Source organism: Pseudomonas palmensis, from assembly GCF_017848315.1.
GTDB lineage: Bacteria > Pseudomonadota > Gammaproteobacteria > Pseudomonadales > Pseudomonadaceae > Aquipseudomonas > Aquipseudomonas palmensis.
The window spans coordinates 226,729-309,804 of sequence record NZ_JAFKEC010000001.1 but is presented as its reverse complement, the minus strand read 5'-3'; the positions used below and the strand labels follow the sequence as shown (position 1 = coordinate 309,804).

Sequence of the window (83,076 nt, the reverse complement as noted above, 5' to 3'; positions counted from 1 at the left end):
CCGGGGTGCGCGACTACATCCGCTTCAACACCGCGGTCAAGAACGTCAGCTTCGATGACACCACCCGCGAGTTCACCGTCAGCGCCTACGACTACAGCGCCGGGCAGGGGGCGGATGATACGTGAGCGCCACGGGCGACGGAAAGGCACCTGCGTGTCGATCTCGACGCTTCTGCACAAATCCGGTCGCGCAAGTAGACTGCCATGTTTCAGGCCTTGCAGGAGCTTGCCATGACAGTCCGATTCCGCTGGTGGAGGTACACCGCTTTGCCCGCGCTGTTGCTGCTGCAAGGCTGCATGCCGCGCTCGGTGATCGTGCACGACGGGCTCGACACCACGGTCGTCGATCAGCACACCCGACAACCACTGGCCGGGGTGAGCATTATTGATGCAGGGGTGGTGGTGGCCCGCAGCGACGCGCAGGGGAGGGTACAACTGGCGCCCAGGCGCACCCTCAAGCTGGAGCCGCTGATGGGCGAGGCGAACGTGATGCTCCACCTGCTGGCCTGCAAGGACGGCTATGCGCCGCAGCCGGTGGCCGAACGCCGTGGCTGGAATGCCGACTACGGGCCCAGCCAGGTGCATCGCGAGGTCATCGGCCTGCAGCGGGGGCAAACCGGTTACCAGTGCCCGCAGTAGAGGCCGCGCCGGCAAGGGCCGGTCTTGTGGGGGCACCGGTTTCGGGCGTCGGCGGGGCTACCCGCGCAGTGCCTTCACTTCGCCCTTCTTGCCGTCCGTTTCGCGCAGGTACTCCTCCAGCGAATCGTCCATCGCCTTCAGCCACCGCGTATGGTGCGGCACCGCTGCCGTGCCGGTGATCACCGAACGGTACGACTTGTCGCGATAGCCCATGATGTCGCTCTTCTTGTCGCTCTTCCACTTGAGGAAGATGCGGTTCACGGCATCGATATCGAAGCTGGGGTAGTCGGTCTGCGCGATCAGGTGCTTGATGTAGCGGCCCTGGAACTCGTACATCGAGGCGGTGGTGTCCAGGGCCTCTTCATCGGCGCGCCAGCGGGCACTGTCGGCCTGCATGTCGGCCTTGGCCGGCAGCTTGATGCGCCCCAGCATGTAGTCGCGGGCGAACCAGGCCTGGGCGTCGAACAGGTTGAAGCTGTACCACAGGTCCTGCATGCCCAGGTAGATCAACTGCGGGTTCTGCTCCCACACCACGCCCTGGTACAGGCCGGTTGGCCACAGGCGGTTGTTGGTCTTGAGGGTCAGTTCGTCGGGCAGGAACGGGAAGTGATGCTGGTAGCCGGTGCACAGGATGATCGCATCCACGCGCTTGTTCGAGCCGTCGGCGAAGAACGCCAGGTTGCCCTCGACACGCACCAGCTGCGGGCGCTCCTCCCAGCCCTTGGGCCATTTGTAGCCCATCGGCTGGGTGCGGTAGGCCGTGGTGATCGAGCGCGCGCCGTACTTGTAGCATTGCGAGCCGATGTCTTCGGCCGAGTAGCTGCTGCCGACGATGAGCAGGTCCTGGCCCTTGAACTCCATCGCCTCGCGAAAGTCGTGGGCGTGCAGGATGCGCCCGGCGAATCGCTCGAACCCTTCGAATTCCGGTACGTGCGGCGTAGAGAAGTGCCCGCTGGCGACCACCACGTAATCGAACACCTGCTCGATGCCCTGCCCGGCGCTGTAGTCGTAGGCGCTGACGGTGAACTCGCGGGTGGTGTCATCGAAGCTGACGTTCTTGACCGCGGTGTTGAAGCGGATGTAGTCGCGCACCCCGGCCTTTTTCACGCGGCCCTGGATGTAGTCCCACAGCACTTCGCGCGGCGGGTACGAGGAGATCGGCCGGCCGAAGTGTTCGTCGAAGCTGTAGTCGGCGAATTCAAGGCATTCCTTGGGGCCGTTGGACCACAGGTAGCGGTACATGCTGCCGTGCACCGGTTCGCCGTGCTGGTCGAGGCCGGTGCGCCAGGTGTAGTTCCACATGCCGCCCCAGTCGGCCTGCTTTTCGAAGCAGACGATTTCGGGCATGGGGGCGCCCTGGGCATGGGCGGATTGGAAGGCACGCAGTTGCGCAAGGCCGGACGGGCCGGCACCGATGATGGCTACACGAAGAGTCATAGAGATTCCTGAACAGTTGAACGCTGAAAAAAATGCAAAGGCTCCCCAACCCCGAGCGGCAAAAGCCGAGGGTGGTGGAATTCAGGCGCTACGGTGCAGGTGGAGGGACGGGACGCTTGCGCATCTGGGCCAGCAGGATGTTGCCTGGCGGAATCGACAGTGCGTGGAACAGGGTCGAGAGCGGGGAAGGGGTGACGGTGTTCGGCCCGTAGCCATCAGCGCAGGGCGCAAAATGGGGGCCTGAAGGGCGAAAGATGCGTGTGATCTCGTTCATGGGGGGCTGGAATGGCCTCTTTTCGTTATGGTTTCCTTTTTATCTATAACGGATGGGGGTGGGGATATCAAGGTCGGCGACCCCACCGCCCGCCAGCGCGCAAACTCAATCAAGGCGCCCGAGCAAGGGTTTGCACCAGCGCGAGGGGGTGATGCCGTAGGCGTTCTTGAAGTGCCTGGACATATGGCTCTGGTCGAAGAAACCGGCCTCTACGGCTGCGTCCGCCAGGCACCTACCGGCGAACACCGAGGCCTTGAAGCGGTCGAGACGGCGCAGGGTCAGGTAGCGGTGGGGGCTGGTGCCGAAGTAGGCGCGAAAGTCCTTGGACAGGCTCCAGCGGTCGCGGTTGGCGCAGGCGGCCAGATCATCCAGGGTGATGGGCTGCTCCAGGCTGTCATCCATGTACTCGCGGGCACGCCGGGCGGCGGCGTAGTCGTGGGCCTGCCTTGATGCCGGGCGCCCGCACACGGCCTGCAGCGCGCTTACCAGGCCCAGCAGCGCGTCGTCCTCTTCGAGCGGGTCTAGCCTGTCGTCCATGCTCGCGAGCATCGCGTGGGTGGCGGCCGCCAGACGCGGGTCGCGGGAAATGCCGCCCTTGAGAAACGGCAACGGCTGGCCCCCGAGCACCTCCTGCACCAGCGCCGGGGTGAGGTAGAGCATGCGATAGCGAAACCCCGACGCCGAGCCCGCATGCCCGTCGTGGACCTCGTCCGGGTGCAGCACCAGAATCTCCCCCGGCAGGCTGTGCCGGTTTGCGCCGCGGTAGCTGAAGCTCTGCACCCCGGCCAGGGTGCGGCCGATGGCATAGGTATCGTGGCGGTGCGGGTCGAAACCGTGGGCGCTGAAGAAGGCCTCCAGGCGTTCGACCCTGGGGGACGGCGGGGCGTGTTTCACCCAGTCTTGCGGTGACGGTAGATCGAGCATTCTGCTCACCTTTCGAGCGATAGAGTCAGGCCGGCGACAACACAGGTTACAGCGTGCCGGCGTTTGCCTGAATGTGAATGTAGAAATCGTGGAACATGAAAGCGGCGCACACGGCCAGGGCGATGCCCATCAGGCGGTTGAACAGGTTGAAGTACACCTCTTTGCTGATGCGCTTGCCCAGCACGGCGCCCAGCAAGGCGTAGAGGCCCGGCGCGCCGGCAGCGCCCAGGGCGATCAGCGCCGACACCGCGGCGATGCTGGCGCCGCTGAGGTGCGCAGCGGGGAACATCACGCTGGTGATCGGCAGCACCACCATCATGCCCTTGGGGTTGAGGGCCTGGATCAGAAAGCCGTTCCAGAAGGTCAGCGCCTTGGCGGGGGCATCGGACGATTGGGTGAGCTGGACCCTGGCGGTGTAGACCTTGAAGGCCAGGTAGCTGGTGTAGAGCCCGCCGGCCAGGGCGAGGTAGGGCAGCGCGGCCTTGGAGATGATGGCTTCGCCGGTGTAGCCGAACAGGATGAACAGCACGAACATTGCGCCGCCCACGCCGACGAAGAAGCCTGCGGTACGGCGGAACTGGCCTGTAAGGCCGGCGTTCAGGCCCATCACGTTCACCGGGCCGGGGCTGTACATCACGCTGAAGGCGTAGAGAAAGATTTCCATTGTGTCCCCTGCGAGTGTGGGTAGGTGGTGTGCAGGTGACGTTAAACGGCCAGTCTTCGGCTGGCTTGTACGTTTGTGGGTGCCACCCTGCAGGAGCCGGCCTTGCCGGCGAAGAGGCCGCCCACTGCGGCGCAGGGCTGCGTTTACACACGCTTGGCCAGACACGTCTGAAGGACTGTAATATGCGGACAGATTTTGCGTGGGCGGTGCGCCTTGCTGGGGTTCAGGCAGGCCGTTAGGCTCCTGCGGTCGCTGAGCATCAGCGATCGGGTTTGGTCGCCCGAAACCAGTACGCAATTCTATGCAGTCAATCGACGTGACGGCGTTAGTTCGCCAGTTATCTCGAGTTATGACGGCTGTACGTGGGAGGCATTCGTGCCTGCCGGTTTTGCCTGCTGATCCGGTCGACCAACCTGCGTACAGCTGTCACCTATTTGTTTGGTCGCAGTGGGTGATGGCTCCTTCCAGCAGGAGTTTCATCGTGAAAAAACTTGTTCCCGATCCCCCGACTTCTCCCCATTGCAGCACTGGTGTCCTCTGTACCGGGCATGCCCCGTTCTTCCTGGTACGTGCTGACATACCCGAAGAAGACGCCCTGATGCATGCCTCGCTGTTGCTCAGAGGCATCTTCGACTCCCTCCAGAAAGCCTGTTTGCACCCCGAGGACTCCACCAGCAAAGTTCTGCTGTGGGTCTCGTTGCATTCGACGGAATTAGCCAAGGTGCTGGTGGATGCGGTGCTCGACGGCATGGGCAATCGCAAGGCCACTGCGTAGAGGAAGCGACAGGGGCCGACCTGTTCAGCCCCTGGTGTGACAGACTTTCCGATCATGCACGGAGCACGATGCCGATGACCCAATTTGAAACCCAATCCACCTCACCCGACGGCCGCTATCGTATCGAGGCGGCGCCGTGGGAAGCCGGCAACTCGCACTGGGTGTATCCGCCGCGGATTGTCGATGCCGTGTCGGGTGCCTGCCTGTTCGAGTTCCAGGACCAGCGCTGGTCCCTGGACCGCGCGGCATGGTTGAGTGATACGCAGGTCGAACTGATGTTGCGCAAGTATCCAGGGCAACTTACAGGGGAAGGGGTACGGGTGAGGGTTGATTGCGCGGGGCGTGTCGCGAGGTGCGGTGAGGGGGCGGGCGTTGAATTGGCTGACCTTGAGCGTGCGCTCGAGCGCCATGCTTGTGGGTAACTGAAAAACCATCGGCTACCAGCGATTCGAAGTGCAGGGCCCGGTCAAGCCATGGCCGGACGTTGGGTATTTATTGATGACGACCGGGATTTCATTGTTCGGGCGAATACCCGGCGTGGGTGCGCCTGGGTATTCGTTTCATGTCAGGGCTGTACGCGACTGTCGAACGGTTCGAAGTCGCGCTCGGTGAACGCTTCTGTCAGCACATTCGAACTGCACAGCCATTCGATCGCTTCCACCAGCCCGTTACCCGCAACGAGGGCGGCTTCACTGTGGCGTGGCAGCACATAGATGCGCTCCGGGTCGCCGGGGTGAATGATGAGTTCGTCGCCGTCGTAGGTGTCGCCAATGATGATGCACTGCAGGGCCTTTTCCTTGGGCATCAGCTCCTTGTCGTCGTCCCAGAACCAGTACTGGTTGATGCGCTCAACCCACTGGGCCTGGCTGTTTTCGCCGTGCAGCAGTTGATGGGGCGGGTAGATGCGCACGTACACGCCGCCAAGAATGCCTTCGCCGAACTGCGTGACGTACTCGCGGTAGCCTGTGGGGAAGCGGGTACCCAGCACAGCTTGTGCCTGGTCCACTTCGGCGTCTGTGGACAGCACCAGCGGGCTGCCGGTAACAGTGATGTTTTCAAACATTGGGCCTGTCCTTTTGCGTGGTATCCAAGGGTGCAGGTTTTTAGCGTAACGGGGGCTTGGGGGCAAGGCTGTCACGTTCGCTGGATCAGGTTATCCTGCACCCGTTTTTCAAGTGGCGGCACAGGCCGCAAGTGCTCTGGCTTGAGCATTTCAGTGAACCAGGCGATGGAACGATTTACCTATGACCGAACAGATCATCTACGGTGTTGAAGGCGAAAGCGACGAGTTCAAGGCCGCCGTGGCCAGTGCTCAGGCGACGTTCAAGTATTTCTGGCGAGAGCTGTCGTGGGAGGCACGCAGGATCGTGAAGGGCCTGGACATGGCGGCTGTGAAAATGTCCTTCCCCATCGAGAGCGACGACCCCGAGGTACCCAGCGTCGAGAACATGTGGGTGAGCGAGATCGAGTTCGATGGGCAGTCCATCACCGGCGTGCTGATGAATGAACCAAGCTGGGCCACCTCGTTCAAGGCCTGGGAGCCTGTGACGCTGCCGTTGGCCTTGCTGAACGACTGGATGTATGTGCGCCAGGGCCATGTATACGGCGGCTTCACCGTCGATGCGATACGCGCGGCCATGCCAGAAGATGAGCGCCTGGAGCACGATGAGGCCTGGGGTATGGATTTCGGTGAGCCGGGTTTGGTTGAAGTTGTCCCGGCTGCAGAAGGTCAGCAGCCTTGGCTGCTCTCCCGTACGTTGAACCGTGCTCAAGACCAGCAGACGCTGGCGGTGCTGGAATGCACCGAGCACCCGATGGCCTTGAACATGCGCGACAAGATCGAGGAGGGCGTGAGCGCACAGCCGCAGGTGGCCCGAGACCCGGATGACGAGGGATGGCTGATGCTGCACCGCGAGGTGCTGGCGGGCAATTACACGGTGGTGGATGCGCTGTTGCGTCATGGCGCTGACCCGTTGCTGCCCAACGGCAACGGCCAGACTTCGCTGGCGTTGGCAGGCATTGCCGGTTGGCCGCGGATTCTGGCGTTGCTTGAAGGGCAGAACGCCCACTAGCGTGGGGTGCCATTCGCCAGCAAGGCTGGCTCCTACCGACGGCGTGGTCCTTTGTAGGAGCCGGCCTTGCCGGCGAAGAGGCCCTTCTGTGCATCGCAAACAGTGGGCCATTGCTCGGGCCGCATCCAAACGGGCGGATTTGTATCCCTGTTTGGAAGGACTGCCTGGACAAGCGGATCACTCATGTATGAAGGCGGGTGCTTACTCGGGGCGCCCATCCCAGGCATTCAATGCAACCAGCACATCATCGACCACAGCCTTACTCATCTCCTGCAAATAATGCGAAGCCCAGGCATGTCGGCCTGTATTGCGTTCTTGCGTGGCGTCCTCGGCCAGTCGTGCCGCCGTTCGTGCCTGCGAAGGGAAGCCATTTCAAGGTTTACCTCGGCAACCGACAAATCATCTTCCCAGACCATGGCGCTAAGGAAATCAGCGAAGGTCTGAGAAGAAAAATCATCAAAGACCTGGGCCTCGGTGATTGAAGTCGAGCCCTATGGGAGGCCCAGATGCCATGTATGACTATCCAGTAACCGTGCACGAGGAAGGACGGCGGCCCATGGGTGAGCTGCGCCGACGTCCCTGAAATGTCCAGCGCCGGTGATATGGTTAAGGAAGCACTTTTCGGCGCGGTAGACCCCTGGAGTCGGCGCTTTCCTTTTACGTGGATCAGCGAATTGCCATACCGCTGCCATCGCCGGCAGCACCTGGCCAGCCTGTGGTGCGGTTGTCTGCTTTGACTGCGGCCAAGGCTGCACTGTGGAATACCATGATCAAGCAGAAGGTCACCAAGACCGAGCTGGCGCGCTGGCTGGGGATGAAGCGCCCCCAAGTAGATCGGTTGGTAGATTTGCTGCACCGCTCCAAGATCGAACAGGTGGAGCATGCACTGCAAGTGCTTGGCCAGCGTATCGAACTGTCGGTGGTTGCAGCTGAAAAAAAACGCTGAAAGGCGGGTTTTTCGGTGGCTCCAAAACATTGAAAACTGTCTCTGCAACCTTGTGATGGTGCGGCACCACACGAACGGTTGTTGGTCGAGATGGCACGGTTTTCGCGGAAATGGAACTTAGTGGATTTTTTGACGTACCTCATACGGTAATAAACAAATCAGCTAGCTATGGCTTCCAGTGGAATCATACTTGAGACGCCCAAGTATGAACTCGCTGTTGACCTGTGAGCGATGTAACATCAAAAAATGGTATCCGAAGCAGCTATTAGTACATACCCCTAGTTTGCATCGCTGCTACATCCGATCGTAAATATATATTTTTTCAGAAGCTATGATTCCTTGAGGAGGCTCGCATCACGATGCGAGCCTCCTCCAAACAAAGCATGGCTTGTGTAGCTCAAATCGAAAAATATAGCTCCGTATAGGGAGGGTTATCCAGCACGGGAGAATCCGTATACTTTTTTTATCCGTTGCGCGAAATAGCCCCCGACGGAAGATGCGGATACTAACTCTTGATAGACATGTCCAGGCACGTCGTAATATTCATACACCGCTCCGTTTAGGAACTCAACTTCGAGAGTCTGTGAGGACTCATCATGACCAACAGATGCAATATTTGAAGAACTAACAGATACACGTTCCATGATCTCTCCTATTGTGCACTATCTTGGTTTCTCCACGCCCGGACGAGCCTAGAGTAGTCTTCGTTACTTCGTGAAGAGTTCCATTTTTCCCCAATTTTTGGATCTCCGCTGTTGGGGTATTTGTCATCTGGCAAAACGTTGAATCTACACCGTGTTGGAAGTTGCGCTGCTTCCCCAACTATAATTGCCTCTCCGGTTCTGAGAATAGGGAGCGAATCAACAATTCCAGCTAAGCCATCGGACATAGCGGCTTTGACTATTCCACGGTCTGTCGAATTATTTATGCGTAGCGAAATAATTGTTCCGCATTGAGATAAAATGGTTTCATCTATCTCTGACGGGCGCTGACTAACAATCATAGCACCAACTCCAAATTTCCGACCTTCTTTTGCAATCCGCTGCACCATTTCTTTAGAGTGGCCATTCTCTGACTTACCAAGATAACGGTGGGCTTCTTCAAGAACGATAAGAAGGGGTCGCTCACGCATTCCCTCAGTGACATTTCTTCCCCAAATTGCGGATTCAAATATTATGTCTAGTACTGCACCTAAAAGAAGAGTCAATCTTGCCGAGGGCATCCCGGATAAATCAAATATAGTTATTGGTTTGTCATGCCCAAGCCAATCATTCAGAAGTCCATCTAAATCCTTTTTGATCTTGCCGTCACTATCTGGATTCCAATCGCCTGGATCCAGCAAAAATGAATATTGTGTATCTAACAGTCTTGACTTCATCAAATCAAGCTGCCTCTTCATTGCCCCGGTTCCGCCCTTCTTTGGTAGTGACGCACCAGCCCCAGGTGGGAGAAATTTAGGTGCGATTAGCTCGTCAAAATTTCCCTCTCCGTCAGGGGTGTATGCTGGGATAGTCATGGCTGCATCGCTGTAGTTAACACCGTCCTCATAACACAGGTCATACCATATTTTTTTTAACCTGTAAGGTAGCGGCGTATTGCTCGTTATTTTATCTGTGTCTATATCAGGTATATCATTCTCAGCGACTCCTAGCCTCTTTTCATCAACGGTTTTATCCATGAAAAGTGAACGCTGAGAATCGTTTGGGTTGTTGCAAAGAAATTCGATAAGTTTGTCTGGTGAGATACACCAGAACGGGATATATAGCTGATTTTCGCCTGAGGGCATAATTGAAAAGGTCTTGGCGACATCACTAAGTGCTGGGCCGTATTCGCCGTGAATATCTATCAGTAAAATTCTCGCGGCTGGTAAGGGCGAACCATCAGGCTTGATCACCATCGAACGGAGAATACTAGCCGTGCTGGTTGACTTTCCAGATCCTGTAGATCCCAAGATTGCTGAGTGGCGAGCCACAAGCTTATCTAGGTCCAAACTTATTTCAATTCCTTCCGAACTGGATAGTCGACCCACTTGGAAGTGACTATTTAAGTGTTTTCGGAAAATTAATTTCAGGTCGCTTTCGACGACAAAATGAACATGATCGCCGATGCTTGGGTACTCGCTTATGCCTCGATCAAAGTTTCCCCCGATAGATTCTCCCACGAGCTCTACTTTGATCCATTTTCTATCTGAAGATATTTTTGAGTCGGCGTCTACTGTTGAGGTTTCGCTAGACTCGGAGATAACCCCATAAAGATGGTTATATCCTAGAGGGATTTTTACAAAGCTTCCGACTTGCCCGATTCGATAATTGCGTCCTTCTAGCACGACAATTCCAGATTCCACAGAGGCAGCGAGGTCAACGGACACCGAAGAGCTTGAAACTGCACTTACAAGTCCTAGGAACGTTGGTTGGATGGTTGTCATACTACTCCCTCTTGTACTTCCTGTTGTACAGGAGGAATTGCGTCTTGAGATACGTCGCTGCCAGCAGTTGCGAGAAAACGAGCTAGCCGAAGAAAATCCCCAAGCAAAAATTTTTGATCCTTATAGTATTCTGCTCGTATTTCATGCCAGCTCTTGGTCGGAGGGGTGCCGATTTTCCACTTCGCTTCAACTCCGTTAATTACAGCGCCATCACTACAAAAAACACTTATCCCTGGACACTTTAGCGCCAATTCTTTAGCGGCTTTTTCATGCGCTAGACTATTAAACTGGAACGCAAATAATGCGGCGGTGGGATTAGCCATTAGGCACTCAAGCAATCGCGAGGAAATGTGGGCATCAGCGAAAGAAAATCCGGCGCTTAAAATTAACGTGTCAGGCTCAAGGATGAAGTTTTTCAGGCGTTCAAAAAGAGAAGAGAATGGAGCGGCTTGTGTTTGATCGTATTTTATGTGCGAGGGGTATACCATATTAGCGTTTTTGGAGTCTGGTACGCGCACAACCTCTCCATTAGCATTTGATTCCCATCCAATCGAGCCATGGAGCTTCCAAAGCCTTACCCAACGCGGCGGTAGATCATTTTTTGAAATGCTTGAAGGATCAAAAAAAGCACTTTTGGATCCGCTGAATCCATCAAAATAAGGTGTTTTGGCCCGCTCCAAAGCATTTTCAATCAAAAGATCATAATTTGTTGTGAAAATTTCAATTGCATACTTCCTATTGATTCCATTAATCCACGACACAAGCTCAGAATATGGGTTTGCGCCCAGTGGTAAGTCCTGCGCAACTACTTTCCGAATCGAATTGCATATTGCTTCAGATAAAGCAGAGAAGTCTTTTTCCGAAAAATCAAAAAGCTTTCCCTCTCCAATAACCTCGGCAAGCATTCTTACACGTGACAGGACTTTTTCTAGGTTTGAGTCTGGGAATGAGGATTTTATTTGACTGTATACATTGCGTTGACTTTCGGATAGTTCGTCTAAGACGATTTTCTCAAGGCCGGCAATATTTGGTATCAGCGGTTTCCAGCTTCCTGCGTCACCTACGTTTATGCTGACAGGCGCCCCTGCACCAATCAGTAAGCCTATTTTTTTTCGTCCATTTGTAGCAAGTTGACGAAATCCAAACATGTGCTGATCGGGATTGTGCGAGGTATTTTCCATATTCTCACCTGTTATATTGAATCGACGATCGTAGATTGACGGCAGAAGTTTATTTCCTCGGTTCTGCTATGTAGCTTTTAGATCGGCAAATTTCGCAGCCATGGTTGGGTTGCCACGGTTAAGTTTTTTTATCGTAACATCCTGCGCTTTGTCGTTCGCCAGACGAAGGTTTCGGTCCGTACCTAGCAATGCTTCCTTAGTTTTTTGGAGGTGCTCAATTGATTTGTCAATTTCGCTAATAGCTGTTTGGAATCGTTTTGAGGCTAGGTCATAATTTTTTGCGAATGCTGATTTGAAGGTCTCAAGCTCAGATTCGAAATTTGTAATATCAATGTTTTGCGCTTTCATTAGCGAAAGTTCAGACTTGTACTGTAGAGAGTTCATCGCCGCATTTCGTAGCAGCGTTATGATTGGAATGAAAAACTGAGGTCTGACGATGTACATCTTTGGGAATCTGTGAAAAACGTCAACAATTCCCATATTGTATAATTCGCTGTCCGGCTCTAGGAGTGAAACCAGCACAGCGTACTCGCACCCTTTTTCAATGCGATCTTTGTCAAGCTCTTTTAGAAAATCTTCATTCTTTTTCTTAGTTGCAGTTTTATCGTCCTCGTTTTTCATTTCGAACATAATGGAAACGATGTCTGTACCCGCTTCGTCCCAGTCACGAAAAACGTAGTCGCCCTTACTTCCGGTTCGTACGTCATTGTCCTTTTCGAAGTATGCTCTTGGAAAGGCTGTGGCTCGAATACGATTGAACTCTGTTTCACAATGCTGCTCGAGGGTTTCACCAACCATCTTTGTAGATAGGCGCGCCTTCATGTCTCGGAGACGTTCGATAGCATCATCACGATCTTTGATCTGCGTTTCGTATTTATCCTTGAGAGATTTTTCTGCAAGTTGTTTTTCTAGTTCGGCTTTCTCGAGGTCACTTTGTAGCTTATCTCGCTCTTTTTCGGCAGAGCTAACAGCCTCAGTGATCGCGATTTTTTTTTCAATCTCTATCGACGCAATCTTGGTTTTTAATTCTTGAATTTCTGCATCCTTGGTTGCTGCTGCCTTCTGCAATTCGCTAGCGGCCTTTGCAGTTGCTAGTTCAATGGCGCTCTGCTTTTCTTGTTCGGCTAACTCAAGTCGCTCATGCAGCTGTTTCTCGAAGTCGCTATCCCGAACCTGCTTCAGAATATTTGCGTATCCAGCCTCATCAATTTTGAAAGCCTTTGCACAATGCGGACAGATGATTTCATGCATTTTTTAGCCTCCGTGCAGTTTTTTATGTTTTGATGTCCAGCACATCTGGAAGACCGTTGCCAAATCCCTGACCTTCCTCGCGACTCTAGCACATAGCTACGTGCTATCAAGGTGCGTCTAGCCATGTCACCTCTTTAGCCTGTGAGTCACTACCAGCGGTTGGGTCAGTTTCTGCTGAGCACCCATAGCCCAGATCAGTATTGCCCGCTACTCAGACCAAATGCGCCTCAAGGATTTGTTCAGCTATGTGCCAACCATTGACCTTTCGATATTCTTCTTGGCCGAGTTCCACTTGGCTCTGACCGCAAAGAATTACTCGCACGTGTCCTCGGTTAGCTGGTGTTCTGGGTGCCGCTTAGCGGTTGAAACTCTATGATTTTTCCAATCGATGAGTGAGCAGTTGCGCGGTCAGCAAATAGTAAATAGCGCGTCGACGACTCCGACTGTTGAGGTGGTGATTGAGAAACCAAGCTAGGTGTTTTTTTGCCAAACCCGAGGAGTGCCGCGTTGCCATCGCTCCGCGATTTGTGGATTGGATCGACTTCGCCTGACTCAATGGCTTTGGCGCGTGGCATGTGACCCGGTCAACCGCCCTCCAGAAATAGCTCCATATCGAAAGACTTGGTCATGTTCGTCTACCGATGTACACCGCTACCACGTCAATACAGCCATGTCCCAGCTCATAGCTAACTTGCCTTCAGGCATATCGATCGAGTCGTCGGTCTATCCGGCAGCACTTGCCGCCGTCGATCGGGCCGCGATTATGGGTAATTTGCTCATAGCGTTCGCACGCATAGGCCTCCCGCAATTCGTGAAAGCCTTTAAGGTTGTGCTGATGGAGGTGGTGTCGGGCGGGGCGAATGATTCACCGTTGCATATCGAGGTAGCTTTCGCTCGGTGCCAGCAGGTTGCGGCTACCGTCGGGGGAGACATGTTCGGCAAACCTCAGTGCGTCGCGAGTATGCTCATCCACCGTGATCCAACGAGGCGCGCTTGCCCGGCCACGGCCACCTTTGGTGCTGTCCTGGATATTGATCTCGCCGAATTGTTCTGCCTCTCGCTGTAGGCGTGGAAGATCGGCCAAAATGGCCTCGCGTAAGCGCATACCGGTGGTTCGCGCTAACTGGGTAAGGGCCGCCGCGCGTGGCATTTTGTGTTCGCAGAGCACGTCGACGATCCACTTCACGTGTTCGCGGTCTTGGCCTTGCGGCACCGAGCGACGAACACTGGTGCGCCGCATACCTAACGCCTTGCTCGGACTCGGCACGTTCACATGCTAATCACCGCGCAGCGCGGCCAGGGTCCGGTTCACACTGGAGAACCGATTTTGCGCGGCGGCGATGCAGATAACCCCATGTTCAACTTCCTGACGCAGATGTTCGGCGTAGTACAGCAAGGTCTGCCAAGCAATTTATCGCGAATCGTTAAACCATGGCCCATCTTCTGAACCACACCAGCGCACAAACGCTTGCCACCGATCACCGTGTGCTTCCTCTAACGCGGGACTTTCGGCTGCTTACGTCCGGGAGCATGGGCATCTCATGATCTGGCCTCCTGAGCACCGTTACAGGTGGGCGGGTGGAAGCAACACTGGCTGACGAACCAGCGCCTGAAGATCCTGAGCCGGGTGGACGCAGCTATGCCATGACCGGGGCATGCCTGACTGTCAGTTACGTACAGTCCATAGCCTGGGCTACGGCACCATTATCTGCATCCTTGTTGCTGGGGGCTTCGGTGTTTGTTACGCAGATTGTCCCGAGGGGTAATGCCGCAAAGCCTTGTACGAGTTGGGCTGAAGCAGCGGAGGGAGCGCCGGTCCCTTTTCGGAAGAAAAAAGACCGGCGCAGGTTGGCCCAGGTAAATGGCCAAGCGGATAGGTTGCTGCAGAGTAGCTAGAAAAGGGGTGAGTTGCCGCAGTGAGCATACTGGTAAAGCAGGTATCTATCACGCTGCTGTGACTTTGCGATCCGACTGAAGCTAATCGTACGTTGGAAAAACCACCACGATGTAACGGAGTCTGAAAGGTGCTGGCTACCTAGGTTTCTATCAACGGAAGCGCTTTGCCCGAACTTTTCTACGCCTGTGGATAGTTCGAATAAGCACTCGAAATTTTAGAGTTCTCGGCAACTGATGAAATTATCCACCGGGGACATTTGTGGTTTTCCGCGGACAGTTGCGTGGGATTTGGATTTTTCAAGTGAGCTCCATCCAAACAGGGCGTCTTTGTAGCCCTGTTTGGATGGACCCGTGTGGACAATCGGATCATTCAGGTATGAAGGCATGGGCTTATTAAGTTGCGCCAGCCCTAATCGCCCAATGCAACCAGCACATCATCGACCACAGCCTTACTCATCTCTTGCAAGTAATGCGAAGCCCAGGCATGTCGGCCTGTATCGCGCTCTTGCGTGGCATCCTCGGCCAGTCGCTTGGCCAGGTGCAATAGGTCCGAAACGTGGGCCAATGCCTCGTTGATCGGTACGCCGGCATTAACCCGAAACAACGCCTGCTCGCCCTGGCCGGCAAAGGTCGTAAGGCCGGGAGTAGTGAGGGTATGAAGGTCAGGCATGGGCACCTCCGGGGAGGTGTGGGGTGCGAGTCTGCATTGGCTAGCTCCTTGACTACACAAAAGAAGCGCCTGCACTGGTTGGTAGGCGCTGTCGCACCTTGACTGATTCGGGTTCCTACGCCCGGCCGATGATTTGGCAGCGGCGCTGGAAGGTTAGCCGGGAGGGTAAGTGGGGGCAACCGCTGGTGGGTTAAAGCTGTAAAGAGATGTGATCGGAGAGGGCAAGCGGGGCGGGAGATAGGCGCTGGTCCCCTTGCGTTGATAGCAGCAGGAAACAACCACCCAAAAACAACAAAGCCCTCGCATTTCTGCGAGGGCTTCGTCTTATATGGTGCGGCACCAGGAGTCAAAAAAAATTATAATCATATGATTTATAAGAATTTGATGTCTTAAGTTATGCTCCGCTACCTCTAAAACTACCCTTTGCCCGGCTCGGTTGCTTAGAAATGCAGAAAAACAAGCAATGAACGATTGCCTTTTATGCGTGCTTGCCCCCAGTTATGCATGATGGCGTATTGCATGGTAGAGGCAGAATCTGCCGTTTGATGGGGCGTCGAATATAGATGCGTTTTATGTGAAAGTGATAATTAAACTATATCTCGGTCTTTTTCCATCGCCCTTTGAAACCATTTAGGCATATTAAGAGTTCTACTTTTTATTCTGGAAGGGATCATACGCCAGAAAGTGATGATTGCGTTGGAGAACTGATCAAAGTGTTCGTCAGTTATGAACAAGTGGGTGTAATCTACCTGTCTCACATCCGGAGCAACTCCTGCAAAAGAAGAGGTCTGCAAGAATTCGGAATAATTATTTTTAAGTTTTTCCAAAGATAGGCCTTCACCATGTTTGTAAACATTTACCACGTATCGGCAAGCGCTTAGCTTTTGAAGGTGGTCTGCATCACGGCTAGCAATCCCTGAAGCATCCAGTAACTCAGCAATTTCTTCATGTGTTGCTTGCCACACACGCTCTGTAACAGCAACACCTCTATGCCAATGTCCAATTTCCTTCAGAAGCCACCGGCGTAACTCTTTATCCCACGTATGGTACATCCCTGCAACGATGCTAAGTCTGACTTGGTCTCGTAGTTCACTCAGCAGCCGATAAAACTCTATTCCTTCATGGTGGGCATCCTCTTCAAGACTTCCGGGATCGTCTCGGTCGGGATCGAAATGCTCGGACCTCTTTTCTAGCCAGCGTTCTGCTGCCTCCTCAGACTCCTGCTCCATATTACTGAATTGAGACAAAAGCTTTTTTCTTCCCTGATCGACATAGAAGCGATGTTGCTCAATTATCGACTCTCGCCAGGGGTCCCATATATCAAAATATGTAACTGCATGAGGTTTATTATCGCCTGCTTGGTCATCACGTATATTAGGCATAGGGAGCATCCAAAATTAAAAGGGGGAAGGTATATAATATATGAGTTTCCAAGGTTCGATGGTTGTATTCATGATTCGGGGCTAATGTTCTGCGGAAAAGAATTAATTATATAAGTTGCTTTTGAGATTCGGTGGCGCTGATGAAAATAAGTTTTCATGTCTTGAGGTTTGTTTAAGTTTTTTTGGAGTTGGGTGTTGCCGCGGGATGATATCGCTCTGTTATTTTTGTGGTCAACTCTGGCCATTGTATTGACTATCAAAAGCCAAAAATAGTTTGTGGTTGATTTCATCGATCGAGTCAAGCAGATTTAATAGCCGCGGCTCTTTAACGTCTATCCTCTCAAGCCATAATTTATAAGGTCGATTGGTAAAACGGATGGTTGGCGATATAAAGCGGATGTCTGGGCGCTGGTAAAATGGATAAGTTGAAAAGCTCCCATCGCTATTCCGAGCCAAGCAGAAATCCATAGATTCGTTCCAAGACCCATGGATCGACTCTGACATCATCCCATACGTACAGGAATACAAGTCGTGATGTTCTATGGTTGAAAATATCTCAAAAAAAGACTTACCTTGGAGCTTCCATTTGTTTTTCTTTTGCTGAGAAAAATCATTAACAGTTAATTTTTCGTAGTTCATTTTTTCTGTTATGGAGGCTAGCAATCGCTTCCCTGCTTTAGTCTCATAAAACGCAGAGCGGTCCTCCAGATTTCCCAATATTCTAAGTCGGTCCTTATAAGAGCATTTTCTATAGTCCTCAACAACATCGGTGTTGCTGTTAATTAGATATGTGCTTAGTATAGATGCTTCAATCAATGGTCTTTCGAGAACGCTGATAATCTCACCGTTCTGCTCTTGATAGTATCGAACAATTTCCTTTAATAATTTCCATATTCGTACTAAAAGCCCTAGGATAGGTGCGTCTTCCAAGTCGAAGCCTGTTGGATTGCGATCTATGTTGCGTATTCTTGTTACAATGTCATAAATCTCTACGGTATCCTAATAAAAGACCGCTGCAAATTCATCTAGTTTGTCCAGGCTATCTAAGTGCCCATCGATGAATCTAGGGTTGTATTTTTTAATTAATTTATCAATTTCGTCCATAAGGCCTATGGTGGTTTCTAAGTTGAATGCGTGTTGGTATTTTATATTTTGTCTTTGACTCTATTGATTGTTGTATTGGTTTTAGTTTTTAAGTTTTGTCGAAATTTTCGTGGTTGCTTGCGTGCCCGCTCGTGATTGTATCTGATACAATTGCGGTGCTCGTTGTAACCCTCGCAGGGGTGTACTTTAGTAAGTTGGTTAAATGGTTTTCTTCTGATGAATGCTTGAATGCACGGACTGCTTGATCGATTCTTGCACGTCCCATTGGAAGCCTTTGTTTTATTTTATGCTGCCGCATGTCAATGCCCCAGAATTCTTTGTACATCATTTCATGTACGCGAGTTATCTTAGTGTTTGCAATTTTTTCAAATAGTTCAGATTCGCAAATCAGCTTCCGAAGCTCTTGCTCATCTTCAAATGTTAATGAGACAAGAAAGAAATAGGATGCTTCAGTGTGGTTTAATTGAGACTTGATTATGTCGAAATAGGGTTTCCCATCTAGATGCATTGGTAGCGATTGGACGGTGTGGCGAAGGAGTATTTTGAAGGTTTCAACGAGTCTTTTTTGTTTTTCTATTTCTACACTGAGAATTTTAAAGTTTCTGAAGTATACATAGTCAATCAGCAGTGACTCTTCTTTTGAGAGTTTATTTTTTTCATGCTTTCTTTGAAGCGTTTGTGGTATGGAATTTACATTTTGAGATTTCAGTGAGCTGTAAGCTCTATCAATAGAGCCCCGTAAAACCTGTCTTCCAACGAGCTCACCATTATTGCTTGATACCTCATCAAGGGTTTTCGAATAAATAGATAAGAGCTTGTAGAAAATCCCTTCATAATGTTGAGTCTCATCAAACTGTCGTCTGATCGTAGACTCTTTTTCTTGGTGGGAAATCTGCTTTTGCTGATACAGTAGGGTTATTATAAGTCCTCCAAAACCAAGGCCGGAGAATAGAGAGTTTAATACACCGAAACTATCACCAAACTGTCCGCGCGATTCTAAGTTATCACCTTTCAAGGGAAAGAGGCCGTTGTAAAACAACAAAAATATAGCCAGGGTGGTTAGTAGTGGCAGTGTCCACCAAAGTTTCTTGGCTTGGGTTGCCAGATAGCTGACCTCGCTAATTACTTTTGGTATGCCTGCAAATTTTACGGAAGTTATTGAATGTTTATGTGTATAAGAAGTTTGAAGTCCGCCGCAAAAAAGACCAAAAGTTAATAGTTGAGCGGTTGAGGGGAGTAGTTGCACTGAGCAAGTGAGTTGTAGTAACTCATCTGCAGCTGGGAGCAGACAAAATAGATTGGTGATTTTAAGTGTGATATACAATGAGAAAGATGCAGTCAATATGTTAAAAATAGGAAGAAGCTCTATAGATGATGCAACTTTTTCATCCAGAAGGCTAGCTGTAAAAATGCTATAGGCCATTATGGTTAAGTTGAAAATGAACCAGGCCGCTAATACAATAAGTAGAGTCTCGATTAACTTATATGATGGATCGATCGGGAATGAATTTGTGGGTGCTAGAACGATAGGGCCGAATACCCCAAATATTAATAAGCTTTTAGCTAGCTTCATGGGCGCAGACTCCGTTGCAAAGGCTTCGCTAGAAATGTGTGATGGCAATATGGCATACCGGCTTCTCAACTTCAACTGTAAGTCGCCTGCATCTTCTAGCGATGTCGGTTTTTGGAGGAGACTGGTATGATGGAGGAGTCTCAGCGTTTTGTTTAACCTGTAAAGCCACCCAGCTAACATGCCAATCCTTCAGCTCCTCTAGAGGGTTGGCATCGGCCCTTCTCAAATGCACCCATTAACGATCTTATATCGCTACACTAACTATTTTCGACGGTGTGAGAGATGGCCCGTACTGGACACGCAGATGAAACAGGCTTTGCAGCGGCCAGATATATATTTGGTTGTCCACTGATCGACTTATGTTATCGCGCAGTAAATGCAATTTTTTATTTGTCTAAGCTATGACAGCATGCTATGCCGATCAGCTAATGGCGCTCACATCTAGCTAAGCGCCAAAGCCCATCAATATAGCTCAGTCTTCGCTTTGTCTTACTATGTACTCATAATAGAATAGGCACTTTATAACATGGTGTAGGTAGTGCATTTCACGGAAGGCCTTGAGTAATATAACCATGAATTCGAGAAAGTACATCTCTTGTGGAGACTCTTGTTTTAGCCCTTCTTTTCCACTATAGTATTGAATTATTTGTGTCCTTTCGTCGTATTCTGTAGCGTAGTGAGCTATCGCATTCCTCGCTCCGGTATTGATGGCTGATTCTTCAAATCTGAACCAGCACTCGTCTAGGTACTTCAATTTTTCAGATATGGTTTTGCCAGCGAATTTTTCAAGGGATGACAAGGCGCCCCCGTCTTTCGCTTTGAACTTTTCGTGATCGCCGCGTTGTATAATATTGTTGATTGCAGCGACAATGCATAGTTGTTTTCCTAGGATTTCCGTGATGTCTTTATAAAGATCTTTGTATTCGTTGAAGTCTTTTGTGGAAATTTTTCCAGCAATTCGGCTATCAGCTTCTTCTTCAACGAAGTCCATGAAAAGTGCAGGCCTCAGTGCTATCTCTGCAGCCAGTATTCGTGGATAGATTTCCAAGCAATCTTTTTGTAGATTCCCAAGAAATTTGGTCGTGATCATAGAGTCCATGAATGCATTGAAGTTCTCCTCATTTTTTTCAGCTATTGATATTACTAAGTTAGAGATTTCTTCTGCGAAGTTTGCGGTAGAAATTGGGTCAATAAATGGTAAAAACGTATTGCTAATCAACCTATAAAGGACTAAGTTTATGTCCTTCATGGCAAGAGTTCTTTCTAATCTTTCGCCTAGGAAATCTTCTGACTTTTTGACGAATAATTTTTTGTTTTCGCCGTAATATAATTTAATTGTTCGTTTTAAGTCTTTTGATTTCTCGTGAAGCTCGTTTAAATGGTTGAGCCTGAGCTGGAAATGATGATAGTCGGTATTTCTTGTCTCATCGGCTATTTTTCTCATCTTCTGCAAAGCAGTAATGAACGGTGTGTGACCCATCACGTATTCTTTAGACCAAACTGGAAAGTCTAGGTGGAGGTCTATAAACGGATTTCTACCATCAAACATTCCGTATTGTCGATCCTTGTTTTGGGTTACACCATTCAATTGTAGTGATGGGGAGCTATCCAGCACTATGGTGATTTCGATGAGTGTATGGCAGTGCGGACAAGGGAAGCTTAGAGGCTGTACCGCTCTATTGGAAAAACCTACCCGACAGTCAATGTCGCCGTCACATGTTTCGCATGTGAGAGTTCCAACGTGATTCATATGGATGCCTATGGTTATTGAGCTATATTGATTTGGTAGACTAGCTTCGGTTTCTACTTAACTTTTTGAGTCTGCCGAAGGAGGGAAGCTACTACGGCTAATTCTATTTTTGCACTGGGTTTTCATACAGGTTGTACCGGGATCCTGTTCGGAGCGGCACCACGTCACGAATGCCAAGTACCGATCACAGTACGCTTTGACCGTGCCGTATTGATCACCGCCGAACATCTCTTTCAGCGCTTGCGGCCCCGTGTAGCTCAATTGCCTGCCGCAAGCGAAATTACGACCATCGCGTCTACCCACCAATGCCATGTCGGTCACCTCATCCACCGCTTTCCGATCCTCGCCCCACGTCATCCCGCCTAGAATGCTGAGTGTTATCAGGGATCAAGGCCCCTGCGACCTGTGGGGATGTCCTCTAACGCGGGACTGGCGGCTCCTTACGTCCGGGAGCAATTGCATCTCATGATCTGGCCTCCTGAGCACCGTTACCGGTGGGCGGGTGGAGGCTGCATTGGCTGACGAGTCCAGTGCCGCGAGATCCTGAGCCATGTGCAAGCAGCACTGCGATGACCGGGGCATGCCTGACTGTCAGTCAGGTGCAGTCCATTCCGTGGTCTGCGGCACCATCATCTACATGGCTGTTGCTGGTGACATCGGCGTTTGTCGCGCCGATTGTCACGAGGGGAATTGCCGCAAAGCCATGTGCGATCAGGGCTGCAGCAGTGGTAGAAGTGCCCGTCTCTTTCCAGGAGAAAGAGACGGGCACAGGTTGGCGCAAGATTCGGCCAAGCGAATAGGTTGCTGCAGGGCAGCGAGGTACGGGGTATCGGCGCATGAGCGCCACATGTGTAAGAGCATCCATCACATGGGTAGTGACCGGGCGAGCTGCCGGATGCGAATCGCCCTTGGGGAGAACCACCGCCAGAGCGGCGTGACCTTTAAGGTTCGGGTCACCTGGGGTGCTGTCATCGACAGCTCTTGCAACTCCCGGTCTACGCCTGTGGAAAATATTCGTCAAGCAAAGCGATTTCAGGGATTTAGCGCCTGTGGATAAAACTATCCCCCGGTGGACATCAGTGGTTTTCCACAGACGTACTCTGTGCCAGCAGTTTTTTCTTAGGTATGGTCCTTTCAAACGGGGCGGCTTTGCAGCCCCGTTTGAAAGGACCCGCGCGGAGGAGCTTCATGCGGTGCTGTGGGTAACTTCACAGCGAGTTGAGGTGGTGGTGCGGCGGGCTACTCGGTCCTCTTGGCACTGCGAAGCCGCGTGACGTTCTCGCCCGTCTGCTTGGCAAACTCATGCGGCGTCACATGGTCCTCGCGGTTCGCCTCCAGAAACCGGCTCCACCAGGTCATGATCATCCGGCGCTCTTCGAGGAACTCGGCCTTGTGAGTATAGGCGGCGCGCACGTTGTTGCGTTCCTTGTGGCTCATCTGTCGCTCGATAGCCGTCTCTAACCACAGCCCGGACTCGACCAGCGCACTGCATGCCATGGCTCGGAATCCGTGGCCGCAGATATCCACCTTGGTGTCGTAGCCCATCGTCCTGAGCGCGGCATTCACTGTGTTCTCGGACATCGGCTTCCAAGGTTTGGCATCCCCCGCGAACACCAGGTCGAATTTGCCGGTGATCGCGTGGATCTGCTCAAGCAAGCCCACTGCTTGCGGCGATAAGGGTACAACGTGAATGTCTCCGGCCATTTTCGTACCCCTTGTGAAAAACGGTACGCCGTCGAGCGCCGGGCGAGTGTCGGGGATCTCCCAGATGCCGCGATTGAGGTCGAACTCGTTCCAGCGGGCGAAGCGCAGCTCGCTGGAGCGTACGAACACGTGCAGCGACAGCATCACGGTAAGGCGTGTGAGTGGGCGACCTTTGTAGACGTCGATGCGCGCCTGTAGCTCTGGCAGCCGCGATAAGGGTAGTGCGGGTCGATGTGTAACCCGTGGTGCTCTGATTGAGCCATCGAGGTCGTGGGCTGGGTTCGTCGTGATCAGCCGCAGCCGTTTGGCTTCGCGCATGATGCTTTGCAGGTAGTTCTTGATCCTGAGCGCCACGTCGATGGTGCCGCGCTTCGTCACGGCTTCTAGTGGCTGCATGAGGTCGTGGGTGTCCAACTCAACGATTGCCCTGGCACCGAGCAAAGGGAATACATGAGTCTTCAACCGGCTGAGTACAGTCTTGGCGTGGCCCGGCGCCCACTTGGGCACCATCCCGGCATACCAATCGAGCGCAACGCTTTCGAAGGTACGGCCATTGATTACGGCTTGCACCTTGGCCTGCTGCTTGGATTGGATGGGGTCAATGCCATTGGCGAGCTGCTGTTTGAGCTCGAAGCGCTTTTGGCGAGCGTCAGCCAGCCCGACCACCGGGTAATTGCCGAGTGAGGTCAGGCCCTCGCGACCATCGGGCTTCACGTACCTGACCCGCCAGCCTTTGCGACCGTTGGGCTTCACGAGCAGGTAAAGGCCATCGCCGTCAAAAAGCTTGTACTCACGTTCGCGAGCCTTTGCAGTGCGGCAGGCGTTGTCGGTAAGGGGAGCCGTTGTGCGAGCCATAAGGGTACTTTCCAATGTCGAATTGGTAGGTATCCTTAAAAGTACCCTTATTAGCGCTGGCTACCCTCGGAATCCGACGGAACGCCAAAACGAAAAAACCCGCCAAAAGGCGGGTTTTTCGGGGGTTCCAGAGATTTTGAAAGCTTTCTATGGAACCTTATATGGTGCCGGCACCAGGAGTCGAACCCGGGACCTACTGATTACAAGTCAGTTGCTCTACCAACTGAGCTATACCGGCATAGGGGCGCTATTATAGCGATCGGTTTGGTTCTGTAAACCACTTCCGCTCAATCTTGCGCAAGGCCACGGTTCACGTGGCCTGCAGCCCTTCTACTACCACCCGCGATGCAGGCTTTCGGCCGTCGGTTCGGCCTTGGCGGGGTCGAACAGCATCGGCTTCTGTTCATGGCAGCCACGCTTGCCGCATTTCACGTAGCGATGCGGCTGCGCCGGCAGGCCGTTGTCGCCCAGCACCTGCATCTGCGGCATGTCCCAGCCCGCAAGGCTGTCGCCGCGGCTGGCGTGCCCACCGGCACAGCCACCCAGCAGCAGGGCAAAGGCCACCAGGGCGATGGTGTTGAAGGTGTTCATGGTCATGTGTGTTTTCCCGATTGCATCATGCGGCCCGCAAGCCGTCAGTCCTTGTTCAATATCCGGTGAATCGTGCCGCCACAACCCTGGTAGCACTGGTCGTACTCGCGCCCGCAATCACTCGACAGCCCCGCGCTGTAGGGGTAGCTCGGGTAGTAGCAACTGCGCCGCGCATCCTTCTTGCTCTTGCCCTGCTGGCAGTACTGGTAACTGCGCATCTCGGACTGGTACAGGGCCTGGTTGGCGTTGTCCTGCATGCGTGCCAGTTGCCCGCAGTAGTTGCGCTGCTGCGAGCACGCGCTGATGCACTGCATGCCGTGCTGGCTCGGCGGTGGCGAATAGCGATAGGTGTAGCTCGGCCCACAGCCGCCCAGCAGGCCGGCGGCCAGCAGCAGCGCTGCGCGCCAGTGAAAGGTGATGCTCACGAGAGGGTGTTCCTTGTTCAGTCCTCGCTGAACTCCAGCAGGTCTCCCGGCTGGCACTTCAGCGCGCGACACAGCTTCTCCAGGGTCTCGATCTTGAAACCCTTGATCTTGCCGTTCTTCAGCAACGATAAGTTAGCTTCGGTAATGCCAATAATCTCGGCCAGGTCCTTGGAACGGATCTTGTTCCGGGCCATCACGACGTCGAGCCTGATGATTATCGGCATGGGGCTAGGCTAGACATAACAGTTGTGTTCATCGCTGATGGTCTTGGCGTCACGCATGAGGAGGGAGAAGGCACACAGCAATATGCCCTTCATGATCTCGTAAACCGCCGCGGATGATACACCGATCCTCACGCTGAAGCTCCTTTCGCCTGGCGGCAGGTCGATGCAGAAGGCCAGGCCCTGCAAGGTGGCGATCACCGGCCACAGCAACGGCAGGCCGATGCACAGCAGGCCCACCCACCACAGCAGCTTGATGTTGGAGGCCGTCCACGTCTGCCCGCGTGACAGGCGGATGAAGAACAGGCCGGTGAGGTACAGGGCCAATACCGACAGGCTGGCCGGGATCATGTCCAGGGTGATGACCAGTGCCTGGGCCAGGACGCTGGGCTGGAAGCCCGGCGCCACCAGCAGGGGCATCTGGTCGGCGAAGCTTTGCAGGTAGGCGGCCAGCACGTCGTGCCGGTCGAAAAGCCAGAACCAGGCATTGCAGCCAAATTCGGCCAGCGCCGTACCCCACGCCAGCAACGCCGCAAAGGCACCGATTGCACGCAGACGCGAGCGTGCGTAGGCCACTGTTTTGCTGTTCATGGTTTTTCCTTGGTCTGGTTTGAACGGGGCGGATTATTGAGCAAAAATTATCGCAGTACAATAATTAATTGGTGTGGGATGAGGTGGTGTGGCGATTTGACTCGCAGGGGGGCGGGGTCAGCGTTGCGGCCTTCGCGGGTCAGGCCCGCTCCCACAGGGATCGCCGCCAACCTTGTGGGAGCGGGCTTGACCCGCGATTGGGCCTTACAGGCTACGCCAGATTTGGGAATTATAATTTACGCGCCTTGCAGCCACCTTTCAGGGGCTTTCACCAAATAACGAATGATCCGCAGCAAAATTCATTAGGCATTCTCTATCGATTTGACTTCCACAATGCCCTCAGCTAATTTGTTGTGCATTATGTTGAACACTCAAGCGTTGCCGCTCCTCACCTCCCGCCTGGTTTCCCGTGAACGTCACTGGACCGGCGACCTCTAGCGCCACCCTCCCAAACCCCGGCTTTTTTGCTGACGCCCCCGTCAGCCCCTCGCGTTTTTTGTAATGCCCATGGGAGGGCACCATGCGTTCCTGGATCTATCTGTTCATCGCTATCGTGGCCGAAGTGATCGGCACCACGTCGATGAAATTCGCCGCCGATCATTCGCCGGTTCTCGGTCACGCCCTCATGTACGCCATGATCGGCCTGTCCTACGGCTTTCTCGCGCTCGCCGTGAAGCGCGTGCCGCTGGGTGTGGCCTACGCCCTGTGGGAAGGCATCGGCATCGTGCTGATCACCGTGGTCAGCGTCACCTGGCTGGGTGAAAGCATCGGCCTGCTCAAGGCCCTGGGCCTGGGCGTGATGATCGCGGGTATCCTGCTGATCAAGTCCGGTACCCGCAGCGCCCGCCGTGAAACCACCGGGGAGGCCCTGCCATGCTGAGCCTGCAAGTGATCCCCTTTGCCTGGCTGGCACTGGCCATCGTGCTCGAGGTGCTCGCCAACCTGCTGCTCAAGTACTCCGATGGCCTGCGCAAGCGCTGGGTCGCTGCGGCGTCGATCGTCTGTGTGCTGGCCGCCTTCACGGCGCTGGCCCAGGCGGTCAAGGACATCCCCCTGTCGATGGCCTACGCCATCTGGGGCGGCTTCGGCATTCTTGCCACCGTGGCCATGGGCTGGGCCCTGTTCGGCCAGCGCCTGGCCGGTCGCGGCTGGCTTGGCCTGCTGCTTCTGCTGGGCGGCATGGGCCTGCTGAAACTGGCCTGATCGCAGCCCTTAGAGCCATTCGCGAAAATGCTTATGCACAAGCTGCATGCCAACTCGGCGCGTAGTGCATCGCCAGTGGCCAGCCCGTTCGTCTTTGCGCAAATGGCTGTTTTTGCTCAGGTTTAGAAGGTGAACAAAAAATGACCAGCTGTCGCCAGCCCTTGTCGGGCGGCTTTTTCAGCGATTCATCAAAATGTTGCGCACAGACTTATCCACAGGTTTGCACGTCAACCGCGCTCTGCCAAAAGCATCAGATTCCGAGGCGTGAGAGGGTAGGGGCAGAAGCTGCCAAGGCGCACCTCGAAGCCCTGTTCGCCCAGGTACAGTGCGCGATCCAACACCAGCCACAGCTCCAATGGGCGGCGGAACAGGTTGCGCACCTGTTCAAGGTTGCGCACCCGGGCCAGTCGCGCCCAGCCAGCCTGTTCCAGTGCCGCCCAATCGGGCGCACCCGTTACCTGCAGCCCCTTGAGTTCGGCCAGGTCCTGGCAGTACTGCGCGAAGGGCTTGTGCAGCCAGTGGCTGGGGAGCGAAGGGGTGGGCAGGTAGCTGTCGCAGCCGCGTACCTCGCGCTGCAGCAGATCGAAGCCCAGGCGCCGCGCCATCGACGCGTCACGCTGGCGGCGCACGCGGTTGCCGGCGGTGACGGTTTCGCTCAGCGGCAGGCCCAGGTCGTCGACCGACAGGCTCAACGTCGAAGCTTGAGCGGCTGTGGATAACGGTTGGTAGTGCGCTGCGCTGATACGGTTGTAGCAGCACGGCGCAATCGCCAGCTGACGGCAGCCGCCAGCGCTGGCCAGTTGCATCAGGCGCACGTGCAGGTCGCCGCAGGCATGCAGCGCAACGGCGGTGTGCTGGCTGCCCAGCTGGGTGGCAGCATCGGCGGCCATCACGTCCTGCAGGCGATGCTCCGCAGGCAAGCGGTGGTGCTGGCTGAGCTGTTCGCCGGCCAACACCAGCGCGGGGTCGTGTTCCAGGCAGGTCAGTTGCTGCGCCGGGCCCAGCAGGCGCCGGCCCAGGTGCCCCTTGCCCGCACACCAGTCCAGCCAGTGCGTGGGCTGGCGGGCAAAATCAAGGCGCCCTGCAAAGGCCTCGATCTGCTGCCATTTGCGCCCTGGCACGTCCACGTTCAGGCGCGGGTTGGCAGGGGCCAGCTCGATTGTGGATAACTCGCCCACCGCCGACAGCGCCTGGCACTGGGCGGCCAGCTGTGGATAAGGTGCGGGGGCGTTTTCAGGCGGGGTGTCGGCCTCGCTCAGCGGCCGCTGGCGCAGCCAGTGGCTCAGGGCGGGGTGCTCGCGCTCCCACGGCAGGTGCAGCTGGGTAAACGGCCGCGGCCGCCACAGGCCCTGGTGCTCCAGCAAAAAGCTGTTAAGGGCCTGGAAGCGGCTATGCAGTGGCTCGCCCTGCAGTACCTCAGCGGCCCTGGCAGGCATCGACCCGCAACCAGCGCTCGAGCACCTTGAAGCCCTGCACCAGCAGGAACGAGATCAGCAGGTAGAACAGGCCGGCGGCAAAGAAGATCTCCACCGGCAGGTAGGTGCGCGCGATGATCGTGCGTGCCATGCCGGTCAGTTCCAGCAGGGTCACGGTACTGGCCAGGGCGCTGGCCTTGAGCATCAGGATCACTTCGTTGCTGTAGGCCGGCAGGCCGATGCGCGCCGCGCGCGGCAGCATGATGTAGAACAGCGCCTTGGCCCGGGACATGCCCAGCGCCCGCGCCGCCTCGATCTCCCCGCGCGGGATGGCCTGCAGCGCGCCCCGCAGGATCTCGGCGATGTAGGCGGCGGTGTGCAGGGTCATGGTCAGCACGGTGCACCAGAACGGATCGCGCAGGTACGGCCACAGGGCGCTGTTGCGCACGATCTCGAACTGCGCCATGCCGTAGTACACCAGAAACAGCTGCACCAGCAGCGGCGTGCCACGGAAGAAGAAGATGTAGCCATACGGCAGCGCGCGCACGTACCAGTGGCGCGAGGAGCGGGCGATGCCCAGCGGGATGGCCAGGATCAGCCCGGCGATGACCGCGATGGCCACCAGCTCCAGGGTCAGGGTCGCGCCCTGGGCCAGGCGTGGCAGCCACTTGATGATCACTTCCCAGTTCATTGGTTGGCCCTCGCGAAGCCGCGTGCGGCGCGTTTTTCCAGGAAGTGCATGCCGATCATCGCAAGGATGGTCAGGCCCAGGTAGATGATTGCCGCCACCATGTAGAAGGTGAACGGCTGCTTGGTGACGGTCACGGCCACCTGTGAGTGGCGCATGATCTCTTCAAGGCCGATCACCGACACCAGCGCGGTGTCCTTCATCAGGATCATGAACAGGTTGCCCAGGCCGGGCAGGGCGATGCGCCACATCTGCGGCAGGATCAGCCGCGAGAAGATCCGCGCCTTGGACAGGCCCAGGGCCAGGCCCGCTTCGCGGTGGCCTTTGGGGATGGCCAGGATCGCGCCACGGAACACTTCGGTGGCATAGGCACCGAAGCACAGGCCCAGAGCGATCACGCCGGCAGAAAAGGCGCTCAGCTCAAGGCCGGGAATATTCAGGAGGTCGCCCAGCTTGCTCATCAGGCTGACGGTGCCGAAGTAGATCAGCAACACCCACAGCAGCTCGGGCACGCCGCGCACCAGGGTCGAGTAGAAACCGCCAAGCCACTGCAGCGGCTTGTACGGCGATGTCTTGGCCAGGGCGCCGAGCAACCCCAGCACCAGCCCCAGGCACAGGGCCGACAGCGCCAGTTGCACGGTCATCAGGGTGCCAGCCGCCAGGGCCGGACCGAATCCGTAGAGATCAATATTCATGGGCAGGCTTGTTCAGGGACGGGCACCGCCGCAGGGGCGGTGCCGGTCGGGCGAATCAATAGATGCTGAAAGGGAAGTACTTGTCGTTGATCTTCTTGTAGGTGCCGTCGGCAACGATTTCCTTGAGGGCGGCGTTCAGCCTGTCGCGCAGCTGGGTGTCACCCTTGCGCACGGCAATGCCGACCTTGTCGCTCTCGTTGACCGGGTCGCCCTTGAACTCGTAGTTCTTGCCGGCATCGGACTTGAGCCAGTCGTAGTTGGCGTACTTGTCGGCCAGGATGGCGTCCAGGCGGCCGGAGGTCAGGTCCAGGTAGGCGTTTTCCTGGCCGTCGTACAGGTTGACCTTGAAGTCGCCGTCCATGCCGCCGTTGTCGTCCAGCCAGGTTGCGGCCTGGGTGGCGCGCTGGGTGCCGATGGTCTTGCCCTTGAGCGAGGCGCGGTCGGTCTTGAAGTCGACGTTTTTCGGGGCGATGAACTGCTGCTTGTTGGAGTAGTACGGGTCGGTGAAGTCAACGGCCTGCTTGCGCTCGTCGGTGATCGACAGCGACGAGATCAGGAAGTCGAATTTCTTGGCGTTCAGGGCCGGGATGATGCCGTCCCAGTCGGAGGTGACCACTTCGCATTCGACCTTCATCTTGGCGCACAGGGCGTCGCCGATGTCCTTGTCGAAGCCTACGACCTGGCCGCTGGCATCCTTGTTGTTGAAGGGCGGGTAGGCCGCTTCGATGCCCATTTTCAGCTTTTCGGCGGCCATGGCGTTGGCCGAGAACACCAGGGTGGCGGCAGCGGCCAGGAGGAATTTCTTGTAGTTCTGCATGCGTGTTGCTCCGTTAGCGGTTGCTGGACATGAATTGTTTACAACGCGCCGAGTTCGGGTTTTCGAAAACCTGCTGCGGCGATCCTTGCTCTTCCACCAGGCCCTGGTGCAGGAAGATGACTTCACTGGACACCTGCCGGGCGAAGCTCATTTCATGGGTAACCAGTAGCATGGTACGGCCTTCTTCGGCCAGCGCGCGGATCACGTTGAGCACTTCCTGGACCATTTCCGGGTCCAGCGCCGAGGTGGGCTCGTCGAACAGAATGACCTTGGGCTTCATCGCCAGGGTGCGCGCAATGGCGGCACGCTGCTGCTGGCCGCCGGAGAGTTCGGCCGGGTAGCTGTGGCGCTTGTTGTGGATGCCGACCTTGTCCAGCAGCGCCTCGGCGTGCTCGATGGCCTCGGCCTTGCTCTGGCCGAGCACGCGGCGCGGCGCCTCGATGATGTTGTCGAGCACGCTCATGTGCGGCCACAGGTTGAAGTTCTGGAACACGAAGCCGATCTCGCTGCGCAGGCGGTTGATCTGCCTGTTGTCGGCGGCGATCAGTTCGCCGTTCTTGCCGGCCTTGAGCCTGAGCTCTTCACCGGCGACCAGGATCTGGCCTTCGTGGGGGTTTTCCAGCAGGTTGATGCAGCGCAGCAAGGTGGACTTGCCGGAACCGGACGACCCCAGGATCGAAATCACGTCGCCGTCGCGGGCGGTCAGCGAAATGCCCTTGAGAATCTCCTGCGCGCCGTAGCGCTTGTGCAGGTTGCGGATTTCCAGCGCGGGCGTGGCCTGGGCCATGTGCGGTCCTCTTGAGTTCTGGTGCGTGCCTGCTGTTGTCGGCCTTCCTGGCGAGGCGCAACGCTAGCATAGCGCTCGAACGACAGCCAACAACGGCGGGCGGGGCGAAGGGCCTGTGGGCAGGTGGGTGTCGCATCGATGCAGCGGACTGTCGCGCGGATGACCGCGCACCCCATTTCCACGGGCCGTAGCCGTGATGAAAAAAGGCGCGATGGTGCCAGTTTTGGCCGATGCTGGAAAGCCGTTTTTGACCGGTTGCACAGCATCCGGGGGTTTTGCCGGCCCTGGGCTGCGGCGCAGCCCGGGTCGTTGCTCAACCGAATTTCTTCTGCTTGGAGACGATCTCCGACGCCTGCACATAGGCGTCCTGGAACTCGTCGCTCTCCAGCCACTGCATCGCTTGGGCCTCTTCGGTGCCGTCCAGCCAGTGGCGGTAGGCGCAGAACACCTTGCAGATGTAGTCGGTGGAGTGTTCTTCCTTGTGCCCCTTGAGCACCAGGGCCAGCAGCGGGTCGACCAGGAACACGGCAATCATCGAGGCCAGGCCGGTGTCCTGGGCCTGTTTCATCTTCTCGAACAGCGCGGTGTAGCTGCCCGATTCCATGGCCTTGGTGAACACCTGCTCGACGCTGGCGCTGGCGCTCTCGCCGCTGCTCTTGACCGCCTGGCCGCTGCGTACCATGCGGTTCTCGCGGGCCTTGCTGGCGGCGCGCTTGGCGCGTTTTTGCTGTTTGCTGCTGGAAGCCATTGCGGGTAATCCTTGAAAGAAGGTGATGCGTGGCGCTATTGAACCTCACTCCCTCGGCAAACCCAAGCCTGTGTCGCCGCGTGCAGCAGGGGCGTGCCGCTAGGGCAGCCGCCCGCACAGCGCATTGCCTTCATAGCCGTGCATGATCGGCGCCAGGAACATGAACGGGCCGCAGGCATTGAGGTAGGGGTTCTTGTCGACGCTGTGGGTGGTGTACATCAGCACGCGCTCGTCGCCGAACCTGTCGTGGCCGAACGCGGCTTCGGTGTAGGTCGAGCACACCGGCAGCTTCAGCGGCACGGGCAGCACCACCAGCCACAGGCTGATGCCGCACCATTCCCGGGTGGCTTCGGAACGTTCGGTGCGGGTGATGTGCGGGGTGATATCACGGCCGAGCAGCTGGCGGTAGGTGTCGGTCTTTTCGACGCGGGTCTGGGGCGAGGCGGACTTGAAGCCGACGCAACCGTTCAGGCACACCAGCGCAAGCGCCGTCATCACAAGCCTTTTCATCCATGAACCCTGGTAGGCGCCGGCCTGGCCGGCGAAGGTGACGACCTGGCGAGCACCAAATCGCAGGCAATAAAAAACCCCAAGGAATCACTTCGCTTGGGGCTTTTCGGTATTAGTGGTGCCCAGAGACGGAATCGAACCGCCGACACGGGGATTTTCAATCCCCTGCTCTACCGACTGAGCTATCTGGGCAACGGGGCGCATTAAAAGCGTTTTTCGGATTTGCGTCAACGACTTTTTGAAAATTTATTAAATTAATTCCGTCGCTTACGAATTTCCGGGGTTATTCGGCAGGCGGCACGTAGCCTTCGGCCTTCTCGTATTCTTCGCCGGAGAAGAACTTGTCCATCTCGCCCTGGAGGTACTTGCGGTCCTCGGCGTTCATCATGTTCAGGCGCTTCTCGTTGATCAGCATGGTCTGTTCCTTCTGCCAGTCGGCCCAGGCTTTCTGCGAGATATGCTCGAAAATGTCCTGGCCCTTGGCGCCGGGATACGGCGGGCGCTCCAGGCCAGGCAGCTCTTCTTTGTACTTGCGGCACATTACGGTGCGGGTCATGACGACTCTCCTGCATTCAATACGTGGGCCGCGCGTTTGAGCAGTTTCTTGACCGGGGCAGCAAGGCCCAGGCGCGGCGGGGTGGCGAGGTTATACCAGAGCCAGTCGGCCTCGGCCACGTGGTCACCCTGGGGGGCCACCGGCACCAGCCAGGGTTGGATCGCCAGCTGGAAGTGGCTGAAGGTGTGGGTCAGGCTGTCCAGCGCCACGGGCTCGCCCAGGTTCACCCCGTGCTGCTCGGCCAGGTGTTGCAGGTCGTCGAGGCTGTCCAGCTCCGGCAGGCTCCACAAGCCGCCCCACAGGCCGCTGGACGGGCGCCGGTAGAGCAGGATGGCGCCCTCGTTGTTGGCCAGCAGCGGCATCAGTGTGCTGCGCTGGGGCAGGGTCTTGCGCGGCTTGGGGATCGGGTAGCGGATCTCCTGGCCGAGCATGTGCGCCTCGCAGCCGCGCTCCAGCGGGCACAGCAGGCAACTGGGCTTGCTGCGCGTGCACAGGGTGGCGCCCAGGTCCATCATCGCCTGGGTGTAGTGGTTGACCCGGCTGTGGGGGGTAAAGCGCTCGGCGTTGGCCCACAGCGCCTTGGCCACCTTGGGCTCGCCCGGGTAGCCTTCCTGCGCGGTGTAGCGGGCCAGCACGCGCTTGACGTTGCCGTCCAGGATCGGCGCACGCAGGCCCATGCTGATGCTGGCGATTGCCCCGGCAGTGGACAGGCCGATGCCGGGCAGCTCGGTGAGCTTCTCGACATCGCGCGGGAATTGGCCGGCGTACTGCTCCACCACGATCTTCGCGGTCTTCTGCAGGTTGCGCGCGCGGGTGTAGTAGCCCAGCCCGGTCCACAGGTGCAGCACCTCGTCCTCCGGCGCCGCGGCCAGGGCCTCGACGCTGGGCAGGGCTTGCATGAAGCGCCCGAAGTAGTTGAGCACGGTGCTCACCTGGGTCTGTTGCAGCATGATCTCCGACACCCACACCCGGTACGGGGTGATGCCCTGTTGCCAGGGCAGGTCGTGGCGGCCGTTACGGTCGTACCATTCCAGCACGGCGCTGGAAAACTGCTCGGGATTCATCGTTTGAACAGGCCCTTGAGTGCGTCTTTGAGTTCGGGACTGACCTTGTCACCCAGCTTTTCGTTGAGCTTTTCCTGCAGCTTGTTGCCCAGCGCCTTGCCGGCCAGCTTGCCCAGGCCATCCTTGTCCACGCGGCAGGCCTTGGCACCCAGCTCCAGCGGGCCACGGCAGCGCAGCGGGAACTCCAGCCCCACGTAGCGCTCGTTGACCTGGCAGGCCGGGTCGGGCATGTCGCGCTTGTCGCCCTCGACGATCACGCCCACGCGGTAGTCCATGCCCAGCACGCGCAGGTCGAGGTCGCCGTGGCCGTTGACGGTCAGGCCCGGGATGCGCACCTTCAGGTCCGGGTTGCTGGCCACGCCGTTGCGCAGCACCAGGCTGCCCTTGAGTTCCTGGAACGGGGTGTCCTTGCCGCGTGGTTCGCCGCTCAGGGCCTTGCGGTTGAGGGTGGCGATGCCCTGGCACAGCTGCTGCTCGAGGTTGGCATTGACCAGCACACCGTTGTTGATGACGAAGCTGGCGTTGCCATTGAGGGTGTCGATCAGCGCCTTCTGGCTGTTGCCGCTGCCGGTCAGGTTGCTGCTCAGGGTCAGCAGGCCCTTGACCGGCGGGGTGTCGGTCTGGCTCTTGATGAAGTGCTCCACCGGTACGCGGTTGACCTGGGTACTCAGGCCGATCTGCGGTACCGCAGGGCGCACGTCGAGGGTGCCCTTGGTAGCGAAGTCGCCGTTGTAGAGGCCGCCCTGCAGGGTGTCCAGGGTGATCAGGCCACCCTGGCCACGGGCCTTGAGCACGGCGTTCTGGATAGGCAGCTGTTCAAGGGTGAGCACGCCGAAGCTCAGGTCTGCCTGCAGGTCGAGTACGCGCAGGCGGTCCACCGGCAGCAGCTTGTCGGTGCTCCAGGCGGTCTTGGTGGGTGCGTCCGGCAGCGGTGTGGTGCCGGCTCCGGCCAGCGCACCGGCTTCATTCTGCTGCACCTCGGCCTGGCGCGCGGCCTTGGCGCCGGTGGCGGCCTCGCTCTTGGCCGGCAGGTAGCGGTCGGCATTGAACGTGTCGGCTTTTAGCTGCACGCGCAGGGCTTGCTTGGCGAAGTCATCCACCGCCAGGCGGCCGGTGAAGGTGCTGTCGTCGAGCTTCACTGCCAGGTCTTCCAGAGCCAGGCGGGTGGGGCTGCCTTCCAGGCGGCTGACCAGCTCGAACTTGCCCAGGGTGGCGGCATCGGCCATCGGTGGCACTGCCACGCCGACGCTGTCGAGGAACGTGCGCAGGTCGAGCTGGGCGATGGACAGGCCGCCGGTGAGCTTGGGCGTGCTGTTCAGGTCACGCACGTTCAGCTCGCCCAGAGCGCGCAGCTGGTTGGCCGACAGCTTCAGGCCGTTCCATTCGGCGACGTTCGCGGCCATGTCCACCAGCAACTGGCCCTGGGCGGCGAAGGTCATGGTCTTGCCCTGCAGCGGCTCGCCGGAGGCTTCGCCACTGAGCTTCATGTCTTCGAACTGATAGCGCTTGAGCGCACGGTCGAAGCGCAGCTCGCCCTTGAGCTCGGTGCGGGCGCGCAGGGCCGGCTGGCCAGCGCTGAAGAAGGCGGTCATGGTCAGCGGAATGTTGACCCCTTCGTGAACCGCGCCGGTGCTCAGCTGGATGCTCTCGGCGCTGAAACTCTGGCCGCTTTGCGCATCGCTGTACTGCACCTTGGCGTTGTTCACGGTGAGGCTGTCGATGTCCAGCTTGACCGGGCGCTCGGCGGCGGCCGGCTTGGCCGGGGCCTCGCCTGGGGCGGGTGTGCCGGCGCTGCCTTCGGCCGGTGCAGCCGGGGTGGCGGCCGGCAGCGGCTTGCCGATGTCTTCCCAGTTGCCGTGGCCGTGCTCGTCGCGGGCCAGGGTCAGGTTAAGGCCCTCGACGCGCACGTCGCTCATCTGCACTTCACGGCGCAGCAGCGGCAGTACACGCACCGACAGGCCGAGCATCTGCAGGTCGGCGAATGGCACCTTGGGATTGTTGAGCGTGGCGATGCTCGCCTCGTGCAGTTCCAGCCCCAGCCACGGGAACAGGCTCCAGCCGATGTCGCCGTTGAGCGTCAGCTCGACGTGGGCCTTGTCGCGTGCCAGCTGGCGGATCTCGTCTTTGTAGTCGTTGGGATCGAAGAGGTGGGTCAGGGCAAAGCCCAGCGCCACAATGATCAGCAACAACCCGAGTATCACCAGCCCCAGGATTTTGCCGAACGCTTTCATGGGCGAGTCCTTGTAGTCCGATTGTAAAATTCAGCCGCAGAGTATAGCCCCGTGCAGGGCGCGCGGGCGCGGCGCGACCCGGGTTTGGACAGCAACCGGCGGGGCAGTTCCTGACACGGGGGTATCAGTTTTCGCAAAAACCACAGTATCAGCCTAATTTCAGCGAGTGCGGCGAATGGTACTCTCTCGCGCCTCCACGGTCCCGTTGCGGCCGATTGTCGCGTCAAAGGGCCGGTTGCCAGATAAACGACGTGCTGCCCCTGGCAGCCAAAGTCGCAGGCAGCAGGCCTGGTCGGTGGAGCATCCATATCACGAGGGGAACAACAATGAGCAGCACTACGGTGGGCGGCATCGCCAGTACGCCCGGCTTCCTGTCCAAGGAACGCATTGTCGCCAGGGCCGGTTTCAACCGCTGGCTGGTGCCACCGGCGGCCCTGGCCATTCACCTGTGCATCGGCATGGCCTATGGCTTTTCGGTGTTCTGGCTGCCGCTGTCGCAGGCCATCGGTATCAGTGCGCCGGTGGCGTGTGCGCCGGAGATGAGCTTCGTGGCGCGCCTGTTCACCGCCGAGTGCGACTGGCCGATCTCGATGCTGAGCTGGATCTACACGCTGTTCTTCGTGTTCCTCGGTTGTTCGGCGGCCATCTGGGGCGGCTGGCTGGAGCATGCCGGGCCGCGCAAGGCCGGGGTGGTCTCGACCCTGTGCTGGTGCGGTGGCCTGCTGATGTCGGCGCTGGGGGTGTACACCCACCAGCTGTGGCTGATGTGGCTGGGCAGTGGCGTGATCGGCGGTATCGGCCTGGGGCTGGGCTACATTTCGCCGGTATCGACGCTGATCAAGTGGTTCCCGGACAAGCGCGGCATGGCCACCGGCATGGCGATCATGGGCTTTGGCGGCGGCGCCATGGTCGGCGCGCCACTGGCGGCGGCGCTGATGAGCCACTTCGCCGGCCCTGACGGGGTGGGCGTGTGGCAGAGCTTCGTGGTGATGGCGCTGATCTACTTCGTGTTCATGCTCGGCGGCGCCCTGGCCTACCGCGTGCCGCCCACCGGCTGGAAGCCCGAAGGCTGGAGCGCGCCGCAGAAAAAGGCCGGCAACGCGATGATCACCCACCGCCACGTGCACGTCAGCGTGGCGTGGAAGACGCCGCAGTTCGCGCTGATCTGGCTGGTGCTGTGCCTTAACGTGTCGGCCGGCATCGGCATTCTGGGCATGGCCTCGCCGCTGCTGCAGGAAGTGTTCGCCGGCAAGCTACTGGGCAACGACCTGAGCTTCAGCCAGCTGGATGCCACGCAACTGGCGCAGATTGCCGCCATTGCCGCCGGCTTCACCGGGTTGCTGAGCCTGTTCAACATCGGCGGGCGTTTCTTCTGGGCCTCGTTCTCCGACTACATCGGGCGCAAGAACACCTATTTTGCCTTCTTCGCCCTGGGCGTGGCGCTGTATGCGCTGATCCCGAACATGGGCCACCTGGGCAACATCGCGCTGTTCGTGGCGGCGTTCTGCATCATCCTGTCGATGTACGGTGGCGGCTTCGCCACGGTGCCGGCGTACCTGGCCGACCTGTTCGGCACGCAGATGGTGGGCGCCATTCACGGTCGCCTGCTGACCGCCTGGGCGGCAGCCGGGGTGCTGGGCCCGGTGCTGATCACCTACCTGCGCGAGTATCAGCTGGAGATGGGCGTGGAGCGGGCGGCGGCGTATGACATGACCCTGTACATCCTGGCCGGGCTGCTGGCGCTGGGCTTTTTGTGCAACGCGCTGGTGCGGCCGGTGGCCGACAAGTACTTCATGACCGATGCGCAACTGGCGGCCGAACAGGCGCTGGGGCACGACAAGGGCGCCAATGGCAGCACCGTGCTGGAGTGGAAGGCCGCGCCGGGCAGCCGGCCGCTGGTGATTGCCGCGTGGCTGGTGGTGGGTATTCCGCTGGCGTGGGGGGTGTGGGTGACCCTGCAGAAGACTGCGGTGCTGTTCCATTAAAGGCATCGCGGGTCAAGCCCGCTCCTACAAGGATCTCTGCTGACCGTGTGGGAGCGGGCTTGACCCGCGATGAGGCCGGTACTGCTGACGCAAATTCCCCGCCAACTGTCTTCTTCGTTCCAAGCCACGCGTATCTAGGCCTATAATGGACACCTTTTTCGCCCAATGATTTTGCGGAGCTGGTGATGGTCGAACGTACGGCTAGCGTCGAGCGCAATACTCTGGAAACCCAGATCAAGGCCTCGATTAACCTGGATGGCAGCGGCAAGGCCCGATTCGATATCGGTGTGCCTTTCCTCGAACACATGCTCGACCAGATCGCCCGACATGGGCTGATCGATCTGGACATCGAGTGCAAGGGCGACCTGCACATCGACGATCACCATACCGTCGAAGACGTCGGTATCACCCTGGGCCAGGCATTCAACCAGGCCATCGGCGACAAGAAGGGCATCCGCCGCTACGGCCATGCCTACGTGCCGCTGGACGAGGCGCTGTCGCGCGTGGTCATCGACTTCTCCGGCCGCCCGGGCCTGGAGATGCACGTGCCCTTCACCCGCGCCACCGTGGGCGGTTTCGACGTCGACCTGTTCCAGGAATTCTTCCAGGGCTTTGTCAACCACGCCAACGTCTCCCTGCACATCGACAACCTGCGCGGGCACAACACCCACCACCAGATCGAGACCGTGTTCAAGGCCTTCGGCCGCGCACTGCGCATGGCCATCGAGCTGGACGAACGCATGGCCGGCCAGATGCCGTCGACCAAGGGCTGCCTGTAATGCAGACGGTAGCCGTTATCGACTACGGCATGGGCAACCTGCACTCGGTGGCCAAGGCCCTGGAGCACGTGGGCGCCGGCAAGGTGCTGATCACCAGCGATGCTGCGGTGATCCGCGAGGCCGACCGCGTGGTGTTCCCGGGTGTGGGCGCGATCCGCGACTGCATGGCCGAGATTCGCCGCCTGGGCTTCGACAGCCTGGTGCGTGAAGTCAGCCAGGACCGCCCCTTCCTCGGCATCTGCGTGGGCATGCAGGCCCTGCTCGACCACAGCGAAGAGAACGACGGCGTCGATTGCATCGGCCTGTTCCCGGGCAATGTGCGCTTCTTCGGCAAGGGCCTGCACGAGGACGGCGAGCACCTTAAGGTGCCGCACATGGGCTGGAACGAAGTGTCCCAGGCCATCGACCACCCGCTGTGGCACGACATCCCCGACCGTGCGCGCTTCTACTTCGTGCACAGCTACTACATCACCGCCGCCAACGCGGCGCAGGTGGCGGGCAGTGGTCACTATGGCGTCGACTTTGCCGCCGCGCTGGCCGACGGCTCGCGCTTTGCCGTGCAGTTCCACCCGGAGAAGAGCCATACCCATGGCCTGCAGCTGCTGCAGAACTTCGCCGGCTGGGATGGTCGCCGGTAATGGGCAAGTCCCGCGCCAAGCGGCCGATCCTCACCCTCGCGCCTGAAGAAGAGCGCGAGGCGCTGGCCAAGCTCAAGCGTTTTCTCGAAGACCGCTTCGAGCTTGAGCTGGGTTCGTTCGAGGTGGCTGAAGTGCTGGAGCTGTTCAGCCAGGAGATTGCACCGCATTACTACAACAGGGCGATTTTCGATGTGCAGGCGCACCTCAAAGAGAGGTTCGAAAGCATTGAAAGCGACTTGTGGTCGCTCGAGAAGAACTGACTTCCCGAGCTCACTGTTTACCGAATAGACAGGTTCCCCAGATGCTGATTATTCCCGCTATCGATCTCAAGGACGGTGCTTGCGTACGTTTGCGCCAAGGCCGCATGGAAGATTCCACGGTATTTTCCGATGACCCGGTGAGCATGGCCGCCAAATGGGTCGACGGTGGCTGCCGCCGCCTGCACCTGGTCGACCTGAACGGTGCCTTCGAAGGCCAGCCGGTCAACGGCGAGGTGGTGACTGCCATTGCCAAGCGCTACCCGAACCTGCCGATCCAGATCGGCGGCGGCATCCGCTCGCTGGAAACCATCGAGCACTACGTCAAGGCCGGCGTCAGCTACGTGATCATCGGCACCAAGGCGGTCAAGCAACCCGAGTTCGTGGCCGAAGCCTGCCGTGCGTTCCCCGGCAAGGTGATCGTGGGCCTGGACGCCAAGGACGGCTTCGTGGCCACCGACGGCTGGGCCGAGGTCAGCTCGGTGCAGGTCATCGACCTGGCCAAGCGTTTCGAGGCCGATGGCGTCTCGGCGATCGTCTACACCGACATCGCCAAGGACGGCATGATGCAAGGCTGCAACGTGCCGTTCACCGCCGCCCTGGCTGCCGCCACCAAGATCCCGGTGATCGCCTCCGGTGGCATCCACAACCTGGGTGACATCAAGGCCCTGCTCGACGCCAGGGCACCGGGGATCATCGGCGCCATCACCGGCCGTGCGATCTACGAAGGCACGCTGGATGTGGCCGAGGCGCAAGCCTTCTGCGACAGCTACAAAGGCTGAGGAGAACGGCATGGCGCTGGCCAAACGCATCATCCCTTGCCTGGACGTCGACAACGGTCGAGTGGTCAAGGGCGTCAAGTTCGAGAACATCCGTGATGCCGGCGACCCGGTGGAAATCGCCCGTCGCTACGATGAGCAGGGTGCCGACGAGATCACCTTCCTCGACATCACTGCCAGCGTCGATGGCCGCGACACCACGTTGCATACCGTCGAGCGCATGGCCAGCCAGGTGTTCATTCCGCTGACCGTGGGCGGCGGCGTGCGCACTGTGCAGGATATCCGCAACCTGCTCAACGCCGGTGCCGACAAGGTCTCGATCAACACCGCAGCGGTGTTCAACCCCGAGTTCGTGGGCGAGGCCGCGCAGCATTTCGGCTCGCAGTGCATCGTGGTTGCCATCGATGCCAAGAAGGTCTCCGGCCCGGGCGAAACCCCGCGCTGGGAGATCTTCACCCACGGCGGGCGCAAGCCTACCGGGCTGGATGCGGTGGAGTGGGCGAAGAAGATGGAAGGCCTGGGCGCGGGCGAGATCCTGCTCACCAGCATGGACCAGGACGGCATGAAGAGCGGCTTCGACCTGGGCGTGACCCGCGCCATCAGCGACGCGCTGGGCATTCCGGTGATCGCCTCCGGTGGTGTGGGCAACCTGCAGCACCTGGCCGACGGCATCCTGGAAGGGCATGCCAGCGCAGTGCTGGCGGCCAGCATCTTCCACTTCGGCGAGTACACGGTGCCTGAAGCCAAGGCCTACATGGCGCAGCGCGGCATCTGCGTGCGCTGAGCGGCCGAATTCGCCGGCAAGGCCGGCTCCTACACTGCAGCGAACCTGTAGGAGCCGGCCTTGCCGGCGAAGCATTTGCTGTTAAGGTAATGCAGGCACATCGCCAGGGAATCGGGTCCATCCTATGTTCACACGCTTGCTCGTCGTGCTCGTCAGCCTCTTCTCCCTCGCTGCCACCGTCCGCGCCGCGGACCCGATGGTGCTGCTCACCGAAAACTTCCCGCCCTACAACATGGCCAGCGACGGCAAGAACTTCGCCCGCGAAGACAAGATCCAGGGCATCGCCGCCGACCTGGTTCGCGAGATGTTCAAGCGCGCCGCCATCCCCTACAGCATGACCCTGCGCTTCCCGTGGGAACGCGTGTACCAGCAGGCCCTGAACAGCCCCAACCACGGTGTGTTCGTGATGGCCCGCCAACCCGACCGCGAAAAGCTCTTCAAGTGGGTCGGGCCGCTGGGCCCCGACGACTGGATTCTGCTGGCCCGCCCCGACAGCCCCATCACTCTCGAACACCTCGGCGACGCGCGCGGCTACCGGATCGGTGCCTATAAAGGCGATGCCATCGCCCAGCACCTGAGCAGCAAGGGGCTCAAGCCGATCACCGTGCTGCGCGACCAGGACAACGCGCGCAAGCTGCTCGAAGGCCAGATCGACCTGTGGGCCACCGGTGACCCCGCCGGGCGCTACCTGGCCCGCCAGATCGGCATCACCCAGCTCAAGACCGTGCTGCGCTTCAACGGCGCCCAGCTGTACCTGGCACTCAACCGCCAGGTACCCGATGCGGTGGTGGAAAAGCTCCAGCACAGCCTGGACCAGTTGCGCGACGAAGGCTTCGTCGACGCCACCTTCGCCCGCTACCTGTAAGCGCCTAACTATGTAGTGCCGCGGCCATGCACCGGGCTGCTGTGATGGATCGTCGCTGTGAATTGCACAGCCCGATCACTCATGGAAGGTGTTAGATGCCACTGCATATCCTGCAAGACCTGCCCACGCCCGAACCCGACAATGCCCTCGCCGCCATGGTGGCCGAGCAGTTCGCCAGCCGCCCGACCCTGCGCAGCGCCAGCGTCACGCTGCTGGAGCGTTTGCTGCGCGAGTACTTCCCCGGGCTGTCCGCCGATGTGGAGGCGCTGCGTTTGTACGTGCCCGACAGCAGCGCGCAGTTCTATCAGGTACGCCCGCTGGTGGACGCTGCACTGGACAACCTGTGCACCTGGGAACCGTTGCAGATGCATGCGGGGGGCTTGTCCGGTTTTCTGGGCCAGGCCGACGCGGTGAAACTCAAGCTGCAGGGCCATGCACTTGATGCGGACACCCTGCGCGAAATGATCAAGGTGTTTGCCGACGGCATCGTGGCCGAGTTCCAGCGGGCTCTGATGAACTACTGGCAGGCCAGGGGCAGTGAAGGCGTTCCGCGCCTGAGCTGGCTGGCCAGAACCCTGGCCCAGGCCCTGGTGCCACACGCCGGCGGCAAACAGGCCTGGGCCGGGATGCTGGGCCAGGTGCTGCAATGGCCACGCTGGTCGCTGCGTCAGGCCCAGGGCGAGCAGGCCGTGCGGGTGTACCTGGTGCAACTGCAGCTCGACGCCAGCCTGACCAGCACGCAGATGCTGCTCAGCGATCTGGTGTTGGTCCGCGGCGAGCAGGTGCTGCGCTGTACGCCCGCAGGTCAGGTCAGCGCCCACGCCTCGCTGAAGGCGTTCGGCGAGGCGTTGACCGACGAACTCGAAGGCGCCTATCGGCTGGTCGGGCTGCAGTGGCAGTTGCTGGAGGTCGAAGGCAATCCGTTCAGGGTCCAGGCCGAGGCGTTGCTCGATCAGCAGCTGCGCGACGTGCAGGCGCTGCGCCTGGGCGGGCAGTCGGTGACCGAGCTCGAGGGGTTGTTTGCCACGGTGTCCGATGTGGCTGCGCGCCTGGCCGGCAACCGGGCATTCGTGCCGACGCCTGCCGACACTCAGGTGCTTGGCCAGCTGCCGGCATGGCTCAAGCAGGCTTCGGGGGCCGATTACCTGGACTACCGCATGCAATGGCTGAGCATGGCGCTGGCGCACCAGCACAATGCCGGCAAGGCCTATGACCACGGTATCCCGACCCTGCGTGACTATGCCGCCAAGGCGCTGGGCGAGCGCATGGCGGCAGATCAACCGGACGGTCCGACCTACGACCCCTACAAGCTGGTGCTGACCTTCCAGGTGCCCTATGGCCAGGGTGGCTTCGGCTTCGTCGAGACGGTCAGGCTGCTGCTGGTGGATGCCGCGCTGGAAAACCTGTCCGGCCTGCCCAAGGGCCCGATGAGCATTGCCCATGCCGATGGCGACGAGATCGCCGCATGGCTGAGCGCCGAGTATGTGATGACACTCATCACCGCCGTGGATGTCGGGGCCAACTACCTGGCAGTGATCGAACAGGCCATGCGCACCGATGCACGCCAGGCCGACGAGCGTCGGCAGCTGTTCGCCGACACGCTGCGCGCACAACTGCCATTGCTGGCGCTGGAATACCGGATCAGGGGCGAGCAGGGCTTCACCCGCCAGGGCCTGCGCTGCGTGGACTACGCCATGAGCACCGACCAGACCGACCGGGTCGAGGTGCGCCCGCTGACCTTCCTCAGTGGCGAAGGGGCCAGCCCCGACGTGGTCGACAACATGTTCGTGTTCGCCCTGCCCGGCAGGCCCGAGCGGGTGCTGTACCGACCGCTGTTCGAGCCCCTGCTGCGCGAATTTGCCAGCGAGGCTGCATTGTTCAAGGCCCTCGAGGAGCCCGAGCTGCAAGCCAGCGTGCTGAGCTGGATGGGACGGGACGCCCGGCGCATCTATGCCAATGGCGGCTTTGCCAACCCTCACCTGGGTATCACGGTGGATGAACCGGTGGCTGTGCCGGGGGTGAACGTGCCGCGTCTTGGCGGCGCTGCGCTGACCGGTGACCTGCTGGCGCATTTCTACACCAGTACGGTGGATGCGCTGATCACCCTGGGTGACCGGCAATCGGTATCCAACGCCGAAGATCGCTGGCTGCGCTTCAAGGAGGCGGGCTGGCTGCTGTTCAATATCGCGCTGCCCTACCTGCGTGGGCCGACAGCTGTCGCCGGATGGCTGGTGCAACTGGTCAGCAGCCTGGACAGCGACTTCAAGGCGCTGCGCGAGGGGGATGACACCACGCGCGCCCAGGCCGTGGTCGACCTGCTGTTCAACCTGAGCACGGTGTTCATGCACGGGGCCGGGGAGGTCGGCATGGCGCGCGCGACGCCGATCAAGGTGCAGCCCTCGATGCTGCAGCAAACGTTGCCGGTGCGCGGCGAGCTGCCGGTGACCGGCGTGCTGGTACCGGTGCAGCAACCCCTGGGCCCGCAACTGCGCAGTGCCGATGCGTTGCCGACAGCCATGGACTTCTCCTGGAGCGGCATGCGCAACGAAGCGACGCCCGAGCTGCGTGCGTTCCTGCGCCCGATGCAGGTCACGCCCGGCCAGGAGCCGACCGGCCTGATCGAGACGGGGGAGCGCCGCGGCCTGGCGCTGATCGACGGGTACGCGCATGTAAAACTCGATGACCGCTGGTACCGCGTGCTGGAGGTGGAGGGGCGCTTCTGCATCGTCGACCCCCTCGACAGCCGCCGCCGTGGCCCGTGGCTGCGGCGTAGCAGCGAAGGCAGCTGGCAACTGGACCTGCGCCTGGGGCTGCGCGGGGGCGGGCCGAAAAAGCGCATGAGCCTGCAGGAGAAGAAGGCGCAGAACAGGCTGCAGCTTCAGCAGCTCAACGCCACGCTGGAGTCGGCGCAGCAGGATTGCCTCAGGCGCATTGTGGCCATGACCCCCAAGGTCAACGAGCTCAACGCCTTGCTCGACCCGATGTTCAAGGCCCAGCGCGAGTACCAGCTCGATCGCACGGCGACCCGGCTGGTAGCGATGAAGCAGGCACGCACGCGTGCGCAAGTGGCCGAGCAGGCACTCAAGGTCGAGCAGGACGCCTTCATCGAGGTGGCCAAGGACCTGCTGCGCACCACCCTCGAAGCCCGCGAAACCCTGAAACTGGCGGATTTCTACGGCCATATCACTGCGGCCGACTACAGCAAGGCGCTGAACCTGAACTTCAGGATGAACTTCCAGGCGCGCCTGCAGTTGCAGGCCCAGTACCACAGCAAGCAGTTCAAGATCTCGTTGCACGATGCCTGGATCGAGAATGCGTTCCAGGTCACCCTGGGTGATACCGCACAGCCGTTTTCCGCGTTGCTGGAGGCCAACACGCAGAACGAGACGTTCCACCTGCTGGCCCTGGAGCAGGCCGAGGCCTGCAGCGCCCTGGTCGAGGAGGTTCGCCGCGAGCCGGCGGTCAAGGCCACGGCCGACGAGATCATCCGCTATGGCGAGGCCAAGCGTGAAGAGCTCAAGGTGTTCAGCGCCCAGCGCATCCGCACGGCCTACCTGGAAATCCTCGGCTACATGAGCCTGGACACGCGTATCGCGGACGCCACCCAGCGCCCGTTCTACAAGGACTTGCTGCTGGACCCGGACATCGTCGCCGGGGTGCTTTCGCATGAGCAGCTGGGCATCGATGCCCAGGAGTTCACGCCCCAGGAGCGCATCCAGGTGCTGCGCGAGGCCTCGCACTGCTACTCGCGGGCCAAGGCGGTTGCCCAGTATGTGGGCGACCTGTTCGCGCCGGTGCCCGGCAAGGACTATCTGGCGGCGTTCGTGCAGACCCTCGACGAGCTCGATGCCAGCGCCAGGGCAGAACTGGACAGCCTGGTCACGGTGCCGGCCACCAGCACGACGCCCCGGCCGACGCGCAAGCGCAAGGTGATCGTCACGCGTACCCGCCGGGTGGTGGTGGGGCGGGTACGGGCGCCATCGCCCGGCGAGCCGGTGCCGATCGTGGATATCGAGGATGCCAACCACCGCATCGTGGCGTCCTACCGCGAGCACGGCGGCGATGACTGGAACCCGATCAAGACCGTACTGCCCGCCACGCCGGTCGGCCTCAAGCCGCGCAAGGCCCTGCGCAGCGAGGCGCGCCAGGTGCTCGATCAGGTCGCCCCGCTCAAGGCCAAGCAGCAGGGGTTGTCCGGCAGCGGGCATCAACCGGGGGATATCGTGTTCCCGCTGACCATCCTGGCCGATCGGCTGATCCGCGTGGCGGATGACTTCGAGCGCCACAGCGGCCTGCCCGATACCGAGCAGGCCACCGTTGCCCAGCTGCGCCAGGAGGCCCAGGGGCTCAGGGGCGCAGCCGATGCCCTGCGCCTGAGCATGTGCAAGGCGCAGAAGCCCACCGCGCGCAACCTGCTGTATCTGTGGGAGCGCAAGCAACTGCACATCGAATTCAAGGCGCCGCGCAAGGCCCTGGCGGCCGGCGACTTCATCGACGAGTACGAAGTGCGTGTGGCGGGCGGCGACAAATGGTACGTGCACCTGCACTATCCTGCCCTGGACACGCCCACGGCAGCGTTCAGCAAGGGCCACATCAAACTGGAGGCGCAACGCACCAAAGGCTATGCCGACCTGCTCGAAGAGGCGAAAACCACCGGCAAGATGGGCGTGATCTGGCGCGCCGACCTCACCCCGGCCTTCATCAAGGGCTGGTTTCCGCTACGCCCCCTGGCGTAGGCGCCTCACTGGCCGCCGGCGCTGGCGCGATAGCGCCCGCCGGCACCGTGGGCCGCCATTGCCTGGTTGCTGCGCAGGGCAATCATCTGGTGGATCTCGACCCACTCGATGCCCTGCGCCTTCAGGCGAGGCAGCTCGCGTTCGAGCACCTCCAGGGTTTGCGGGTAGGGGTGGCCGATCAGGACGGCCGAGCCCTGCCGGCGCGCCAGCTCCACGGCGATGCGCAGTTGCCCGGCAATCGCCTCGGGGGTGCGCACGTCATCCAGGAACACATCCCGCGACAGGCTTGCCAGCCCCTGTTCCTGCGCCTTGGCCGCAGCGACCGTGGCGGCGCTGGTGCGGCTGTCGACAAAGAACAGATGGCGGCGCTGCAACTCGCCCATCAGCCAGGCCATGGGCACCGGCTGTGCAGTCATGCGGCTGCCCATGTGGTTGTTGATGCCGCTGGCATAGGGCACCTTGGCCAGGGCCGCGCCCAGGCGTTGTTCCAGCTCCGGCAGCGGGGTGTCCGGGTGCCAGGCGTAGGGGCCGGTGGCCGGGTCCATGGGCATGTGCAGGATCACCGTCTTGCCGGCCTTGTGCGCCTGGCGGGCGAACGCGGTGGCGTGCGGGGTATCGGGCATGATCGCGAGGGTGACCGGGCCGGGCAGGGCCAGGGTGCGCGCATCTCGCGCAGGGCTCTGCCCCAGGTCGTCGATGATCAGCGTGAGGTAGGCCTTGGCCGGTGCCGCGTGTGCGGTACCGGCCAGGCAGAGCAGGGCGAACAGCAGATAGCGCATCACTTGCCGCTGGTGATGCTCAGGCCCTTGAGCAGGTTCAGCGCCTGGCTGAGCTGGAAGTCGTCGTCCTGCGGACGGTCCTTCTTGCTCGCGGCCTTGCCCGAAGGCCGGTCGGCGCCGCCGTTGCCGTTGCCCAGGTGACCTTGCAGGTCGGCTTCCTTGAAGTTGTCGTTGTCCTGCTCGCTGGTGATCTTGGCGCGGCGCACCTCGATGTCCGGCACGATGCCCTGGGCCTGGATCGAGCGGCCGTTGGGGGTGTAGTACAGCGCGGTGGTGATCTTCAGGGCGCGGTCGTTGTTCAGCGGCAGCACGGTCTGCACCGAGCCCTTGCCGAAACTGTCGGTGCCCATCAGCACGCCGCGCTTCTGGTCCTGCAGGGCGCCGGCGACAATCTCGGAGGCCGAGGCGCTGCCGCCGTTGATCAGCACCACCAGCGGCACGCCTTCGCTGGCATCGGCCGGGTCGGCCGAGAAGCGCAGTTCGGAGTTGGCGATGCGGCCCTTGGTGTACACGATCAGGCCCTTGGTCAGGAAGTGGTCGGCCACTTCGACGGCGGCCTGCAGCACACCACCGGGGTTATTGCGCAGGTCCAGCACCAGGCCGCGCAGTTTCTTGCCGTTGTCCTTGCGCAGCTTGGCCAGGGCCTTGCCGACCTCTTCGCCGGTCTTGACCTGGAACTGGGTGATGCGGATATAGCCGTAGCCGTCCTCGAGCAGCTGCGACTTGACGCTCTTGACCTGGATGACCGCGCGGGCCAGGGTCACGTCGAACGGCGTGCCGCCGTCGCGCACCAGGGTCAGGGTGATCTTCTGGCCGATCTTGCCGCGCATCTTGTCGACCGCCTCGGTCATGGTCTGGCCGCGGGTCGGCTGGCCGTCGATCTTGACGATCAGGTCGCCCGCCTCGATGCCGGCACGCGAGGCCGGGGTGTCGTCGATGGGCGATACCACCTTGACGAAGCCGTCCTCCATGCCCACTTCGAAGCCCAGGCCGCCGAACTCGCCGCTGGTGCTCTCCTGCAGCTCCTGGAAGTCTTCCGGGCCCAGGTAGGCGGAGTGCGGGTCGAGGTTGCTGAGCATGCCCTTGATGGCGTTTTCGAGCAGGGTCTTGTCGTCCACCGGCTCGACATAGGCGGCCTTGATGCGGTCCATCACCTCGGCGAAGGTGCGCAGCTCTTCCAGCGGCAGCGGCGCCTGGGCAGTGACCGTGGTCGGTGCCACCGTGGCTGGCTTGGCAGGCTCGGCCGCGTGGGCCAGTGGCGCGCCGATGACCAGGGCAATGGTCAGGGCCAGCGAGGTAAGGCGAGGCGTATGCAGCATGTCGAACGAACTCCTGATCCTGGTTTTGCCCCCGGGGGAGCGTCGCTGGCACCGGTTGGCGGGGCTAGCGTGAAATGAACGATGTGCCCCTATCCCTGGGCACGGCACCATTGTGTCGGGTCGCTCGGGCGGCCTTGCTGGCGAATCGCGAAGTACAGGGCGGCGGTGTCCTGGCCGCCGCTGTTGCCGACGGTGGAGATCGCCTCGCCCGACTTGACCACGTCGCCGGCATTCTTGAGCAGGCTCTGGTTGTGCCCGTACAGGCTCAGGTAGCCGTTGCCATGGTCGAGAATGACCAGAAGTCCGGCGCCGCGCAACCAGTCGGCGAACACCACGCGCCCGCCATGCACCGCATGTACCTGGCTGCCGGCGGAGGCGCTGATCATCACCCCGTCCCACTTGGCTCGCGAGTCGTCGCCGCGGGTTTCACCAAAACGTGCCAGCAATCGACCATTGACCGGCCATGGAAGTTTGCCCCGTGCTGCAGAAAAAGCGCCGCCGAAGGTGGCGCCGTCGCTGGAAACCAGCGGCCCGGGCACTGCCCTGGGCTTTTTCGGGGTGGCGTCCTGGTTGGCGGCCAGGGCTTCGCGCTGGCGCTGCTTCTCGGCTTCCTGGGCGGCCAGCAGGGCGCGCTGACGCGCCTCTTCGGCTTCGCGCGCCTGGCGTGCCAGGGTCTGCTCGATGGTCTTGAGCACCTGGGCGAGGTCGGCCTGGTCCTGTTCGCGGGCGGCCAGCTTCTGGTCGCGTGCCTTGACGTCGCTGTTGAGCTTGGCCAGCACCTGCTGGCGCTCGGCGCGGACCTTTTCCAGGTCCTGGCGCTGGGTTTCGAGGGTGCCTTGCTGGGCCAGCAACTGGGCCTGCTGCAGGGCGATGTCCTTTTCCACATTGGCCAGCTGGCGCAGGGTCTCGTTGAAGCTGCGCAGCTGCTCCAGGCGGGCCTGGCTCAGGTAGTCGTAATAGGTGAGGGTGCGCGCGAATTTCTCGGGGTTCTGCTGGTTGAGCAGCAGCTTGAGGTATTCCTCGCGACCGTTCTGGTAGGCCGAACGGGCCTGGATGGCGATCAGGCGTTGCTGTTCAACGCGGGCGCTCTGGAGTTTTTTTTTCTCTTTGTCGAGGCGCTCCAGCTCGCCTTCAGTCTTTTTTAGTTCCTGCTGCAGGGCCTCCACCTGCTTTTGCAGCTTGCCGATTTCGGTTTCGGTGCCGCGCAGGTCTTTCTGCACGCCGGACTTTTCCTGCTGCAACTGGCCAAGCAGCTTTTTCAGCTCGGCAATGTCCTGGCGCGTGGCGTCCAGTTGCTGCTGGGTTTGCGCGCGCTCGTCGGCGAATGCCGGGCCGAACAGGCAGGTCAGGGCTATGAGGATAAGTGCGCGAAGCATGGAGTAGGCGGAACCCAGGATGGAGACTGGCCTAGTATGCCCGCCATGGCGATCAAAAAAAACGACCTTCAAGCGGGATGCGATTCAGCTGCCTGTTTCAAGCTGCACGCCGCAAGAGGCGCAGCGCACGTGGCGCTGGCTCCTGCAGCTTGAACCGTGCAGCGTGGGGCGTGCCGTTCAGACGTCTACGAGAATCGAAGTACCGGTCATTTCGGCCGGTTTTTCCAGGCCCAGCAGCTTGAGCATGGTCGGCGCCACGTCCGCCAGCACGCCGCCTTCACGCACCTTGAGGTTGCGCTTGCCGACATAGATGAACGGCACCGGCTCGGTGGTGTGGGCGGTGTGGGCCTGGCCGGTGCACGCGTCTTCCATCTGCTCGACGTTGCCGTGGTCGGCGGTGATCAGCGCTTCGCCACCCACCTTGTCGAGGGCCTCGACGATGCGGCCCACGCACAGGTCCAGGGCCTCCACGGCCTTGACCGCAGCGTCGAACACGCCGCTGTGGCCGACCATGTCGCCGTTGGCGTAGTTGACCACGATCACGTCATAGCGCTGCTGTTCGATGGCCTCGACGATGCGGTCGGTGACCTCCGGCGCGCTCATTTCCGGCTGCAGGTCGTAGGTGGCGACCTTCGGCGACGGGATCAGGATGCGCTCTTCGCCTTCGAACGGTTCTTCGCGCCCGCCGGAGAAGAAGAAGGTGACGTGGGCGTACTTTTCGGTTTCGGCGATGCGCAGCTGGGTCTTGCCCTTCTTGGCCAGGTACTCGCCCAGTACGTTGTTCAGGCTGCCTGGGGCGAACGCCGCCGGGGCGGCGATCTTGGCCGAGTACTGGGTCAGGCCGATATAGGCGGCCAGTTTGGGCAGGCGTGCGCGCGGGAACTCGTTGAAGTCCGGCTCGACGAATACCCGCGACAGCTCGCGGGCGCGGTCGGCGCGAAAGTTCATGAAGATCACCGCGTCGCCGTCCTCGACCCTGACGGCCTCGCCCACGCGGGTGGCCTTGACGAACTCGTCGCTCTCGCCGCGTGCATAGGCGGCTTCAAGGCCGGCGGTGGCGGTGCTGGCGCTGAATTCGGCGGTGCTGTCGACGATCAGGTTGTAGGCGGCGCTGACGCGGTCCCAGCGGTTGTCGCGGTCCATCGCGAAGTAACGGCCGATGAGGCTGGCGATGCGGCCCTTGCCCAGGCGGGCGAAGGTGGCGTCGAGCAGTTCGATGGAAGACTGTGCGCTCTTGGGCGGGGTGTCGCGGCCGTCGAGGAAGGCGTGCAGGTAGATCTTCTCGGCGCCACGTTGCGCGGCCAGTTCGGCCATGGCCACCAGGTGGTCCTGGTGGCTGTGCACGCCACCATCGGACAGCAGGCCGAGGATGTGCACGGCCTTGCCGGCACCGGCAGCCTTGTCCACGGCGTCGCACAGCACCGGGTTCTGGAAGAACTCGCCATCCTTGATGGCCTTGGTCACGCGGGTGAAATCCTGGTACACCACGCGCCCGGCACCCAGGTTCATGTGGCCGACTTCGGAGTTGCCCATCTGCCCGTCGGGCAGGCCCACGTCCATGCCCGAGCCCGAGATCAGGCCGTGCGGCTGGGTGGCGCGCAGGCGGTCGTAAACCGGCGTGGTGGCCGAATAGATGGCGTTGTATTCGTGGCTTTCGCTGTGACCGAAACCATCCAGGATGATCAGGACCAAGGGTTTTGGCGTGCTAGTCATCTATCCCACTCGCGCTTTTGTCAGGTGATAAAGACACGCATTTTAGGGCAAATTGGTCAGCAGTGACGAATTAACCTTGCGCGCCCGCCATTGCCGCCCGACGGGTAGCAGCCCGGCAATGAGAATTACTGTCGACAACCAGTGCCGGTGGGCTTTGGCCGGCCTTGGGTGCTGTGTATACTGCCCATCATTTTTAACGGCCCGGAACCCTCTGATGGTTGCTCACCTGATCGAATTCGCGACATCTCACTATCTGCTGGTTGGTATCTTCGTCGTTCTGCTGGTCCTGCTGATCGTCACCGAAGCGCGCAAGGGCGGCCGCAGCCTGAGCAACGGCGAACTGACCGCGCTGGTCAACGCCGACAAGGGCCTGGTCATCGATATCCGTGCCAGCAAGGAGTTCTCCGCCGGGCACATCGTCGGCGCGCTGAACATCCCGCAGGACAAGTTCGCCGCGCGTATCGGCGAGCTGGAAAAGCACAAGGCGACCAAGACCCTGATCGTGGTCGACAACCTGGGCCAGCATGCCGGCGCCGTGTGCCGCGACCTGCTCAAGGCCGGCTTCAACGCCGCCAAGCTGTCGGGCGGCGTGTCGAGCTGGAAGGCCGACAACCTGCCGCTGGTGAAGTGACATGAGCAACGTCATCGTCTACTCCAGCGACTACTGCCCTTACTGCTCGCGTGCCAAGCAGCTGCTGTCCAGCAAAGGTGTGGCCTTCGAAGAGATCAAGGTCGATGGCAAGCCCCAGCTGCGCGCAGAGATGAGCCAGAAGGCCGGCCGCACCTCGGTGCCGCAGATCTGGATCGGCAGCACCCACGTCGGCGGTTGCGACGACCTGTTTGCCCTTGAGCGCGCCGGCAAGCTCGACGCGCTGCTCAAGGCCTGAATTCCCTACAAGACCCTGCAAAGAAGGATCTGTCATGACTGAAGAACAGAACAACGGCGCTGCGGCAGCCGACGAAAGCTCCCCGCAATTCTCCCTGCAGCGCATCTATGTGCGTGACCTGTCGTTCGAAGCGCCGAAAAGCCCGGCGATCTTCCGCCAGCAGTGGGAACCGAGCGTCGCGCTGGACCTGAACACCAAACAGAAAGGCCTGGAAGGCGATTTCCACGAGGTCGTGCTGACCCTGTCGGTCACGGTCAAGAACGGTGAAGAGGTTGCCTTCATCGCCGAAGTTCAGCAGGCGGGTATCTTCCTGATCAAGAACCTCGACCCGGCTTCGATGAGCCACACCCTGGGCGCGTTCTGCCCGAACATCCTGTTCCCGTATGCGCGTGAAGCGCTGGACAACCTGGTGACCCGTGGTTCGTTCCCGGCCCTGATGCTGTCGCCGGTGAACTTCGATGCCCTGTACGCGCAAGAGATGCAGCGCATGCAGGAAGCAGGCGAAGCGCCTTCGCTGCAGTAAGCTGACTGCGGTACGTTGAAAGCGCCCTTCGGGGCGCTTTTTTCATGCCTCAGGCAAAACCTTGCTGGCGCCAGGCTTCGTACACCGCCACGGCCACGGTGTTGGACAGGTTCAGGCTGCGGCAGCCTTCACGCATGGGCAGGCGCAGGCGCTGGTCGCTGCCCAGCGGGTCGAGCACCCCGGGCGGCAGGCCACGGCTTTCGGGGCCGAACAGAAAGGCGTCGCCGGGGGCGAAGGCCACGTCGTGAAACGGCCGCGAGCCCTTGGTGGTGAAGGCGAACAGGCGCGGGTTGCCCAGGCTCTCGAGGCAGCTGGGCAGGTCGCTGTGGCGCTTGAGGGTGGCGTACTCGTGGTAATCCAGGCCCGCACGGCGCAGGCGCTTGTCGTCCAGTTCGAAGCCGATCGGGTCGATCAGGTGCAGCTGGCAGCCGCTGTTGGCGCACAGCCGTATAATGTTGCCGGTATTCGGTGGAATTTCCGGTTGAAAAAGGATGACGTGAAACATGCACGGCTCCGAGCATAAAGATGACGAGCATTCTACCCCCGAACCGGACCCGCGTTCGAAACTGTGGCCGCGGGTGCTGTTCTCCATGGCCCTGTTCGGTATGCTGGTGGGCCTGATGATCGGCCGCCTCACCGCGCCTGAACCACGGGTACTGGAGCGAGTGGAGGTGGTGGCCGATGGCCTGAACCTGTGGTTCAACGAAGAGCCGCAACTGCATGGCGAGGAGGTCGAGGGCACGCTGGCGCTGGTGTTCCAGGCCAGCGGGCGGAGCCAGAAGGGTCAGTTGCAGTTGGCGGGCAAGCCCGTGAGCTGGCGCCTGCAGAACAGCGACCAGGGCCTGTTGCTGAGCCTGGTGGCGGCCCGGCCGCTGCGCGGCGACTGGGCCGGCGAGCCGGTGCAGGGCCGCTGGAGGGTGCAGGTGAAACTGCACGAATAAAAGAGGGGATTCCCCGGCCTGCCTGTACCAAGGTCCCCAAAACTGGGTTGTGCTTAGGTATATGCAGGGGGTGTGCCAAGTTGGCCTGGGGCAATGGAACCTGGGGTTTTGCTGGGTTTGATGCGGTTGTGAGGGGTGTTTTTGCCTTCAGGCGGTGCAGCGGGGGCAGGCATGGTGCAGCAATGGGGCAAGCTGTTCGCCGGCAAGGCCGGCTCCTACAGGTACGGCGGCGTTTGTAGGAGCCGGCCTTGCCGGCGAAGAGGCCCCTGAGTCATGCCTCGTCGTCGCCCTCGTCGTCCCCGCCGTCGACCTTCATGCCCAGTTCCTTGATCTTGCGCGTCAGGGTGTTGCGCCCCCAGCCCAGCAGCACCGCCGCATCGCGCCGCCGCCCGGCGGTGTGCTTGAGCGCCGTCTCGATCATGATCCGCTCGAAACTCGGCACTGCACTGTCCAGCAGGTTCGACTGGCCACGGCTCAGCGCCTGGTCGGCCCACTGGCGCAGCGCCTGCTCCCAATTGGTCACCGGCGCCGCGTCCTGCGGCAGGTTCAGCAGCTCCGGCGGCAAGTCGCCGATATGCACCTCGCGCCCCGAGGCCATCACAGTGATCCAGCGGCAGGTGTTCTCCAGCTGGCGCACGTTGCCCGGCCACGGCAGGTTGCGCATGAACTCCTCGGTCTCCGGCTTGAGCAGCTTGGGCTCCACCGACAGCTCCTGCGCCGCACGCCCCAGAAAGTGCCGGGCCAGGGTCGGGATGTCTTCGCGGCGGTCGGCCAGGCGCGGGATGTGGATGCGGATCACGTTCAGGCGGTGGAACAGGTCTTCACGGAACTTGCCGGCCTGCACCAGGGTTTCCAGGTTCTGGTGGGTGGCGGCAATGATGCGCACGTCCACCTTCACCGGCACATGCCCGCCCACCCGGTAGAACTCGCCATCGGCCAGCACGCGCAGCAGGCGGGTCTGGGTGTCGGCCGGCATGTCGCCGATCTCGTCGAGAAACAGCGTGCCGCCGTCGGCCTGCTCGAAACGCCCGCGGCGCAGGTTGGCCGCGCCGGTGAACGCGCCCTTTTCATGACCGAACAGCTCGGACTCCATCAGGTCCTTGGGGATCGCCGCCATGTTCAGCGCGATGAACGGCGAGGCGGCGCGCGGGCTGTGACGGTGCAGGGCGTGGGCCACCAACTCCTTGCCGGTGCCCGATTCGCCGTTGATCAGCACGGTGATGTTGGAATGGCTGAGCCTGCCGATGGCGCGAAACACCTCCTGCATGGCCGGCGCTTCGCCGATGATTTCCGGGGTGCGGGTCAGCGCCTGGGGCTCGGCCATGCCCTGCTGTTCCTGGGCGTGCTGGTTGGCGCGCTTGACCAGCGACACTGCCTCGTCCACGTCGAATGGCTTGGGCAGGTACTCGAACGCGCCGCCCTGGTACGAGGCCACGGCGCTGTCCAGGTCCGAGTGCGCGGTCATGATGATCACCGGCAGACGCGGGTGCTGCTCGCGGATCTGCGCCAGCAGGTCCAGGCCGCTGGCACCGGGCATGCGAATGTCGGAGATGATCACGTCCGGCTGCTGGCGGGCCAGGCGGCTCATGACCCCATCGGCACTGTCGAAGCTCTGGGTGGTCATGCCTTCCTGTTGCAGGGCTTTTTCCAGGACCCAACGGATGGAGCGGTCGTCGTCGACGATCCAGACGGTTTCGCTTCGGCTCATGAAGAAGTGGCTCCTTGTTCCAGCGGCAGGAAGATCGAGAAGGTGGTGTGGCCAGGGTGGCTGTCACATTCGATCAGGCCCTGGTGCTGGCTGATGATGTTCTGGGTGATGGCCAGGCCCAGCCCGGTACCGTCCGGGCGACCGCTGACCATGGGATAGAAGAGGGTGTCCTGCAGTTCCGCGGGTATGCCCGGGCCGTTGTCGATGATTTCGATGCGCGCCACCAGGCGGTGGCGGGTGTGGCCGATGGTGAACTGGCGCATGGCGCGGCTGCGCAGGGTGATGCGGCCCAGGCGCAGCTCGTTCTGCCCGCTGATGGCCTGCATGGCGTTGCGCACGATGTTGAGCACGGCCTGGATCATCTGCTCGCGGTCCACCAGCACGTCGGGCAGGCTCGGGTCGTAGTCGCGCACCAGGGTGATGCCGCCCTGGCTTTCGGCCTCCACCAGGCTGCACACGCGCTCGAGCACTTCGTGGATGTTGGTCATGGCCAGCGACGGCAGTTTGTTGGAGCCGAGCATGCGGTCGACCAGGTTACGCAGGCGGTCGGCCTCTTCGATGATGACGTTGGTGTAGTCCTTGAGGCCGTTGTCGGGCAGTTCGCGGGCCAGCAGCTGCGCGGCGCCACGGATGCCGCCCAGCGGGTTCTTGATTTCGTGGGCCATGCCGCGCACCAGCATCTTGGTGGTTTCCTGCTTGGACAGCTGCGCCTCTTCCTTGGTGATGCGCAGCAGGCGGTCGCGCGGGTGCACTTCGAGCAGCAGCAGGGTGCGGCCGTGGTTGAGGATCGGGGTGACGGCGTAGTCGACGGTCAGGGTCTGGCCGGTGAGGGCGGTGAGCATGGCTTCGCGCTTGGTGAACGGGTGCGCGTGCTCCACGGCCTGGCGCAGCGAGTTGAGCGCTTCGGTCGATTCGGTGAACAGCTCGCTGATGAACTGCCCGTGGCTGCGCTGGCCGCTGATGGCCAGGAGCATTTCCGCTGCCGGGTTCATGTACTCCAGGCGCAATTCGGCATTGAGCAGAATGGTGGCAGTGGTCAGGTTGTCCAGTAGCAGTCGGTGCAGTGCATCGCTGATGGTCATGGGGCGTCGTTGACCTCTTTTGGCACAGTACCGCCCTGATCGGGGCCAGGGTGGCGCGCGCTGGTAATCGGCTGATGCCAGGAAAATGCAAGAACCAAACCAAGGCTCCGAAAAGAAGCGCAATTCCCTGAAACCGGGCCCTGGCTGCGCAAAAAATGACTGAGTTAACAGGTTGCAGGCTGTTTTTGAACCAAAATGGGCTGTTGGTGCAGGGGTAGCGCTGCCTTGTGCACCATTGTAGAGCACTGCTGACTTCATCGCGGGTCAAGCCCGCTCCCACTGGTTTGTGGCAGCGGGCTTGACCCGCGATGAAGTCAGCGCAAAAAAAAGGCCTCCCGAATGGGAGGCCTCTCTCGTTACGCCGCGTGAGCGAGCGTCACTGGCTTAGCAGCTGTAGTACAGCTCGTATTCCAGTGGGTGTACGAAGGTGCGCACCTTGATTTCTTCTTCGCTTTTCAGGGCGATGTAGGCATCGATGAACTCGTCGGAGAACACGCCGCCCTTGGTCAGGAACGCACGGCCCTTGTCCAGCTCTTCCAGGGCTTCCTTCAGGCTGCCACAGACCTGCGGGATCTCTTTGGCCTCTTCAGGCGGCAGGTCGTACAGGTTCTTGTCGGCGGCATCGCCTGGGTGGATCTTGTTCTGGATGCCGTCCAGGCCGGCCATCAGCAGCGCAGCGAAGGCCAGGTACGGGTTGGCCGCCGGGTCCGGGAAGCGCGCTTCGATACGGCGGGCCTTGGGGCTCGACACGTAAGGAATGCGGATCGAGGCAGAACGGTTGCGTGCCGAGTAGGCCAGCATGACCGGGGCTTCGAAGCCCGGGACCAGACGCTTGTAGGAGTTGGTCGACGGGTTGGTGAAGCCGTTCAGGGCCTTGCCGTGCTTGATGATGCCGCCGATGAAGTACAGGGCGGTATCGGACAGGCCGGCATAGCCTTCGCCGGCGAAGGTGTTCTTGCCGTCTTTCCAGATCGACATGTGCACGTGCATGCCCGAGCCGTTGTCGCCGTACAGCGGTTTTGGCATGAAGGTAGCGGTGCGGCCATAGGCGTCGGCAACGTTGTGCACGACGTATTTCAGGGTCTGAACTTCGTCAGCTTTTTTCACCAGGGTGTTGAACTTGACGCCGATTTCGTTCTGACCGGCAGTCGCCACTTCGTGGTGGTGCACTTCGACGACCTGGCCCATTTCTTCCAGTGCGTTGCACATGGCAGTACGGATCTCGTGGTCGTGGTCGAACGGCGGAACCGGGAAGTAGCCGCCCTTGACGCCTGGACGGTGGCCCTTGTTGCCACCTTCCACGTCCTGGTCGGACATCCACGAGCCCTGCTCGGAGTAGATCTTGAACATCGAGCCCGAAATGTCGGACTTGAACTTCACTTCGTCGAAGATGAAGAACTCAGGCTCAGGGCCTGCGAATACGGTGTCGCCGATGCCGGTGGAGCGCAGGAACTCTTCGGCCTGCTTGGCGATGGCGCGCGGGTCGCGGTCGTAGCCTTGCATGGTCGACGGTTCGATGATGTCGCAGACCAGGATCAGGGTCGGCTCTTCGGTGAACGGGTCGAGCACGGCGGTGGAGTCGTCCGGCATCAGGATCATGTCGGAGGCTTCGATGCCTTTCCAGCCAGCGATGGAGGAACCGTCGAACATCTTGCCGGCTTCGAAGAAGTCGTCTTCCAGCGCGTCACGGGCTGGCATGGTGACGTGGTGCTGGGTGCCCTTGGTGTCAGTGAAGCGCAGATCAATCCATTTAACGTCATGATCTTTGATGAGTTGAACCGACTTCGACATGGTGTCCTCCGGGTGGGGTAGAGCGTGCCTGTGCAGCCCTTGTAATTTGGGTGATGCCGGGCGCGAATAGTCGGCCAAGGCAACCTGCCTCACAAGGGAGCAAATTGCATGCCAGTGCCCCGAGTTGGGTTTTTCGCCCCATTCTCACGCGTTTACGGGTGCCAACGGCGCCTCAGGGGTTTTTCCTGCACCCTTAGGAGGCGTTTTTTCGTTTGAGTGACCCAAAATGGTGCACGTGAAACCTTCTGTACAAAAGTTGCTCAAAGCTTGAGCGAATTCCGCTATAATCCGCGCCCCTTCTTTTTCGGCTGGCCACGCGCGCGCTGTTTTCATGAAACTAATCGTCAAAGTCTTTCCAGAGATCACCATCAAGAGCCGCCCGGTTCGAAAGCGCTTCATCCGTCAACTGGGCCGCAACATCCGCACCGTGCTCAAGGACCTGGATCCTGCGCTCGCGGTCGATGGTGTCTGGGACAATCTGGAGGTGGTCACCCGCCTGGACGACGAGAAGGTGCTGCGCGAAATGACCGAGCGCCTGAGCTGCATGCCGGGCATCGCGCATTTCCTCCAGGTCGATGAGTACCCGCTGGGCGACTTCGACGATATCGTCGCCAAGTGCAAGACGCATTTCGGCCACCTGCTGGCCGGCAAGCACTTTGCCGTGCGCTGCAAGCGCGGCGGCCACCATGATTTCAGCTCGATGGACGTCGACCGCTATGTCGGCAGCCAGCTGCGCCAGCAGTGCGGCGCCGCCGGCATCGACCTGCGCAACCCCGAAGTGGAAGTGCGCATCGAGATCCGCGACAAGCGCCTGTACGTGATCCACAACCAGCACAAGGGCATCGGCGGCTACCCGCTGGGCGCGCTGGAGCAGACCCTGGTGCTGATGTCCGGCGGCTTCGACTCCACCGTGGCGGCCTACCAGATGATGCGCCGCGGCCTGATGACCCACTTCTGCTTCTTCAACCTGGGCGGCCGTGCCCACGAGCTGGGCGTGATGGAAGTCGCGCACTACCTGTGGAAGAAGTACGGCAGCAGCCAGCGCGTGCTGTTCGTCAGCGTGCCGTTCGAAGAGGTGGTGGGCGAGATCCTCGGCAAGGTCGACAACAGCTACATGGGCGTGACCCTCAAGCGCATGATGCTGCGCGCCGCCACCAACATCGCCGACCGCCTGCAGATCGACGCGCTGGTCACCGGCGAGGCGATTTCCCAGGTGTCCAGCCAGACATTGCCCAACCTGGCGGTGATCGACTCGGCCACCGAGAAGCTGGTGCTGCGCCCGCTGCTGGCCAGCCACAAGCAGGACATCATCGACCAGGCCAATGAAATCGGCACCGCCGAGTTCGCCAAGCACATGCCCGAGTACTGCGGCGTGATCTCGGTGAACCCGACCACCTGTGCCAAGCGTCACCGCGTCGACCATGAAGAGAAGCAGTTCGACATGGCCGTGCTCGAGCGCGCCCTGGAACGCGCCCGCCTGGTGTCCATCGACCACGTGATCGATGAACTGGGCCAGGATATCCAGATCGAAGAAGTCAGCCAGGCGCTGGCCGGGCAGGTGGTGATCGACATTCGTCACCCCGACGCCCAGGAAGACCAGCCTCTGGAACTGGACGGCATCGAGGTCAAGGCCTTGCCGTTCTACGCCCTCAACAGTCGCTTCAAGGAGCTGGACCCCACGCGCCAGTACTTGCTGTATTGCGACAAGGGAGTGATGAGTCGCCTGCATGCCCACCATCTACTGAGTGAGGGGCATGCCAATGTGCGCGTTTATCGTCCGACATAAGATGCCGGGGTTGTATGGCGGCAGTATCCGCCATCGCCCTCCCGACCGACGAGCCCGTTGAGCGCCGTTCATTCACATTCGCCGCCTAGACTGGGCGGCAACCCGAATCCTCTGATCGAGATACACAAGTGATCGAAAATCTACGCAACATCGCCATCATCGCCCACGTTGACCATGGCAAGACCACCCTGGTAGACAAACTGCTGCGTCAGTCCGGCACCCTGGAGCGCAACGAGCTCAACGACGAGCGCGTGATGGACTCCAACGACCAGGAAAAAGAGCGCGGCATTACCATTCTGGCGAAAAACACCGCCATCAACTGGAACGGCTACCACATCAACATCGTGGACACCCCGGGCCACGCCGACTTCGGTGGTGAAGTAGAGCGCGTGATGTCGATGGTCGACTCCGTGCTGCTGCTGGTTGACGCCCAGGACGGCCCTATGCCGCAAACCCGTTTCGTGACCAAGAAGGCTTTCGAAGCCGGCCTGCGTCCGATCGTGGTGATCAACAAGGTCGACCGTCCGGGCGCGCGTCCTGACTGGGTTCTGGACCAGATCTTCGACCTGTTCGACAACCTGGGTGCCACCGACGAACAGCTGGACTTCAAGGTCGTCTACGCCTCGGCCCTGAACGGCATTGCCGGTCTGGACCACACCGAAATGGCCGAAGACATGACCCCGCTGTACCAGTCGATCGTCGACAACGTGCCAGCGCCAAGCGTCGACCGCGACGGTCCGTTCCAGATGCAGATCTCGGCACTGGACTACAACAGCTTCCTGGGCGTGATCGGTGTTGGCCGCATCGCCCGTGGTCGCGTCAAGCCGAACACCCCGGTTGTGGCCATCGACGTTGACGGCAAGCGCCGCAACGGTCGTATCCTCAAGCTGATGGGTCACCACGGCCTGCACCGCGTCGACGTCGAAGAAGCCCAGGCTGGCGACATCGTCTGCATCAGCGGTTTCGACGAGCTGTTCATCTCCGACACCCTGTGCTCCCCGGACGCAGTCGAGGCGATGAAGCCGCTGACCGTCGACGAGCCGACCGTTTCGATGACCTTCCAGGTCAACGACTCGCCGTTCTGCGGTAAGGAAGGCAAGTTCGTCACCAGCCGCAACATCAAGGAGCGTCTGGACAAGGAGCTGCTGTACAACGTTGCACTGCGCGTTGAAGAAGGCGACTCGGCCGACAAGTTCAAGGTATCGGGCCGTGGTGAGCTGCACCTGTCGGTACTGATCGAAACCATGCGTCGCGAAGGCTTCGAAATGGGTGTTGGTCGTCCGGAAGTGATCATCCGCGAAGTCGACGGTGCCAAGCACGAGCCGTTCGAGAACGTCACCATCGACATCCCTGAAGATTCGCAGGGCAAGGTCATGGAAGAAATGGGCCTGCGTAAAGGCGACCTGACCAACATGGTGCCGGATGGCAAGGGCCGTGTACGTCTGGAATACAACATTCCAGCCCGTGGTCTGATCGGTTTCCGCAACCAGTTCCTGACCCTGACCAACGGTGCAGGCATCCTGACCTCGATCTTCGATCGCTACGCGCCAATGAAGTCCGGCCACATGTCCGGCCGTCAGAACGGCGTACTGGTATCGGTAGAGACCGGCAAGGCGCTGACCTACTCGCTGGAAACCCTGCAGGCGCGCGGCAAGCTGTTCGTCGAGCACGGCCAGGAGATCTACAACGGTCAGATCGTCGGTCTGAACAGCCGTGACAACGACCTGGGCGTCAACCCTACCAAGGGCAAGAAGCTCGACAACATGCGTGCTTCGGGCAAAGACGAAACCATCGCTCTGGTACCACCTGTTCGCTTCACCCTGGAACAGGCCCTGGAATTCATCCAGGACGACGAGCTGTGCGAAGTCACGCCCAAGTCGATCCGTCTGCGCAAGAAGATCCTGGACGAAGGCGAGCGTACCCGCGCTGCCAAGAAAGCCAAGAACTGAGTTAGCTCAGGCTGAATGAAAACGCCCCCGGTCGAAAGGCCGGGGGCGTTTTTTGTTTGTGCAAGGCCTGAAACTTGCGCTGGCCGAATCGCGGGTCAAGCCCGCTCCCACAGGTAAATGCACAACCTTGTGGGAGCGGGCTTGACCCGCGATGCTTTTCAGCGGGCCACGGGCTTTGGCTTGTACGCGCAGTACCCCGGCCGCGGGCCGATCCTTGGGTGGTTGCGGCAGGTGTCGGGGCGCTTGTCGTAAATGGTGCAGAACCGCGTCTTGCGGTCCAGGTACAGGCAATCGTCGTTGCTCATGCGCTGCAAGGTGAAGATCCCGGACTTCTGGTTGAAGCGCTCGACGATCCCATCCTTCTGCAGGCGCTTGGCGATGTTCTTGGGCGGCTCGCCCCGTTCGAATTCGTCCACCACGCCAATGCGGATCAGATCCGTGAGCTTGACCTCCACCGGCAGGGTGCAGCAACTGGACATGCAGCCCCCGCACATGTGGCTGGAATACCTCTGCCAGGTATCCAGGCGGTCGAGTTCGGCGGCGGCAATCAGGGTCGGTTTCATCAGGTTCGGTTTTCAGATGGTCGGGTGGGCGCGCGATCATACCGGAGTTGGTCAAAATGTGAACAACCATTTGCCGGGTTCGTGCCAACCCGGTACCGCTTTTGCACAGAAACAAACGAACCCGCGCTACCGCGCCCGGTCGAACCGTCTAGGCTGAGAAATCCCCATCCGCATTCGTCAACTTGCCCGAGGACGTCGTATGTCTCAGGAACCACTCGCACGTGACGCACAGGTGGCTGCCTTTCGCACCGCTGTACTGGAAAAACTGACCTATGCCGTCGGCAAGGACCCCGAGCACGCCTTCGACCACGACTGGTTCGAGGCCATTGCCCTGGCCGCCCGCGACCACATGGTCGACCACTGGATGGACCACACGCGGCAGATCTACCGCAAGAGCCAGAAGCGCGTCTATTACCTCTCCCTCGAATTTCTCATCGGCCGCCTGCTGTACGACAGCCTGAGCAACCTCGGCCTGCTGGACATCGCCCGTGAAGCAATGACCGGGCTGGACGTGGACCTGGAGCGCATCCGCCTGCTCGAACCCGACGCGGCGCTGGGCAACGGCGGCCTCGGGCGCCTGGCGGCGTGCTTCATGGAGAGCATGTCGACCCTGGGCATTGCCGCCCACGGCTACGGTATCCGCTATGAGCACGGGCTGTTTCGCCAGGCCGTGGTCGACGGCTGGCAGCAGGAGCAGACCGAAAACTGGCTGGATTTCGGCAACCCCTGGGAGTTCGAGCGTGCCGAGGTGATCTACCCGATCAGTTTCGGCGGCAGCGTCGAGACCCGGCACGACGAATCCGGCCAGCCGCGCCAGGTGTGGTGGCCGGCCGAAACGGTGCGTGCGGTGGCCTACGACACGCCCGTGGTGGGCTGGCGTGGTGCCAGCGTCAATACCCTGCGCCTGTGGCGCGCACGGGCCCTGGAAGAGCTGCACCTGGAGCGTTTCAATGCCGGCGACCACCTGGGCGCGGTAGCCGAAGTGGCCCGTGCCGAGAGCATCTCGCGGGTACTGTACCCGGCCGACAGCACCGAGGCCGGCCAGGAGCTGCGCCTGCGCCAGGAGTACTTCTTCGTCTCGGCCTCGCTGCAGGACCTGCTGCGCCGCCACCTGAACATGAACCCCACGCTGCTCAACCTGCACGAAAAGGCCGCCATCCAGCTCAACGACACCCACCCCTCGATTGCCGTGGCCGAGCTGATGCGCCTGCTGGTGGACCAGCACGAACTGCCGTGGGACACCGCCTGGCAGCTCACCGTCGACACCCTGGCCTACACCAACCACACCCTGCTGCCCGAGGCGCTGGAAACCTGGTCGGTGGGGCTGATGGAGCGCATGCTGCCGCGCCACATGCAGATCATCTACCTGATCAACGCCTTTCATATCGACGCGCTGCGGGCCAAGGGCATCCATGACTTCGACGTGCTGCGCGCGGTGTCGCTGATCGAGGAGGACAACGGCCGGCGGGTGCGCATGGGCAACCTGGCGTTCCTCGGGTCGCACAGCGTCAACGGCGTGTCGGGGCTGCACACCAAGCTGATGCGCAGCACCGTGTTCGCCGAACTGCACAAGCTCTACCCCGAGCGGATCAACAACAAGACCAACGGCATCACCTTCCGCCGCTGGCTGTACCAGGCCAACCCGCCGCTCACCCGCATGCTGGTGGAGGCGCTGGGCCCCGAGGTGCTGGACGACCCCGAGAAGCACCTGCGGCGCCTCGAACCGTTCGCCGACAAGCCGGCGTTTCGCAAGGCCTTCGCCCAGCAGCGCCTGCACAGCAAGAAGGCCCTGGCCAACCTGATCCAGGAGCGCCTGGGCATCACGGTCGACCCCGAGGCGATGTTCGATGTGCAGGTCAAGCGCATCCACGAATACAAGCGCCAGTTGCTCAACCTGCTGCATACCGTGGCGCTGTACCAGGCGATCCGCGCCGAGCCGGGCACGCACTGGGCGCCGCGGGTGAAGATCTTTGCCGGCAAGGCCGCCGCCAGCTATCACCAGGCCAAACTGATCATCAAGCTGGCCAACGACATCGCCAGGGTGGTCAACAACGACCCGACCGTGCGCGGGCTGCTCAAGGTGGTGTTCCTGCCCAACTACAACGTGAGCCTGGCCGAGAGCATCATCCCGGCGGCGGACCTGTCCGAGCAGATCTCTACCGCCGGCTACGAGGCCTCGGGCACCAGCAACATGAAGTTCGGCCTCAATGGCGCGCTGACCATCGGCACCCTGGACGGCGCCAACGTCGAGATGTGCGAGCAGGTGGGGGCCGAGCACATGTTCATCTTCGGCCTGACCTCCCAGCAGGTGGAGGCGCGCAAGCGCAGCGGCGATTTCGGTGCCAGCTCCGCCATCGGCGCCTCGTACCGGCTCAACGACGTGCTCCAGGCGATCCGCGGCGGGGTGTTCTCGCCGGACGACCCGGCGCGCTACGTGGGGCTGATCGATTCACTGGTGCCGTATGACCGCTTCCTGGTGTGCGCCGACTTCGATGCCTACTGGGAGGCCCAGCGCCGCGTCGAGGAGCTGTGGCACGACCCCCAGCAGTGGTGGCGCTCGGCCGTGCTCAATACCGCGCGCATGGGCTGGTTCTCGTCGGACCGCACCATTCGCGAATACGCCGGGGAGATCTGGAACGCGCTGGAGTAGGCGCCTGGCATCGGGCCCGGGGGCGTGAACCTTCGGGCCGATGTGTCGTCTGATCGGGCGAGCATGTCCTATTGCTCGCTAGCGCTTCACTCTCCCTGTAAACTGCGTGGGTTTTTTCTACCCCATCCTCCGGAGCCTTACATGTCCCGCGTTACCCTGAGTCGCTATCTGATTGAGCAGACCCGCAGCAACAGCACCCCTGCCGATCTGCGCTTCCTTATCGAAGTGGTGGCGCGTGCGTGCAAGGAAATCAGCCACAACGTGTCCAAGGGCGCCCTTGGCGGTGTGCTGGGCAGCATGGGCACTGAAAACGTGCAGGGCGAAGTCCAGAAGAAACTGGACGTGATTTCCAACGACATCCTGCTCGAAGCCAACGAGTGGGGCGGCCACCTGGCCGGCATGGCGTCCGAAGAGATGGACAATGCCTACCAGATCCCGGGCAAGTACCCCAAGGGTGCCTACCTGCTGGTATTCGACCCGCTGGACGGTTCGTCGAACATCGACGTCAACGTCTCGGTCGGCACCATCTTCTCGGTACTGCGCTGCCCCAACGAGTACCTGAGCCAGAACGAAAGCCTCAACGAACAGGCCTTCCTGCAGCCGGGCACCAAGCAGGTGGCCGCCGGTTACGCGATCTACGGCCCGCAGACCATGCTGATCCTGACCCTGGGCAACGGCGTCAAGGGCTTCACCCTGGACCGCGAGCTGGGCAGTTTCGTGCTGACCCACGAGAACATCCAGGTGCCGGAAACCACCGCCGAGTTCGCCATCAACATGTCCAACCAGCGCCATTGGGAAGCCCCGGTGACCCGCTATGTGGGCGAACTGCTGGCTGGCGAGACCGGCCCGCTGAAAAAGAACTACAACATGCGCTGGATCGCCTCGATGGTTGCCGACGTGCACCGCATCCTGACCCGTGGCGGCCTGTTCATGTACCCGCGCGATGCGCGCGAGCCATCCAAGCCGGGCAAGCTGCGCCTGATGTACGAAGCCAACCCGATGTCGTTCATCATCGAACAGGCCGGCGGTGCTTCCACCGACGGTCGCCAGCGCATCCTCGACATCCAGCCCGAGAGCCTGCACCAGCGTGTGGCGGTGTTCCTGGGTTCGAAGCAGGAAGTCGAGCGCGTCACCGGTTATCACCAGGAGTAAATCATGCTCGCACCTTGGCAGCCGTTGCTGGAGTGGTGGTTCGGCTGGGGCACCAGCCCCCAGGCCGTGGCTGACGAGAAGAGTACGCTGTGGTTCGGCAAGCACCACGACGACGAGGCGCGCGAGCGCTTCGGCGAGCTGGCCGCGCAGGCGCTGGCCGGCGAGCTGGACGAATGGCTGGCAAGCCCCCAGGGCTGGCTGGGCCTGGTGCTGCTGCTGGACCAGCTGCCCCGCATGATCCACCGCGACACGCAGCACGCCTTCGATGGCGACCGGCGTGCGCAGGTGCTGGTGATGCAGGGCCTGGACAAGGCCTGGGACTACCAGCTGCTGCCGATCCAGCGGGTGTTCATCCTGCTGGTGCTGGAGCATGCCGAGGTGCTGGACTGGCAGAACATCAGCATCGAGCGCTATCAGTTGCTGCTGGATGCGCAGCCGGACAGTGACCGGCGCCTGTTCGAAGGTTTCCTGGACTATGCCGAGCAGCACCAGCGGGTGATTGCGCGGTTCGGCCGCTTCCCGCACCGCAACCTGGTGCTGGGGCGCCCGAGCACCGATGAAGAGATGGACTTTCTGCTGGAGCCGGGCTCGCGGTTCTGAGCTGAACCCAATCGCGGGTCAAGCCCGCTCCCACTAGGACTATCGCTGTCCTTGTGGGAGCGGGCTTGACCCGCGATTGTTTCACCCTAGATCCTGAAGCTGCCCACCAGCTGCTTCAACCTGTCCACCTGGCTCTGCAGGTCATTGCAGGCCCGCAGCGTCGCCTGCAAATTCTCCACCCCTTCCTGATTCAGCGTATTGATCTCGGTGATGTCGACATTGATCGATTCCACCACGGCCGTCTGCTCTTCGGTGGCGGTGGCCACCGACTGGTTCATCCCGTCGATTTCGCCAATGCGCACGGTCACGCTGCCCAGGCGCTCGCCGGCCTGGTTGGCAATGCCCACGCTGTGCTCGCTCTGGCGCTGACTCTCGGTCATGGTGCCTACCGCCACCTGTGCGCCGGCCTGCAACTGCTCGATGATCTTCTGCACCTGTTGCGCCGAGTCCTGGGTACGGTGGGCCAGATTGCGCACCTCGTCGGCCACCACCGCAAACCCGCGACCGGCCTCGCCGGCACGTGCCGCCTCGATGGCCGCGTTCAGTGCCAGCAGGTTGGTCTGCTGGGAAATGCCGCTGATCACCTCGAGAATCTGACCGATGTTCACCGTGTTGGCGTTGAGCGTCTCGATATGGGTGCTGGCGTCGCTGATCTTGCTCGACAGCTGGTTCATCACCGCAATGGTCTGGTCGACCACCTGCTGGCCGTCCTCGGCCAGGTTGCGTGCTTCGCTGGAGTGCTGTGAGGCAAGGGCGGCGTTGTGGGCGATCTCATGGGCGGCGGCGCCCAGCTGGTTGATCGCCGCCGCCACGCTGCTGGTGCGGCCCGACTGCTGGTCGGCATTGTGGATCGACGCGTTCGAGGCGCTGACCACGCGCAGGGCCACTTCATTGACCCGACCGGTGGCCGAGGACACTTCGCTGATCGAGTTGTGGATACGTTCCACGAAGCGGTTGAACGAGGAGCCCAGCGCGCCGAACTCGTCATGGGCATGAATGCGCAGGCGCCGGGTCAGGTCGCCTTCGCCTTCGGCGATATCGTGCATGGCGCGGCCCATCACATGCAGCGGCTCCATCAGGACGCGGATCAGCACGCCGAGCAAGGCGATGATGATCAACACGGCGATGGCCGTGGCCACGATGGCCGAGGTACGAAACTCGCCGAGCATGGCAAAGGCGTAGTCCTGGTCGACCACCATCGCTACGTACCAGTCGGCCGAAGGCACGCCGTTGACGCGGGTGAAGCTGATGAACTGCCGGCGCCCGTCCTGCTCGACTTCCTTGAGGCCGCTACCCGGCTGCGGCGTGCCCTGCGGGTAGGCATCGGCCAGGCGCTTGAGGGTCAGCGAGCTGTCCGGGTGGATCAGGATCTTGCCCTCGGCATTGACGATGAACGCCAGACCGTGGCCGTCGAAGTTCAGCGAGTTGATGATGCTGGTGATGGTGTCCAGGTCGGTGTCGGCACCGCTGACACCGATCAGGCGGCCAGCCTGCTGCACCGGGGTGGCAATGGTGATCACCAGCTTGCCCGAGGAGGCCGAGACGTAGGGTTCGGTAACGATGCTGCGCCCGGCCTCGCTGGCGCCCTTGTACCAGCCGCGTACCCGCGGGTCGTAGTCGGCGGCGCGGTTGCCCGTGGGCACCGATTGCATGCTGCCGTCCTGGCCGCCGAAGTAGGTCAGGGTGAAGTTGCTGGCATACACCGGCAACGCCATCAGCCGGTCCAGGCTCGGCTTGCCGGGGCCATCCACGGCCACCTGCTGGGCAAACGAATGCTGCAGCTGGATGCGGCTCTGCAGCCAGGTCTGGATGTTGCTGGTGGTAAGGCTGCCGAGCTCCTGCATCGTGGCCTCGGTGTTGCTGCGCAGCGACTGGCGCTGGCGGTAATCGTTGAACAGGATGAAACAGGTAAACGCCACCGCGACCACGAGGGCGGCGGCCAGCAGGATCTTGTGGCTGAACTTCAGGTTTTTGGTCATTGCGAGGTCTGTCTGCACAAGGCGGTCAACGGGGAGGGCGCGGCGAAACGTCGCAGCGCCCTCCTGTGTCGTCCGCGCCGGGCAAAAAATGAGGCGGATGTGCGACTAGTCGACAAATGGCAACGATAACCGTGCAGGTAAATGGGGTTGCCGGGAACCGGATAGGGGTTTTTGCTTCTAAGCTCGAGTCAGGCCCCGTGCTTGCACCCTCATGTTCAGGAGTGACCCCATGTCGTTGCGTTCCCTCGCCCTGTTGTCGTTGTGCGTGTTGCTGGCCGCATGCAGCAAGATCAACCAGGAAAATTATTCCAAGCTCCAGGCCGGCATGCCCAAGGCCGAGGTCGAGCGACTGCTGGGCAGCCCCACCGAGTGTTCCGGCGCGCTGGGCATGACCAGTTGTACCTGGGGCGACCAGAAAGCCTTCATCAGCGTGCAGTACGCCGCCGACAAGGTGCTGATGTACTCGGGGCAGGGTCTCAAATGAAACGCCTGCCCCTGCTGTTGAGCCTGTGCGCCGGCCTGCTGCTGACCGGTTGTGCGCATTCGCGCGACGACGGGCCGTTGCCGCCCAAGACCGTCGACAGCGTCGACCTCAAGCGTTACCAGGGCAAGTGGTTCGAGCTGGCGCGGTTGCCGATGTTCTTCCAGCGCAATTGCGCGCAGAGCGAAGCGCATTACAACCTCAAGCCGGACGGCACGGTGGGCGTGCTCAACCGCTGCATCACGCTCGAGGGCGAGTGGGAGGAGGCCAGTGGTACGGCGACGCCACAGGTGCAGGGCAAGACCGACAAGCTGTGGGTGGAGTTCGACAACTGGTTCTCGCGGTTGCTGCCGGGGGTGACGAAGGGCGATTACTGGGTGCTGTACGTGGACAAGGACTACCAGACGGCACTGGTGGGCAACCCGGACCGCAAGTACCTGTGGATACTGTCGCGCACGCCGACGATTCCGGCGTTGGAGCGCGAGAGCCTGCTGGCGCGGGCGCGTCAGCAGGGGTATGACACCACGCGGCTGATCTGGCGCGTCTCCGACCGCGATATCGCGCAAAAACGGTAACGGCCCTTTCGCCGGCAAGGCCGGCTCCTACAGGCGGTGTCGAACCTGTAGGAGCCGACCTTGCCGGCGAAGGCCGCGCTGCGGTTTGAGATCAGCCCAGCACTTCGCGAAGCACCCCGGCAAACGCCCGCGCGCTCACCTCATCACCCGCATGCCGCCCCTGCTTGACCACCCACTTGCCATTGACCATCACATCGCGCACCTGCCGGTCGCCGCCGGCAAACAGCCAGCGATTGAGAACCCCGTCCCCGCTCGCCGTGGCGATATACGGATCGGCCCCATCCAGCACGATCCAGTCGGCCCGCCTGCCCACCGCCAGTTCGCCAACCGGCTGCCCCAGCGCCTGCGCACCACCGGCCAGGGCCGCATCGAACAGGGTGCGCCCCACCATCGGCTGATCGGCCCCATGCAACCGGTTGCGCCGCTGGTCGCGCAGGCGTTGGCCATACTCGAGCCAGCGCAATTCCTCCACCACGCTCAGCGACACATGGCTGTCCGAGCCGATGCCCATGTGCCCGCCCTGGGCCAGGTAGTCGACCGCAGGGAAGATGCCGTCGCCCAGGTTGGCCTCGGTGGTCAGGCACAGGCCGGCCACCGCCTTGCTGCGCGCCATGGCGCTGACTTCGTCGGGCTCGGCGTGGGTGGCGTGCACCAGGCACCAGCGCTGGTCGACATCGACGTTTTCATACAGCCACTGCAACGGCCGGCGGCCACTCCAGGCCAGGCAGTCGTCGACTTCCTTCTGCTGTTCGGCAATGTGGATATGCACCGGGCAGGCCTTGTCACCGGCAGCCATGACCTGGGCGATCTGCTGCGGGGTGACCGCGCGCAGGGAGTGAAAGCACAGCCCCAGGCGCTGCGCCGGTTGCTGGGCGAGCAGCGGCGCCAGTTGCGTGTGCAGGTGCAGGTACTGCTCGGTGCCGTTGATGAAGCGACGTTGCCCATCATTGGGCGCCTGCCCGCCGAAACCCGAGTGGCTGTACAGCACCGGCAGCAGGGTCAGGCCGATGCCGGTGTCGGCGGCGGCCTGGCTGATGCGCAGCGACAGTTCGGCCGGGTCGGCATAGGCCTTGCCCTGGGCGTCATGGTGCACGTAATGGAATTCGGCCACCGAGGTGTAGCCGGCCTTGAGCATCTCGATGTACAGCTGGCGCGCGATGATGCCCAGTTGCTCGGGGCTGATCCGGCCCACCAGCCGGTACATCAGCTCGCGCCAGGTCCAGAAGCTGTCGTTGGGGTTGCCGGCCACTTCCGCCAGGCCGGCCATGGCGCGCTGGAAGGCGTGCGAGTGCAGGTTCGGCATTCCCGGCAGCAACGGCCCGGCCAGGCGCTCGGCGCCATCTGCCGAGGCGCCTGGCTGTACGCAGTTCAACAGGCCGTCGGGGCCTGTCTCGATTCGCACGTTTTCTGCCCAGCCTGTAGGCAACAAAGCACGTTCGGCAAAGAACACGGACATCGGTACGCCACCCTTTTCTGGTTATTTGTATATACATATACAGACGTTTGCCTGCCCGGTAAACTGCGGCACTCTACCGGTCATACTCATCACCAAGGATTTTTGCCGTGTCGACACCTCCTGTCTCCGCGTTGGTTGCCCACATGGGCGAGGGCCCGGCGCCGCTGTATGCGCGGGTCAAGCAGATGATCGCCCAGCAGATCCAGAACGGCAGCTGGCCGCCGCATCACCGCGTACCGTCCGAGAGCGAACTGGTCACCGAGCTGGGCTTCAGCCGCATGACCATCAACCGCGCCTTGCGCGAGCTGACCGCCGAAGGCCTGCTGGTGCGCATGCAGGGCGTCGGCACCTTCGTCGCCGAGCCCAAGAGCCGCTCGGCGCTGTTCGAGGTCAACAACATCGCCGACGAGATCGCCGCGCGCGGCCACCAGCACAGCTGCAAGGTGATCACCCTGACCGAAGAGGCGGCAGGCTCGGAGCGGGCGCTGGCGCTGGACATGCGCGAAGGGCAGCGGGTGTTCCATTCGCTGATCGTGCACTACGAAAACGGCATCCCGGTGCAGATCGAGGACCGCTTCGTCAACGCCCAGGTCGCCCCGGACTACCTCAAGCAGGACTTCACCCGCCAGACCCCCTACGCCTACCTGTCCCAGGTGGCGCCGCTGACCGAAGGCGAGCACGTGGTCGAGGCGATCCTGGCCGAACCCGAGGAATGCCGCCTGCTGCAGATCGAGCCGGGCGAGCCGTGCCTGCTGATCCGCCGGCGCACCTGGTCGGGTCGCCAGCCGGTCACGGCGGCGCGCCTGATTCACCCCGGTTCCCGTCACCGCCTGGAAGGACGCTTCAGCAAATGAGTTCGTTGACCCTGTTACGTGCCGCCGACTACCCGCGCATGCCGTGGAAGAACGGCGGCGGCAGTACCGAAGAGATCACCCGCGATGGCGGGGCCGGCCTGGAGGGCTTTGGCTGGCGCCTGTCGATTGCCGACATCGCCGAGTCGGGCGGGTTCTCCAGCTTTGCCGGGTATCAGCGCGTGATCAGCGTGCTGCAGGGCGATGGCATGCGCCTGATGGTGGATGGCCAGGCCAGCCGCGAGCTGCTGGCGTTCGATGCCTTCGCCTTCAGCGGCGAAAGTGCAGTGAGCTGCAACCTGCTGGGCGGACCGATTCGCGACTTCAACCTGATCTACGCGCCGCAGCGGTTTGCCGCGCGGCTGCAGTGGCTGCCGGGTGAAAGCCGGGTGTACAGCTCGGCCCAGACGCTGCTGGTGTTCGCGGCGCACGAGCGGGTGCGGGTCAAGGTCGCAGGGCATGCCGAGCAGTGGCTGGGTCGCTATGACTGCCTGCGGCTGGACGGCAACCACGGGTTGCTGGAGTTCGAGGTCAGTGGGCAGATCTGCCTGATCGAGCTGACCGAACGTTAAGGGCTTCGCCAGCAAGGCTGGCTCCTGCAGGTTCCATTCTTTTTTTGCGTGTGGGAGCCGGCCTTGCCGGCGAAGCGGACGACACTGTTTTTGGTTGCCTGTACTTGTACATACAAGTAAATATATGTTTGTATTGCATCCATGGCAGTGCCATCCCGAATTCGCCTTTCGCTCGAGGAGCCCTTACGTGACGAACAAGCACAATAAATTCCGTGACGTCGAAATTCGCGCCCCGCGCGGCACCCAGCTCACCGCCAAGAGCTGGCTGACCGAAGCGCCGCTGCGCATGCTGATGAACAACCTCGACCCGCAAGTTGCCGAGAACCCCAAGGAGCTGGTGGTGTACGGCGGCATCGGCCGCGCCGCGCGCAACTGGGAGTGCTACGACAAGATCGTCGAGAGCCTCACCCACCTGAATGACGACGAGACCCTGCTGGTGCAATCCGGCAAGCCGGTCGGCGTGTTCAAGACCCACAGCAACGCCCCGCGCGTACTGATCGCCAACTCCAACCTGGTGCCGCACTGGGCCAACTGGGAACATTTCAACGAACTCGATGCCAAGGGCCTGGCCATGTACGGCCAGATGACCGCCGGCAGCTGGATCTACATCGGCAGCCAGGGCATCGTGCAGGGCACCTACGAAACCTTCGTCGAAGCCGGCCGCCAGCACTACAACGGCAGCCTCAAGGGCAAGTGGGTGCTCACCGCGGGCCTGGGCGGCATGGGCGGCGCGCAGCCACTGGCCGCGACCCTGGCCGGCGCCTGCTCGCTGAACATCGAATGCCAGCAGAGCCGCATCGACTTCCGCCTGAGCAGCCGCTACGTGGATGAACAGGCCACCGACCTGGACGACGCCCTGGCGCGCATCGCCAGATACACGGGCGAAGGCAAGGCCATCTCCATCGCCCTGCTGGGCAATGCCGCCGAAATCCTGCCCGAGCTGGTCAAGCGCGGCGTGCGCCCCGACATGGTCACCGACCAGACCAGCGCCCACGACCCGCTCAATGGCTATCTGCCGGCCGGCTGGACCTGGGAGCAGTACCGCGACCGCGCGCAGACCGAACCGGCGGCGGTGGTCAAGGCTGCCAGGCAGTCGATGGCCGTGCACGTGCAGGCCATGCTCGACTTCCAGAAGCAGGGCATCCCGACCTTCGACTACGGCAACAACATTCGTCAGATGGCCAAGGAAGAGGGTGTGACCAACGCCTTCGACTTCCCCGGCTTCGTACCTGCCTATATCCGCCCGCTGTTCTGCCGCGGCGTGGGCCCGTTCCGCTGGGCCGCGCTGTCGGGCGACGCCCAGGACATCTACAAGACCGACGCCAAGGTCAAGGAGCTGATCCCCGACGACGCGCACCTGCACAACTGGCTGGACATGGCCCGCGAGCGCATCAGCTTCCAGGGCCTGCCGGCACGTATCTGCTGGGTCGGCCTGGGCCTGCGCGCCAAGCTGGGCCTGGCGTTCAACGAAATGGTGCGCAGCGGCGAGCTGTCGGCACCGATCGTGATCGGCCGCGACCACCTGGACTCCGGCTCCGTCTCCAGCCCCAACCGTGAAACCGAAGCCATGCAGGACGGCTCCGACGCCGTGTCCGACTGGCCGCTGCTCAATGCCCTGCTCAACACCGCCAGCGGCGCGACCTGGGTCTCCCTGCACCACGGCGGCGGGGTGGGCATGGGCTTCTCGCAGCACTCGGGCATGGTCATCGTGTGCGACGGCACCGACGAAGCCGCCGAGCGTATTGCCCGCGTCCTGCACAACGACCCGGCCACCGGCGTGATGCGCCATGCCGATGCCGGTTATCAGATCGCCATCGACTGTGCGAAAGAGCAGGGTCTGAACCTGCCGATGATCACGCGCTGAGCGGCGCCCTGGTCGATACTGAATTCATGACGGGCGTGAACGCCTTTCGAGACGGAGCAATAACGTGACCCAACTGACCCTGAAGCCTGGCACCCTGACCTTGGCTCAGCTGCGTGCGATCTACCAGCAACCGCTGACCCTGCAACTGGACGCCAGCGCCGATAAGCAGATCGAAGACAGCGTGGCCTGCGTCGAGCAGATCCTTGCCGAGGACCGCACCGCCTACGGCATCAATACCGGTTTCGGCCTGCTGGCCTCGACCCGCATCGCCAGCCACGACCTGGAGAACCTGCAGCGCTCGCTGGTGCTGTCCCACGCCGCCGGCGTCGGCGCGCCGCTGGACGACGCCCTGGTGCGCCTGATCATGGTGCTCAAGGTCAACAGCCTGAGCCGTGGTTTTTCCGGCATCCGGCGCAAGGTGATCGACGCGCTGATCGCCCTGATCAACGCCGAGGTCTACCCGCACATTCCGCTCAAGGGCTCGGTGGGCGCCTCCGGCGACCTCGCACCGCTGGCGCACATGTCGCTGGTGCTGCTGGGCGAAGGCAAGGCCCGCCACAAGGGCCAATGGCTGCCGGCCACCGAAGCGCTGGCGGTGGCCGGCCTCGAGCCGCTGACCCTGGCTGCCAAGGAGGGCCTGGCCCTGCTCAACGGCACCCAGGCGTCCACCGCCTATGCGCTGCGCGGGCTGTTCGAAGGCGAAGACCTGTTCGCTGCCGCCGTTGCTTGCGGCAGCCTCACCGTCGAAGCGGTGCTGGGCTCGCGCTCGCCCTTCGATGACCGCATTCATCAGGCCCGCGGCCAGCGTGGCCAGATCGACTCGGCCGCCTGCTACCGCGACCTGCTGGGCGACGGCAGCGAAGTGTCGGCCTCGCACCAGAACTGCGGCAAGGTGCAGGACCCGTACTCCCTGCGTTGCCAGCCACAGGTGATGGGCGCCTGCCTGACCCAGTTGCGCCAGGCCGCCGAGGTACTGGTGGTGGAGGCCAACGCGGTGTCCGACAACCCGCTGGTATTCGCCAAGGAGGGTGACGTGATCTCCGGTGGCAACTTCCACGCCGAGCCGGTGGCCATGGCCGCCGACAACATGGCCCTGGCCATCGCCGAAATCGGTTCGCTGAGCGAGCGGCGCATCTCGCTGATGATGGACAAGCACATGTCGCAGTTGCCGCCGTTCCTGGTGGCCAATGGCGGGGTCAACTCCGGCTTCATGATCGCCCAGGTCACCGCCGCCGCGCTGGCCAGCGAGAACAAGGCGCTGGCGCACCCGCACAGCGTCGACAGCATTCCCACCTCGGCCAACCAGGAAGACCACGTGTCGATGGCCCCGGCCGCCGGCAAGCGCCTGTGGGAAATGGCCGAGAACACCCGCGGTGTGCTGGCCGTGGAATGGCTGGCCGCCTGCCAGGGCCTGGACCTGCGCACCGGCCTCAAGACCTCGCCCAAGCTGGAGCAGGCGCGCCAGGCCCTGCGCGGCCAGGTCGCGCACTACGACAAGGACCGTTTCTTCGCCCCCGACATCGAGGCGGCCATCGCCCTGCTGGCCGCGGGCACGCTGACCGGCCTGCTGCCGGCCAAGGTGCTGCCCAGCCTCTGACGCCACCGGCTGGCCGTGCAGGCCAGCCGTCTGCCGCGCGAACCCTGGCGGGTTCGCGCTGCTTTTCGCCTACAAAAAAAACAGGAACGCGAAATGCAATCTCAAGCACAAGGTCTCAAGCGCGGGCTTACGGCCCGGCACATTCGATTCATGGCACTGGGCTCGGCCATCGGCACCGGGCTGTTCTACGGTTCGGCCGCGGCCATCCAGATGGCCGGCCCGGCGGTGTTGCTGGCCTACCTGATCGGCGGCGCGGCGGTGTTCATGGTGATGCGTGCACTGGGTGAAATGGCCGTGCACAACCCGGTGTCCGGCTCGTTCGGAAAGTACGCCAGCACCTACCTGGGGCCCATGGCCGGCTTCGTGCTGGGCTGGACCTACGCCTTTGAAATGATCATCGTGTGCCTGGCCGACGTCACGGCCTTCGGCATCTACATGGGCTTCTGGTTTCCCGAGGTGGCGCGCTGGGTGTGGGTGCTGGGCATCGTGTTCCTGATCGGCGGGCTCAACCTGTGCAACGTCAAGGTGTTCGGCGAGATGGAGTTCTGGCTGTCGCTGCTCAAGGTCGGCGCGATCGTGGCGATGATCCTGGCCGGTTTCGGCATCATGGCCTTCGGCCTGGCCAATGCCGAGGCGGGCAACACGGTGGGCATCGGCAACCTGTTCGATCACGGCGGTTTCATGCCCAACGGTGTCGGCGGCCTGATCGCCTCGTTCGCGGTGGTGATGTTCGCCTTCGGCGGCATCGAGATCATCGGTATCACTGCCGGTGAAGCCAAGGACCCGCAGCGCGTGATCCCCAAGGCGATCAACGCCGTGCCGCTGCGCATCCTGCTGTTCTATGTGCTCACCCTGTTCGTGCTGATGTGCCTGTACCCCTGGCCGCAGATCGGCAGCCAGGGCAGCCCGTTCGTGCAGATCTTCAGCAACCTGGGGATCGGTTCGGCGGCCACGGTGCTCAACATCGTGGTGATCTCGGCGGCGGTGTCGGCCATCAACAGCGATATCTTCGGTGCCGGGCGCATGATGTACGGCCTGGCCGAGCAGGGCCACGCGCCCAAGGGCTTCTCGAAGATCTCGCGCCACGGCGTGCCGTGGATGACCGTGCTGGTGATGGGCGCTGCGCTGCTCGGTGGCGTGGTGCTCAACTACCTGATTCCGGAAAACGTGTTCCTGCTGATCGCCTCCATTGCCACCTTTGCTACGGTATGGGTGTGGCTGATGATCCTGGTGACCCAGGTGGCCATGCGCCGCAGCATGAGCCGCGAAGAGGTCGCGCAACTGAAGTTCCCGGTACCGTTCTGGCCGTATGGGCCGGCCGCAGCCATCGCCTTCATGCTGTTCGTGTTCGGCGTGCTGGGCTACTTCCCCGACACCCAGGCGGCGTTGATCGTCGGCGTGGTGTGGGTGGTGTTCCTGGTGGCCGCCTACTGGCTGTGGTGCAAGCCGCGTGGCACGGTCACGCAGCCGGTGTCGACGCCTCAATAGTTACGGAGACTGTGCATGAAAACCCTCTGGCAGCACTGCCATGTGGCAAGCATGGCGCACGGCGCCTACTCGATCATCGAGGACGCGGCCATTGTCACCTGCGCCGGGCGCATCGAATGGATCGGCCCGCGCCAGGCGCTGGCAGACCCGGTGCCTGACAGCACGGTCGACCTGGGCGGCGCCTGGGTCACCCCCGGGCTGATCGACTGCCACACCCACGCGGTGTTCGGCGGCAACCGCAGCGGCGAGTTCGAACAGCGCCTGCAGGGCGTGAGCTACGCCGAGATCGCCGCCCAGGGGGGTGGCATCGCCAGCACCGTGCGCGCCACCCGCGCCGCCAGCGAAGACGAGCTGTATGCCAGCGCCCTGCGCCGGGTGCAGGCCCTGATGCGCGATGGTGTGACCACCCTGGAGATCAAGTCCGGCTACGGCCTGGACCTGGACAACGAGCGCAAGATGCTCAAGGTGGCGCGCCGGCTCGGCGAAACGCTGCCGCTGACCGTGCGCAGCACCTGCCTGGCGGCGCATGCCTTGCCGCCCGAGTACGCCGAGCGCGCCGACGACTACATCACTCACATCTGCGAGCAGATGCTTCCGGCGCTGGCTGGCGAAGGGCTGGTGGACGCGGTGGATGCGTTCTGCGAACACCTGGCGTTTTCGCCGGCGCAGGTCGAGCGGGTGTTTCTCAAGGCCCGCGAGTTGGGCCTGCCGGTCAAGCTGCATGCCGAGCAGCTGTCGTCGCTGCACGGTTCGAGCCTGGCGGCGCGCTACCAGGCACTGTCGGCCGATCACCTGGAGTTCATGGACGAGGCCGATGCCATCGCCATGGCCCAGGCCGGTACGGTGGCGGTGCTGCTGCCGGGGGCGTTCTACTTCTTGCGCGAAACCCAGCTGCCGCCGATGGACGCGCTGCGCAGGCACGGCGTGAAGATCGCGATTGCCAGCGACCTCAACCCCGGCACCTCGCCGGCCTTGTCGCTGCGCCTGATGCTGAACATGGCCTGCACCCTGTTTCGCATGACCCCCGAAGAAGCCCTGGCCGGTGTCACCGTGCATGCCGCCACGGCGTTGGGGCTGGGCGACAGTCATGGCTCGCTGGAGGTCGGCAAGGTGGCCGACTTCGTGGCCTGGGACATCGAACGGCCGGCAGACCTGGCCTACTGGCTGGGCGGCGACCTGCACAAGCGGGTGGTGCGCCACGGCGTTGAACTGACCGATAAAGGGGAGGCTGCATGGACAAGGTCGTGAGTTTTCACCAGGGTACGCTGCCGCTGCTGGTCAGCATTCCCCATGCCGGGCTCAGGCTGACCCCGGCGGTCGAGGCCGGGCTGGTGGACGAGGCCAGGGGCCTGCCGGACACCGACTGGCACATTCCGCGCCTGTACGCCTTTGCCCGTGAGCTGGGCGCCAGCGTGGTGGTGGGCGAGTATTCGCGCTTCGTCATCGACCTGAACCGGCCCGAGGATGACCAGCCGCTGTATGCCGGCGCCACCACCGGGCTGTTCCCGGCCACGCTGTTCGAAGGGCAGCCGCTGTTCAAGGCGGGGCTGGAGCCGAGTGCGGCCGAACGGGCGGGCTACCTGGAGGCCATCTGGCGGCCGTATCACGACACCCTCACCGGCGAGCTGGCGCGCCTGCGCGAGCAGTTCGGCTATGCGTTGCTATGGGATGCGCACTCGATCCGCTCGGTGATCCCTCATCTGTTCGACGGCACGTTGCCGGACTTCAACATCGGCACCTTCAATGGCGCGAGCTGCGATGCGGCGCTGGCCGAGCGGGTCAGGGCGGTGGCGGCCGGCGCGCAGGGCTACAGCCATGTGCTCAACGGGCGCTTCAAGGGCGGGCACATCACCCGTCACTATGGCGCCCCGGCCAACAACGTGCATGCGGTGCAGATGGAACTGGCGCAGTGCAACTACATGGAGGAGGTGGCGCCGTTCACCTACCGCGACGATCTGGCGCAGCCGACCCAGCGGGTGCTGGAGCAGATGCTGGTGGCGATGCTGGGGTGGGGGCGCGAGCGTTACCCGGCATAGGACCGCGGCGCTGCCTTCGCCGGCAAGGCCGGCTCCTGCAGACGGTTGCGAACCGTTAGGAGCCGGCCTTGCCGGCGAAGGGGCCCGAAAGCCGAACACAGGTACATGCTCAAAGCGCATTTCGGGTTTATGATGCCCAACGGCAGCCTATTTCCCCACACGGAGTGCGTAATGCAGACCTTGTACCCGCAGATCAAACCCTACGCCCGGCACGATCTGGCCGTGGAAGCACCGCATGTACTGTACGTCGATGAAAGCGGTTCCCCGGAAGGTCTGCCCGTGCTGTTCATTCATGGCGGCCCGGGCGCCGGCTGCGATGCGCAAAGCCGCTGCTATTTCGACCCCAACCTGTACCGCATCGTCACCTTCGACCAGCGCGGCTGCGGTCGCTCCACCCCGCACGCGAGCCTGGAAAACAACACCACCCAGGCCCTGATCGAAGACATCGAGCGTATCCGCGAGCACCTGAACATCGAAAAATGGGTGCTGTTCGGCGGTTCCTGGGGCTCGACCCTGGCCCTGGCCTACGCCCAGACTCACCCCGAGCGCGTGCAGGGGCTGATCCTGCGCGGCATCTTCCTGTGCCGCCCGCAGGAAATCGAATGGTTCTACCAGGCGGGTGCCAGCCGACTGTTCCCCGACTACTGGCAGGATTACATCGCGCCGATCCCCGCCGACGAGCGCGACGACCTGGTCAAGGCCTTCCACAAGCGCCTTACCGGCAACGACCAGATCGCCCAGATGCATGCGGCCAAGGCCTGGTCCACCTGGGAGGGCCGCACCGCGACGCTGCGTCCCAACCCGCTGGTGGTCGACCGCTTCTCCGAGCCGCAACGCGCCCTGTCGATTGCCCGCATCGAATGCCACTACTTCATGAACAACGCGTTCCTGGAGCCCGACCAGCTGATCCGCGACATGCCGCGTATCGCCCACCTGCCGGCGGTGATCGTGCACGGTCGCTATGACGTGATCTGCCCGCTGGACAACGCCTGGGCGCTGCACCAGGCCTGGCCCAACAGCGAGCTGAAAGTGATTCGCGACGCCGGCCACGCCGCCTCCGAGCCCGGCATCACCGATGCGCTGGTGCGCGCCGCCGACCAGATGGCCCGGCGCCTGCTCGACCTGCCGCTGGAAGAAGCGTGAAGGGCCTGCTGCAACGCGCGCGTGGCGCGCGGGTAGAGGTCGACGGCGAGATCGTCGGGTCCATCGACCAGGGCCTGCTGGTGCTGGTCGCCGTCGAGCCCGGCGACACCCCGGCCCACGCCGACAAGCTGCTGCACAAGCTGCTCAACTACCGGGTGTTCAGCGACCCCCAGGGCAAGATGAACCTGTCGCTCAAGGACATCGACGGCGGCCTGCTGCTGGTATCGCAGTTCACCCTGGCTGCCGACACCCAGAGCGGCCTGCGTCCGAGCTTTTCCACCGCCGCGCCACCGGCACTCGGTGCCGAACTGTTCGATTACCTGCTGGCCCAGGCGAGGCTCAAGCACCCCACGGTGGCGAGCGGGCGTTTCGGTGCGGACATGCAGGTTCACCTGGTCAATGATGGCCCTGTGACATTTATGCTACAAATATGAAGGTGAAAAGGCCGCTGCTTGCATGAAAACAGCGGCTTTTCAGCATAAATAGTTGCTTGGCCCTGATGCGTTGTAACGCGGCCTGCTGGATAATCGCGCGAAATGTGGGCCTGCGTTCGCAGGCCCGTTTTACTCTGACTTGAGCATCGTCCGGAACCGTTTGGGGAATCATTGTGCCCTTTCGGAGTCCGAACAGTGCTCGCCAACCCGGCATACGTCGCTGGCCGTTGGTTCTTTGATCTGTTTTCGGCGAGGGTTGCTCGTGATTGTAAGTCCCTGTAATGCACCAAGAACTTCCGCCAATCGGCTGCGCAAGGCCTTCGTGGCAGCCTCTGCACTGGTCTGCCTGCTCAGCGCGGGCCAGCTCTGGGCGTTCAACCTCGACGACGTGGCAGCCAAGGCCAAAGACCTGGCCGGGCAGAAGTACGAAGCACCCAAGAGCAACCTGCCGGCCGTGTTCCGTGACATGAAGTACGGCGACTACCAGAAGATCCGCTTCCTGCAGGACAAGGCCGAGTGGGCCCAGGACAAGACCCCGTTCAAGCTGTCGTTCTACCACCAGGGCATGCACTTCGACACGCCGGTGCGCATCAACGAAGTCACCGCCAACAAGGTGCAGGAGATCAAGTACGACCCGAGCCGCTTCGACTTCGGCGACGTGCAGTTCGACCCCAAGGCCACCGACAAGCTCGGCTACGCCGGCTTTCGCGTGCTGTACCCGATCAACAAGGCCGACAAGCAGGATGAAATCATGACCCTGCTTGGCGCCAGCTATTTCCGCGTGGTCGGCAAGGGCCATGTGTATGGCCTGTCGGCCCGTGGCCTGGCCATCGACACCGCGCTGCCGTCAGGCGAGGAGTTCCCGCGCTTCACCGAGTTCTGGGTCGAGAAGCCC

General features: G+C 61.2%; 76 protein-coding genes, 2 tRNA genes and 4 pseudogenes (1 of these 82 only partly in view). 37 read left to right on the top strand and 45 right to left on the bottom strand.

From position 1 onward, the window contains the following. The first annotated feature begins 230 nt into the window (after nucleotides 1-230). Complete coding sequence (locus tag JZZ72_RS01405; RefSeq protein ID WP_147303849.1) at nucleotides 231-638, top strand: hypothetical protein; 408 nt, start codon at nucleotides 231-233, stop codon at nucleotides 636-638. 57 nt (nucleotides 639-695) lie between these two features. Here JZZ72_RS01405 and JZZ72_RS01400 read toward each other — a convergent pair whose 3' ends face one another. The 3 genes from JZZ72_RS01400 to JZZ72_RS01390 form a co-directional block, all read right to left on the bottom strand. Further along, nucleotides 696-2,075 carry an NAD(P)-binding domain-containing protein gene (locus JZZ72_RS01400; RefSeq protein WP_210013930.1) on the bottom strand — a complete coding sequence of 460 codons (1,380 nt, stop codon included), beginning with the start codon at nucleotides 2,073-2,075 and terminating at the stop codon, nucleotides 696-698. Nucleotides 2,076-2,454: 379 nt separating this feature from the next. Then, nucleotides 2,455-3,273, bottom strand: a complete 819-nt coding sequence (locus JZZ72_RS01395; RefSeq protein WP_210013929.1) for an AraC family transcriptional regulator — start codon at nucleotides 3,271-3,273, stop codon at nucleotides 2,455-2,457. Between the two features lie 46 nt (nucleotides 3,274-3,319). After that, entirely contained in the window at nucleotides 3,320-3,937 is a 618-nt protein-coding gene (locus JZZ72_RS01390; RefSeq protein WP_043859804.1) for a LysE family translocator, read from the bottom strand. 481 nt (nucleotides 3,938-4,418) lie between these two features. Between JZZ72_RS01390 and JZZ72_RS27990 the strand changes: the two genes are divergently transcribed. Continuing rightward, nucleotides 4,419-4,712, top strand: a complete 294-nt coding sequence (locus tag JZZ72_RS27990; RefSeq protein WP_210013928.1) for a DUF3077 domain-containing protein — start codon at nucleotides 4,419-4,421, stop codon at nucleotides 4,710-4,712. A gap of 74 nt (nucleotides 4,713-4,786) precedes the next feature. Next, nucleotides 4,787-5,134, top strand: a complete 348-nt coding sequence (locus JZZ72_RS01380) for a hypothetical protein (protein WP_210013927.1) — start codon at nucleotides 4,787-4,789, stop codon at nucleotides 5,132-5,134. Between the two features lie 143 nt (nucleotides 5,135-5,277). On the opposite strand, the gene JZZ72_RS01375 is transcribed toward JZZ72_RS01380, so the two are convergent. Further along, nucleotides 5,278-5,775, bottom strand: a complete 498-nt coding sequence (locus JZZ72_RS01375) for an SMI1/KNR4 family protein (protein ID WP_210013926.1) — start codon at nucleotides 5,773-5,775, stop codon at nucleotides 5,278-5,280. Between the two features lie 181 nt (nucleotides 5,776-5,956). Between JZZ72_RS01375 and JZZ72_RS01370 the strand changes: the two genes are divergently transcribed. Beyond that, the gene (locus JZZ72_RS01370) at nucleotides 5,957-6,784 is read left to right on the top strand and encodes a DUF2314 domain-containing protein (RefSeq protein ID WP_210013925.1); all 828 of its coding nucleotides are present in this window, start codon (nucleotides 5,957-5,959) and stop codon (nucleotides 6,782-6,784) included. Between the two features lie 201 nt (nucleotides 6,785-6,985). Here the strand turns inward: JZZ72_RS01370 and JZZ72_RS27690 are convergent. Then, nucleotides 6,986-7,129 (bottom strand): annotated as a pseudogene (locus tag JZZ72_RS27690) (DUF3077 domain-containing protein); the annotation flags it as partial. On the opposite strand from JZZ72_RS27690, the gene JZZ72_RS01365 reads away from it, so the two are divergent. Then, on the top strand, nucleotides 7,123-7,266 hold the full coding sequence (locus JZZ72_RS01365) for a type II toxin-antitoxin system HicA family toxin (protein WP_260328980.1): 144 nt from the start codon (nucleotides 7,123-7,125) through the stop codon (nucleotides 7,264-7,266). The pseudogene JZZ72_RS27690 and the gene JZZ72_RS01365 sit on opposite strands and share 7 nt — an antisense overlap. 284 nt (nucleotides 7,267-7,550) lie before the next feature. After that, nucleotides 7,551-7,730 carry a hypothetical protein gene (locus JZZ72_RS28050; RefSeq protein ID WP_328825101.1) on the top strand — a complete coding sequence of 60 codons (180 nt, stop codon included), beginning with the start codon at nucleotides 7,551-7,553 and terminating at the stop codon, nucleotides 7,728-7,730. 431 nt (nucleotides 7,731-8,161) lie between these two features. Here JZZ72_RS28050 and JZZ72_RS01355 read toward each other — a convergent pair whose 3' ends face one another. The 17 genes and pseudogenes from JZZ72_RS01355 to JZZ72_RS01280 form a co-directional block, all read right to left on the bottom strand. Continuing rightward, nucleotides 8,162-8,374: a KTSC domain-containing protein gene (locus JZZ72_RS01355; RefSeq protein WP_210013924.1), complete on the bottom strand. Its 213-nt coding sequence runs from the start codon at nucleotides 8,372-8,374 to the stop codon at nucleotides 8,162-8,164. Between the two features lie 8 nt (nucleotides 8,375-8,382). Further along, entirely contained in the window at nucleotides 8,383-10,155 is a 1,773-nt protein-coding gene (locus JZZ72_RS01350) for an ATP-binding protein (RefSeq protein ID WP_210013923.1), read from the bottom strand. Next, nucleotides 10,152-11,336 (bottom strand): SIR2 family protein, encoded by a 1,185-nt coding sequence (locus tag JZZ72_RS01345; protein WP_210013922.1) that lies wholly within the window; start codon nucleotides 11,334-11,336, stop codon nucleotides 10,152-10,154. The genes JZZ72_RS01350 and JZZ72_RS01345 overlap by 4 nt, the downstream gene beginning before the upstream one ends. 66 nt (nucleotides 11,337-11,402) lie before the next feature. Further along, the gene (locus tag JZZ72_RS01340; RefSeq protein ID WP_210013921.1) at nucleotides 11,403-12,587 is read right to left on the bottom strand and encodes a DUF2130 domain-containing protein; all 1,185 of its coding nucleotides are present in this window, start codon (nucleotides 12,585-12,587) and stop codon (nucleotides 11,403-11,405) included. Between the two features lie 625 nt (nucleotides 12,588-13,212). After that, nucleotides 13,213-14,079 (bottom strand): annotated as a pseudogene (locus JZZ72_RS01335) (integrase domain-containing protein); the annotation flags it as partial. 813 nt (nucleotides 14,080-14,892) lie between these two features. Further along, entirely contained in the window at nucleotides 14,893-15,153 is a 261-nt protein-coding gene (locus JZZ72_RS01330) for a DUF3077 domain-containing protein (RefSeq protein WP_210013920.1), read from the bottom strand. Between the two features lie 587 nt (nucleotides 15,154-15,740). Beyond that, complete coding sequence (locus JZZ72_RS01325) at nucleotides 15,741-16,535, bottom strand: hypothetical protein (RefSeq protein WP_210013919.1); 795 nt, start codon at nucleotides 16,533-16,535, stop codon at nucleotides 15,741-15,743. A gap of 231 nt (nucleotides 16,536-16,766) precedes the next feature. Then, nucleotides 16,767-17,465: a DUF5677 domain-containing protein gene (locus tag JZZ72_RS01320; protein ID WP_210013918.1), complete on the bottom strand. Its 699-nt coding sequence runs from the start codon at nucleotides 17,463-17,465 to the stop codon at nucleotides 16,767-16,769. Between the two features lie 262 nt (nucleotides 17,466-17,727). Next, nucleotides 17,728-19,212: a hypothetical protein gene (locus tag JZZ72_RS01315; protein WP_210013917.1), complete on the bottom strand. Its 1,485-nt coding sequence runs from the start codon at nucleotides 19,210-19,212 to the stop codon at nucleotides 17,728-17,730. A gap of 472 nt (nucleotides 19,213-19,684) precedes the next feature. Further along, on the bottom strand, nucleotides 19,685-20,761 hold the full coding sequence (locus tag JZZ72_RS01310; protein ID WP_210013916.1) for a hypothetical protein: 1,077 nt from the start codon (nucleotides 20,759-20,761) through the stop codon (nucleotides 19,685-19,687). Nucleotides 20,762-21,097: 336 nt separating this feature from the next. Beyond that, nucleotides 21,098-21,274 (bottom strand): annotated as a pseudogene (locus JZZ72_RS27680) (integrase domain-containing protein); the annotation flags it as partial. 927 nt (nucleotides 21,275-22,201) lie between these two features. After that, nucleotides 22,202-23,521, bottom strand: a complete 1,320-nt coding sequence (locus JZZ72_RS01305; protein WP_210013915.1) for a tyrosine-type recombinase/integrase — start codon at nucleotides 23,519-23,521, stop codon at nucleotides 22,202-22,204. 162 nt (nucleotides 23,522-23,683) lie between these two features. Continuing rightward, nucleotides 23,684-23,759 (bottom strand) — tRNA-Thr (locus tag JZZ72_RS01300). Between the two features lie 95 nt (nucleotides 23,760-23,854). After that, nucleotides 23,855-24,118 carry a hypothetical protein gene (locus JZZ72_RS01295; protein ID WP_054915796.1) on the bottom strand — a complete coding sequence of 88 codons (264 nt, stop codon included), beginning with the start codon at nucleotides 24,116-24,118 and terminating at the stop codon, nucleotides 23,855-23,857. A gap of 38 nt (nucleotides 24,119-24,156) precedes the next feature. Next, nucleotides 24,157-24,537, bottom strand: a complete 381-nt coding sequence (locus JZZ72_RS01290) for a hypothetical protein (protein WP_043862226.1) — start codon at nucleotides 24,535-24,537, stop codon at nucleotides 24,157-24,159. Between the two features lie 17 nt (nucleotides 24,538-24,554). Then, complete coding sequence (locus JZZ72_RS01285) at nucleotides 24,555-24,761, bottom strand: helix-turn-helix domain-containing protein (RefSeq protein ID WP_043862225.1); 207 nt, start codon at nucleotides 24,759-24,761, stop codon at nucleotides 24,555-24,557. 9 nt (nucleotides 24,762-24,770) lie between these two features. Continuing rightward, nucleotides 24,771-25,349: a hypothetical protein gene (locus JZZ72_RS01280; protein WP_210013914.1), complete on the bottom strand. Its 579-nt coding sequence runs from the start codon at nucleotides 25,347-25,349 to the stop codon at nucleotides 24,771-24,773. 520 nt (nucleotides 25,350-25,869) lie between these two features. On the opposite strand from JZZ72_RS01280, the gene JZZ72_RS01275 reads away from it, so the two are divergent. Together JZZ72_RS01275 and mdtI are read left to right on the top strand one after the other, a co-directional pair. Further along, the gene (locus JZZ72_RS01275; RefSeq protein WP_210013913.1) at nucleotides 25,870-26,229 is read left to right on the top strand and encodes an SMR family transporter; all 360 of its coding nucleotides are present in this window, start codon (nucleotides 25,870-25,872) and stop codon (nucleotides 26,227-26,229) included. Then, nucleotides 26,223-26,552, top strand: coding sequence for a multidrug/spermidine efflux SMR transporter subunit MdtI (mdtI, locus tag JZZ72_RS01270; protein ID WP_043862222.1), 330 nt, complete (start codon nucleotides 26,223-26,225; stop codon nucleotides 26,550-26,552). Before JZZ72_RS01275 ends, mdtI begins: the two co-directional genes overlap by 7 nt. A gap of 227 nt (nucleotides 26,553-26,779) precedes the next feature. On the opposite strand, the gene JZZ72_RS01265 is transcribed toward mdtI, so the two are convergent. The 11 genes from JZZ72_RS01265 to JZZ72_RS01215 all read right to left on the bottom strand — a co-directional run bounded on the left by JZZ72_RS01265 (nucleotide 26,780) and on the right by JZZ72_RS01215 (nucleotide 36,063). Then, a complete protein-coding gene (locus tag JZZ72_RS01265) occupies nucleotides 26,780-27,988 on the bottom strand; it encodes a methyltransferase (protein WP_210013912.1) in 1,209 nt (402 codons plus the stop codon). Then, nucleotides 27,969-28,658, bottom strand: a complete 690-nt coding sequence (locus tag JZZ72_RS01260; protein ID WP_043862220.1) for an ABC transporter permease — start codon at nucleotides 28,656-28,658, stop codon at nucleotides 27,969-27,971. Before JZZ72_RS01260 ends, JZZ72_RS01265 begins: the two co-directional genes overlap by 20 nt. After that, complete coding sequence (locus JZZ72_RS01255; protein ID WP_054915792.1) at nucleotides 28,655-29,350, bottom strand: ABC transporter permease; 696 nt, start codon at nucleotides 29,348-29,350, stop codon at nucleotides 28,655-28,657. Before JZZ72_RS01255 ends, JZZ72_RS01260 begins: the two co-directional genes overlap by 4 nt. Before the next feature lie 55 nt (nucleotides 29,351-29,405). Beyond that, a complete protein-coding gene (locus tag JZZ72_RS01250; protein WP_043862218.1) occupies nucleotides 29,406-30,167 on the bottom strand; it encodes an ABC transporter substrate-binding protein in 762 nt (253 codons plus the stop codon). A gap of 13 nt (nucleotides 30,168-30,180) precedes the next feature. Next, on the bottom strand, nucleotides 30,181-30,954 hold the full coding sequence (locus tag JZZ72_RS01245) for an ABC transporter ATP-binding protein (RefSeq protein ID WP_088514664.1): 774 nt from the start codon (nucleotides 30,952-30,954) through the stop codon (nucleotides 30,181-30,183). A 313-nt stretch (nucleotides 30,955-31,267) separates the two neighbouring features. Continuing rightward, on the bottom strand, nucleotides 31,268-31,702 hold the full coding sequence (locus tag JZZ72_RS01240; protein WP_043862216.1) for a hypothetical protein: 435 nt from the start codon (nucleotides 31,700-31,702) through the stop codon (nucleotides 31,268-31,270). 99 nt (nucleotides 31,703-31,801) lie between these two features. After that, nucleotides 31,802-32,212, bottom strand: a complete 411-nt coding sequence (locus JZZ72_RS01235; protein ID WP_054915790.1) for a hypothetical protein — start codon at nucleotides 32,210-32,212, stop codon at nucleotides 31,802-31,804. Between the two features lie 116 nt (nucleotides 32,213-32,328). Next, nucleotides 32,329-32,404, bottom strand: a tRNA-Phe gene (locus JZZ72_RS01230). 91 nt (nucleotides 32,405-32,495) lie between these two features. Further along, a complete protein-coding gene (locus JZZ72_RS01225; protein ID WP_043862214.1) occupies nucleotides 32,496-32,768 on the bottom strand; it encodes an oxidative damage protection protein in 273 nt (90 codons plus the stop codon). Continuing rightward, a complete protein-coding gene (gene mutY, locus JZZ72_RS01220) occupies nucleotides 32,765-33,832 on the bottom strand; it encodes an A/G-specific adenine glycosylase (protein ID WP_043862213.1) in 1,068 nt (355 codons plus the stop codon). Before mutY ends, JZZ72_RS01225 begins: the two co-directional genes overlap by 4 nt. Continuing rightward, nucleotides 33,829-36,063: an AsmA family protein gene (locus JZZ72_RS01215; protein WP_054915789.1), complete on the bottom strand. Its 2,235-nt coding sequence runs from the start codon at nucleotides 36,061-36,063 to the stop codon at nucleotides 33,829-33,831. Before JZZ72_RS01215 ends, mutY begins: the two co-directional genes overlap by 4 nt. A 326-nt stretch (nucleotides 36,064-36,389) precedes the next feature. On the opposite strand from JZZ72_RS01215, the gene JZZ72_RS01210 reads away from it, so the two are divergent. The 8 genes from JZZ72_RS01210 to JZZ72_RS01175 all read left to right on the top strand — a co-directional run bounded on the left by JZZ72_RS01210 (nucleotide 36,390) and on the right by JZZ72_RS01175 (nucleotide 46,886). Beyond that, on the top strand, nucleotides 36,390-38,048 hold the full coding sequence (locus JZZ72_RS01210; protein WP_054915788.1) for an OFA family MFS transporter: 1,659 nt from the start codon (nucleotides 36,390-36,392) through the stop codon (nucleotides 38,046-38,048). A gap of 185 nt (nucleotides 38,049-38,233) precedes the next feature. Continuing rightward, complete coding sequence (hisB, locus tag JZZ72_RS01205) at nucleotides 38,234-38,827, top strand: imidazoleglycerol-phosphate dehydratase HisB (RefSeq protein ID WP_043862210.1); 594 nt, start codon at nucleotides 38,234-38,236, stop codon at nucleotides 38,825-38,827. Then, complete coding sequence (gene hisH, locus JZZ72_RS01200) at nucleotides 38,827-39,465, top strand: imidazole glycerol phosphate synthase subunit HisH (protein WP_043862209.1); 639 nt, start codon at nucleotides 38,827-38,829, stop codon at nucleotides 39,463-39,465. The genes hisB and hisH overlap by 1 nt, the downstream gene beginning before the upstream one ends. Next, nucleotides 39,465-39,725, top strand: coding sequence for a DUF2164 domain-containing protein (locus tag JZZ72_RS01195; RefSeq protein ID WP_043862208.1), 261 nt, complete (start codon nucleotides 39,465-39,467; stop codon nucleotides 39,723-39,725). The genes hisH and JZZ72_RS01195 overlap by 1 nt, the downstream gene beginning before the upstream one ends. Before the next feature lie 41 nt (nucleotides 39,726-39,766). Next, nucleotides 39,767-40,504, top strand: coding sequence for a 1-(5-phosphoribosyl)-5-[(5-phosphoribosylamino)methylideneamino]imidazole-4-carboxamide isomerase (gene hisA, locus JZZ72_RS01190; protein ID WP_043862207.1), 738 nt, complete (start codon nucleotides 39,767-39,769; stop codon nucleotides 40,502-40,504). A 10-nt stretch (nucleotides 40,505-40,514) separates the two neighbouring features. Then, nucleotides 40,515-41,285, top strand: coding sequence for an imidazole glycerol phosphate synthase subunit HisF (gene hisF / locus JZZ72_RS01185; protein WP_043862206.1), 771 nt, complete (start codon nucleotides 40,515-40,517; stop codon nucleotides 41,283-41,285). A gap of 124 nt (nucleotides 41,286-41,409) precedes the next feature. Further along, nucleotides 41,410-42,150, top strand: coding sequence for a substrate-binding periplasmic protein (locus JZZ72_RS01180; RefSeq protein ID WP_054915786.1), 741 nt, complete (start codon nucleotides 41,410-41,412; stop codon nucleotides 42,148-42,150). 95 nt (nucleotides 42,151-42,245) lie between these two features. After that, nucleotides 42,246-46,886 (top strand): hypothetical protein, encoded by a 4,641-nt coding sequence (locus tag JZZ72_RS01175; protein ID WP_210013911.1) that lies wholly within the window; start codon nucleotides 42,246-42,248, stop codon nucleotides 46,884-46,886. Between the two features lie 5 nt (nucleotides 46,887-46,891). On the opposite strand, the gene JZZ72_RS01170 is transcribed toward JZZ72_RS01175, so the two are convergent. From JZZ72_RS01170 to gpmI, 4 genes are all read right to left on the bottom strand, one after another. Next, on the bottom strand, nucleotides 46,892-47,665 hold the full coding sequence (locus tag JZZ72_RS01170; protein WP_123753324.1) for a divergent polysaccharide deacetylase family protein: 774 nt from the start codon (nucleotides 47,663-47,665) through the stop codon (nucleotides 46,892-46,894). Next, a complete protein-coding gene (locus JZZ72_RS01165) occupies nucleotides 47,665-48,984 on the bottom strand; it encodes a S41 family peptidase (protein ID WP_210013910.1) in 1,320 nt (439 codons plus the stop codon). The genes JZZ72_RS01170 and JZZ72_RS01165 overlap by 1 nt, the downstream gene beginning before the upstream one ends. An 89-nt stretch (nucleotides 48,985-49,073) precedes the next feature. Then, nucleotides 49,074-50,360 (bottom strand): murein hydrolase activator EnvC family protein, encoded by a 1,287-nt coding sequence (locus JZZ72_RS01160; RefSeq protein ID WP_043862201.1) that lies wholly within the window; start codon nucleotides 50,358-50,360, stop codon nucleotides 49,074-49,076. A gap of 177 nt (nucleotides 50,361-50,537) precedes the next feature. Then, the gene (gene gpmI / locus JZZ72_RS01155; RefSeq protein WP_043862200.1) at nucleotides 50,538-52,073 is read right to left on the bottom strand and encodes a 2,3-bisphosphoglycerate-independent phosphoglycerate mutase; all 1,536 of its coding nucleotides are present in this window, start codon (nucleotides 52,071-52,073) and stop codon (nucleotides 50,538-50,540) included. 214 nt (nucleotides 52,074-52,287) lie between these two features. On the opposite strand from gpmI, the gene JZZ72_RS01150 reads away from it, so the two are divergent. Genes JZZ72_RS01150 through secB form a run of 3 tightly spaced genes read left to right on the top strand, consistent with a single transcriptional unit; the run spans nucleotide 52,288 to nucleotide 53,483 of the window. Next, a complete protein-coding gene (locus JZZ72_RS01150) occupies nucleotides 52,288-52,704 on the top strand; it encodes a rhodanese-like domain-containing protein (protein ID WP_043862199.1) in 417 nt (138 codons plus the stop codon). A gap of 1 nt (nucleotide 52,705) precedes the next feature. Beyond that, on the top strand, nucleotides 52,706-52,960 hold the full coding sequence (gene grxC, locus JZZ72_RS01145) for a glutaredoxin 3 (protein ID WP_043862198.1): 255 nt from the start codon (nucleotides 52,706-52,708) through the stop codon (nucleotides 52,958-52,960). Nucleotides 52,961-52,994: 34 nt separating this feature from the next. Beyond that, nucleotides 52,995-53,483 carry a protein-export chaperone SecB gene (secB, locus tag JZZ72_RS01140; protein ID WP_043862197.1) on the top strand — a complete coding sequence of 163 codons (489 nt, stop codon included), beginning with the start codon at nucleotides 52,995-52,997 and terminating at the stop codon, nucleotides 53,481-53,483. Between the two features lie 49 nt (nucleotides 53,484-53,532). Here the strand turns inward: secB and JZZ72_RS01135 are convergent, their stop codons facing one another. Continuing rightward, nucleotides 53,533-53,988, bottom strand: coding sequence for a tRNA (cytidine(34)-2'-O)-methyltransferase (locus JZZ72_RS01135; protein WP_210013909.1), 456 nt, complete (start codon nucleotides 53,986-53,988; stop codon nucleotides 53,533-53,535). Here JZZ72_RS01135 and JZZ72_RS01130 point away from each other — a divergent pair. Continuing rightward, nucleotides 53,987-54,424: a hypothetical protein gene (locus tag JZZ72_RS01130; RefSeq protein ID WP_058541653.1), complete on the top strand. Its 438-nt coding sequence runs from the start codon at nucleotides 53,987-53,989 to the stop codon at nucleotides 54,422-54,424. The genes JZZ72_RS01135 and JZZ72_RS01130 overlap by 2 nt on opposite strands. Nucleotides 54,425-54,695: 271 nt before the next feature. Here the strand turns inward: JZZ72_RS01130 and ntrC are convergent, their stop codons facing one another. The 3 genes from ntrC to glnA all read right to left on the bottom strand — a co-directional run bounded on the left by ntrC (nucleotide 54,696) and on the right by glnA (nucleotide 59,005). Beyond that, entirely contained in the window at nucleotides 54,696-56,132 is a 1,437-nt protein-coding gene (gene ntrC / locus JZZ72_RS01125) for a nitrogen regulation protein NR(I) (protein ID WP_043862194.1), read from the bottom strand. Beyond that, nucleotides 56,129-57,214, bottom strand: coding sequence for a nitrogen regulation protein NR(II) (gene glnL, locus JZZ72_RS01120; RefSeq protein ID WP_043862193.1), 1,086 nt, complete (start codon nucleotides 57,212-57,214; stop codon nucleotides 56,129-56,131). Before glnL ends, ntrC begins: the two co-directional genes overlap by 4 nt. Before the next feature lie 384 nt (nucleotides 57,215-57,598). Next, nucleotides 57,599-59,005 carry a glutamate--ammonia ligase gene (gene glnA, locus JZZ72_RS01115; protein WP_043862192.1) on the bottom strand — a complete coding sequence of 469 codons (1,407 nt, stop codon included), beginning with the start codon at nucleotides 59,003-59,005 and terminating at the stop codon, nucleotides 57,599-57,601. A gap of 331 nt (nucleotides 59,006-59,336) precedes the next feature. Between glnA and thiI the strand changes: the two genes are divergently transcribed. Together thiI and typA are read left to right on the top strand one after the other, a co-directional pair. Beyond that, nucleotides 59,337-60,791: a tRNA uracil 4-sulfurtransferase ThiI gene (thiI, locus tag JZZ72_RS01110; RefSeq protein WP_043862191.1), complete on the top strand. Its 1,455-nt coding sequence runs from the start codon at nucleotides 59,337-59,339 to the stop codon at nucleotides 60,789-60,791. A gap of 128 nt (nucleotides 60,792-60,919) precedes the next feature. After that, nucleotides 60,920-62,740, top strand: coding sequence for a translational GTPase TypA (gene typA / locus JZZ72_RS01105; RefSeq protein WP_210013908.1), 1,821 nt, complete (start codon nucleotides 60,920-60,922; stop codon nucleotides 62,738-62,740). Nucleotides 62,741-62,898: 158 nt separating this feature from the next. Here the strand turns inward: typA and JZZ72_RS01100 are convergent, their stop codons facing one another. Continuing rightward, the gene (locus JZZ72_RS01100; RefSeq protein ID WP_043862189.1) at nucleotides 62,899-63,303 is read right to left on the bottom strand and encodes a YkgJ family cysteine cluster protein; all 405 of its coding nucleotides are present in this window, start codon (nucleotides 63,301-63,303) and stop codon (nucleotides 62,899-62,901) included. A gap of 199 nt (nucleotides 63,304-63,502) precedes the next feature. Here JZZ72_RS01100 and JZZ72_RS01095 point away from each other — a divergent pair, with 199 nt between their 5' ends. The 3 genes from JZZ72_RS01095 (at nucleotide 63,503) to JZZ72_RS01085 (ending at nucleotide 67,705) form a co-directional block, all read left to right on the top strand. Further along, on the top strand, nucleotides 63,503-65,953 hold the full coding sequence (locus JZZ72_RS01095; RefSeq protein WP_058541651.1) for a glycogen/starch/alpha-glucan phosphorylase: 2,451 nt from the start codon (nucleotides 63,503-63,505) through the stop codon (nucleotides 65,951-65,953). A 141-nt stretch (nucleotides 65,954-66,094) separates the two neighbouring features. Further along, on the top strand, nucleotides 66,095-67,105 hold the full coding sequence (locus JZZ72_RS01090; protein ID WP_043862187.1) for a class 1 fructose-bisphosphatase: 1,011 nt from the start codon (nucleotides 66,095-66,097) through the stop codon (nucleotides 67,103-67,105). Nucleotides 67,106-67,108: 3 nt separating this feature from the next. Continuing rightward, on the top strand, nucleotides 67,109-67,705 hold the full coding sequence (locus JZZ72_RS01085) for a DUF924 family protein (RefSeq protein WP_043862186.1): 597 nt from the start codon (nucleotides 67,109-67,111) through the stop codon (nucleotides 67,703-67,705). An 86-nt stretch (nucleotides 67,706-67,791) separates the two neighbouring features. On the opposite strand, the gene JZZ72_RS28180 is transcribed toward JZZ72_RS01085, so the two are convergent. Together JZZ72_RS28180 and JZZ72_RS28175 are read right to left on the bottom strand one after the other, a co-directional pair. Next, a complete protein-coding gene (locus JZZ72_RS28180; RefSeq protein ID WP_374755530.1) occupies nucleotides 67,792-68,517 on the bottom strand; it encodes a methyl-accepting chemotaxis protein in 726 nt (241 codons plus the stop codon). Between the two features lie 132 nt (nucleotides 68,518-68,649). Beyond that, nucleotides 68,650-69,684 (bottom strand): annotated as a pseudogene (locus JZZ72_RS28175) (HAMP domain-containing protein); the annotation flags it as partial. A 229-nt stretch (nucleotides 69,685-69,913) separates the two neighbouring features. Here JZZ72_RS28175 and bamE point away from each other — a divergent pair. After that, nucleotides 69,914-70,168 carry an outer membrane protein assembly factor BamE domain-containing protein gene (bamE, locus tag JZZ72_RS01075; protein WP_043862184.1) on the top strand — a complete coding sequence of 85 codons (255 nt, stop codon included), beginning with the start codon at nucleotides 69,914-69,916 and terminating at the stop codon, nucleotides 70,166-70,168. Beyond that, nucleotides 70,165-70,740, top strand: a complete 576-nt coding sequence (locus JZZ72_RS01070; protein ID WP_058541650.1) for a lipocalin family protein — start codon at nucleotides 70,165-70,167, stop codon at nucleotides 70,738-70,740. Before bamE ends, JZZ72_RS01070 begins: the two co-directional genes overlap by 4 nt. A 91-nt stretch (nucleotides 70,741-70,831) precedes the next feature. Here the strand turns inward: JZZ72_RS01070 and JZZ72_RS01065 are convergent, their stop codons facing one another. Continuing rightward, a complete protein-coding gene (locus JZZ72_RS01065) occupies nucleotides 70,832-72,196 on the bottom strand; it encodes a formimidoylglutamate deiminase (RefSeq protein WP_210013906.1) in 1,365 nt (454 codons plus the stop codon). Between the two features lie 143 nt (nucleotides 72,197-72,339). Between JZZ72_RS01065 and hutC the strand changes: the two genes are divergently transcribed. The 10 genes from hutC to JZZ72_RS01015 form a co-directional block, all read left to right on the top strand. Then, nucleotides 72,340-73,050, top strand: a complete 711-nt coding sequence (gene hutC / locus JZZ72_RS01060; RefSeq protein WP_162484873.1) for a histidine utilization repressor — start codon at nucleotides 72,340-72,342, stop codon at nucleotides 73,048-73,050. Beyond that, nucleotides 73,047-73,619 (top strand): HutD/Ves family protein, encoded by a 573-nt coding sequence (locus JZZ72_RS01055; protein ID WP_116052515.1) that lies wholly within the window; start codon nucleotides 73,047-73,049, stop codon nucleotides 73,617-73,619. Before hutC ends, JZZ72_RS01055 begins: the two co-directional genes overlap by 4 nt. Before the next feature lie 187 nt (nucleotides 73,620-73,806). Beyond that, nucleotides 73,807-75,483, top strand: a complete 1,677-nt coding sequence (gene hutU / locus JZZ72_RS01050; protein WP_043862179.1) for a urocanate hydratase — start codon at nucleotides 73,807-73,809, stop codon at nucleotides 75,481-75,483. Between the two features lie 64 nt (nucleotides 75,484-75,547). Further along, nucleotides 75,548-77,080, top strand: coding sequence for a histidine ammonia-lyase (gene hutH, locus JZZ72_RS01045; protein WP_210013905.1), 1,533 nt, complete (start codon nucleotides 75,548-75,550; stop codon nucleotides 77,078-77,080). Between the two features lie 93 nt (nucleotides 77,081-77,173). Continuing rightward, nucleotides 77,174-78,568: an amino acid permease gene (locus JZZ72_RS01040; RefSeq protein ID WP_123753321.1), complete on the top strand. Its 1,395-nt coding sequence runs from the start codon at nucleotides 77,174-77,176 to the stop codon at nucleotides 78,566-78,568. A gap of 15 nt (nucleotides 78,569-78,583) precedes the next feature. Beyond that, nucleotides 78,584-79,816, top strand: coding sequence for an imidazolonepropionase (gene hutI / locus JZZ72_RS01035; RefSeq protein ID WP_210013904.1), 1,233 nt, complete (start codon nucleotides 78,584-78,586; stop codon nucleotides 79,814-79,816). Next, complete coding sequence (gene hutG, locus JZZ72_RS01030) at nucleotides 79,801-80,604, top strand: N-formylglutamate deformylase (RefSeq protein ID WP_054915776.1); 804 nt, start codon at nucleotides 79,801-79,803, stop codon at nucleotides 80,602-80,604. Before hutI ends, hutG begins: the two co-directional genes overlap by 16 nt. A gap of 171 nt (nucleotides 80,605-80,775) precedes the next feature. Then, on the top strand, nucleotides 80,776-81,747 hold the full coding sequence (gene pip / locus JZZ72_RS01025; protein WP_043862174.1) for a prolyl aminopeptidase: 972 nt from the start codon (nucleotides 80,776-80,778) through the stop codon (nucleotides 81,745-81,747). Further along, the gene (gene dtd / locus JZZ72_RS01020; RefSeq protein ID WP_088514678.1) at nucleotides 81,744-82,181 is read left to right on the top strand and encodes a D-aminoacyl-tRNA deacylase; all 438 of its coding nucleotides are present in this window, start codon (nucleotides 81,744-81,746) and stop codon (nucleotides 82,179-82,181) included. Before pip ends, dtd begins: the two co-directional genes overlap by 4 nt. Before the next feature lie 262 nt (nucleotides 82,182-82,443). Continuing rightward, nucleotides 82,444-83,076: the 5' end (the start) of a glucan biosynthesis protein G gene (locus JZZ72_RS01015; RefSeq protein ID WP_080922881.1), read on the top strand. The gene runs 1,083 nt beyond the window's last position; the window shows 633 of its 1,716 coding nt (coding positions 1-633); the start codon lies at nucleotides 82,444-82,446; the stop codon falls past the right edge of the window.

Excerpts from the sequence above, each read along its gene's own strand:
- hutI (WP_210013904.1), top strand. The coding sequence starts at position 78,584 with ATGAAAACCCTCTGGCAGCACTGCCATGTGGCAAGCATGGCGCACGGC.
- hisA (WP_043862207.1), top strand. The coding sequence starts at position 39,767 with ATGCTGATTATTCCCGCTATCGATCTCAAGGACGGTGCTTGCGTACGT.
- JZZ72_RS01265 (WP_210013912.1), bottom strand. The coding sequence starts at position 27,988 with ATGCCTGCCAGGGCCGCTGAGGTACTGCAGGGCGAGCCACTGCATAGC.
- JZZ72_RS01095 (WP_058541651.1), top strand. The coding sequence starts at position 63,503 with ATGTCTCAGGAACCACTCGCACGTGACGCACAGGTGGCTGCCTTTCGC.
- JZZ72_RS01175 (WP_210013911.1), top strand. The coding sequence starts at position 42,246 with ATGCCACTGCATATCCTGCAAGACCTGCCCACGCCCGAACCCGACAAT.
- thiI (WP_043862191.1), top strand. The coding sequence starts at position 59,337 with ATGAAACTAATCGTCAAAGTCTTTCCAGAGATCACCATCAAGAGCCGC.
- JZZ72_RS01240 (WP_043862216.1), bottom strand. The coding sequence starts at position 31,702 with ATGGCTTCCAGCAGCAAACAGCAAAAACGCGCCAAGCGCGCCGCCAGC.
- JZZ72_RS28050 (WP_328825101.1), top strand. The coding sequence starts at position 7,551 with ATGATCAAGCAGAAGGTCACCAAGACCGAGCTGGCGCGCTGGCTGGGG.
- JZZ72_RS01180 (WP_054915786.1), top strand. The coding sequence starts at position 41,410 with ATGTTCACACGCTTGCTCGTCGTGCTCGTCAGCCTCTTCTCCCTCGCT.
- JZZ72_RS01090 (WP_043862187.1), top strand. The coding sequence starts at position 66,095 with ATGTCCCGCGTTACCCTGAGTCGCTATCTGATTGAGCAGACCCGCAGC.
- JZZ72_RS01150 (WP_043862199.1), top strand. The coding sequence starts at position 52,288 with ATGGTTGCTCACCTGATCGAATTCGCGACATCTCACTATCTGCTGGTT.
- secB (WP_043862197.1), top strand. The coding sequence starts at position 52,995 with ATGACTGAAGAACAGAACAACGGCGCTGCGGCAGCCGACGAAAGCTCC.
- bamE (WP_043862184.1), top strand. The coding sequence starts at position 69,914 with ATGTCGTTGCGTTCCCTCGCCCTGTTGTCGTTGTGCGTGTTGCTGGCC.
- JZZ72_RS01305 (WP_210013915.1), bottom strand. The coding sequence starts at position 23,521 with ATGGCTCGCACAACGGCTCCCCTTACCGACAACGCCTGCCGCACTGCA.
- hisF (WP_043862206.1), top strand. The coding sequence starts at position 40,515 with ATGGCGCTGGCCAAACGCATCATCCCTTGCCTGGACGTCGACAACGGT.
- JZZ72_RS01340 (WP_210013921.1), bottom strand. The coding sequence starts at position 12,587 with ATGCATGAAATCATCTGTCCGCATTGTGCAAAGGCTTTCAAAATTGAT.
- JZZ72_RS01355 (WP_210013924.1), bottom strand. The coding sequence starts at position 8,374 with ATGGAACGTGTATCTGTTAGTTCTTCAAATATTGCATCTGTTGGTCAT.
- JZZ72_RS01405 (WP_147303849.1), top strand. The coding sequence starts at position 231 with ATGACAGTCCGATTCCGCTGGTGGAGGTACACCGCTTTGCCCGCGCTG.
- mutY (WP_043862213.1), bottom strand. The coding sequence starts at position 33,832 with ATGAATCCCGAGCAGTTTTCCAGCGCCGTGCTGGAATGGTACGACCGT.
- JZZ72_RS01100 (WP_043862189.1), bottom strand. The coding sequence starts at position 63,303 with ATGAAACCGACCCTGATTGCCGCCGCCGAACTCGACCGCCTGGATACC.
- JZZ72_RS01210 (WP_054915788.1), top strand. The coding sequence starts at position 36,390 with ATGAGCAGCACTACGGTGGGCGGCATCGCCAGTACGCCCGGCTTCCTG.
- ntrC (WP_043862194.1), bottom strand. The coding sequence starts at position 56,132 with ATGAGCCGAAGCGAAACCGTCTGGATCGTCGACGACGACCGCTCCATC.
- JZZ72_RS01040 (WP_123753321.1), top strand. The coding sequence starts at position 77,174 with ATGCAATCTCAAGCACAAGGTCTCAAGCGCGGGCTTACGGCCCGGCAC.
- JZZ72_RS01165 (WP_210013910.1), bottom strand. The coding sequence starts at position 48,984 with ATGCTGCATACGCCTCGCCTTACCTCGCTGGCCCTGACCATTGCCCTG.
- JZZ72_RS01285 (WP_043862225.1), bottom strand. The coding sequence starts at position 24,761 with ATGCCGATAATCATCAGGCTCGACGTCGTGATGGCCCGGAACAAGATC.
- JZZ72_RS01130 (WP_058541653.1), top strand. The coding sequence starts at position 53,987 with ATGCACGGCTCCGAGCATAAAGATGACGAGCATTCTACCCCCGAACCG.
- JZZ72_RS01070 (WP_058541650.1), top strand. The coding sequence starts at position 70,165 with ATGAAACGCCTGCCCCTGCTGTTGAGCCTGTGCGCCGGCCTGCTGCTG.
- JZZ72_RS01245 (WP_088514664.1), bottom strand. The coding sequence starts at position 30,954 with ATGGCCCAGGCCACGCCCGCGCTGGAAATCCGCAACCTGCACAAGCGC.
- JZZ72_RS01315 (WP_210013917.1), bottom strand. The coding sequence starts at position 19,212 with ATGAAGCTAGCTAAAAGCTTATTAATATTTGGGGTATTCGGCCCTATC.
- JZZ72_RS01195 (WP_043862208.1), top strand. The coding sequence starts at position 39,465 with ATGGGCAAGTCCCGCGCCAAGCGGCCGATCCTCACCCTCGCGCCTGAA.
- mdtI (WP_043862222.1), top strand. The coding sequence starts at position 26,223 with ATGCTGAGCCTGCAAGTGATCCCCTTTGCCTGGCTGGCACTGGCCATC.
- glnL (WP_043862193.1), bottom strand. The coding sequence starts at position 57,214 with ATGACCATCAGCGATGCACTGCACCGACTGCTACTGGACAACCTGACC.
- JZZ72_RS01370 (WP_210013925.1), top strand. The coding sequence starts at position 5,957 with ATGACCGAACAGATCATCTACGGTGTTGAAGGCGAAAGCGACGAGTTC.
- JZZ72_RS01225 (WP_043862214.1), bottom strand. The coding sequence starts at position 32,768 with ATGACCCGCACCGTAATGTGCCGCAAGTACAAAGAAGAGCTGCCTGGC.
- JZZ72_RS01255 (WP_054915792.1), bottom strand. The coding sequence starts at position 29,350 with ATGAATATTGATCTCTACGGATTCGGTCCGGCCCTGGCGGCTGGCACC.
- JZZ72_RS01400 (WP_210013930.1), bottom strand. The coding sequence starts at position 2,075 with ATGACTCTTCGTGTAGCCATCATCGGTGCCGGCCCGTCCGGCCTTGCG.
- hutG (WP_054915776.1), top strand. The coding sequence starts at position 79,801 with ATGGACAAGGTCGTGAGTTTTCACCAGGGTACGCTGCCGCTGCTGGTC.
- hisH (WP_043862209.1), top strand. The coding sequence starts at position 38,827 with ATGCAGACGGTAGCCGTTATCGACTACGGCATGGGCAACCTGCACTCG.
- JZZ72_RS01310 (WP_210013916.1), bottom strand. The coding sequence starts at position 20,761 with ATGTTTGATGGTAGAAATCCGTTTATAGACCTCCACCTAGACTTTCCA.
- JZZ72_RS01085 (WP_043862186.1), top strand. The coding sequence starts at position 67,109 with ATGCTCGCACCTTGGCAGCCGTTGCTGGAGTGGTGGTTCGGCTGGGGC.
- JZZ72_RS01350 (WP_210013923.1), bottom strand. The coding sequence starts at position 10,155 with ATGACAACCATCCAACCAACGTTCCTAGGACTTGTAAGTGCAGTTTCA.
- JZZ72_RS01380 (WP_210013927.1), top strand. The coding sequence starts at position 4,787 with ATGACCCAATTTGAAACCCAATCCACCTCACCCGACGGCCGCTATCGT.
- JZZ72_RS01160 (WP_043862201.1), bottom strand. The coding sequence starts at position 50,360 with ATGCTTCGCGCACTTATCCTCATAGCCCTGACCTGCCTGTTCGGCCCG.
- JZZ72_RS01135 (WP_210013909.1), bottom strand. The coding sequence starts at position 53,988 with ATGTTTCACGTCATCCTTTTTCAACCGGAAATTCCACCGAATACCGGC.
- gpmI (WP_043862200.1), bottom strand. The coding sequence starts at position 52,073 with ATGACTAGCACGCCAAAACCCTTGGTCCTGATCATCCTGGATGGTTTC.
- JZZ72_RS01170 (WP_123753324.1), bottom strand. The coding sequence starts at position 47,665 with ATGCGCTATCTGCTGTTCGCCCTGCTCTGCCTGGCCGGTACCGCACAC.
- hisB (WP_043862210.1), top strand. The coding sequence starts at position 38,234 with ATGGTCGAACGTACGGCTAGCGTCGAGCGCAATACTCTGGAAACCCAG.
- JZZ72_RS01375 (WP_210013926.1), bottom strand. The coding sequence starts at position 5,775 with ATGTTTGAAAACATCACTGTTACCGGCAGCCCGCTGGTGCTGTCCACA.
- JZZ72_RS01395 (WP_210013929.1), bottom strand. The coding sequence starts at position 3,273 with ATGCTCGATCTACCGTCACCGCAAGACTGGGTGAAACACGCCCCGCCG.
- JZZ72_RS01250 (WP_043862218.1), bottom strand. The coding sequence starts at position 30,167 with ATGCAGAACTACAAGAAATTCCTCCTGGCCGCTGCCGCCACCCTGGTG.
- pip (WP_043862174.1), top strand. The coding sequence starts at position 80,776 with ATGCAGACCTTGTACCCGCAGATCAAACCCTACGCCCGGCACGATCTG.
- JZZ72_RS01065 (WP_210013906.1), bottom strand. The coding sequence starts at position 72,196 with ATGTCCGTGTTCTTTGCCGAACGTGCTTTGTTGCCTACAGGCTGGGCA.
- JZZ72_RS01330 (WP_210013920.1), bottom strand. The coding sequence starts at position 15,153 with ATGCCTGACCTTCATACCCTCACTACTCCCGGCCTTACGACCTTTGCC.
- JZZ72_RS01235 (WP_054915790.1), bottom strand. The coding sequence starts at position 32,212 with ATGAAAAGGCTTGTGATGACGGCGCTTGCGCTGGTGTGCCTGAACGGT.
- JZZ72_RS01345 (WP_210013922.1), bottom strand. The coding sequence starts at position 11,336 with ATGGAAAATACCTCGCACAATCCCGATCAGCACATGTTTGGATTTCGT.
- JZZ72_RS01215 (WP_054915789.1), bottom strand. The coding sequence starts at position 36,063 with ATGAAAGCGTTCGGCAAAATCCTGGGGCTGGTGATACTCGGGTTGTTG.
- JZZ72_RS01295 (WP_054915796.1), bottom strand. The coding sequence starts at position 24,118 with ATGACCATGAACACCTTCAACACCATCGCCCTGGTGGCCTTTGCCCTG.
- grxC (WP_043862198.1), top strand. The coding sequence starts at position 52,706 with ATGAGCAACGTCATCGTCTACTCCAGCGACTACTGCCCTTACTGCTCG.
- glnA (WP_043862192.1), bottom strand. The coding sequence starts at position 59,005 with ATGTCGAAGTCGGTTCAACTCATCAAAGATCATGACGTTAAATGGATT.
- JZZ72_RS01055 (WP_116052515.1), top strand. The coding sequence starts at position 73,047 with ATGAGTTCGTTGACCCTGTTACGTGCCGCCGACTACCCGCGCATGCCG.
- JZZ72_RS01390 (WP_043859804.1), bottom strand. The coding sequence starts at position 3,937 with ATGGAAATCTTTCTCTACGCCTTCAGCGTGATGTACAGCCCCGGCCCG.
- JZZ72_RS01275 (WP_210013913.1), top strand. The coding sequence starts at position 25,870 with ATGCGTTCCTGGATCTATCTGTTCATCGCTATCGTGGCCGAAGTGATC.
- JZZ72_RS01260 (WP_043862220.1), bottom strand. The coding sequence starts at position 28,658 with ATGAACTGGGAAGTGATCATCAAGTGGCTGCCACGCCTGGCCCAGGGC.
- hutC (WP_162484873.1), top strand. The coding sequence starts at position 72,340 with ATGGGCGAGGGCCCGGCGCCGCTGTATGCGCGGGTCAAGCAGATGATC.
- JZZ72_RS01325 (WP_210013919.1), bottom strand. The coding sequence starts at position 16,535 with ATGCCTAATATACGTGATGACCAAGCAGGCGATAATAAACCTCATGCA.
- JZZ72_RS01280 (WP_210013914.1), bottom strand. The coding sequence starts at position 25,349 with ATGAACAGCAAAACAGTGGCCTACGCACGCTCGCGTCTGCGTGCAATC.